The organism is Arthrobacter sp. 7Tela_A1 (genome assembly GCF_049311065.1).
Classification (GTDB): Bacteria; Actinomycetota; Actinomycetes; order Actinomycetales; family Micrococcaceae; genus Arthrobacter_B.
Genome location: NZ_JAXIOO010000004.1, coordinates 57,672 through 148,897, shown reverse-complemented (window position 1 = coordinate 148,897; position 91,226 = coordinate 57,672). Strand labels below are relative to the sequence as shown.

The window sequence follows — 91,226 nt, the reverse complement described above, 5'->3', positions numbered from 1 at the left end:
GTGGGCAGGGTGGGACGCTAGGACACCGTGAAGGGCAGCACCAGCCGGGAGGGATGCTCGGCGTCGCGGTAGACCTTGTGCGTCACCGGCCGGCCCACCGGCAGGTGGAAGGCATCCGGGGGAAGCAGCGCGTTGTGCTCGTCGGCCAGGGGCTCGTTGTTGGAGAGTTCAGCCACGAGTTTGTGCCCCGGCAGGAACGTGTTCGCGAACGGGTAGAGCCGCACCACGTACTCCTCGACCTTGCCCGGTTCCACCGGCACGGAACGGGTATGCGGGTGGTATGGGTTGCCCTCGGTGGTGCGTTCTTCGTACAGCTCCCGGTGCGAGGCCTTCAGGTAACCGGTGGTGATCAGCTGCCGTTTGCCGTTGGGCGCCGCATCCCAGAGCCTGAGAATGAAGTTGGTGTCCGGCTGGTCAATCTCCACGAACAGGTGCGCGGCTCCGGTTCCGATCATTTCTGTCGGCGACTCGAACACGTCCGTGGACCAGGAAAGGATCTCCACCTTGTCCGTCACTGTCAGCGGGGCCTGGTAGAAGCCGTCGGGCGCGGCGTATTCCGTTCCCATCAGTTCAGGTTCGACGCCGAGCTTGCGCCGGGTGCGCAGGTACAGCGGCTTGTACTCCACTTCCTTGGGCGGCCAGGCATCGGCCGTGATGACCTCGCGGGAGCCTTCCACGAATACACTGACCGCGGGCTCGTCCATGACACCGTTGTCGATGCCCTTGATCCAGTAGTCGTACCAGCGGAACATCTTGTCGTGCTCTTCGATGAAGGGCCGGGACTGCATGGGCGGGTAGGGGCCGATGTCCAGTTTCTTCGGACCCTTCAGCGCATTGAACAGCTCAATCGTGCCGTCCAGCGTCCAGCCGCGGCCCTGGTCCAGCTGCAGCCAGACCGGGATGTCGATGTTCGGGGCAAGCGTGATCGGATTGCGCTCCTCGTACCACTCGCCGTCGACGTCGTTCATCACGATGTCGAACCAGGCCTCGTGGTTCGTCGGATAGTTCAGCACATGCACCAGGTTGGGCCAGGCCGCGACGTCGGGATCGGCCAGCCGCTCGGCGACCAGCTTCTTCAGCTCCTCCGGGGAGTACTTCTCCACCATCCGGGACTTCACCCGGTCGGTGAATGCCCAGCCGGAGTCTCCGCCGCGGCCTTCCCGCGCAGCACGCGGCATAAACCACATCACGCCGCCGTGGTAGGTGGTCTCGTAGAAGTCGTAGTGGCCGCCGGAGACGAAGATGGCCTTCAGATGCGGCGGGCGTTCGGCGGCAGCGAGCACCTGCATGGAGCCGAAGTAGGAGATGCCGACCATGCCCACGTTGCCGTCGCACCAGGGCTGGGCTGCTACCCATTCAATGAAGTCGTAGGCGTCCTCGCCGAGGGAAACCCCGCCGGCGTTGTAGTTGCCGATGTGTTCTCCGCCGGAATCCCCGGAACCGCGCAGGTCACCAATGACGTGGACGTAGTCCTCCTTCACGATCCGCGCTATGTCCCCGGCCTCGATGCATCCGTCCCACATGGGGCTCGGGCGGCGCTGCGGCGGCATGGTCAGCGCCATGGCCTGCAGTTCCTTGCCGTACGGGCTCAGCGCCACCAGCGCCGGACGGGGTTTGTCCGCTGCCCCCTGATAGGCGTCAGCAGCGAGTTCGACGCCGTCGCGCATGGGAACGCGCAGGTCCTTCTGGACCGTGATCGGCATCCCGCCGGCATTAATCGTCTGGAAAGTGGCCATTTGTGGTGCGGCTCCTTGTGGAAATCTACTGGGTGAACCGGCTGCGGTAGCCGTCGAGGGTGGTGAAGAACGGCGAGGGTTCCAGTGTGGGATCAGAGGTGTAGCCCAGCTCAGCGGCGACCGGCTCGAAGGGCGAGTAGACCGAGTCCGTCGCTGCCAGGCCGGCTTCCAGGCAGCGCGTGACGCTCCCCCGGATCCGCGCCTCGAGGGCTAGGGACTCGTCCAGCGCCCGGCGGGCCTGCGCGGCATCGAGTTCGACGCCGTAGGGCTCACCGTCCGCCCCGCGGTACGGGTGTCCGAGGTACAGGCGTTCCGGCCGGACCTTGTCCCGGAGGTATGCGAGGCTCGAGCGGTAGGCGTCCGGATCGGTGTAGCCGGGGAACCGGTTCGCCGCCCCATGGATCTGCACCGCGTCTCCCGCGAACACCGCATCGTCCAGCTGGTAGGCCACGGACCCCGGTGTGTGCCCGGGAACCGCATGCACCTTCACGCGCACATCCCCGCCCAGGGACAGGGTTTCCCCGCCGCGCACCAGGACGGCAGGTTCCATCTCGCCGGAAATCACGGCCTGGGCAGTCTGCGCCTGCTGCTGTGCCCCGTCCGGGGCGTTCAGGTACCGGCTGCGGCCCTGGACGTATTCATCGACGTGGGCCTGCCGCGAGCGCAGCAGTGGTGCGTCAGCTTCGTGGATCACCACTTTGGCCTTGCCGCCGGTTAGGTCATGCAGTGCCTGCGCTCCGCCCAAGTGGTCGATGTGCCCGTGCGTGAGCAGGATCCAGCGCACGTCCTCAATGCTGCGTCCCAGCTGCTGCAGGGCCGGCAGCAGCCCTTCAGCAGGAGAGGAGGCGATGCCGGTGTCCACGATGGCAGGTTCCGGTGCATCGATGAAGTAGCTGTACAACCCGAACCGGCCCCACGGCGAGACCAGCGGATGGACCGCGGCACTCACTTGGATTCCCTCCCGCGAAGGAACCGGCCCGCTTCCTCCAGAGCCGCGTAGAACTCCGGGATCCAGGAAAAGTTGGCTACGAACCCATGGTTCGCGCCGTCGTACCGGCTCAGCACGGTCTCGACGCCGGCGCTGTGCAGGCGCTGGGCGTACAGCTCGCCCTCATCGCGCAGCGGATCAAACTCCGCGGTAATGACCAGGGCCTTGGGCAGGCCGCTGAGGTCCCCGCGCTTGATCGGTGAAACCAGCGGGTCTGCGGGGTCGGCTCCGCTGTCCAGGTAGAACGCGTTGAAGGGTTTCAACCCGGCAGTTTCCAGCCCGTACCCCACAGCGTTTTCCCGCAGCGAGGCGTAGCGGTCTTCGTCGAAGTCCAGGTCCAGCGACGGGTAGAAGAGGATCTGGTGCGAGATCGCATCGAACCCGTCGTCCTTGGCCATGGCCGTAACGGCGGCCGCGAAGGTTCCGCCGGAGCTGTCGCCTGCGACGGCGAGGTTCTTACCGTCCCACTTCAGCTTCTCCCCCTGCGCCGCGGCCCAGCGCAGAACGGCGTAGCTGTCCTGAAGACCCGCGGGGAAAGCGGCCTCCGGAGCCAGCCGGTAGCCCACCGAGATGACCTTGAATCCGCTTTCCTTTGCCAGCGAACGGGCTACGTGGTCGTGGGTGTCCAGGCTGCCGAGGAAGAACGCTCCGCCGTGGAAGTAGACCAGGATCCCGTAGGAGTCGGCCTCCTCCGGGGTGTAGATCCGCACCGGAACGTTCCCGGCAGCTGTGGAGGCCATCATGTCCTCCACAGCGTGCACGGGAAGCCGCTCCTCCAGCGCGGGTACCTGTTCCGCTTCGCCAGCGCGCATGGCTTCCGGATTCAGCGGACCCTCCGGCGGAGCCGGCAGGTGCGCGAGGATCTTGGCAATTTCAGGGTGGATAGGCATAACTGTCTTTCTTACTTGGCCTGGGCAGCTTCGGGGAAAGCGTTCTCGACCTCGTTTGCGTTCCAGCCCAGGCGGGAGAGCCGCTGCAGTTCATCGGTAACCGGCTTGCGGGTGGCCTGATAAAGCGCGAGGGCTTCCTTCACGGAGTCCGCTGCGAGCAGGGCGTCGGCTAACCCGCCGGCATCCAGGATGGCCGAGTTGGCGCCCTGGCCCTGGTGGTGCAGCATGGCGTGGGCAGCGTCGCCGAGCAGGGCAACACTGTCCGTGTGCCAGTTCTCGACCGGGTCGATGTCGAAGACCGAGCGGCTGGTGACCGTGCTGATGTCCAGGTTGGCGGCGATCTTGACGATCCGCTCGTCGAAGCCGTCCAGCAGGGAGACCAGGTAGTCGTTGGTGATTTCCGGGGCCCAGGAGCCGTCTTCCGACGGCGCGGTGATGTCGTAGGACACCTCCCCGCGGTGCCGCAGCGGCAGGTTGTAGGCAATGGTGCCGTTCTGGCCCATGTAGAACCGGGGATTGTCGTCGTCGGCACCAAGGCCGAAGGCATCCTCGAGTGAAATCACAGCGCGGTAGGCGTGCTCGCCGGCGAAAACCGGTTCCTGGTCGGAGAAGAGCTGCTTGCGCACCAGGGAACGGATGCCGTCGGCGCCAATGACCAGGTCCGCCGTGACGGTGTTGCCGTTGTCGAAGGTGAGGGTGGCGGCCGCTCCCTGGTCCTCGATGCTGGTGAGCTTGTGGTCCAGGTGCACCATCTCCTGCGGCAGGACACCGAGCAGCGCGTCGATGAAGTCTCCGCGGTGGATGATGCGGGTGTGGTTCGGCTGGGCGAAGTCGTTCAGCTGCGGCCACACTTCCTGCACCAGGACCTGCTTGCCGTCGGCGCTGAGGATCTCCAGGTAGTCACTCGGTGAGCTGACCGCGGCGATCTCCTCGAAGATGCCCCATTTGCGGAAGTGCTCGACCGTGATGGGACGCAGGCCAATGCCCGCACCCACCTGGCCAAGGGCGGGCGCCTGCTCGTAGACGTGGACGTTCTCGGCGCCGATGTGCCGCAGGGCGATGGCGGCCGCCGCACCGCCGTAACCGCCGCCAACGATGGCAATGTTCAGGTCTTTGATCTCGGAAATCTTCATGGCGTTATCGCTTTCTCTTAGCAGCGCGTCACTGCGCCGTCGGGAATGGAGGTGCTGGACTAACCGTGGATGGAGAGGAAATCGGCGGGATTGTCGATGAAGAGCGCGTTGATGGACGCTTCGTCCAGGCCCGCCCGGCGCAGGTCCGGGATCAGGTCCTCGAAGATGTAGTTCACGGTGTGGCCCTTGACGCCGGGCCAGCCCAGCGGGCTGCAGTTGGCGTCGGCGGAGGCCAGCAGCTGGTTAAGGTGCCCCTTTTCCACCAGGTCCATAAAGTGGTCCAGGCGTTCCTTGCGCGGGCGTGCCCAGAACGGCGGATCCGGGAGCTCGGTCTCATACCCGAAGGTGTCGAAGCCGATGCGGCCGCCCTGGCCCATGATCCATTCGCTGGGGGTGTTGGGGGCGTTCAGTCCGTCATCGGCGTGGCCGAAGAGCACACGGTCCAGCGGCAGCCCTTCCTGGTTGAAGATGTCGATTGCCGGCTGCGGGTCGATGGCCAGGTGGGTCAGGATGGGGACGCCGGTGGCCACGGCCGCACGGGCTGCGGCACGGTAGATGCGCTTGTCCAGTTCGGTCATGCGGCCGCCGCGGCTGACACCCACCTTAATGACGCCGGCTTTGGCACCGGTGTCGCCGATGCCGACGGTGATCTCATGAACGAAGACCTTGGCGAGGTATTCAACGCTGGCGCGTGCAAAGTGCGGCAGGGCGGTGTCGCCGCCGACGAATCCGGTGCAGGCAACAATGTGCACGCCGGTCTTCTTCGACAGGGACTTGTAGTAGTCCACGTCGCGGCCGTTGCAGATGCCGGTGGCGTCCACGAAGGTGCCCCCGCCGTACTCGTGGAACTGCCGCAGCTTCGGCACCGTCTCCGCGTACCGTTCCTCCGGCGTCTTCCACCACTTTGAGTCCAGCTCGCTGCCCGGCATGCCGTAGCCGATGTGCTCGTGGACCGCCACGATTCCCAGCTCTTCTGCCGGAATCGTTCCTAATACTGTGTTTACCTTCGACAAACCAACACCTCGAAAATTAGTTGAAAACTGTGGGAGGGTCCTTAGCGGACGGAAAGAAGCCGCTGCGGGTTCTCGGCCGTGATAAGCCGGGCATCCGCCTCGGAGAGGCCCTGCGCACCCAGGAAAGGCAGGAAGCTGGTCAGCACGTGGCCGTACGGAAGGTCGTAGTCAGGCTGGCCAAACGCGGCACCTATGGCGTTGGAGGAGAGCAGGATGCGGTCCGCGCAGCCTGCTGCCACGAGCTCCAGGACCAGGGCTGCTCGACCGGCGTCGTCGAGATAACCGCCGTCGTCGTTCAGGCCCACATGGTCGATCCCCACGTAGGCTCCACGGCGGGCAATTTCGACGGCGCTGCCCGCATAGTCTTTGCGGTCCAGCCCGCCGACCACCACGCGGTCCGCCGGAAGTCCTTCATCCAGCACCAGTTCGAGTTCGCGGACCGAGTCGGTCCCGAAGCGAAGCGAGACGGGAACGCCGGTGGCCAGGGCAGCGCGGGCAGCACCCCGGAAGAGGCTCTCCTCAGTGGGGGTGATCCCGGCACGGTCTGCCGCGGTGGTAACCAGCCCGGCAGCTGCCCGGCGTTCCAGGCGCGGAACGACCATGCCCTCACTCACCTCTTTGGAGAAGAGGTCCGCGAACTTCTCCGCGGGCCACGGGGTGGGCGGGTTGGTCTGCGGGGTGAGGAAGTATCCGCCCAGCATCTCCTCGGGACCCATGCCGGTCGAGGCCACAATGTGCACCCCGGTGGCCCGGGACAGCGCCTCGTAGAGCGGCAGGTCCCGTCCGTGGAACATGCCGGTGCTGTCCACGACCGTGCCGCCCCCGGCGTTGCTGAAGTCCCGCAGCTTGCGGGCGAGAACCGCGAAGATTTCCGCACGGTCCATGCTGATCTCCGGAGCATATTCCGCGCCGGGAACCACCGAAAGCAGGGCTTCATGGATGGCTGTGACTCCCAGCTCGGCCGCGGGAACGGGACCCAGGACTGTGTTGACCTGCTGGCCGGAGGGGGTGCTGGCGTCGTCGCCGGCGAAGTCGCTCACGTGGCGTCTCCTTGGAGATTGGTGCGGAAGCGGGTGTGACCTGCGCCATGCCCACTGTTGTGTGTGGTTATCCTCACAGTTTTCTTTACACGCTGTCAAGCAAAGTCTTATCGGTACGTTTGTGACGCGTATGCACTGTTGTAGCTATTGACACGGTGTAAAGCTTCCCCTCACACTGTCTCCTGTGACGCCGGTCACCCAAACACATCCGCCTGCCTTACAGGAAACGAAGGAGTTTTCGCGATGAGCCAGAACATGCCGACGGCGGGTGGTGGCTCCGTTCGGGCGACCTTCCTTGCCGCCTACAGCGCCGTCACCCTCGCCCAGATGACCAACGCACTGCCGGGGGCCCTAAACGGCACCTTCGCCGCGGAGTTCCACACCTCCGGGGCAGGACTGACCTGGATCGCCGGTGTGTTTATGGTCGGCGTCGTTGTCTTTGAGCTCAGCTGGGGCGTCCTCGGGGATCTCTTCGGACGCAAGAAACTGCTGATTGCAGGCGCAGCCCTCACCGTCGCCGGATCTGTCCTGGCCGCGCTGGCTCCCGTCACCGGAGTGATGATCGCCGCTCAGGCCATCGGCGGCATCGGGGCCGGCATCCTCTTCCCCATCTCGCTGTCGATGATCGCCGCCATCACCCCGGACCCCCGGGCCCGTTCCAAGGTGATCGCCACGTGGGCCGGCTTCCTGTCCCTCGGCGCCGTCATTTCTCCGGTCCTGGCCGGTCTCACGTCGCAGCTCTTCACCATCCCCGGCGCCCAGCCCGGAGACCCGAACATCTACAGCGGCTGGCGCGTGGCGTACTTCGTGGCCGCCGGCATCGCCGTCGTCCTGCTGATCCTGGCCGTACGCGCCCAGGATTCCGCCGCACCGCAGGGCCGCAAGCTCGATCTTCCGGGACAGGCAACGCTGGCACTGGGCCTGATCGCAGCCCTCTTCGCCACCGTCACCGCCGTGGACTCCGGATTCGGAGCTCCCGTCGTGATCACCGGTTATGTCATCGGCGCCGCGCTCCTCGCCGCGTTCATCGTTATTGAATCCCGCACCGGCCAGCCGCTGATCCACCTTTCACTCTTCAAGAACCGGGCCTACTCGATCACCGGGATCGTGGCCGTCATCGGCATGTTCGCCTTCCTCGCGGTCTGCTTCAGCACCTCCGTTGCCGTGGGCGGCCTGGCGCTGACGGAAACCTGGAAGGTCGGCGTCCTGTTTGTGTTCATCCAGGGTCCTGCCTTCGTCTTTATTCCCGTGGTGGGCTGGCTCATCCACCACGTCGCGCCCCGCTGGGTGCTGACCTCGGGCTTTGCGCTGATGGCAGCGGCAGGCTACTGGCTGTCCACCTTCTCACTCGGCACTCCGGAAGCCTACGGCGGCACCCCCTGGACCGCCTTCATCCCGCCGCTGGCGCTCCTGGGCACCGGCTTCGCGCTGACCGTTGGCTCCGTCACTGCCGTTGCCATCAACACCGTGCAGCCGCAGGAAATCGGCATGGCATCGGCCACCACCAACCTGCTGCGCGACCTCGGCTTCGCCCTCGGTCCGGTTGTCGGATCGGCCATTGCCTTCAGCGTCGGAGCCTCGCTTTTCGCAGCCCCGCTGGCGGGGATCCTTTCCGGGGCAGGTCTGCCGGCCGAGGCCGCGGAGGGACTGGCACAGATTCCGCCCCTGGCGTTCCTCTCCGGCTGGCCGGACGTCATCGCCGGGTTTAGCGGGCAGGCTTTGGCCTCCGGCGCGCCCCAAACTGCGGTGGACGGCATGGTCCAAGCACTGAACTCCGCCCAGCCCGGCATCCAGGGCGCGGCCGGCTCCGCGCTGGGCCAGGGCTTCCAGACGGTCTACCTCGTCGCAGGCATCACCGCCACGGTTTCCGCACTGCTCACCCTGTTCGTCCCGGGCCGATCCTCCTCCGCGCCGGCTGTCCAGGCCGAATCAGTGGCCACACCCGTTCCCGCCCGCGACTAACACCTTCCACCTCCACCGATCCGACCCAGAATCCGAGAGCGAGTCCACCATGACTGCCGAATCAAACATCGACCTGTGGGACGACGCCGTCCTTGTTGATCCGTACCCCACCTACGCCGCCCTCCGTGAACAGGCAGGTGTGGTCTACCTTCCGAAAAACGACGTGTACGCCCTCACCCGCTACGACCTGATCCGGGAAGTGCTCGGCGATCCGGAGACCTTCTCCTCCACAACACTGGGCTTCAACCCGATGGTGAATGAAGCCCTGCAGGGCACCTCACTGGCCTCCGATCCTCCCGTACATACCCAGCTCCGGGCAGTACTCTCCGAGAACCTCACCCCGCGTGCGCTGCGCGGACTGAAGGTTGTCATCGATGAAAAGGCGGACACGCTGGTCGCCGAACTCGCCGCCAGCGGCAGCTTCGAGGCCATTGACGCGCTGGCGCGGGCCTTCCCGCTGGAAATCGTTGCCGACCTGATTGGCTTCACCGGAACGGTCAAGGACAACATGCTGCGCTGGGGCCAGGCCGCCATGCAGGTCCTAGGCCCGCTGAACCAGCGCACCCAGGAGAACTTTCCGATTGCGGGAGAGCTCTACGGCTGGTGCTCCTCCGTCACTGCCGCAGATCTGGCACCGGGGTCGATCGGCCGCGGAATTTTCGACGCCGAAGCCCGCGGGGACATTCCCGAGGGAACGGCCGGGCACATCATCCACCAGTACCTCGGTGCCGGGGTGGACACCACCATCGCTGCGATCGGCAACGCCGTCGCGCTCTTTGGCCGGCACCCCGAGCAGCTGGCCCTGCTCCGGGAGAACCCGGACCTTGTCTCCTCCGCGTTCGCCGAAGTGCTGCGGTATTGGCCGCCCATCCATGTCTGGGGCCGCACCACCACCCGCGAGGTGGAAATCGACGGAACCCTCATTCCCGCCGGTGCCCAGCTGGGCATCCTCTTCGGCGCAGGCAACCGCGATCCCCGGCATTACGAGAACGCGGATGCCTTTGACATCACCCGTAACCCGGTGGACCACCTGTCCTTCGGCTACGGGCCGCACGGCTGCGCCGGACAGGGACTGGCCCGGTTCGAGGGCCACGCCATCATCGGCGCCCTGGGGCGCCACATCACCGAAATCCAGCTGGGCGAGGAAGTCCGTGTGCCCAGCAACACGACCCGAAGCATTGAAGAACTGCCCGTCTTGAAAGTGATACCCGCATGAGCACACGCATTGAACTGGACCGACCCCGCTGTGAAGGACACGGACTCTGTGAGGAAGCCGCACCGCAGCTGATGCACCTGGATGACGACGGCGAACTCATCCTCGATGTGCCGGAGGTGGACGGCGCCGACCTTGACGCGGCGAAGGCCGCCGTCCGGGTCTGCCCCGTCGCGGCCCTCCGGCTGGCCTCATGACGATGCGGCGAATCGTCGTCGTCGGGAACGGCATCGCAGGCCTGACCGCCTGCGACGCCCTCCGGTCGGCAGGGTTTGACGGCGAGCTGACCGTGGTGGGCTCCGAAACCCATCAGCCTTACAGCCGTCCGGCACTGTCCAAGGCGCTGCTGCACGGAAACGACCAGCTCACCGCACATGAACTGCCTGACCCGTCGCACGGCGCCACCGAACTGCTCGGCGTCAGCGCGGCAGGCCTGGATGTCGAGGCGCAGCTCGTGCGGCTGGAAGACGGCACTGACGTGCCCTACGACGGTTTGGTCATCGCCTCCGGGTCACGGGCGCGGCGGCTGTCCGAGCGGGTGCCCGAGGGAACGTCCGACGGCGGTTCGCGGGAAGTCACGCTGCGCACCTTCGACGATGCACTGGCACTGAAGGAACGGGTTGCCGGGCAGCCCTCCGTGGTGGTGATCGGCGGCGGTGCGCTGGGCATGGAAGTCGCCTCCGGCTGCCTGCATGCCGGCTGCGACGTGACGCTCGTGTCCGACGGTCCGCCGCTGTCCCGCCAGCTGGGGGGCCACCTGTCGCAGCTTTTCGTGGAGGCTGCCCTGAGGGAGGGCCTGCGAGTGGTGGACGGAGGCAGGGCCCGGGTGGTCGAGTCCGGCTCGGGAGCGCAGGTAGTGCTCGCCGACGGAACCGAACTGGGTGCAGACCTGGTGGTTTCCGCCGTCGGAGATGAGCCCAACACCGGCTGGCTGGCCGATTCCGGCCTGCTGACCGACGGGGAACTGCACACCGATTCCCGCGGACGGGTCCGCCCGGAGATCGTCGCGGCCGGCGACGTCGCCTGCTTCCCCGCTGGAGAAGGCGCATCCCGTGTCCCGCTGTGGACCAGCGCCATCGAGCAGGCAAAAACCGCTGCCCTGGGACTGCTCCACGGCGATGCCGCGCCGGAGCTCGAGTTCCAGCCGTACTTCTGGACCGAAGGTTTCGGGCTGTCCCTGAAGAGCATCGGCGCCACTCCGGTCTCCGGGCCGCCGGACTTCTGTGAAACCGAGGCGCAGGAGGGGTCCCAGCTGCTCTACTGGCAGCACGCCGACGGGTCCGGAACGGCTGTAGCCGTGAACTACCGGATTCCGATTCCCAAGCTGCGTCGGCTGGCGAATACCGGCCCGGCAGCCCTGCAGAGCGTGGCCCGGGCCTAGATTCCGCGCAGGGTGTCCCGGGCGGGTGTTTCGGCTCATCAGCGGCTATTGGTTCAGTTAGGGTTATTCCATGTCGTCGCTGCGAGAAGCCCAGAAACAACTCACGCGGGACACCATCGTCGAGCGGGCCCTGGAGCTTTTCACATCGAAGGGTTACGCCGCGACCACGATTGACGAAATCGCCGGGGCGGCCGGCACCACGCGGGTGACCTTCTACGCGTACTACCCGTCCCGGACCGACCTGATGCGCGACTTCATGGCACGGGTGAACGCTGTCCTGGACCGGGCCAGCGGGCCGGACAGTCCGTCCACCGCCGTCGAACTGGTCGACGTTGTGCGGGCCGGGGAACTCTCCGGGATCCTCGCCTGGCTGGAATCCCGCGCTGCCCTGTGGCCGGTGTTCCGGCCCTACCTCGACGTCCTGGATGAAGCAGCGGCCGTGGATCCCGAAGTCCGGGCCATGCTGGACGCCTGGCACGAGGAAGTCATCTCCGACCTTGTCCGCGGCATGGAGCAGGCCGGACGCTTCCCTGAAGAAACTCACCACGTCCGCGGTTCCCTCGCGTACACACAGCTGGACTACGTCGCCACACTGTGGACCCGCCGCAAGCTCGAACCCAACCGGGAACACGCCATTGATGTGCTGGCGGACAGCTGGTACCACCTGCTCTGTGACGAATAGCTGGCGCCCACTCCCCCGAGATAGCAGAAACTGCCCGTATGAGCGCTCATACGGGCAGTTTCTGTCATCTCGGCGAAGAGGCGGGAGGGGAAAGGGCTAGCCGAGGATCATCCCCGCAGCACGCTCGGCGATCATCACCGTGGGGGCGTTGGTGTTTCCTGTGGTCACAAGCGGCATAACCGAGGCGTCGGCGATTCGGATTCCGGACAGCCCGCGCACCCGAAGGTCAGCGGGATCAACGACGGCAAGGTCATCGGTACCCATCCGGCAGGTGCCAACCTGGTGGTGGTAGGTCACCACGGAATCACGTACGTACTGCTCCAGCTCTTCGTCGCTGACTCCGGGGCCGGGGTGAAGTTCCTTGGGCTCCCAGCCGGCCAGCGCCTCGGTGCGGCCGATCTCGCGGCATTGACGGACCGACGCCACCAGCGCGTCGACGTCGGCCTGCTCACTGAGCGCACCGAGGTCGATCCGCAACGGGTCCTCCGGGGACGGACCAGTCAGCGTGATTTCGCCGCGGCTGGCCGGACGCACCAGCCCGCCCAGCATGGAGAAGCCGTTTGCAGGCCCGGTCATTTCCCCCAGGCCGTAGTCCTGGGAGTACATGGGCACGGAGAAGAAGATGGGCTGGGTATCCGGAACCGGCAGTTCCGGCCGGCTCTTGGCGAAAAAGTGCACTTCCGCCGGGGCCAGCTCGCCGTCCGGCACCTCACGGGCGCCGGTGGAGAAGATCACCGGGGCCAGCAGATGGTCCTGCAGGTTCTTGCCCACTCCGGGCAGGTCCAGGACCGGTTCGACGCCGACTTCCGCCAGCTCCGCGGCCGGTCCAATTCCGGAACGGAGCAGCAGTTCAGCGGAGTTGATGGCCCCGGCGCACAGGATGGTCTCCGCTGCCCGTACGGTGCGGAGTTCGCCGCCGTACTCGAATTCGACTCCGGTGACCGTGCCGTCTTCCACCAGCAGGCGGCGCACGTGCGCGCCGGTCAGCAGGGTCAGGTTCGGGTGGTCCATGACCGGTTTCAGGTAGGCGTGCCAGGTGTTGAAGCGCTTGCCGTCCCGGACGTTGAGCTGCATCCGGGAGACCCCTTCGACGCTGCCGGAGTTGTAGTCCGGGTTCAACGGCAGGCCGATCTCCTGCGCTCCGGCCAGCATGTCTTCCTGGACGGGGTTGCGCGGGAAGTCCTGGACCACGTCCAGCAGGCCGCCGGTACCGCGCGTTTCGGAAGCACCGCCGTCGTAGTTTTCAATCTGCTTGAACACGGGAAGGACATCCTCCCAGGACCAGCCCTCACACCCGGCTTCAGCCCAGGAGTCGTAGTCCCACCGGTCGCCGCGCACCCAGATAGACGCGTTCAGGGCATGCGATCCGCCCATCACTTTGCCCCTCGGCAGGTGCATGCGCCGGCCCGAGGCGCCAGCCTGCTCTGTGGTGTAGTAGTTCCAGTCCTGCGGACTGTGCCAGAGGGCGCCGAGGGTGTTCAGGTGGGCGATGTCCGGGTTGGTGTCCTGGTCCCCGGCTTCGAGGACGGTGACTTTTTTGCCGGCGTCGAGCAGGCGGCGGGCGACGACGTTGCCGGCCGAACCGGCGCCAATCACAAGGTATTCGGTTTCCATGGAAGCTTCGTTGCTTTCGATTGTTCTGACGGTGGGTTAGTAGCTGAGGACCTGCGGCGAACCGAGGGACTTGAGTCCTTCGACGCCGAACTCAAGGCCGTAGCCGGACTGCTTGGCGCCGCCGAACGGCATCCGGGGGTCAACGGCACCGTGCTTGTTGATCCACACGGTTCCGGCTTCGATCCGGGCAGCGACGGCGAGGGCGGCTTCTTTGTCCGAGGACCAGACGGAGGCTCCGAGGCCCACGTCCAGGGCGTTGGCCATTTCAACTGCCTCGTCGACGGTGGAGTAACGGATGACCGGCAGGGCGGGACCGAACTGTTCCTGCGCCACCAGCGGGTTGGCGTTGTCGATGTCCGCGACCAGGGTTGCGGGGTAGAAGTAGCCCGGCTGGTCCGTCTGCGGATTTCCGCCGGTGACAATGCGCGCTCCGGCGTCCTTCGCAGCCTGGACCAGATCCGAGACGATCTTGAACTGTGCCTTGTTCTGCAGCGGGCCCAGGACGTTGTTTTCATCCAGCCCCACGCCCATCGGCATAGCGTTTGCGACGCCGGCCAGGGCGTCAACGACGGCGTCGTAAATGTCTTCGTGAACGTAGAGGCGCTTGAGTGCGGCGCAGGTCTGGCCTGTGTTGATGAAGGCACCCCAGAACAGGTCTTCGGCGATCGCGGCGGGGTCCGCGTCGGGCAGCACAATGCCGGCGTCGTTGCCGCCGAGCTCGAGGGTCAGGCGCTTTACCGTGTCTGCGGAGGAACGGATGATTGCCTTGCCGGTGGCGGTGGAACCGGTGAACATGACCTTGTTGATGTCCGGGTGGCCGGCCAGGGCTTCGCCCACCTCCCGGCCGCCGGAGACCACGTGCAGCACGCCTGCGGGCAGCGCCTGGTTGAGGACTGCAGCCAGTGCCAGGACGGAAAGCGGGGTGTATTCGGAGGGTTTCATCACCACGGTGTTGCCCATCCGCAGCGCCGGGGCCAGCTGCCAGACGCTGATCATCATGGGCCAGTTCCAGGGGCCGATCGCACCCACCACGCCCAGCGGACGGTAGTGCAGTTCGGCCCGGCCTCCCTCGTCATCCACCAGCACCTCGGGTTCGAGTTCGAACGACGCCGTGGCGCGCAGCCAGGCGGCGCAGGCGCCCACTTCGAAGCGGGCGTTGGGGCCGTTCAGCGGCTTTCCCTGTTCACGCGAGAGGAGTTCGGCGAGCGCCTCAGCAGCAGCCTCGACGGCGTCGGCGGCCTTGAGCAGGTATGCGGAGCGCTCAGCGTGGCCGAGGGCGGCCCATTCCGGCTGGGCCAGGCGTGCGGAGGCAACGGCAGCCTCAAGGTCTGCAAGCGTGTGGACGGGAGCGGCCGCGACCACTTCACCGGTTGCCGGGTCTAGGATCTCGCGTGTTTCCGGGGCTGCCGGTATCGCGGCCAGGAGGTCCTGATAGCTGGTGAGGGATTCGGTGGTGTGCATGATTGCTCCTTTGCAACGGCGGGACGGATCGCTGATCCCACTGTGCGCCAGATCACTCTTGTTCTGCTTGGCTTTGCGCGTGCGGCAGTTGTCTTCCCGCGCACGGATGAAAAGAACTCAGCGGCCGGAGCGGTACGCCGACGGCGACTGCCCGTAGGCGGCACGGAAGACCCGGCTGAAATGCGCGGGGTCCGGCAGTCCCCACCGGGCACCGATCGCCCCCACCGGAACGTCTGCCTGCAGGGGATCCGCGAGGTCCCGGCGCGCCCCGTCCAGGCGGCGTGCGCGGATCCACGCAGCAGCGGTGGTGCCGGAGTCCTCGAAGAGCTTGTGCAGGCTGCGGACCGACATAAAGTGTGCGGCCGCGATGTAGCCCGGGGAGAGGTCCGGATTGGCAAGCTGGCCGTCGATGAAGTGCTGCACCCGGCGCAGCAGCCGCTCCTGGCCACCGGATTCCGGATCCGGGAGGGCGTGCGCCTCATCCGCCAGCAGGGTGGAGAGCAAATCCACAGTATTCATGGCCAGCCGGTGCCCGATGGGACCGTCCAGCTCCGGCAGCATCCGCCCTATCTGGGTGAGGAAGGGAACGACGGCGCGGCCCAGCCGGTGCCCGCGGCCCAAGCGTACGGCGGTCATCTGGGCCATGTCCTCCGGCGCCAGCCCCAAGAGCTGTTTGGGGAACATGAGCACCAGAGTGGTGAACTGCTCATGGAAGGTCAGCGTGTAGGGCGCAGCCGTGTCATAAATGGCCAGATCTCCGGCTTCGAGAACGGCCTCGCGTCCGTCCTGGACCAGGATTCCGGTGCCGGAGAGCTGCAGGCTCAGCTTGTAGAACCCGCCGTCGGCCCCGTTGATGAGTTCTGGCGTACGCTCAACCCGGTGCGGCATGGCATCGACCTGGACTATGGCCAGCTCGCGCAGCCGGCGGCCGGCCAGGCGTCCGGAGAACGTCTGCCCTCCTGGCTTCACCGGCGTGGCTTCGAGCGGCACAAAGGACTCTGAAACGAGCTTTTTCCACTGCGGGAACGTGCAGGCATGCGCGATGTCCGGTGCGGGTACCGGCCGGACCGGGGTGGTTTCCCGGACACTTGTTGTAGAAGGCCCCGCGGCTGCTTTGCCCATAGCTCCCCCTGACAGCGGTGAATAGGGTCACATTCAAGCCGAACTTATCACCAGCCCGTCCACGCGCCCACTTGTGGCCTGGGCACCCCACGCGCGGTGCCACAGCGCCGGCCCTAGCCGGGGACCTGCCACGGCCGCCCGAAGGCCGTTTGGACTCCCGGGGAAAAGAGGACCGATTCAGGCGGACCGGAGACGGCGAACCCGGCAGCGGCCAGGAGTTCCGTATCGAATTCCTGCAGCTCAGCCCGGTAAAGCGGCCACTGCTGATGGGTGTTCGGCACATAGAGCGTGCGTCCCAGGATGGCCGCGTGCGCGCCGAAGCGGGCCGTGACTTCCAGGGAGAGGGCATCCATGGCAGCGGCCTCGAAGTCCGGGCGGACCCTGAACCTGGAAGCTGCCTGTTTCCCGAAGCGCCGCACCTCGTAGCCGTACGTGCCCCCGCTTTTCACCGGACGGCAACGGGACCAGATGTAGGGGATCCCCGCGGCACGGGCAGCCAGAACGGCCGGCAGCCGCGATGCGTCCAGGGTTACGAACAGCACCCCGGTACTGCTGTCTCGTCCGCGGGTGTAAAGCCGGACGTTGATTTCAGTAAAGGACCCCAGCCACGGCACCGGGATCCTCCCGGCGAGGCGGGTCCGGTGCAGGCGAAAACCGATGAGGCCCACCCACGCTGAACCGAGGAAAACATCCGGCTCAACACCGGCCGGCAGATACCGCGCGGCCGTCGAAGCCTGAATCCGCCAGTGCAGGAATACGGCATCAGACCAGCGCTGCGTGATGAATTCCGGACCAGGAACTCCCGGCCCGGAAGGCCAGGGATCAGGGCCGGGGCGGCTACCGGCTGGCCGCGGCATGGCCTCACACCGCCGCTTTGCCCCGGGAGGGCCCCAGCAGGATCCCGCTGCGGGGCAGGCTCGGCATCCGGGTGAGGGGAACCGTGAGGTCCTGCGACGGTACGCTTCGGCCCGAGGCAGCCAGGAGGAGAACCGCCGCCTTGACCAGCGCAAGGGTGATCCCCTCCCCTGGGCAGCGGTGCCCGGTTTCCACGTGCCCTCCGCCCTGCGGCACCAAGGTGTTGGGATCGCTTTCCCAGGATCGGAAGCGTTCAGGCTGGAAAGCCTCCGGGTCTGTCCACGCGGAGGGATCGTGATTGGTTCCGTAGAGGTCCAGAAGGACCCAGGTGCCGGGCCGGAAGCTGTGTTCCCGCCAGGTGAATTCCTTCCGGGCTACTCCTCCGACGGCGGGGAAGAAGGGATAGTAGCGCCGAACTTCCTGGGCGAAGGGTTCAAGGTCTTCAAGGGATTCCCCTGCGGCGAACCGCCTGCGCCAGTGCGGGTGCTCAATCAGTGCGGCTCCGGCGAACGTGATGAACCGGTCCACGGCCACTATGGGCCGGATGACATTCAGGAGTTCGACGCCGGCGGCAGGCAGTGGCAGCAGGGTTCCGTCCGCGCTGCGGTGCCGGGCGATCAGGGCTGCCGGGGTTTCTTCAGCAGCAGGACGCCCTCCACTCCGGATCTCCGCAATGATGCCGCGGGCCCACCGTTCAGTGCTGCGCCGCCTCAGCTGTGCCCACCAGTTGGAGGGACCAAACGTGCCGGCCTTGTCCACCATCAGACCGAATTCCGCGGCCCGCTGCCGCAGCTGCGGTTCGGAGAGTTCCTGCCCGGTAGCCCATTCGCAAGCCGCCGCTGTGAGGACCAGCCGCGCCTGCGAGTGGAGGTGGACCGCCTGGTCTTCCGTCCCGTCGAACCGCTTCTTCCAGTGCCTCTCAAAAATGCTGGTCAGCCACGCCACGGAGCCGGGCGACATCATCGACGTAAACAGGGCCTTGCGGTGGTGGTGCGCTGCGCCGTCGAGCGTCTGCACGCTTCCTTTATCCTGCAGGAGGTGGACCACCGTGGGCGGCAGGGCACCCTGCCGGGTGAACCGGTCTCCCTCGTAGAACATGCGCGCTGCATCGCCGCCGCGTACGCAGACGACCGGGCGGCCGGCAATGCGTGTGGGGAACAGGTCGGCGCCCAGGGCATCACACCGGGCGGAAATAAACGTGTACCCCTCGCGCAGGAAGGCGAGGGAACTCTCGAAAGCGGGCCGCTTGTTAGGCATCGGTCTCCTTCACTGGCGGGACACGGGCGGTACGCCGACAGGCCGAAAACGATCAGTCTACTGATCCTCTGCCCGCCATTCGAGGGTCCAAACCATCCCCCGGACCCGCACCCGCGAAAATTGTCAGCAAGCTTACTATTCGTCTAGGCTCGTTCCATTCAGACTGAGACACGGACTGTGAAGGAGGCACCCATGAAAGCGGTTGTCTGGCACGGCGAAGGCGATATTCGGCTCGACTCGGTTCCTGACCCCGAAATCACGCACTCCCAGGATGCCATTGTGCGCATCGAGCGCAGCGGGATCTGCGGGACCGACCTGCACTTCATCCGAGGCACCATGAGCGGCATGCAGCCGGGCACCATCCTCGGCCACGAGGCGGTAGGCGTGGTCACTGAAATCGGCGCCGACGTCCGGCGGTTCGCGCCGGGTGACCGTGTCATTGTCTCCTCGACCATGTCCTGCGGGATGTGCCGGTACTGCCGAATGGGCCAGACCGCACAGTGCGACGTCGCAAACCCCAACGGGCCGGCGGCCGGCACCTGCTTCTTCGGCGGACCGGAATCCACCGGCCCGGTAGACGGGTTGCAGGCCGAATATGCGCGGATCCCCTGGGCCTCCAACACCCTGATCCCACTGCCGGACAATGTGTCCTTCGACGCGGCGATCCTGCTCTCTGACATTTTCCCCACCGCCTGGTTCGGCGCCGAGTTGGCGGGAATCCGCCGCGGCGACACCGTGGCGGTGTTCGGTGCCGGAATCGTAGGCCAGCTGGCCGTCACTTCGGCCTTCCGCCAGGGCGCCGGACGGGTCTGGGCGATCGACGGCGTCGACAGCCGACTGGTACAGGCCCTTGACCAGAACGCCGAAGTCATCAACTTCAACCGGGAGGACCCGGTCCAGGCACTGCTGGACGCAACGCAGGGAGTCGGGGTGGACGCCGTCATCGATGCTGTCGGTGTGGACGCCCAGCGTCCGGCATCCGGCCCCGCCGCCGCGGAGTCTGCCGCCCAGGCGGAGGAGTTCGCCGCGGAGGTCGACCAGGTAGCACCAGAGACCAATGTTCAGGGCGAGAACTGGGTGCCCGGCAATGCGCCGTCGCAGGCCTCCCAGTGGGCGGTGCAGGCGGCTGCCAAGTACGGCCGGGTGGGCATCATTGGCGTCTACCCGCCGAACCTGTCCTCGTATCCGATCGGCCAGGCCATGAACAAGAACCTCACCGTCCGGATGGGCAACTGCGACCACCGCTCCGTCACGCCGCCGCTGATCGATCTGGTGGCCACCGGTGTGTTTGATCCGGCTCCGTTCATTACCCAGCAGGAGCCGCTGACCGACGTCGTGGACGCCTACCTGAACTTTGACCGCCGCGAGGAGGGCTGGCTCAAGACAGTGCTGGCTGTGAACGCCTAGCGCTGCACGAACGCCTGTCAGTGTGCCTGCCTGCCGTCAGGGATTCACCACTGCCTTGACGGCACCCGGTTCCGCCCCGGCAACCAGGGCCGCTTCGACGTCGTCGAGCCTGTGGCGTGAGGTGACCAGCCCGTCCAGATCAACCAGCCCGCAGGAGGCGATGTCCACGGCGAGCGGCCAGGTGTTGGCGTACCGGAACGTCCCGGTAATGGTGAGCTCCCGTCCCTGGACCAGCGGGACCGGCAATGCGATGGTGTCCGACCCCATACCCACCAGCACGCAGCGGCCGCGCGGTGCCAGGCGCTGGATCCCGGACAGGGCAGCGGGTTCGGCGCCGGTAGCATCGACGAAGACCTGATACTCCGGGGCAGGTTCGGGCGCATCGGCCGAGGTGAAGGCGTGTGCAGCTCCGTAGCGGGCCGCCGCTTCCAGCCGTTCGGCGCGGACATCCGTCACCGTCACGTCAGCTCCGGCGAGCGCACAGACAGCGGAGACCAGCAGTCCGATGGGTCCGGCTCCGGCGACCAGCACCTTGTCGCCCAGCTGCACCTGGCCGGCTGCCCGGGCAGCAAGCGCAACGCTCAGCGGCTCGAGGAGGGCAGCGGCGTCATCGGACACGTGCTCCGGGACCGCATGGCTGAAGGCTGCCGGATGGACAACGTATTCGGCAAACGTTCCGTCCACCGGAGGCGTCGCGAAGAAGCGGACATCCGGGTCCAGGTTGTAGTGCCCGGACAGTGTCTGGCTGGAGTAGGGCTGCGGAATGCCGGGTTCCAGTGAGACCCGGGTGCCCACGCGCGCCGGGTCCACGCCCTCGCCCACCGCTGCGACCCGGCCGGAGGCTTCGTGCCCCAGCACCAGCGGGGATTCCACGACAAAACTGCCGATCCGCCCCTCGCGGTAATAGTGCGTGTCCGAGCCGCAGACTCCCACGGAAGAGATCCGCACCAGCACCTCCCCCGGGCCCGGCACCGGCACCGGCCTATCCTCAAGCCGGAGCTTGCCCGGGGCATCAAGTACTGAAACGCGCATGGTGGACGGCAGGCTCATTTGACCGCACCCATCGACAGGCCGCGGACCAGTTGTTTCTGCGCAACCCAGCCGGCGATGACCACGGGCAGGGAGGCCAGCACCGACGCCGCGGAGAGCTGGGCCAGGTACAGTCCTTCACTCGTCATCTGCGAAACCAGGAACACCGGTACGGTGGAGGATTTCGCGGCGGTGAGGTTCAGGGCGAAGAAGAACTCGTTCCAGGCGAAGATGACGCAGATCAGCGCGGTTGCGGCAAGGCCGGGAGCCACCATGGGCATCAGTACCCGCCACAGGGTCTTGAGCAGGCCGGCGCCGTCCATCTGCGCCGCCTCGAGCACCTCGGAGGGGACTTCCTGGAAGAAGGAACGCATCATCCACACCGCGATCGGCAGGTTCATGGACGTGTAAAGCACCACGAGGGTCCAGATGTTGTCCAGGACCTTCAGCTGCCCGGCGATGACGTAGATCGGCATGATCACGGCCACGACCGGCAGCATCTTGGTGGAGATGAAGAAGAACAGAACGTCCTGGGTCCTCTTCACCGGCCGGATGGACAGGGCGTAGGACGCGGGAACGGCCATGATGATCACCAGCAGGGTGGAGACGCCCGTGGCGATGATCGAGTTCACGAAATAGGTGCCTGCCCCGGCATCGAGCACCGCCCGGTACTGGTCCAGCGTGGGTGTGAAGAAGAACGACGGCGGGTTGGAGGCTGCCGCTGATTCCTGCTTGAACGAGGTCAGCACCATCCACAGCACCGGGGAGAAGAAGGCGATGGCCAGGATCCAGGTGAGGGTAGTGAGCAGGGAGGCGCCGGCGCGGGGCTTGCCCTTGCGCCGCGGCGCCGCCGCGGGAGTACCGGTGGAAGGCGTGCGTTCGGCCGGAGCCGGTTGTATCTGCGTGGCCACGGCTAGTCCTTTGTGTCGAAGCTGCGGAAGATCAGGCGGAGGGCGAAGGTGGCAACGATGATCGTGGCAACTACTACCACCACGCCCATGGCGGCCGCCTGGCCGATGTCGAAGCCGAGGAATGCCCGCTGGTAGATGTAGAACGGCAGGTTGGCGCTGGCCGTCCCGGGACCGCCGGCAGTCATGAGGTAGATCTGGTCGAAGGTGTTCACCACGTAGATGGCACCGAGGAGGACACCCAACTCGATATACCGGCGCAGCTGCGGCAGGGTCACCGAAATGAATGTGCGCCACCAGCCGGCACCGTCTACCTGCGCCGCTTCCAGGACGTCCTTGGGCTGCGCCTGCAGTCCGGCCAGGACCAGCAGCATCATGAAGGGCGTCCACTGCCAGACGAGCGCCATCAGGATCGAGGCGATGGGATGGGCGGAGGTCCAGTCCACCGGCGGGATGCCGACCAGCCCGATCAGCCAGTTCAGCAGTCCGTAGCTCGGGTTCAGGATCGAGACCGACCACAGCAGCGAGCTGGCCACGGGCATGATCAGGAACGGGGTAATGAGCAGCGTCCGCACGATCCCCCGGCCCTTGAACGAACGGTCCAGCAGCAGGGCGAAGATGATCCCCAGGATCATGGCGAAGAAGACGCAGCCTACGGTGAAGATCACGCTGTTCAGGGCTGCTTGCCGGAAGGTCGAGTCCGTGAAGATCTCGATGTAGTTGGAGAACCAGACGAAACGGTCGCCGTCGGGATTGAGGAGATTCCAGTTCTGCAGTGAATACCAGATGGTGAACAGGAACGGGACCTGCGTGACGATCAGCGTGAAGATCAGTGCCGGCAGCAGCGGCCCCCGGCGCCGCCAGCCTTCGGCCTTGGACATTCCTCCCGCCTGGCGCTGTTCGACGTCGCGGCGGGCTTTCTGGTTATGCCGCTCTACCAGTGTGGCCATCAGTTCTCTCCTGACTGGTAGCTGTCCGCGACGGTTTCCGCGTAGCGCTGCGATTGTTCAAGGGCTTCCTGAACTGTTTTCTGGCCCGCGATAGCCGCGGAAATCTGCTGCGCCACCCGGGTTCCAAGGTCCTGGAATTCCGGGATCCCCACGAACTGCAATCCGGGGTACGGCACGGGTGCGGCCATGGAGGTGTCCTGGGACGCCCCCGCCATGGCGCTCAGCGTTGGTTCCGCATAGGCCTGGGCAACCTCGGCATATTCCGGGATCTCGTAGGTGGAAAGCCGGCTCCCGGGTGGAACCCGTTCCCAGCTGATCTCTTCACCCACCAGCTCGATGTATTCCTTGTTGGTCATCCAGGATACGAAGTCCCAGGCGGCGTCCTTTTCCTCGCTTGTGGAGGGAATGGCGAGCGACCAGCTGTACAGCCACCCGGCGGATTCCGTCTCCTGCACGGGAGCGGGCGCGTAGCCGGTCTTGCCGACGACCAGGGACGACGCCGGATCCTCCACCCCGGACACCATGGCGGTGGCGTCGTACCACATGGCTGCATTGCCTTGGGCGTACCGGGTGAGGCAGTCGCCGTAGCCGCTGGTGGCAGCGCCGGGCTGGCCAGAGCTGCGGACCAGGTCCACATAATCGGTCACGGCGGCTTCCACCTCGGGCGAATCGAGCGTGGCGTTCCAGTCCTCGTCGAACCAGCCGCCGCCGTAGGTGTTCATCATGGTGCTCAGCGGAGCCATGACCTCGCCCCAGCCGGCCAGTCCACGCAGGCAGATGCCGGAGAAGTCCTCATCCGGCTTGTGGAGTTTCTCCGCGAAACCGGCAATGTCATCCCACGTCGGCTTCTCCGGCATGGTCAGCCCGGCTTCTTCAAAGAGGTCCTCGCGGTAGGCCAGGAAGGAGGACTCTCCGTAGAACGGCACCGAGTACAGGTCACCCTCGTAGCTGAGCGCCTCGCGGATGTTGGGAATGAAGTCGTCGGGGTCGTATCCCTGGGTACCCTCGGCATAGTCCTGCAGGTTGGTCAGCCAGCCGTTTTCCGCCCACATCGGAGTCTCGTAGTTGGAGACCATAACCACGTCGAATTCTCCGCCGCCGGTGGCAACGGAGGCGGTGATCTTGGCGCGTGCCTCGTTCTCGGGCAGCGACACGAACCGGACGTCTATGTTCGGATGCTCTTCCTTGAAACGGTCCTGCAGGGAGATCGCATCGGTCATCTGCGGATTCGAAACGATCGCCACCACGATTTCGTCGCGGCCTTCGGCGCTGTCTCCTGCGCAGCCGGCCAGGACCAGCGCAAGAGACGCAGCGGCAGCTGCAACGCCCTTGCCGAAACGGCGGCTACGCCCCGGCGGCCTGCTGCGTTGTGATCTCATCCGGTCCCTCTGCTCATTTGAGAATTTTGGTGCGCTCATTTGGTGAGTGACTCTAGTCATATAGGATCAAATGAGCAAGAATGAGTGCTCATTCGGGAACAGGCAGGGTCGAATCATTACCGGAACAGGTACGCCCCACGAGGAACTCCTGGCCAGGATTGGCCGGGACTATTACGTCTATAACCACTCCAAAGTGGAGATTGCGCGAAGTTACGGGATTTCACGCTTTCAGGTGGCCCGTTACCTGGATGATGCACGGGCGCTGGGCATCGTGCACATCGACGTCCGCTTCCCCTCCACAGCCACGGACCTGGACCCGGATCGCCTGGCTTCCTCACTCGGCGTCGAGCATGTCCGGATGACGCCGACGGGCCAGGATGACCGCACCACCCGCGACGCCATGGCCCGCGGCGCTGCCGAGGAACTGGCCTCGGCTGCTTTCCCCGGAGCCACCGTGGGCATTTCCTGGTCGCGGACCCTGGATCTGGCCGCACAGCACGTGACAAGCCTGCCGGCCTGTGACGTGGTGCAGCTGGCCGGAGCCCTGCCCGTTCCAGGCAGCGGCAATTCGCTGGAGCTGATCCAGAGCCTGGGCAGGCACGCCGGTGTGAGGACCTGGCCGCTCTGGGCGCCCCTCGTGGTCGAGAACAAACAGACGGCAGATAGCCTGCGGCGCCAGCCGGAGATCGCCGACACCCTGAGGAAGGCGGACGCCCTGGACGCGGCCGTCGTCGCCGTCGGGTCCTGGATGCCAGGGTTGTCCACCGTCTGGAACCGGGTGGACAACCGCCTTCGGGTGGAATCTGCCGGCGCCGGCGCCGTGGCCGAATGCTCGGGACGGCTGCTGGATGCCTCGGGCAACCCGGTGGAGTCAGAACTGGATGACCGGGTGCTCGCGGTAACCGTGGCCCAGCTGCAGCACACCCCCAAGGTTGTGGCGGTGGCCCAGGGTGCAGCGCGCGCCGAGGCGGTCCGGGCCGTCCTGGCCGCAGGTTTCGTGACCACCCTGCTGATTGACGAAGAACTTGCCGTTGCCCTCTCCGGCACGGCCGCGAGTGATCCGGCAGCCACCACAGAGAGGTGACGGGGACCACGGGATTAGCAGCTCCGGCACGCGTACGGTAGAGTTCTAAGCACGACGCGGGGTGGAGCAGTTCGGTAGCTCGCTGGGCTCATAACCCAGAGGTCGCAAGTTCAAATCTTGCCCCCGCAACCATAAAGAAGGTCCTGGTCCGGTTTTCCGGTCCGGGACCTTCTGCTTTTCCCGGTACCGGCCGGACCCCTGTGTGACACGCGTGTGAAGGGGCCAAACCGGTGATTTTACTAGTATCGGCTCTGTGCTGGCCGGAGATAGATCGGCCACAGAGCTAAGGAAACCGTTGGAAACCACTCTCACCCGCAGGCTTGGCGTGCCCGGAATCGTCCTGATGGTCGTCGCCGCTGCGGCCCCCATCACCGTTGTTGCGGCTAACTTCCCCCTCATCCTCACCGTCTCCGAATCAGTCGGCCTGCCCCTGATGGTGCTGGCCGCCACGGCCATCCTGCTGCTGTTCTCGGTCGGCTACGCCTGGATGACCCCTCACGTGCCGGATGCCGGCGCCTTCTACTCCTACGTCGACCGGGGGCTCGGCCGCCGGGCCGGGCTCGGCACCGCAGGGCTGGCGCTCTTCGCCTACGTCCTGCTCACGGTCTCGATGACCTGCTACTTGGGCGTGCAGGCAGGAAACCTCATTGAGCTCTGGACCGGGGTCCAGGTTTACTGGTGGGCAATCTCGGCCGCCATGATCGCCGTCGTCGGCTTCCTGGGCTACCGGGACATCAATCTTTCCGCCAAGGTGCTCGGCACCGTCCTGGTCCTGGAAGTTGCCGCTGTCCTGGCCATTGACCTCGGTGTGCTCTTCTCGGGCCGGGAACTCACCTCCGTCCCGTTCAGCCCGGCCGAAGCCATGTCCGGTGCGCCTGGTCTGGGCCTGCTGTTCGCTTTCCTCGGCTTCTTCGGCTTCGAGGCGACCGCGGTGTTCCGCAACGAGGCCAAGGATCCGGAGCGCACGGTCCCCCGGGCCACCTACATCGCGGTGCTCTCCATCGGCGCGCTGTACATCCTCTCCTCCTGGCTGATCATCAGCGGCCTGGGGGCCGGCAACGCCGTGGCCCTGGCCACGGACAGTCCTGACAGCGTGGTCGTCGGCTTCGCCGGGGAAATCCTCGCCCCGATCATGACGGACATCGTCCAGGTCCTGGTGGTGACAAGCATGTTCGCCTGCATGCTGGCGTTCCACAACATCGTCTCGCGCTACCTCTTCACGCTGGGCCAGCGCGGGGTGCTGCCGGCCGGCCTGGCTGCTGTCCACCCCGCCCACCGGGCACCCTCCCGTGCCTCCCTCTGGGTTACCGGCGTGACCGCCGCCGTCGTGCTGGTCTCCGCCGTCGCCCAACTGGACCCGGTCCTGGAGATCTACACCTGGTACTCCGGCGCAGGGGCCATCGGAGTTATCGTCATGATGACCCTGACCAGCTTCGCGATCGTAGGCTTCGGTACGCGCGGCGGCGGAGTGCCTGCTCCCGGCATGGTGCGGGCCGCGGCTGTGGCCGGCGGAATCGGCCTGCTCGGGGTGCTGGCACTCTCCCTCTGGAACTTCCCGTTCCTCGTCGGCGGCAACCTCGCTGCCATCATCTGGGGTGCGGCCCTGGTCCTCGTCTTCGTGCTGGCCGCTGCCCTGCCGGCCAGCACCCGCCCGGCGCCGGCTGACACACCGGAACCGGCGGACGCTTCCCGCCGCTAGCCGTCCTCCCGGTTCCCGTGCCCGCGGACGAGGTTTTCGACCGTGGCGCGGGAGCCGGCGTCGTGCAGTGAGGCCAGCGCCTGCATATAGGCCTCGACGAAGCGGTCATTGGAGGCCAGATCGCTAAAGAGCTCGGGCTGGGAAATGAAGGCCAGCGGATCTTCGCGGTTGCGTGCCGCGGCGGCCATCAGCGGTTCGCGCAGCCGGTCGACGACGTCGATCTCCGCGCCCTGTTCATCAGTGCCCTCGGCGTACCGGGCCCAGCTGGCCACAATTGCTGCGGAGCGGTGGATTTCGCCGCCCGCCTTAAGGTTCTCGCGGATCACCGGCAGCAGCCACTTGGGGATCCGGTCCGAGCTTTCGGCGCAGAGCCGGGCCAGCGTATCGCGTACGTGCTCGTTGGAAAAGCGTTCAATCAGTTTGTGCCGGTATTCATCCAGATCCACACCGGGCAGCGGCTTGAGCGTAGGCGTGGCTTCGCGCTCCATGTAATCCAGCAGGAACCGGGCAAAGGCCGGATCCTGGCAGACCTCGTGGGCGTAGCGGTAGCCGGCCAGGTACCCGAAGTAGCACAGACCCTGGTGGCTTGCGTTGAGCAGGCGCAGCTTCATGAGTTCATAGGGCTCGACGTCGTCCACCACCTGCACACCGGCGTCCTCGAACGGCGGGCGGCCCTGCGGAAAATGGTCTTCCAGGACCCACTGCTCAAAGTCCTCGCTGACCACCGGCCACGCGTCCTCTATGCCGAAGTCCTCCGCGACCATGGCCCGGTCCGCATCCGTGGTGACGGGGGTGATCCGGTCCACCATCGAGTTCGGGAAAGCCACGTGCGTGCGCATCCATTCCCCCAGCTCCGGGTCGCGGAGGTCCGCGAAGGCGGTGAACATCCTGCGGGCTACGTCTCCGTTGCCCTGGATGTTGTCGCAGGACATCACGGTGAACGGCGGTACGCCTGCATCCCGGCGTCGTGCGAGCGCCTCGGTGACCAGGCCGAAAACGGTTGCCGGAACGGCTCCGGAAGCCAGGTCCGCCTGCACGCCTGCGTTGCCGGCGTCGAACTCCCCGCTGACATGGTGGAAGTTGTATCCGCCTTCGGTGATGGTCAGGGAAACGATCCGGGTCTGCGGGGAAGCCATCTTCGCGATGACGGCTTCCGGATCCTCCGGTGCCAGCAGGTATTCAGTGATGGAACCGATTACCCGCCCTTCGCGGGTGCCGTCCGGGTTCTTCAGGACCAGGGTGTACAGGCAGTCCTGGGCGTCCATGACGGACTTCATCGCCGCGTCCTGCGGCAGCACCCCCACACCGCAGATGCCCCAGTCAAGGGCCTTGCCCTGGTTCATCAGCCGGTCCAGGTACATAGCCTGGTGGGCGCGGTGGAATCCGCCCACTCCAAAGTGGACTATCCCGGTGCTCACCTGTGAACGGTCATACTGTGGGGCGGGCAGGTCCGGGGGAAGGCTTGCCAGGGACGCTGTGCTGAGCTTGCTCATGAGTCACACCTGTCGAAAGAACGGATAGGTGCGGCTCAATTTATCATGTGAGCGCAGCGATGCTACTCAGATGAGCAGAGACTCGGGTGCGGCGAGAGTTAATCGACCAGTTCGGATTGCGTCTCGATGAAGTCCCAGTCCCGCATATCCAGGATGGGATCGATGACCGGGCCGCCCGCTTCGGCGATCCGGTCCTGGATTTTGTTGGGAATACCGTCCTGACGGAGGTTTTCCCGAAGCCACTGCTTCGCCGTGGTGTCGAGGTACGGCCACCACCGTTCGATCTTGATGGGCTGCATGTCCTGCCCCTTTCCTTCACGGTAGGTCCACGGTGCCACCGGTCCCCAGAGCGCGCAAGAGGGGTGCCGAAGACCGCCTTCAGAGGATTGGAAAGGCAGCGGCGACCTAAACGTCCGCCGGAGTAAAACCCCTTGTCAGGGGGATAAGGGCAAGCTTCGCCGGGTGGTTAGGGAAGCGTGGTGATGCTCTCGATGGCAGCCCGTGCGTCCGCTGCAAGGGTCGGCGGGATGGGCGCGCTCTTGGCGGCGTCGGCCGATGCTTCCTGGCCTTCATCGCTGATCACATACTGGCCGAAGGTCTTGACGAGCTCGACCGTGTCCGCATCCTCGTAGCCGCTGCAGAAGATCTGGTAGGAGACCAGGACCAGCGGGTAGGCTCCGGGCGCCGTCGTCGTGCGGTCAAGATGCAGGGCAATGTCATGTTCTCCGCGTCCCGGCACGCGGGTGCTCTGCTCCACGGCGATTGCCGCGCCCTCCGCGCTGATGGGGACGTACTCATCGCCGACCTTGAGGTTGACGGTCCCCAGGGATTCATCCACTACTGAATCATCCGAGTAGGCCACGGCGCCCTCGGTCCGGGTGACGGTGCTGATGACGCCGGCACTGCCCTGGGCGTTTTCGCCGCCGAGGCCGCCGGGCCAGGAACCGGACGGGTCCGTGGGCCACGCTTCGGGAGCCGCCTCATGCAGGTACTCAGTGAAGTTTTCGGTGGTGCCGGAATCGTCCGCGCGGCTCACGGGCGTGATCCGGGTGTCGGGAAGCTGCACTCCGGGGTTCTGGCCGGCGATTGCCGGATCGTTCCAGGCGTCGATTTCGCCGCGGAAGATTTTCGCGACGGTGGCTGCGTCGAGATTCAGCGTGTCGATGCCGGGAAGGTTGAACGCCACTGCAATCGGGGAGATATAGGCGGGAATATCCAGGGCGCCGCCAGGGCCGCAGACTTCCCGGGCCTCTGCCAGTTCCTCGTCCTGGAGATAGGCGTCCGATCCGGCGAACTGCACCGCACCGGCCAGAAGCGCATTGCGCCCGGCGCCCGAGCCATCCGGAGAGTACTGGACCTGGACCTTGGGATGCAGCACGCGGAAGCCCCCGATCCAGGCATCCATGGCAGGGCCCTGCGCCGTGGACCCGGAACCGGAGATGATCCCCTCCAGCTTGGAGGTACTGTTCTCCGCAGCTTTGCGCTGTTCCTCACCCAGTGGGTAGTCGGAACCGCAGGCAGAAAGCGCCAGTGCTGCGGCGGCGGCCACTGCCAGGGCACGAAGGGAACGGGAACTGCGCACGGTGGGGTGCTCCTTTAGGGGAAAGCGGCATCAGGCGGCCCGGAGCTCAATGCCTTGAAAGCGGCACATCCGGTTGCAACTTCAAGGCTAGCCGCCGATTAGTCCCCACCGCCAACTGGGAGCCGCCCCTTCCCTTGGCTGCCCCTGAAGGTAGTGGAAGGATGGGTCCACTCCGGACCACAGCGCGGCCACGAAGGCGGAAACCGCTTAGGTGCCCCGGTCCCTGCCCCAAGGGGGTTTCATGCTGGTTGCTGCAGCGATACTGACCGTGGTCTCCGCCGCCGTGCACTTCTATTTCTTCTTCCTGGAGTCCCTGCGCTGGACGACAGCCGAGACCATGGGCGTGTACGGAATCACTTCCGAACAGGACGCGGAAACCACCCAGCCGCTGGCCTACACACAGGGTTTCTACAACCTGTTCCTGGGGGTGGGCGCTGTCCTGGGAGTGCTGCTCATCGGCGTCGGCAATCCCGTGGCCGGCCTGACCCTCATGAGTTTCTCCACTGCCTGCATGGCCCTGGCTTCAGTGGTGCTGCTGGCCGGCCGGTGGCCGCTGGGGCGGATTGCGCTCATCCGCGGGGTTCCGGCACTGCTGGCGCTGCTTCTCACCCTCTTTGGCGCGTAACCCTCCCTTCGGACCGGGTCAGGCAGGGCTGGGAGGGCGCGGGGACGACGTCGTATGCCGCCTCCGTCCAGAGGTGGAACAAGGCATAGGCGCGCCAGGGCCGCCAGTCTTCAGCCAGGCGGATCGCCTCCTTCGCGGTGGCAACTCCAAGCGCCCGCCGGAGGACCAGGTCCCCGGGAATGAACGCATCCCGGTTCCCCGCGGCACGGACTTCCAGGTAATCGGCGGTCCAGGGTCCGATGCCGGGAAGGGCCAGCAGTGCCGGCCGGACCGCCTGCCAGTCGCTGTGCCGTCCCAGCTCCAGCCCGCCGGCTGCCGCTTGTGCAAGGGCATGGATGCTTCCCGCGCGGGCACCGGTGATCCGCACTGCCGCCTGCAGGTCAGCGGGTGCGACGGCGGCCAGTTCGCCCGGCGCGGGGAAGGTTCGGAGTCCGCCGGGGCCGGCGGTTCCGTAGGCGGCGACGAGGCGGGCGGCAAAGGTACGCGCGGCAGCCAGCGACACCTGCTGCCCGAGGACGGTCAGCACCGCGGTCTCAAACCCGTCCACCGACCCGGGGATGCGGAGTCCGGGATAGCGTTCGACCAGCGGGGCCAGCCGGGGAAAGGCAGCCAGGGCGGTGTCTACGGCGGGCGTATCGGCGTCGAGGTCAAGCCAGCTGCGGACCGCACCAAGGCAGCCTGCGTCGTTATCCTGCCGGCCGCCGCAAAGGCTCACGGAGACCCGGTCCGGTGCGTCAAGGCCGATCCGCGCCAGCACCGGTCCGCCGGGGGCCGGCCAGAGCCTGGTGAGGACTGCACCCGACGCCGTCACCTCCACGTTTTCCAGGCCCGGCACAGCGTGGGCGGCCAGGCTGCGGACCAGCGGCCGCCACGGAAACGGGCCGGCGGCGGCCAGCACGTACGTGCGGTCCGGATCACCTGCCCCTGCCGGGCTCATTCCATTCCCGTCATCCGGAGAGTGATGTTGATCCTGCCCTTGTTCAACCCGGTCTCCGGATCCGCGGTCCCGGCCAGCGTTTTGGGTACCCCGTGGTACGCGAAACGTGAAGGACCGCCGAAGACGAACAGGTCGCCGGAGGACAGCTCGATGTCGGTGTAGGGCTTGGTCCGCGTTTGTGTATTCCCGAAACGGAATATGCAGCTGTCGCCGATGCTGAAGGACACCACCGGGGCCGACGACTTCTCATCCTTGTCCTGGTGCATACCCATATGCGCCCCTTCGGCGTAGTAGTTGATCAGCGCCGTGTCCGGGGTGTAGTCCTCCGGATCGATGATGTCCGGGTCATAACCCGGTTCCCCTTCAGTGCAGTAGGCGGCGCGGATTGCCCTGCGGCCCAGCTCCACCAGCCAGCCAGGAACTTCGGCCACGCGGCCGCCGCCGGCGTCGTCGGCCGTGCGCGTGTATTTATAGGGCTGCCAGTGCCAGCCCAGGCAGACGGTCTGGACGGACATTTTGTGCCCGCCGGGCAGCACTGCGGAGCGCATGGGGACGGGTCCAACGGCCCAGGCCCGGCAGGCCTCGACGATGCTGCGCTGCTGTTCGGCTGTCAGCCAGCCCGGCACGTGGACCGCCCCGGCGGACGGGGCGGAGCGTTCGCGCGGGAAGAGTTCACCGCTCATGCCGCGGCCTCCATGGTGAGCAGGGTGCGCTTGGCGTCGCTGCCGCCGAGGTAATTCCCGATTTTTCCGTCCGAGCGGACCACCCGGTGGCAGGGCACAACAACGGGCAGCGGATTTCGGGCGCAGGCGGTTCCGGCGGCACGGACGGCGCCGGGGTTCCCCGCGAGCGCCGCCAGGGCAGCGTAACTGGCCGTGGCACCGTAGCCGATGTCGGAGAGGTGCTCGATGACGGTGCGCCGGAAACCGGTGGCCAGGCGCAGGTCCAGTGCCAGGTCGAAGGATTTCCGTGAGCCGGCGAAGTACTCCCGGAGCTGGCGGACGGGTTCAGCCAGGCGCGCGGCGTCAGCCAAGATCCGCGGACTGACGCGGACGGCCAGCTCCGCCAAGACGGCGTCGTGCCCTTCCACGGCGAAGCCGACCCTGACCAGCCCGGCCGGCGTTGCGGCGAGCAGCAGTCCCCCGACTGGCGAATCCATTACCGTGTAGGCGACATCGAGCAGGTCCTGTCCGGCGGCGTCGGCCGTGAGCCGCGCATGCAGCCGGGCCAGCGTCTCGCTCTCGGCCTCCGGCGCGTCCTGCGCGGCAGGTGCTGTATCCGGGGTCATCGGAGGTCCTCCACATCCAGTGATCGAAGTTTCTTCATGCCATCAGCGGCGGAGCGCCGGCAGGCCGCTTCAGTGCTCTCGAGCAGGAGCGCCACCTCCGCGAAGGGGAGCCCCGCCAGATGGTGGTAGGCCAGGGCTTCACGCTGGCGCTGCGGCAGCGTCCGCAGGGCGGCCCACAGCCCGTCGTGTTCTCCCGGTCCGGGATCCGCAGCTGCCGCACCTTCGGGGATTTCAGGCACTGTGACCGGGCGCCGGGCAGCGGCCCGGCGGGAGTCTATGGCCTTACGCTTGGCGATTGTCACCAGCCAGGCCTGGACGTTGGCCGCAGGATCGAGCGAAGGATAGGCGCGCAGCGCGGAGAGGAACGTTTCCGACCAGGCGTCCTCCGCGTCATCGGGCCCCAGTACGGCACGGCAGAGCCGCAGCACGACGGCGCCGTGTTCCCTGACGATCGCTTCGAACGGTTTCACTTCCACATACTGTAAACGCGCGGCAGCTCCCTTTTGTGAGCCTGCAGTCCTATAGCCAGGCGATTCCCGGTGCCGATGTTCCCTGTCCGCCGCCGGCGTCTCCGTTCGCGGTGAAGCCGGCAGCCGGATCCGCACCGCCCAGCAGTGAGCGGGTCATGGCTTCGCGCTGCCCGGACAGGTCCGAAGCGGCCGCGATAAGGTGCCGATCGGCCGGATCTTCTCCCGCTTCTGCTGCCGCCAGGATCGCCCGGCGGACCAGCTCCCGGGCGAATGACGCCGTCGCCCCCTCAGCCTGTTCCGCCACTTCAGCGAGCGCAGCTGCGGAAAACTCGCCGCCCGGGGCATACAGCTCCATGAGCCGGACGCGGTCCCCCGGCCCGGGCAACGGGATTTCGACGGCAAGGTCCACCCGTCCGGGACGCTGGGCGAGGGCAGGCTCCAGGACGTCCACCCGGTTGGTGGTCATAACGAAGGCAATATCGGCGTCGGCCTCGAGCCCGTCCAGGGCATCAAGGACTTGGAAGAGCAGCGGCTGCGGGCCGTGGCCCATGTTCCGGTCTTCGGCCACCAAGTCAATGTCTTCGAGGACCACCAGGGACGGCGCCATGGCCCGGGCAAGGCTCGCCGCCTGGGAGATCGCTCCCAGCGAAGCGCCAGTGAGCAGGACGGCGGTCGTGCCCGGACTCTCACTGAGCAGGTGCCGCACAGTGTGCGTTTTGCCGGTTCCGGGCGGACCGTAGAGCAGGACGCCTCGCTTGAGGTGCTGGCTGGCGGCCTGCAGGCGGCCGCGGTGCCCGGCGATGCCGAGGACGTGGCTGCGGACCCGCTCGAGCACGCCGTCGGGCAGGATCACCTTCTCCCGCGGCAGCGACGGACGTGTCAGGAAGTTCACCCCCGCACCGCCCGGCCCATAGGGGTCGAAGCCGAGTGAGATGACCTGTCCGCGCAGGATGCTGTGGACCCGCAGGTGTTCCTGGACTGCCGCCAGGACGGCCGCGGCCACCGGACGTTCTGCGGCCATGACAGCCAGCTGCACGTCGGGGCTGCCGGTCTGCAGGTCACCGTTCCGCTGCAGGACAGCCACGGGTACCCCATCATGGCGGAACAGCCGGATTCCCAATCCGACCGCTTCCCGGCTGCTGCCGGGACCGACGGCGATGTTGACGAAGTCCGGCTGGCCGACCGGGATGTAGCCGTAGCCCTCCTCCTGCACAATGTCGGAGAGACCAAGGTGCTGGCGCTGCTGTCCCCCGCCCAGGCCGATCAGCGTGTTCCCGGGGTCCTCAGCCGCGATCTGCTCCATGGCGATGTCCGCGTCAGCGAAGCGGTGGAACGGGATCGCTTCCACGACGATCGGTACGTCCTGGGCCGGCACTCCGAGGTGGGCGCTGAGGGCGTCCCGCCGCCGCGGCCGGGGCGCGGACGCGGCACGCTGCTGCTGGGCCAGTTCGACGGCGGCGTTGAAACTGGCCAGGAAGTCCGCGAGGTTTTTCTCCATGGCGGCAGACACTATCAGCGCACGCGGCTTCGGGTCTGCTGTTTGGGGTCAGGCCCTCAGCGCGTTCTGCCGCAGATCCGCCTTGCGGATCTTGCCGCTGGCCGTGGTGGGCAGGGCCTCGCGGAACTCCACGGATTTTGGCACCTTGTAGCGTGCCAGTTTCCCTTCGAGGTGGTCCAGGACCGTCTTCTCGTCGAGTTCGGCGCCTTCTGCGCGGACGATCACGGCATGCGGCACTTCCCCCCAGCGCTCGTCCGGAACGCCGATCACGGCAACGGTGGAGACCTCCCGCAGCTCCATGATCAACTGCTCCACTTGGGCCGGGTAAATGTTCTCGCCGCCGGAGATAATCATGTCCTTGATCCGGTCGGAGATGTACAGGAAACCGTCGTCGTCGAAGTAACCCATGTCGCCAGAGTTGAACCAGCCGCCGTCGGAGAAGGCGGTCGATGTGGCGTCCGGGCGGTTCCAGTACTCACGGATCACGTTTCCGCCGCGGATCTGGATTTCACCCACTTCCCCCGGGCCGGCCGGGACTCCCCCGCTTCCGGAGATCCGGACATCGGTGAAGAAATGCGGCAGTCCGGCAGATCCTGCCTTCGCCCGTGAATACCTGGCCGGCAGCGCAGTCGCACCCGGCGAGGTTTCGGTCATCCCGTAGCCGCCCGAGAAGGACAGGCCCCGTTCTTCATAGGCATCGAGCACACGCGCCGGGACGGGTGAGCCGCCGCAGGTGAGCATCCGGAGGCTGGAAAGGTCCGTCGATTCCCAGGTTGGGTGTTCTGCCAGCATCTGGTAGGTGGTGGGAACCCCGGAAAGTGAGGTGATCCGGTGTTCTTCGATCGCCGCGAGGGTCGCACCGGGTTCGAACCTGCTGTGAAGAACGAGTTTCCCGCCCTTGAGCAGGACCGGCAGGGCGCCCATGCCCAGGGATGCTACGTGGAACAGGGGCGCGATCATCAGGGCAATGGTTTCAGAGCTGACGTCGTAGTCGACCAGTACGTTCACGCTGTTCCACGTCATGTTCCCATGGGTGAGCAGCGCACCCTTGGGGTTTCCGGTGGTACCGGACGTGTACAGAATGATGGCGGGGTCCTCGAGGCCGACTAACACATCCCGCGGCTCAGCGTCGGCATCCTGCAGCACAGCCTCGTAAGACTCTGCCGCAGGAGTGCCGGACGCTGTTTCCGTCCCTGCCGGGGCCGCCGCCGAGCCGGCCTCCGGGGCCACCACCAACCGGTGCGTCACCGGCGATTCGCTGCAGCCAAGGACCGCAAGTCCGTCCAGCTCAGCCGCATGGATCAGCACGGTGCTCCCGGAGTCCTGGAGCGCGAACCGAACCTCCGGCGGGGCCAGCCGGGTGTTCAGGGGCACGAACACCGCCCCCAGGGACCCCGCAGCAAACAGCGACTCAAGGAACGCCGGGTGGTTGTTGCCCAGGTAGGCGACCCGGCTCCCGGCTGAAACGCCGCGGGCTGCCAGTGCGCCGGCCAGCCGGTCTATCCGCTCGGCCAGCTGGTCGTACGTCAGGTCAATTCCGGCCCCGGCCACAGCCGCAACACCGGCCGACTTCACCCGGCGGCGGTGGATCCAGGATCCCAGTCCCTCGTTTCGCATCTGCTCGCTCCCTTTCCGGGCGTCCGGTTAGGCGTAGAAACGGGCCAGGAATTCGGCGACGACGGCGGGACGCTCTTCGCCCTCGATCTCGATCGTGTTCGACGTCTTGATCTGCACGCCGCCCTTGACCTCGGTGACCTCTGCGATCACCGAGTGCAGCCGGACCTTGGAGCCCACCTTCACCGGGTTGGTGAACCGGACCCGGTCCAGGCCGTAATTGACCTTGGTCTTCACACCGTCCACGTCAAAGAGTGCACTCCACAGCGGGATGATCAGGGACAGGGTCAGGAACCCGTGGGCGATCGGCGCACCGAAGGGGCCGTCCTTGGCCTTCTCCGGATCGGTATGGATCCACTGGTGGTCATCCGTGGCGTCGGCAAAGGTGTTGATCTGGTCCTGGGTGATCTCGACGTAATCGGTGTAGCCCAGGTCCTTGCCGGCCAGCGAGGGCAGTTCTTCGAGGGTGACAACGGTAGCGCTCATGTTCTTTTTCCTTAGGTTTGCAGGGAATGAATGGGTTAGCGGAAAGCGCCGGTGCCGGCGATCGAGCGCCCGACAATCAGGGCGTTGATGTCGTGGGTGCCTTCGTAGGAATAGACGGCCTCGGCGTCGGCATGGAAACGGGCGACGCCGGTGTCCAGCGTGATCCCGTTGCCTCCGACCACTTCGCGCGCCAGGGCGACGGTCTCCCGGAGGGAGGTGCAGGTGAACATCTTGGCCAGTGCTGAATCCTCGTCCCGGAAGATGCCCTCTTCCTGGCGCTGGGTCAGCCGGACAACCATCCCGAGGGACGCTGTCAGGTTGGCCAGCATGGTGGCGAGCTTCTGCTGCGTGAGCTGGAAAGACGCCAGCGGGCGGCCGAACTGTTCCCGTTCCAGGGTGTAACGGACGGCTGCTTCATACGCCCCGGCCTGCATGCCGGTGGCGATCCACGCGACGTCGGACCGCAGCCGGCGCATCAGTGCCGCCACGTCCTTGAAGGAGTTGATGTTCGCCAGCCGCGCCGTGTCCGGAACCCGGACGGAGCGCAGTTCAATGTCGGCGTTCTGCATCATCCGCAGGGAGGTCTTGCGCAGGATCTTCGTCAGGGTCACACCCGGCGCTTCGCGCGGCACGAGGAAGGCCTTGACCTGCCCGTCTGCCTCGTCCCGGGCGAAGACGGCCAGCACGTCCGCGGTGGCCGCTCCGCCGATCCAGCGCTTGGCGCCGTCGATGATCCACTCATCACCGTCGCGCCGGGCCGAAGTTGCCAGCCCGCCGGCAATGTCCGAGCCGTGCTCCGGTTCGGTCAGCGCGAAGACGCCGGTGAATTCGAAGGACCGGATCAGCGGATCCAGCGCTGCGGCCTGCTCGGCGCTGCCGCCGTGCAGCACGGTGGAGCGGAACAGCCCCGACTGCGCGTTGTAGAACGTGGCCACGGAAGCATCCGTACGGGCCAGCTCAAAGTTCCGGAAGCCGCCGTACAGTCCGGAGGTACGCCCCGAACTGTCCGCGACCCCTTCGGGCGCCATCAGGTTCAGGTCCACCAGCGGCTGCCGGATTTGGTACGGGAACTCCCCGGCTTCCCAGTAGTCCGCCAGCAGCGGGGCCACCTGAGCGTCCAGGACAGCACGCAGCTTCCCCAGCACTTCCTGTTCGGGACCGCTGAGCAGGTCGGAGTAGCCGTACCGGTCCGCGGCGTACAGGGGTTCTGCCGTTCCTGCGGTGCCTGCGGCTGCTGCTGACGCGCTCATGAACCCAGGCCCAGGAGCCGGACGGCGTTATCCTTCAGGATCTTGGGCCGCACCTCGTCCTTCAGCGGCAGGTCTTCGAAGGCACGCATCCACTTCTGCGGACTGATCAGCGGGTAGTCGGTGCCGAAGAGCACCTTGTCCTGCAGGACGGAGTTGGAGAGCTTCACCAGCGACTCCGGGAAGTACTTGGGCGACCAGCCGGACAGGTCGATGAAGACGTTCGACTTGTGGGTGGCGATCGAGTTGGCTTCGTCCTGCCACGGCACCGACGGGTGCGCCATGATGATCTGGAAGCCGGGGAAATCCGCGGCGACCTCGTCCAGCAGCAGCGGGTTCGAGTAGCCCAGCTTGATGCCGGACCCGCCGGGCGTGCCGGCACCCATGCCGTTCTGGCCGGTATGGAACACGGCCGGCAGGCCCAGCTGCTCCAGGGCTTCCCACAGCGGATAATAGCGTTCGTCCGACGGGTTGAAGCCCTGCAGGCTGGGGTGGAACTTGAACCCGCGGACCCCGTAGTCCTCGGCCAGCAGTTTCGCCCGGTCGATGGCTTCGGCGCCGGTGAGCGGATCCACCGATCCGAACGGGATCAGCACGTCGTTGTTCCGGGCCGCGCCCTCGGCAATGTCCTCGATGCTGTTCGGTTCGTGCTTCAACCGCGTCCGGGCGTCCACCGTGAAGACCACGGCAGCCATGTTCAGCTCCCGGTAGGTCGCCGCGATGTCATCCAGCGACGGTGTCCGTTCCTCGGCCTTGAAGTACTTGCTCGAGGCGTCCATCAGGTCCTGCGGCAGCGAGACGTGTCCGTGCCCGTCGATCTCGATATGCACATGCATGTCGATCGCGGTGAGCGAGTCAACGTCCAGGCCCAGTTCGTAGCGGGTGGGTGCCATGGCTACTTCGCCGCCGCTTCGGGCTGGAGGTCTTCGGGCAGGGGCGGGAACTTCTCCCCCACACCCTGCTGCTGCCCGGCGAACGGGAACGCCGCGGCAAGATCCGCATAGGACCAGCCCCCGTCCCGGTACTGAGTGGCCACAGCCTCGGGATGGGACCACAACTGCAAACGATCCCCGCCCACACCAATCGCCTGACCGGTAATCCCCGCAGCTTCCTCCGACGCCAGGAACGCCACCAAACCGGCCACATCCTCCGCCGTACCAAAACCCAGGTCCTTGCGGAAGAAATCAGGCATCGCCTCACCGCGCTCATCCGCCTCCACCGCGGCCGCGAAATACGGGACCGTCTTCGTCATCGCCGTCGCCGCCACCGGAATCACCGCATTAGCGGTCACCCCGGCCTTCTTCATCTCCATCGCCCAGGTCCGCACCATGCCCACGATCCCGGCCTTCGCCGCAGCGTAGTTGGTCTGCCCGAAGTTTCCGCGCTGCCCGGTCGGGGAACCAATCGTGATGATCCGGCCCGCCACATGGTGTTCCTTGAAGTACGCGTAGGCCTCCCGCACACAGGTGAACGTCCCGCGCAGATGCACGTTGATCACCAGGTCAAAATCCTCGTCCGTCATCTTCAGCAGGCTCTTATCGCGCAGCACCCCGGCATTGGTCACCAGGATGTCCAGGCCGCCGAAGTTCTCCACCGCCGCAGCCACCAGTGCCTGCGCCGTCTCGGTGGATCCCACCGGGGCAACAACCGCCACGGCACGCCCGCCGTCGGCCGTGATCACCGCTACCGCCTCATCAGCGACGGAGGCATCGACGTCGTTCACCACCACGGCCGCACCCTGCCGGGCCAGCTCCCGGGCGTAAGCGAGGCCCAGCCCCCGCCCGCTGCCGGTAACAATCGCGACTTTGCCGTCCAGGGACATGATGACTCCTTCTTCCCGGCAGCGCCGGGCTCCGTTGACCTGCTCTTTTGTTCCATCCTGAAGGGAATGGTTGAGAAAGTCAACGGTTGATTAAGGCACTCATTATGTCGCCGGCACCGCGGGCAGGGAACTGCTCGCTGCGGCGCTGGTTAATCCGGAATCACTGCAGCTCCCCCGAAAGCCGGTCCTGCATGGACAGCGAGGACTGGTTCAGTCCGGTAATCCGCACCGTCTTTCCGCGGCTGCGGTACTTCTCCGTGATGGAATCCAGCGCCGCCACGGCGGACGCGTCCCAGACATGCGAAGCACTCAGGTCAATCAGCACTTCAGCCGGATCGGCTGCGTAGTCAAACTGTGTGTAAAGGTCGTTCGATGAGGCGAAGAACAACTCACCCTGCACCACATAGGTGACCGCAGTACCGTCGTCTGCCACGGTCCGTTCCACGGCCACAAAGTGCGCCACGCGCCGGGCAAACAACACCATTGCCACGAGGATTCCGACGCCGACGCCGACCGCCAGGTTGTGTGTGGCCACGGTGGTGATGACGGTGGCCAGCATGACGGCGGTTTCCGACTTGGGCATCCGGCGCAGGGTGGACGGGCGGATACTGTGCCAGTCGAAGGCCGAATACGCCACGAAGATCATCACGGCCACGAGCGCAGCCATCGGAATCAGCGCCACGATGTCGCCGAGGACCACCACCAGGATGAGCAGGAAGATCCCGGCCAGGAACGTGGAAATCCTGGTCCTCGCGCCGGAGGCCTTCACATTCATCATGGTCTGCCCGACGACGGCGCAGCCGCCCATGCCCCCGAAGAACCCGGTGACGATGTTGGCGATGCCCTGCCCGGCGGCCTCCCGCGGCTTGGACGAGCGCGTGTCGGTGATGTCATCCACGAGCTTGGCGGTCAGCAGTGACTCAATCAGGCCCACGAACGCCATCGCGACGGCAAACGGCGCGATGATCTGCAGGGTGTCCAGGTTCAGCGGAACGTCGGGGAACAGCAGAGCGGGCAGCGAATCGGGAAGTTCACCCTTGTCCCCCACGGTCGGGATGTTCCAGCCTGCTGCCACCGCAGCAATCGTGAGGGCCACAATCGCGACCAGCGGCGCGGGCACCGCCGTCGTCAGCCGCGGGAGCAGGAACACCAGGAGGAGCCCGACGGCGGTAACCGGGTAGACCAGCCAGGGCACGCCGATGAGTTCTGGCAGCTGGGAGGAGAACACCAGGATGGCCAGCGCGTTGACGAATCCGACCATCACGGACCGCGGGATGAACCGCATCAGCTTGGCGACGCCTGCGGCCGCGAGCAGGATCTGCAGGATTCCGGCCAGGATCACCGTGGGCACCAGGTATTCGACGCCATGATCTGCCACGACTGGGGCGATCACCAGGGCCACGGCGCCCGTGGCCGCGGAAATCATCGCCGGACGTCCGCCGACGAACGCGATGGTCACAGCCATGGTGAAGGACGCGAACAGTCCCATCCGCGGGTCGACTCCTGCGATCACCGAGAACGCTATGGCCTCCGGAATGAGCGCCAGCGCGACGACGAGTCCGGCAAGGGCTTCGGTCTTCAGCAGCCGCGGCGAGCGCAGCGTGGAGAGGACCGTCTGCCGGGGTGCTGGGGCAGGCGTTGGAACTGGTGACGGCGCTGGTATCGGAGCAGGAAGGGACAAGGCGGTTCCGTTCAGGTGCGGGGAAGTCCGGCGGCCGGGGCGGATTACCGGGGCCGTTCATCGGATCCGGTTCCAGATTACCGCCGCGTGTTCTGAGTCCCTCTTCAGGCCACGGCCAATAATGGGTCCATGCCCGAACCGCTTCCACCCTGGCCTGCCACCGCCCCCGCCTGCGGCCGCGTTTTACTGCGCCCTGTGACCGGTGCGGATACCGGCATGGCCATCTCTCTTTCAACTGACCCCTATGTGTCGGCAACCGGCACGCTGCCCGTTGCTGCCGGTGAGGAGGAAGCGCTGGCCTGGGTCGAGCGCCAGCAGGGGCGGCACCGTGAGGGTAAGGGTTTTTCCTTCACCATCGAAGAGCAGGCATCCGGCCTTGCCGTGGGGCACTGCGGCCTGTGGCTGCAGCACCTTAGCGACGGCTACGCGAGCGCAGGCTACGCCGTCGCCCCTGAATGCCGCGGCAGGGGCTTCGCGGCGGATGCCCTTGCCGCACTGACTGCCTTTGGCTGGTCCCTGCCCGGACTGGAGAGGATCGAGCTCTTCATCGAACCCTGGAATACAGCCTCGATCCGTACCGCCGTGCGTGCCGGGTATGCCCCGGCGGGCGCGCGCCGGAATTATCCGCTGGCCGGCGGCGAGCGGCGGGACATGCGGGTTTATGCCGCGCTGCGTCCTGCAGGGTCCAGCCGCAGATAGGTCATGGTAAGGCCACCTGCAGCACCGGGAGGATTTCCTCCAGCGGACCCCAGATCCACGCGAGGCACAAGGTGCCGGAGAAGTCGCTGCTGGCGGCGGCGTCACAAAGAATGCGGTCCACGGCGGGGACGTCGATGTCTGGGAACATAGCCGCATACTAATGCGCAGCGGAAAACGTGTTCCCTGCGGGCACCGGAAGGAACGCGGATTGTTTACCGGACTCAGCGCTTTTCCCCTGACACCACTGCAGGACGACGCCGTGGACGAGCCGGCGTTTGCCCACCTGATGGAACGGCTGGCAGCTTCGGACGTCGATTCGATCGCAGTGCTGGGCTCCACCGGGTCGTACGCCTACCTGAGCCCCCGGGAACGCCGGCACGTTGTCCGGCTGGCCGCTGCGAACACCGGCTCCAAGCCGCTGATCGTGGGCGTCGGCGCCCTCCGCACCTCCGAGGTGCTGGCCAACGTACAGGCAGCCGAAGATGCCGGCGGCGCAGGGATCCTGCTTGCTCCGGTGAGTTACCAGGCCCTGACGGACGACGACGTTTACGGCCTGTTCCGCGACGTCACCGACGCCACGGACCTGCCGGTCATTGTGTACGACAATCCCGGAACGACCCGCTTTACCTTCAGCACTGAGCTGTACGGACGGATCGCAGCGCTGCCCGGCATCGCGTCGATCAAGATTCCCCCGGTGACCGCCGCGGCAGCAGCAGAGCGGGTCAGCGCCGTCCGTGCCGTTATCCCGGACCACGTCACCATCGGAATCTCCGGCGATGCAGCCGCTGCGAACGTACTCAACGCCGGATGTGACACCTGGTACTCCGTCATTGCCGGCACCCTGCCCGAACCGGCCCTGGCCATCCTGCGCGCTGTCCGGGAGGGCAGGCCGCACGACGCCGCGGCTGAGTCTGCCCGGCTGGGTCCGCTTTGGGAGCTCTTTGCCGAACACGGCAGCCTGCGGGTCATCGCCGCCGTAGCTGAACATCTGGGCCTCGCGCCGCGGAACTGTCTGCCCCGCCCGCTGCGGGGACTGGGCGTTGAGGACCGCAGGCAGGTGGCCGGCGTCGTTAGCGCCCTGGGGTTCACCGCCGGGTAGGCAGGCCAAGACTGGGGCCGGCTGCGGACACCTCCGATGCGGCATGGGAACGGATCAGTCAGTAAGCTGATAATCCGCAAAAAATGCTCCAGGAGGAATATCCATGTCACCGTCCCGCGCCGACCTGCAGCGCACCGCTTCGGACGTCTTTGGCTGGGAGGACTTCCGGCCCGGCCAGCTTGAGGCCATGGAAGCGGCCATTGAGGGCCGGGATGTTGTCTGCGTCATGCCCACCGGTGCCGGCAAGTCTGCGGTCTACCAGGTGCCGGCCATGGCGCTGCCGGGCACCGCCGTCGTCATCTCGCCGCTGATAGCGCTCCAAAGTGACCAGGCAGAGGGCATCAATGAAGCGGTAGGGGAAACCGTGGCCTACGTCCTGAACAGTGCGCAGCCGCAGGGCTACTGGGATGAGGCCTGGGCAGCGGCCGGGAAGGAAAACGGCGACGCCGGCCGGGCCAAATTCCTGTTCCTGGGCCCCGAGCAGGTGGCCCGGGAGGACGTGCTGGACCGGCTGCGCACACTGGAGATTTCGCTGCTGGTCATAGACGAGGCGCACTGCGTCTCGGCCTGGGGGCACGATTTCCGTCCGGATTATCTGCAGCTGGACCAGCTGGTGCGTGCTCTGAAGCGGCCGGTGGTCGCACTGACGGCGACTGCGGCTCCGCCGGTACGGGCTGAAATCGTCGATGTGCTGGGCATGCGCGACCCGCTGCAGATCTCCCTCGGTTTCGACCGTCCCAACCTGCATCTGGCCGCCGCACGCCATGAAGATGCGGACGACAAGCGCCGCTGCATCCTCGAACAGGTCGCGGGGCTGGGTTCCCCCGGGCTCCTCTACGTGGCCACGCGGCGAGACACAGAGGAATACGCGGATGCACTGCAGCAGGCCGGACTGCGGACAGACGCGTACCACGCGGGCCGCAGCCACACCGACAGGCAGTCGATCCACGAGCAGTTCCTGGCCGGCGAACTGGATGTGGTGGTCGCAACGACAGCTTTTGGTATGGGGATCGACAAACCGGACGTGCGCTTCGTCGTGCATGCGGACATCCCGGATTCCGTGGACAGCTATTACCAGGAGATTGGACGCGGCGGGCGCGACGGCGAACCGGCGGAGGTCTTCCTGCATTACCGCCCAGAAGACCTGGGCATCCGGCGGTTCTTCGGCTCAAAGTCACCCAACAAGGAGGCGCTCCGGCAGATCTTCGCCCTGCTGGCCGCCCAGGAAGAACCCGTATCCGCCGCCCGGATCCGCGAGGAGCTCGGCCTCAACGCCCGGCACCTCTCCTCCATCCTCGGCCTGCTGGAACAATCCGGCGCGATAGCCGCCGTTGATCACGGCTACCGTGCCCGGAAGACCAGCCCGGACAAGGCGGTGCAGGCAGCGGTGGACTTTGCCGAGCGCCGCAGGAACATCGACTCCTCGCGGCTGGAAATGATGCGGCAATACGCGGAAAGTACCGAATGCCGGCGTCGCTTTATCCTGAACTACTTCGGGGAAGACGCGCCGGACAGGTGCGGGTGCTGCGACAACTGCGAGCGCGCCGCGGCGCAGGGCGAAATGGCTCAGGCCAAGGATGCCGAACCGGACGGACCGCAGCCATTCCCCCTGCAGTCGCGCGTGGTCCATAAGGAGTGGGGCCCCGGCATGGTGATGAGCTACGAGGAAGGCACCGTCACCGTGCTGTTTGAAGCTGAGGGGTACAAGACGCTTTCGGTGGAACTCGTGCAGGACAAGGACCTGCTGGAACCCGCCTAGCGGAACTCACTCCTGCACCACCCGGATGGTCTCCAAGGTGGGATCCGCCGGATCCGGCAGGACCATTCCGGCTGCTTTCCCCGAGACCAGGTACTCCACGACGCGTCCGTTGATCCGTTCCCCCGGCAGGATGGCCGGAACACCGGGAGGATACGGCGTAATCTGTTCAGCGGCGATGCGCCCCGCGGCCTCGCTGGCCGGTACCACTTCCACCGGGCCAAAGAACGCATCGCGCGGCAGCTGCACGGTCTCCATCTCCAGGTCCGCGGAATCCGGGAGCTGGACCGGGGGCGGGACCGGCAGCTCCGCAGCCGCGGCAACCAGGGATTCGAGGGCATCGAGCAGGCGATTCGCGCTCTGCCTGTCGTCCGCCTGGGAAAAGGTCGCCTCGATGCGGCGGTGGTCATTGAGCCCGACGTCGATCCTGGCATTTTCGCGCAGCCAGTCCGCCGCCTGGTAGCCGCTGATTCCAAGCTGCTGCAGGTCAATGAGCACATGCAGAGGATCAAAGTCGTGTGATGCTTCCTCGCGGATCAACTCATCGTGGAGCACGTGCATGCCGGGCAGGTCGTTGATTCTCCCGCGGGTCTCCGCCACCAGGTCAAGGGCAGCTCCGAGCTGCTTCCCGCCGTGCCGGACCATCTGCCGCCGCCACGCGTCCATTCCCGCGTAAACCAGCACGCTGGTGCTGGTGGTGGCCAGCAGGTCCGCACACTGACGGAGCCGCACCGGATCCACCAGCGGCCCCTGAAGGTGGTAGACGGACCCCTGTTCAAAGCCCAGGCCCATCTTGTGCACGCTCACCACACAGATATCCGCCCCCGCATCCATCGCCCAGGTGGGCAGTGAGTCATGGAAAGGCAAATGCGCGCCCCAGGCTTCATCAACGATCAGCGGCTTACCCCGGAGGTGACAGATCCCGGCGATGGCCTGGATGTCCGCACAGGTGCCGTAGGGCGTGGGGCTGACGATCAGGCAGGCGGCGGCATCGGGGTGCCGCTGCCACATTGCTTCAACGGCCTCCGGCGACGGCGGATGGGCCAGATGCAGGTCATCGTCCCAGCGGGGGCGGATCCAGCGCGGCTGGAGTCCGGACAGGATGAGTCCAGCGGTCACCGATTTGTGCGCGTCGCGTCCAATCAGGATGTCTCCGGTCCCGCGCGTGACGGCCAGGATCGCGGCCTTAACGGACAAGGAACTGCCGCACGTGGAGAAGAACGCATGGTCAGCGCCGACGGCCTCCGCCATGAGCTCCTGTGCCTGCGCAAGGTAGCCGTTCGTGGACGAGCGGTCATCCAGCCCGGCTGATGCCAGGACATCATTGTGGAACGCGTCCGGCCCCAGGGCGTCGAGTGTCCGCTTGTCCAGACCACGTCCCTGCCGGTGTCCCGGCGGCGTGTACCCGTAACGTCCGTGCTGGTGATACGCCTCCAGGGCGTCAAGGATCGGTGCTTTGCGCTGGTCCACTGGCATTCCCTTCGGAACTCTGCCGTTTCCTGAAGCTGGATTGCAGTGCCCACCCTAGCCCCGCGCCGCCCCCTTTTCACGGCAACCGCTGCCTTCCTGCACCGGGAGCAGGCGACCTGTGCCCTAGGCCCGGCAGGCCAGGTCGTACAACTGCCGCAGTGCCGCCGCCTCGGTCTGCTCCAACACCTTGGCCGGATCGCCCTCGAAGGAGTGCCGGGCATGGCCGGTTTCGCCCCGAAGGCTCCAGCCAATAAAGACGGTTCCCGCCGGCTGGCCCTCGAGCGGACCGGGACCTCCCGCACCGGTGGTGGAAATGGTCAGGTCGGCGTCGAAGAGTTTTGCTGCGCCGGCTGCCATCTCTTCGGCGCACCTGGCGCTCACGACCGGACCTTCGCTGACACCCAGCACTGTGTGTTTGACTTCCGTCATGTAGGCGACGATCCCCCCGCTCAGCCATGAACCCGTCTCCCCGCCTCTGCCAAGCACGCCAGTGAGGTTTCCGCACGTCAGGGACTCTGCGAGCGCGACCGTCAGGCCTGCGCGGGTGACCTCTTCTGCGACGAGGTCCGGAAGTTGATTCAGAGGCTCAGTCACGGCATCCATAAAGGCCTTTTGCCACCTTTCTGCTTTCATATGCTATTGATTACTAACGGTACTTACTATTTCATCACGCGCGGTTCCGGTTCATAACGGCCCCGCCGCCACAGCCGAAACGGGGGTCCGATGAGGGCGCGAGAATCCATCCGGGTCGCGAGTGTTCCTTCCGGTCACGTGTACATCCGCCACCTGGATCCGCTTCCCGGTGCAGCCGGGGATCTGCCCGCCGTCGTCCGTCTCCCGGACCCGGACCCCGATGCTCCGGACCGCGCAGCCACGGAGAAGTGGTGGCCGCCGGTGATGCTCCACGCCGGCTGGATCGAGGAGAACGCCTCTGCGTTCGATGTTTTCCACATTCACTTCGGGTTCGATGCCCAGGATCCGCGGGACCTCAAGGAAGCAGTCAGCGCACTGAAGCGCAACGGCAAGCCGCTGGTGTACACGGTGCATGACCTGCGCAATCCCCACCACGAGTCCCCAGCAGAACACGATGCCCACCTTGATGTCCTGATCCCTGCCGCCGACGAGCTCATCACCCTCACCGCAGGCGCAGCCGCAGAAATCGAACGCCGCTGGGGCCGGCCGGCCCGGGTTATCCCGCATCCGCACGTCGTCGAACTTGAGACCATGGCCGAATTTGCCCGCCGCCGCACAGCCGACGGGCCTTTCCGGGTAGGCGTGCACGTCAAGAGCCTGCGGGCGAGCATGGAACCGCTGCCGGTCATCCGCGCCCTGCTGGAAACCGCACGCGAGGACGGATCCATGGTGGTGCAGGTCAACGGGCACTGCGATGTCCTGCAGACCGACGGCGCCCGGTACAACGCCGAGCTGGCCCAGTTCCTCCGGGACCAGTCGGGATCTCCGGAGCTGGAGGTGAAGATCCACGACTTCCTGCCCGATGACGAGCTGTGGGAATATCTCGCCGGCCTGGACCTGTCAGTGCTGCCGTACCGCTTCGGCACCCACTCCGGCTGGCTTGAAGCCTGCCGGGACCTGGGCACGGCCGTTGCCGCTCCCGACTGCGGTTTCTACGCGGACCAGGGGCCGGTCTTCAGCTATTCCCACAATGAGGCCAGGCTGGATGCCGAGTCGTTGAAGGCCGCAGTGCGGGCAGCCCGCCGCGCCGGACCGCCGGACCCGCTTGCCGCAGCTGACCGCGCCCGCCAGCGGGACGCCATCGCCCGGGCCCATGCAGAGCTGTACACCGCACTGCTGGACCGCGCCGGGGTGCTGCAGTGAGACTGTGCATCGTCGGACCCTCCCGCTTCCCCATCAGTGAACCGTTTGCCGGCGGCCTCGAGGCGCACACCCATGCGCTGGTCTCCGCGCTGCGCTCCCGGGGGCACGACATCACCCTCTTTGCCGCCGCCGGATCGGACCCGGACCTGCAGGTGGAGTTCCTTGAGGTGCCCGCCTTCGAAATGAGCGCAGCTGCCCGGAACGACGTCGGAGCGCTTCCGGAACAGTGGATGGCAGAGCACCACGCCTACCTCTCGCTCATGCTCGACCTTGCTGAGCACGGACACCACAGGTACGACGCCGTCCTGAACACGAGCATCCACCACCTCCCCGTAGCCATGTCACGGATGCTGCACGTTCCGCTGGTGACTATCCTGCACACTCCTCCCGTGGGCTGGATCGAGTCGGCCATCCGGGTACGCGGCGAGCTGACCCGTTTCATCGCCGTCAGCAACCACACCCGCAACGCGTGGGCGCCGCTGGTCGAATCCACCGCCATCCTCAACGGCGTGGATACCCGCAAGTGGGAACAGGGGCCGGGCGGCGAAGCGCCGATCTGGTTTGGACGCATCGTTCCCGAAAAGGGCACGGCCCTGGCCATACGCGCCGCGAAACTGGCGGGAATGCCGCTGGATCTCGCCGGACCGATTTACGACCGCGCCTACTTTGAATCCGAGATCGAGCCGCAGCTGGGCGGCAGCATCCGCTATCTGGGCCACCTCGACCACGTCCAGCTCCGCCGCGCCGTCCGGAATGCCTGCGCTGCGCTGGTGACACCGCGCTGGGATGAGCCCTACGGGCTGGTGGCCGCTGAAGCGCTGGCCGCCGGGACGCCGGTCGCTGCCTTCGAACGCGGAGCACTCCCGGAAATCTTGACGGAGGACTGCGGGCGCCTGGCCCCGCCGGACGATGTCGATGCCCTGGCAGCCGGCCTGCGCGAGGCAGCCGGACTGGACCGCGGGGCTGCCCGCCGCCGGGCGGAGACATTCTGCTCCCACGACCGGATGGTGGACGAATACGAGGCCCTGCTTCTGGCGGCGGGAAGCCAGACGGTGGCCGCATGATCGGGTACTACATCCACCACCAGGGCATGGGCCACCTGCGCCGGGCGCAGGCCATTGCTGCCGAACTTCCGCCCGGGAGTGTCACCGGACTGTCCTCGCTGCCGTGCCCGGCGGACTGGGACGGACCCTGGGTCCGACTGGAGCGCGATGACCTCAGTCCCGGTCCGCAGGCAGTTGATGCCAACGGCCACCTCCACTGGGTCCCCGTCCACGACAACGGTCTTCGAGAGCGCATGGCCCAGGTCTCCGCCTGGATCCGCCGCGCAGAACCATCCGTGCTGGTTGCGGACGTCTCCGTGGAAGTGGCCGTGCTGGCCCGCCTGCACGGTGTGCCCGTTGTCTCCGTGGCGCTGCCCGGAGTCCGTGAAGATCCCGCGCACACGCTCGGCTTCGGTGTCTCCGATGCCGTGATTGCTGCCTGGCCGCGCCAAGCCACGGGCATGCTGTACACCGGGGATCCCGAACTTGCCGCGCGGGTAACACCGGTCGGCGCGATTTCCGGCCACCCCGTGGCGGAGGGCCGCCCGCCCGGACCCGTCACGCGGGTGGTTGTGCTCGGCGGCGCCGGCGGCGGAGGAATGAGCGACGCCGACATCCAGTCCGCCCAGGCGCAGACACCGGGCGTGGAATGGGAGGCGGTAGGAACCAATCCCGGTAACCGGACCGCCGATCCGCTGCCGCGGCTTCGCGCCGCCTCGCTGGTGGTAACGCACGCCGGCCAGGGCGCCGTCGCCGACGTGGCGGCCGCAGGCATTCCCGCCGTTATTGTTCCGCAGGAACGGCCGCACGAGGAACAGTTCACCACCGGACGGATCCTTGATTCAATGGCGGGAATTCCGGCCATCGTGACCTCCGCCTTTGCCCGGCAGGACTGGGCAGACGTCCTCGCCGCAGCCGCTGCCCTGGACGGCCGGAACTGGTTCCTGTGGAATGACGGACGGGGCGCAGCACGGGCCGCTGCAGTCATCTCCGCCGTCGGTGAAGGCCGGGAGGCGGACCGCGTGAGGCTGCCGGCAGGGACCCGCTCGTGAAAACCAGCGTCATCACCCTGGCCCACGGACGGCATGCCCATCTGGCTGCCCAGCAGCAGGCACTGCTGAGGTCCACCCGGCTCCCCGGCGACTACATCATCGTGGCCATGGCGGACCCGGAGATTCCCGGGCGCTTCCCTGATCCAATGTTTTCGGGAACGGTCATCGAGGTCCCCGCTTCCGGGTCTGCCCTTCCTCTCGCAGCCGCCCGGAACGCAGGCGCACGGGCGGCCCTGGACCGGGGCGCCGAGCTTCTGGTCTTTTTGGACGTGGATTGCCTGCCCGCACCCGGTCTCCTCGCGGGCTACGCATCCGCGGCCCAGGACGAAGCCGCAGCCGGCCGGCTGCTCTGCGGACCGGTGACCTACCTCGATCCGCCGGGGCCCGCCGGGTACGACCTGGACGTGCTTGGCACACTTGACGCACCCCACCCGGCCCGGCCGGCGCCGGGTCCCGGGGAGATCGTTCCCGACGAGAGCCCGGACTTGTTCTGGTCGCTCTCCTTTGCCCTCACGGCCGGAGATTGGCACCGGATCGGCGGATTCTGCGAGGACTACACCGGCTACGGCGGAGAAGACACCGACTTTGCCCGGGTGGCACAACACCGGGGCATCGGGCTCGCTTGGATCGGGGCGGCGAGAGCCTATCACCAATGGCACCCGACCCAGGATCCCCCCGTCCAGCATCTGGCCGACATTGTGCGGAACGCTAACCTCTTCCACGAAAGGTGGGGCACCTGGCCCATGGGCGGATGGCTGGAAGGCTTCCGTAACCTGGGCCTGATACAGGGCGGGACGGGCAAGGTCCCCTGCACTCTCACGCAGCCGGCGCCGCACCCAGCCTGACCGGGGCAGCGGAGTTCCCAGCGCCACCGCGGCCGGAGCGGACACCCTGTCCAGGGGCGAAGCGGCGCCGCAGGATGCGCCTGCTGTGTGCCGCCGTCGTGATCCGCTCCCCTGCATAGGGGATGCCTCCTGCGAGCCGGAATCCCAGCGCCACCCAGATGCTCACCGACCTCTCCAGCAGCCAGGCCGGAGCCCACAGGGCGGACGACGCCGGAAACACCCGGGTGCCGCCGGCACGCCTTCTGCCCGCCTCGGCAAGTCCGGCGGCCGCGGCGGCCGCCGCCAGCGGCAGCAACGGCCAGCGCCGGCATCCGAGCAGCACGCCCGGCAGCAGGGAAAGCTCCAGTGCCAGGCGTGCCGGCTGGGCAAAGTCGTCGTACGCCTGACGGACCCGCTGCCGAAGGAAGTGCCCGGCGGCGCAGGATTTGCGGGGAACGAACAGCGACCGCGCCACGACTTCCCGGCCCCCCGCGGAACGCACGGTCCTGATCAGCTCGAGATTCTCGAACAGGACGTCGCCGTCGTAGCCGTGCGTGGCCAGCAGCGCCGAACGCCGCACCCCCAAGGTTCCGGGATAGTCTGCGCCCAGCGCTCGATTAAGCAGGCTCCTCGCCGTATCCCAGCGGGCATGCCAGGGCAGGTCGGAAAAGTAGTTTTGCGGCCGCACCACGTCTGCAGACTGCAGGAGATCCACCACCCGGCGGAAGGAATCCACGGTGTACCGTACATCGTCGTCGGCAATTACCAGGGTCTCGGTGCGGGCGTGCCGAATGCCGGTCAGAACTCCGGAAACCTTTCCGTTCAGGCAGGCAACGTCAGGGCGCAGGTGCACAACGCCGGCGGGAAGGAGACGCGCATGTTCCTCGAAAACCTCGGGCGGAGACCCGTCCACCACCAGCACGGCGGCCCATGACAGCACCCGCTGAAGATACCCGGGGAGGTCGCCAAGCCCTCCGGCACGGCCACGTTTCAGCGGCAGGATGTATGTCGCGGCGGGAGTGTCTCCTCCCCGTTCCAGACCAGACTGCTCAGTCATGCAGTGATTGTAAACATAAATAAATAAGCCTGCTTAGCACTTCACATCCCGCCTCTGAGTGGCTAGTTTTTTGGACAAGGGTCTGTCGCTGCCGGCCCGAACCGAGAGGCTGGCGCACCAACGGCGGTGGATCTTCCCCCAGTATTTGGAGAGTGGAACCGTGTTTTTTCACAAACAGGAACTGCAGTTCAAAGCAACCCCGGACAACCCCGACGCCGTCTATGCCAGGAAGCTGCAGGAAGTGCTCGGCGGGCAGTACGGTGAGATCACCGTGGCCATGCAGTACAGCTTCCAGGCGTGGAACACCCACATTCCGGGAAAGTACCGGGACCTGCTCTTTGGCATCGGCGCGGAAGAGTTCGGCCACGTCGAGATGCTCGCCACCATGATCGCCCAGCTCCTGGAAAAGGCCCCGCTCGGTATCACCGAAGATGCTGTGCAGTCGGATCCGGCCATTGCCGCCGTCATCGGCGGCACCGATATGCAGCAGGCCATCGTTGCAGGTGCCGGCGCACGGCCGGTGGACAGCAACGGAAATCCCTGGCAAGGCAGCTACATCACCGCCAGCGGCAACCTGCTCGCCGATTTCACGGCGAACGCCAACGCGGAGATGCAGGGACGCGTCCAGGTCGCCCGGCTCTACCATATGACGGACGACCACGGCGTCCGGGACATGCTCTCCTTCCTGCTGGCCAGGGACACCATGCACCAGAACCAGTGGCTCGCGGCTGCGCGCGAACTGCAGGAGGAGGGCGCTGAGTCACTGCCGGTGCCAAGCAACTTCCCGATCAACAAGGAAGAGCGCTCGGTCTCCTACCAGTACCTGAACTTCTCCGACGGCGCTGCGGCGGCCGAGGGTTCCTGGGCTTCCGGCCCGACGCCGGACGGCAAGGGAGAGTTCACCTACCACGACGGTCCCACCACCTCGGCACCGATGCCTCCGCCCACCCATCCGGATTCGCGGTTCTACGGCACCACGGAACTGCCGAACACGGTGGAGAAGGTTGCCGGCGTCGTCCAGGACAAGCTGCGCCGCGAGTAGGCACCTGAAACAGATAAAGGGCGGGTGCCCCCCAAAGCCGCCCCCCCCCCTCCCCTACTGCAAAAGCCGGCAGACGATCCTGCCGTGATTTTGCAGCACATCAGTGCAGCAACGTCAGCGTTGCAGGATGCGGACTACCGGCTTTCCTCGCAGTACCCCCCACAGCCCAGAGCTTAAGGGGTAGAACACTTTAAAACAAGGCGGATGACCGGTTTTCTATTGTCCGGCGGTCTTCCGGATCAGCTCGCCGGAAGTGTCCCGCATGTCGTCGGAGAGCACGCCGGGCAGCAGCATGCCCCACATCTCATCCACCCGGCGCAGGAGGTCAGCCCGTTCCGTGAGAACGGCCGAGACCAGGTGAGCTCCGGTGAGGGAGGATACGACGAACCGCGCAAGGGCGTCCGGGTCCAGGTCGCCGCGCAACTCTCCGCGCTGCTGGGCCTCTCGGGCCAGCCTGCCCATGAGGGAAATCCAGTCCTGGTAGGGCTGGCGGACGTCCTCGTCAAAGGAGCATGCCTCCAGTGTCAGGCGTGATCCTGCACGGACCATCGGCTCGGTGAGAAGGTTCGCTGCGAAACGACGGCACATCAGGATCATCGATTCCAGCGGCGGAAATCCCTGCTCGAGCAACGCTTTATTTTGCGCGGAGACGAACGAATGCTGTTCGGCTATGACCGCCCTGGCGAGGTCTTCCTTGGACGGGAAATGGAAATAGAGGGCCCCCTTGGTGACTTTCGCCTGGTCAGCCACCTGGCTCAGTGAGGCGCGGCCGTAGCCGTACTCCTCAAAAACCGATGCTGCCCCCGTGAGAATGGCATCGCGCGTGGCCTTGGCCCTGTCCTGCAGATCTCTGATGGTGGTTCCTTCGTTATGGACTTCCCCCGCTTCCAAGGTAGATGCAAAGCGATAGATATCGAAAGGGTTACGTGCGGGAAGGGTAATTCCTTGATCTTCCATTCCGGACACCGGCGCTGGTTGGTAGCCTCGGGGCACTGTGGCCGCATTGCGCCCGATCAAAGGAGATCGTTCATGCCCAACCTCGCCGGCATCCTTCCCCAAACCGCCGCCCGGCTTCCGGACCACACGGCCCTGAAGATCAACGACACGGTGATCAGCTACTCCATGCTGAACGCCATGAGCACCAAGGTCGCCGGGCTCCTGCGGGCCCGCGGCGTGCAGCACGGGGACAGGGTCGCGCTGATGATGCCCAACATTCCTCCGATGGCCTCGGTCTACTACGGCGTCCTGCGCTACGGTGCCGTCGTCGTCCCTATGAATCCCCTGCTCAAGGGACGGGAGGTCGCCTACACACTCCGGGATTCCGGCGCGGGGCTGCTCTTCGCCTTCGAGCTGATGCTGCCTGAGGCGAATGCCGGAGCCGAAGAAGCCGGCGGAGTGGACGTGATTCCAGTTAACACCGGAAGTTTCCGGCAATTGCTGGCCGATTCGGAATCGGATGACGCAGTAGCCGACGTCGAGGACAGGGACACCGCCGTCATCCTCTACACCTCCGGCACCACCGGACGCCCGAAAGGGGCAGCACTGAGCCACGACAACCTCCTCAGCAACGCGGAAGTCGCCGCCAACCTCCTGGACACGGGAGAAAACGACGTGATTTTCGGCGGGCTGCCCTTCTTCCACGTCTTCGGCCAGACGTCAGCCCTGAACGCCGGTGTGATGGCCGGTGCAAGCATCAGCCTGCTGCCCCGGTTCGACGCCGGTGCCGCGCTGGAAATCATCGAACGGGACAAGGTCACCATCTTCCAGGGTGTACCGGCCATGTATATCGGCATGCTGCGGCACCCCGACGTTGCCACCACGGACACGTCCTCCGTCCGCGGAGCCATCACGGGAGGAGCAGCCATGCCGCTGGAAGTCCTGCGGGAATTCGAGGAGGTTTTCGGCACGGACCTGCTGGAAGGCTACGGACTGTCGGAGACTTCCCCGATCGTTTCCTTCAACCTGCCGGGGGACGACCGGAGGCCCGGATCGATCGGCAAACCGGTCTACGGAATGGAGGTCCGGGTACTCGACGATGAAGGCCACGACGTGCCCATCGGCGGGATCGGGGAAATTGCCGTGCGTGGACTCGGCGTCATGAAGGGGTATTGGAACAATCCCGAAGCCACCGCTGAAGCGATTCCGGACGGCTGGTTCCGGACCGGGGACCTCGGGCGGCTTGATGACGAAGGGAACATCTACATCGTGGACCGCAAAAAGGACATGATCCTGCGGGGCGGGTACAACGTCTACCCGCGCGAGGTGGAAGAAGTCCTCTACGAACACCCGGCGGTGGCAGAAGCTGCCGTCGTCGCCATGCCGGACGAGCTTAACGGTGAAGAGGTGGCGGCGGTGATCGGTCTCAAGGCAGAATCCGTGCCGGTCACGGATGAAGCACGGCAGGCCCTGGCCGACGAGATCCAGGCCTTCGCCAAGGACCGGCTGGCCGCCTACAAGTATCCGCGGCGGGTGGTGTTCACCGATGAACTCCCGAAGGGTCCCACCGGCAAAATCCTCAAGCGGGAAATCCGCGTGGAACCAGCCGGCTCAACGGTGCCGGCGGAGAGCCACGAAGCCTAGGCAGGAACGGGCGGGGATCGGCTCTTACCGGCCGACTTTGCCGGTAAGCGCGGCCACCGGCCGCAGGAGGATCGGCCGTGCCGCAACCCAGGCCGCCACCATGATGACCACCGAACCAGCGAAGAACCAGAAGCCGGTCCATCCGGTGCCGTCGGAGGCCGCGTACATATGGTTCAGGTTTCTCAGGGCACCCGTCGCCAGCACCAGCGTGACGTGCACGATGATGAACAGCACGAAGTAGATCATGACCGGGAAGTGCAGCGCCCGGGCCGCTCCGATCGGGAAGGCCCGGTTCAGCCGCGGTGCTTTGGCGGGCCACGACGGCGACATCCGCAGGCCGGTCAGGATGGCCAGCGGGGCGGCGATGAAGACTATGGAGAAGTAGGAGAGCACCTGGAGGGCGTTGTAGCTGACCCAGCCGCTCTCGGTCGGCCAGTCCAGCGACGCGTACTGCAGGGCCGTCGACGCCGCATTCGGGAAAATGTCCCAGCTGGTGGGAACCAGGCGCATCCACTGTCCGGTCGCGAACAGCAGGACATAGAAGACCAGGCCGTTCAACACCCAGAGGACGTCGAGGCTGAGGTGGAACCACAGGTCAAGGCTGATGCGCTTGGGCTGGTTCTTCGTGCGGATCAGGCCCTTGTTGTTCCTGGTCCATGATCCGATGGACCGCTGCCGCGTCCGGATCATCCATCCGGACCGGATGATCAGCAGGAGCAGCAGGGAGTTGAGGAAGTGCTGCCAGCCCACCCAGGCCGGGATTCCAACGGGTGCGCCGTCGGGCAGTGCGGAGTGGCCGGGATAGGCGGCAAGGAAATCCTGGGCCCCGGGCGTTTCCCGCAGCCAGCGTGCAGCGAGCACCACGGCTGCCAGCAGCAGCAGGGCCGCGGGGATCATCCAGGCCAGCTTGAGCCAGCGGGACCGTGCTGCCGGGGCAGCCGTGCGGCTCATGCGGCACCTGCCGCGCCGGTCCGGCCACGTGATCCTGCTCCGGGGCACAGCGCCGTGCCCACCGGAGTGGATAGGTAGATCTTCACGGTTCCCCCGTAGTGTCGTGCCGCGTTTTCTGTTTTGTCCTGCCGGGCGAGCCTACCCGAAACGGTGCCCTACCGGCGCGGACCTCCACCCGTTTGAGGTGGTGCTTCAAGCGGAACTGCCTCGCCGCCAAGCGCCGGAACATCCGTATGCTTGTCCGTCCTGACCAGGATCAGGCCCGTCACGATCAAAGCTCCTCCGATCATCTGGATTGGTCCCGGGAGTTCGGAAAGCAGCAGCCAGGCCCACAGCACGGCAAAGAGCACTTCGGTCAGCGACACGAAGGAAGCAACCCTGGGCCCGAGGGCTCGCGCTGCGATGATCCCCGTGACGTAGGCCAGCACAGTGGAGAGCAGCACCAGACCGGCCAGCGGGACCCACCAGCGGGTCACCCATCCGGCCAGTTCCACGTCCTGGGTGGTGAATCCGGTGGGCAACACCCCTGTCAGTCCCAGGAGCACCATGGAGGCCGCCCCGACGAGCAGTCCGCCGGCAGTGAGCACCAGTGGCGGGAGGGTCTCGTTCTGCTTCGCAGTGATGAAAAAGTACATCGCCAGGCACACTGCAGCGGCCAGCCCCCAGAGGACCCCAATGGGATCGACCCGGACATCTCCCGTCAGGTCCAGGACCAGGACCAGGCCGACGACGGCGGCCGCCGCTCCCAGAATCGTTGCGGTCCCCGGACGGCGGCGGGTTCGGAACCACATCCACAGCACGATCAGCACCGGCGCCAGGAACTCCAGCAGCAGCGCTACGCCCACAGAGAGCCGTTCTACGGCATTGAAATAGAAGAACTGGCAGCCGCAGACACCAACCAGGCCAAACAGGACGATGGTCTTCCAATTCTGCCGGACCTGGTACCACCTGCCATGGAGAGCGACCAGTGCCGGAACCAGAAGCACGGCGGCGGCCCCGCCCATCCGAAAGGCCACGGCCGTGGCCGGGGTCCACCCTGCTTCCATCAGGGATTTTGCGAAGGAGCCCGAGAGCCCGAAAACCGCGGAAGAAAGGAGTGCGATGAGGATGCCGGAAACTCCGGAAGCGGCGGCCGGGGGCATTGCTCCCGGACCGGATGAGGGCTGAGCCATGGTGGACCTTTCGAGGTGGCGGGCCCGCTCCCCCATGGATCATGTCACGAGCTAAAAGGGCCTATGCTTGTGACATTAAAGGGGACAATGTCAGGAGTCAAGATGGTTTTCACTTATGACACTGAGGTAGCGCTGGCGAGCGCAGCCGCCCTGGTGAACACCTCCTTCCTCGACCCCGATCCGCTGGCTGACGACCCCGGCCTCACCCAGTTCCTGGAACGGGAGCGGTTCTCGGGATCGCGTACGCACACCTCAGCCGAACGGCAGGCAGTGCAACGGCTGCGCACCGACCTGCTGCAGTTGTGGGACAGCGGCGAGGAAACTCTCGCCCAGGGGATCAACCGCCTGCTGGCCGACTCACGGGCGCTTCCCCAGCTTGTCCGGCACGATGGCTGGGACTGGCACCTGCACTGCACGCCGCCCGATGCGGACCTGGCTGACCGGATGGCGACGGAGGCCGCCATGGCACTTGCCGACGTCGTCCGGGCCGGTGAACTGGAACGCCTCCGGATCTGCGCCGCACCGGATTGCCGCGGCGTCCTGATCGACCTGTCCCGCAACCGATCCCGCCGCTACTGCGGGTCGGGCAACTGCGGCAACCGGGAGAATGTGCGCGCCTACCGGCGTCGGCTGGCGTCGAACTTTCTGGAAAACCAGCAGCGCTACGGGTTGCCGTAGGAAGCTTCGCCCGCTAATGTCCCGGCCTACTCGGGCCGATTGTGGGTGCCCGGACGCCGAAACAGTCTCGAATGCCCGGGCGCCATCCCTCCCTGCGGGATGCTCCCGGTCGCCTGAGCCTGGCTCTATGGGGGTATCAATGGGGAACGCAACAACATTCCGGCACCGAAGGTATGTGCGGACGGCCGCAGCCGCCGTCTTACTCCTTGCCGGAGGTGTGCTGGTGGGAGTGCCGGCGCAGGCAGCCCCCCACGACACCGCGACCGTGGAGGATGCTTCCCCCCTTCCGCCCCCAGACGGCACCGCAGGTGCCCTGCCTCCCGGCCTGGCTGAGGCGCTGCAACGGGACCTTGGCATCACCGAGGAACAGTTCCGCGCGGCGGGCGAACTCGGCCAGCGCGCGGCGGAAGCCCTGCCGCGGCTGCAGGCGACGGCCGGCTACGCGGGAATGTCCCTGGTCGACGGGGAAATGCTCATCTCCGGATCCGGACCCGAGCTCATGGCGCTGGCAGAGGAGCTGGGGGCCCGGCTCGAGCCGCCGGCGGAGACCACCGCTGGTGCCACCCGGACGGCAACCGATCTGACAGCCCTCACCGCAGAGTACCTGGACACCGTAGGCGTCGAGGGCCTGGAATCCGTGGGTCTCGGAAGTGACGGATTCACGATCAGCGTGCGGGACCCGGGCAGTCCCCGGACCGCTCCGTCGGGCATGGGGAACCCGGCGCCTCCGGAAATGACGCCGCAGGACTTTGCCGCTGCTTACACCAACGTCAGCGTTAAGCCTGCCGCCGGAGCTGGAACCGCGCTGGCGGACCAGGTCTACGGAGGGCAGGGGTACCTCAGCCCCCACGGTCCGGCCACGGAGAACGGGCAGTATTTCAGCAGCTGTTCCGTGGGGTTCAACGGCTGGAGCCCCACCGGCGATCCGGCCATCATCACGGCCGGGCATTGCACCCGTGACGGCGCTGGCCGGAACACATTCCTCCTTTCCCGCAACGGCAGCGCAGCACTGGCAGATGCCGCAGAACTGACGGATCTGGGAACATTCGGTACCTCCAGGTTCGGCGGCCCCGGCAACACTCCCGTCACCGTAGGCACCGACATCGCCGTGATCGACGGCATCAACGCAGACCTGGACCTGCTTCCGGAAGCAACGCAGTGGGAAGACGGGGAACTGTCGAAAACCACCACCCGCATCACCGGTACCGGCACCGCAGTCCCGGGCCAGCCCGTCTGCCGGTCCGGACTCGCCACCGGCTGGCAGTGCGGGACGGTAGAGGAACTCGCCGACTTCGCGGTGGCCGGTTTCAACTACGGGCCGGACGACGAAGATCTCCGTATCGTCCGCGGCTTCGTCTCGACGATGGGAGCCGGCCCGGGTGACTCCGGCGGTCCGGTGATCTCAGGCAGCACGGCCCTGGGCATCCTGAGCGCCGGCTTTAGGAACGACTTGGGTGCGATCGACCGCGTCGGTGCTGCGGACCTGTCCTCCGCCCTTTCTGTCACGGACGGCTACACACTGGCCCTTCATCTGGAGCCGCCGGTCCTGGAGGTCCCGGACGGAAGGGACGTCCTTACCGACCAGGTCCTCAACGGAACGGCACCTGCGGGGACGGTCGTACGCGTCTCGGTTAATGCCGGGACTGCCGACCTGCCCGTGGCTCCAGACGGCACCTGGTCCCTCACGGTCCCCCGCACGGTCGCCGACGGCGGCGTCCTGACTATCTCCGCCACCGCAGTGGCGGGGTACAACACGTCGGCAACGGCGGAGTACACGCTCACCGTGAAGCACCTTCCGTTGGACGCCCCGGTCCTGGCCAGCCCAGCTCACGGTTCCTCACTGGTCGACGGCGTCCGGAGCATATCGGGTGCGGGCGAACCCGGTGCCACGGTGTCTTTGGAGGTTGGGCCGGCAGCGGCGGAGAGTACCGGGGATCTCACTGCCGCCCCTGATCCTCAGGCGGCCACCGCCGTCGTGCACGCCGACGGGAGCTTCTCGGCTTCCCTGGAGACGCCCTTGCCTCCAGGCACCTATGTCATAACCGCTGCGCAAGGCGGCCTGCCGGGGAGGGCCGTCTCACCGGAATCCCGCACCCCGTTCACTGTGCTCTACGCGTCGCCGGTCATCACGTCCCTGCGCGGCGGTGAAGTCTTTACCGAAGCGACGGCTCCGCGCGAGATTTCCGGCACGGGCGTCCCAGGGGCAACGCTCGCCCTGGCTGCGGGCGGTCAGGATCCGGTCACGGTCGTGGACGCGGACGGCAACTGGAGCGTGCACGTCGGGGCCTGGCAACCCGGCGAGTTCACCGTTACGGCAACCCAGGAACTGGCAGGCGTTGGATCGGTGCCCGCCACGCTGACGGTCCAGGTAGTGGCGGTGCAGGCCACGGCGGCCGGCACGGCTGGCGGAAGGCTGCCGGCGACCGGAACCAGCCCGAACACGTTTGTACTGCTCGCAGCTGCCGGGGTCCTCCTGCTCAGCGGTGCTGCGGGGGTTGGTCTGAGCCGCCGCGGCAGCCGCCGAAAACAGCAGCCCGCCTATGATCCGGCGCGGGCGGCGGCCTAGACTTGTCAGGTCGAGCAGTGCGGCGTCTGTTGACACCTGCCTCCAGGAGCACCTCATGGAGCACAAACTGCGGTCTGCCCTTTCTCCCCGTACCGCCTGGATCCTGATCGGAACGAGTGTCCTTTTCTGGGTCCTGTCCGCGCTGGGGCTGCTGCAAATACCCGCCACAGTGCCGCCGATGCTGATGTTTTTGTGGCTGTACCTCAATGCCTTCGCAATGCTGGCCAGTGCCGTTGCCGTCGCCGCAGCCGTGGCAGCGCTGCTACTGCACCGCCGCAGCGCCGGGCCGGCAGAGGCCAGAAGAGCACCGGGCCTGACTGAACTCGATGCCGCCGAAGAGACCGGCCTGGATCAGCTGCTGGGAGACGCCCCGCCGCCGGTGCAGCCCGCTGCCGCACCCGAGGGAAAAGGCGGACGCCGGCAACCCGGCCGTCCACAGCGCCGAAAGCGGAAGAAGCGCTGAAGCTCCGGATCTAAGCCTGGCTAAGCGTTGCTGCCCGGGTTCCGCGGAACGTCGGCGGCGTCCCCTGGCGTTTCGCCGGTCGGCTTCTTCTTTTCCGGGGCGCCAACACTGCCGGCACCGCCCGGAATCTTTGCCGAGGCACGGTGGACTCCGGAGCCTTCACTCAGGTGTTCGGGGTTTGGCTTCTCCGTCATCAGCAACAGCGAGGAAATCAGCAAAGAGGCAATGAAGGCGATCCCGGCGGCCGTCAGGCCGAGGTCCAGCCGAAGCTCCTTGGTGGCCCCGCCGGTGGCGAAGATCATGGTGGTGATACCGGCGATCACGGCCAGGACTGCGGAGAAAACCAGAGGGGCCTTCACGGAATTCCGTTTCTGGGTCCCACCGGGCTGGCTCTTGGCCACTATTTGTCCTCCTGCGTTGTCGACTGGCGGTCTTCTACCCCAAGTAGAAGCCGCGGATAGTCCTAGTTTACGGCCTGTGCGTGTTCCGTCGATTCCGGCGTCAGGCTTGCGTCATGACGCAGTCCCAGACCCGAAATCGCCAGGACCACGGCAATGATCACGGCCGAACCGCCGCTGACGCCGAGGAGTGCCCGGACATGGGTGCCCTCGGCCAATGCCAGGAAGAGCGGCATCAGCACGGCGGCACCGACCGCCGCGGCACCCGTAATGAGCCAGTCACGGGCCGGCGTGAACGTCTTGCGGACCCGGAACCAGAACACGAGTTCAACGAGGCCGCCCACCAGCAGGGCAGCACCAGCCACGTAGGCGAACACGGTGGTGGACTGCACTGCGGCCACCACGATGCCTGCAGCGGCGTAGACGACAGCTGACACCAGCAGTGCTCCCGGGACCTGCGCGGTGTTGCAGGAGCGGGCCAGGGTAGCCATGCGCCACAGGCTGACACCGGTCAGCAGGAGGTAGGCAGCGCCCGCGGCGGCCAGGACAGCCATAGTGGGGCCCTGCCAAAAGATCGTGATCCCGCCGTACACAGCAGCAACGGCGGAACGGAGAAGGATCGGGACCCAAGGTGCCTTGGAGTGGGGTGCGCCCACGGTAAGCCTCCGCTTTCAAGTTGGTGGTCGGCCGGTCCGGCCGATCCTTAGCTTAGTCCTTTGTCCTGGCCGGTGCCGCACCGGTGACCATCCAGGCTTCGCCCCTGGCACGCAGCGTGAGGGTCACCGCCCTGGCGGCCATATAGCCAAGTCCGAAAGCAGCCCACAGCCACGCAATGCCGGAGCCTCCCTCCAGGCCGGACGCGTGGACCCACCACAGCAGGGGCAGATAAGCGAGCAGGTTTACCACGCCCGTGAGGGCCAGGTACTTCGCGTCACCTGCACCAATGAGGACACCGTCCAGAACGAACACCAGTCCGCAGATGGGCTGGGCCGCAGCCAAGACCCACAGCCCTGCGGTCAGTGCCTGCTGCACGCCCGGATCCGGCGTGAAGATCCAGCCCACGAACGGGGCGGACGCAGCGAGAAGCAGTCCTGTGAGCACGCCAAACCCGATCCCCCACACCGACATTTTGCGGGTCAGTGCACGGGTCAGCTCACGGTTCCCGGCACCAAGCTCCTTGCCGATCATTGCCTGGGCCGCAATCGCCAGCGCATCCAGCGCGAACGCGAGGAAGGTGAAGAAAGTCATAACCAGCTGGTGGGCAGCCAGGGACACCGCTCCCTGCGCCGTTGCGACCAGTACTGCCGCCAGGACGGCGATCCGCAGGCTGAGCGTGCGCAGCATCAGCCAGGAGCCCACGTGCATGCTCGCCTCCATTCCGGCACGGGACGGCCGCAGCGGCACGGATTCCCGTTTCGCCATGCGTCCCACCATCACCAGGTACACCGCGGCCATTCCGCACTGGCTGATGCTCGTGCCCATCGCGGCGCCCGCGACGGAAAGATCAACCCCGTACACCAGCAGGAAGTTCAGTGCGATATTCACGCTGAAGCCGGCAACCGCTACGACCAGGGGAGTCTTCGTGTCCTGCAGTCCGCGCAGCACCCCGGTAGCTGCCAGCACCACCAGCATCGCCGTCAGTCCCGGCATGGACCAGCGCAGGTACTCCACCGCATAGCGGTGCACCTCGCCGTCAGCGCCCATCGCTCCGGCCAGCCACGGAGCAAGGAGGATCCCGGCCAGCGAAAGCACTGCGCCAAGGATGACCGCCAGCGCAATTCCGTCACGGCCTGCCGCTAAAGCTTCATGGTGCCGGTTTCCGCCGAGGTACCGCGCCACCGTACCGGTGGTGGAATAGGCAAGGAAAACCATCAGGCCGACGGCGGTCTGCAGCACTGTGGAGGCCAGGCCAACACCGGCGAGCTGGTTCACTCCCAGGTGCCCGACGATCGCCGCATCGGCCAGCAGGAACAGCGGCTCCGCGATCAGTGCGCCAAGCGCCGGAAGCGCGAGGGCCAGGATTCGCCGGCCCAGTCCACTGGTGGTTGCCGGGGTCCGCCTTGTCACGTTTCCAGCCTACGCCCGGCCGGCTTGGGCCGCGGTTCGTGCTCCCACTGGCCGGGGAGGGTCGCTGCCAGGACGGCCGCGAGGAGCATCAAGACCCCTACGAACCCGGCCAGGGCGGGCCAGCCCGCTGATTGGAAGAACAGTCCGCCGGCCCATCCGATCAGGCTGGAGCCCCCGTAATACGCCAGGTTGTACAGCGATGAGGCCTGGGCTTTTCCTTCGGAAGCGAACACCGGTACCCATCCGGAGGCAATGGCGTGCGCTCCGAAGAACCCGGCGGTAAAGATAATGAGTCCCGTAATGACGGCAGCCAGGGACTCGAACAACGTGACCGCCAGGCCCGCTGCCATGACCGCCGTACTGGCAAGGAGGACGTTCCGGCGCCCGCCGGGCAGCACTCCCGCGGCCTTCCCCGCCGCCCGCGAGGACCATGTCCCGGCCAAGTACGCCAGGAACAGGGAGCTGGCCAGGGCCTGCGGAAGATTGAACGGGGGAAGGCCCAGCCGGAAACCAAGATAGTTGTACACGGCCACGAAGCCGCCCATTAAAAGGAACGCCTGCGCGTAGAGCGCCAGTTGCCGGCGTGAACGCAGGTTTGCCCCGAGGCGGGCCGCCAGTCCGGGGCCGTCTTTCTGCTTGGGGCTCGGGCTCCAGCCGCGTTGCCGGGGCGCAGACAGCATAAAGACCACGGCGGCGACCGCCGCCAGCAGGCTCACCGCCGCAACACCTATACGCCAATTGGAGTATTCACCCACCGGAGCCGCCACGATGCGGCCCGCGAGACCGCCGATGGTTGTTCCAGACACATATGTCCCGGCGGCGACGGCTGCGTGAACCGGGCTGACTTCCTCACTGAGGTAAGCCAGCGCGACGGCGGGGATACCGCCGAGCGCCGCGCCCTCGATAAACCGCAGCAGCAGCAGGACGGAGAAATCCGTGGCGAGAGGTACCAGCAGCCCCAGGACCACAGCGGCAATGATCGCCGTCCGCATAACAGGCAGCCGGCCGAACCGGTCTGCGGCAGCGGACCAGGGAATGACGGCTACAGCCAAACCCAGGGTTGCGGCAGAGACGCTCAGGGCCGCGGTGGCTGCGCTGACGCCAAAGTCCCCGGACAATTCCGGCAGCAGTCCCTGCAGGGAGTAGAGCTGGGCGAAAGTGGCCAGTCCAGCGGCAGCAAGGCCGACCAGGACGCCGCGGTAACCTGCACTGCCCCTCGGATGCCCGGTGAAGCCTGCGGGATCAGCCACGATTAGCCCTTCCGGCCCGGGCACTGCCCTCCGGTACGGACGGGCGTCCGCCGGCGGGAACCAGGGCAGCCAGTTCGCGTGCCAGGTTGGAGCGGGCGGCGTCTCCCCAGAGCGCCTCGGCACGGCCGGTACGGAACACCGTTCCGTTGCCGAGGAGCGCCTGGAGAACGGTGCGGCGGCCTGCCCGGAATACATCCTCGTCGACGTGTCCGTATTCCCGCCGGATGTCGGCGGCATAGCGGTCATACGCATCGGCGCTCCGTCCCAGCACGGACAGGTCCGCGTCGCAAAGAAGCGCTCCGCGCCGATCTTCCGGTTCCGGATCGTGGCCGGCCGTGAGCCGGATGAGGCGGGCTGCCTCCGCTACCTCGCCCGCGCTGATGCCCGCTTCGGGCAGCAGCGACTCAGCCAGCACGGCCGAAGACTCCTCGTCCCGTCCGGGATCGCCGTCGTACACAGCGTCGTGGAACCAGGCCGCCAGGAGAACGGGACGGTCAGTTACCCCGAGCGTGTGCAGTGCTTCAAGGACCTGGAGCAGGTGCCTGCGGTCGTGATAGCGGCGGTGCGGCTCACCCCACCGGTTGAGCAGCTCCGCACCCACCTCTTCGGCTCCGGGCACCAGCGAGTCCCAGCGCCGGCGCAGCGGATGCACCAGGGAGGCGGGCCGTTCCCTTGCGGGAATACGGAGCCCGCCGGCAATCAGCGCGCGGACCAGTGTCCGCCCGTCGACAGCCCGTGCTCCGGCCCGAACCAGCTCCTCATAGCGGTGCTCCGGAACGTCGTAGTGGTCCTGGTCAAAAGCACGGCGCGGGACACCGGCAGCTGTGGCAAACGCGTGCAGCTCTTCCAGCGAGGTGTCTGAGACCAAGTGGGAAAAGCAGGTGTCGTGAGCAGGCCAGAGCGGCGGATCGATGTAAATCAAGCCGGTTCACCCAGGTGGAAAAAAGGGACCATTCCTCCATGCTTAGTCCACAGCGTGCGCATTTTCCATCTGGGAAGGTTCCCGAGCCGCCTAATCCGCTTTTCGAATCCCCTTGTCCGCCTGATGGCTGGATGGTCCAATATCAGCCATGAGCCCAACAGAGGACACGGTCCTGGCCATCGGCACGCGCAAGGGACTGTGGCTTGCCCGGAGCACGGACCGGACCACGTGGGCGCTCAGCGGCCCGCAATTCTTGATGAATGAAGTGGCCAGTGTGGGGATCGACACGCGCACTTCACCTCCGCGCATCCTGGCGGGCCTGTTGTCGCCGCACTGGGGTCCGACTGTGGTGATCTCCGATGACCTGGGTGAGACGTGGTCCGAGCCGGAGGCGGGCGCCATCACGTTTCCCGAAGGAACCGGTGAGTCGCTGGGACGCATCTGGCAGCTTCAGCCCGATTCCGAGTCGCGGCCGGGTGTCGTGTGGGCGGGCTGCGAACCCATCTCTGTCTGGAAATCCACCGACGGCGGCATCAGCTTTGAACTCAACCGGCCGTTGTGGGACCACCCGCACCGCCCGGACTGGGGTGAGGGGTATGGCGGAGCCGCAGCCCACACTGTGCTTCCCAGTCCGGCGGATGACACAGTGCACGTGGCGATCAGTTCGGGCGGGGTGTACCGCTCTCATGACTCCGGTGGAAGCTGGCAGGCCCGCAATCAGGGAATCTCGGCGTATTTCCTCCCCGACCCGGATCCGGAGTTCGGCCAGTGCGTCCATAAGATCGCCCGGGATGCCGAGGACCCGGCACGGCTCTACGCGCAGAATCACCACGGCGTGTACCGGTCGGACGACTCCGGGGATACCTGGGTGTCCATCGCCGACGGGTTGCCGGCTGACTTCGGATTTGTCATGCTGGCCCATCCGCGGCGGGGAGGGACCATCTGGACCGTCCCGCTGGTGGCCGACGGTGAACGGATACCGCCGAAGGGGCAGCTGGCGGTCTACCGCAGCACTGACGCCGGCACGTCCTGGGCCCGGCTGGACGCCGGGCTGCCCACGGCGGAATACAACGCCATTCTTCGCGACGCCGCCGGGTTGGACAGTGCGGAACCTGTCGGAGTCTATTTCGGCACCAGGGCAGGAGACGTGTACGCCAGCTCCGATGAAGGAGAGACCTTCGCCCTGGTGGCCACCAACCTGCCGGACATTCTGTGCGTCCGTGCCGCACCCACCGGATTGGCTGGCTGATGCTTTCAGGGGAGATCCGGGTCCTGCTTCCTGCCGTGCTTGCTCCGAGCGCCGGAGGCACGTCCGAACTGAGGGTGCCCGCCGGCGACGGACTGACGGTCGGGACGCTGCTTGACGGACTTGGAGACCGGTTTCCCGTTCTGGGACGGCGGATCCGCGATGAAACGGGAATGGTCCGGAAGTTCGTGAATATATACGTCAACGGCGAGGACATCCGCACGCTTGACCGGCTGCACAGTCCCGTGGCTCCGGGGTCTGAAGTGCTGGTCCTTCAGTCCATCGCGGGTGGATGATACGCAGCCGGGGACGTAACGGCAGAACGGGCCGGCGCCCCCCCCGGGGGCCGCCCCTTTCACAGCTGCAATGTTAGGCAGGCAGCTGGATAACCTGTCCGGTCAGGATCAGGTCAGGATGGATGATGGTGTCGGCGTTGGCTGCGTAGAGTGCCGGCCAGCCGCCTTCGATGCCGAGCTTCTCGGCGATCTCGGAAAGGGTGTCACCAGCCTGAACGGTGTAGGTTTCGCCGCTCAGTGCCGGAGCCGGGACCTCAGCCGCAGGGGCCGGGGCCGGGGCGGCGACGGGAGCCTCTACCGGAGCGGGAGCCTCAACCGGAGCCGGAGCGGGCTCGGTGTAGGTCTCAACCGGAACGGAGTAGGTCTGGACCTCGGGCTCGGCGACGGGAGCCTGCTCAACGGGAGCAGCCGGAGCGGGCTGGGGGTTCGCGGTAGCACCGGTCATGCCCAGCTTCGCGGTGCAGGCAGGCCACGCGCCGGGGCCCTGCGCTGCCAGAACGCGCTCGGCTACGGCAATCTGCTCCTCTCGGCTGGCGTCGGCCGGGTTGCCGGTGCCGCCGAAGGCTGCCCAGGTGCTGGGCAGGAACTGCAGGCCGCCGGAGAAGCCGTTGCCGGTGTTGATGTTCCAGTTTCCACCGCTCTCGCACTGTGCCAGGGCGTCCCAGTCCATCGATGCAGCGTTGGCGGGAGCGGCCATCCCGGCGAGGCCGGCAGCGCTGGCACCAGTGATAACGGCGGCGGCAAGTCCACGACGAACGTAACGGGTGATCTTCGAGTTCTTCATTAGCTGTGTCTGCTCCTCAGGGCCCACCTGCGCTCCATCCGTCCCCGGACTTCATCACGACGTCGCCTACCCTCGACTGTTAGAGGTCTGGTTCAGGTATTCCCGCAGCGGCGACATAGAGGTGGCGCGGGATACCGTGCATGGTTCGGGGCGGCACCATCAGAAGGATGTCCGCCAGCCGGATCAAATCAGCTCTTCAGGACCCGGCGGTCCGCCCGTCATTCGGGCTATATCCAAGCTAGGAAAGACTCGAATCGATATCAAACCGAGACCTTGCGAAGAGAATCGTAACCATGCTTTACTTCCGCGTGTTCATGCCGATCGAGGCGCCTAATGTGTACTTCGCCACGTAGGCTCCCAGAGCGGCTTTCCGGGCGTCTGGACTTGGATCTCCAAGCGGTCTATGGTTTGACCTCGTGCTCACATTCTTCAATGCGCTGAAGCGCATTCTGGTGGGGCGTCCGTACGGCAATGAACAGCTCTCGCACACTCTCCTGCGCAAGCGGGTGGCATTGCCGGTCTATGCGTCGGACGCACTCTCGTCCGCGGCCTACGCGCCCGACGAAATCCTCCTCACCCTCGCGCTGGCGGGGGTCGCCGCGGTGACCTTGTCCCCGTGGGTGGGCCTGGCCGTCATCATCGTGCTGCTCACCGTAGTGGCCTCCTACCGGCAGAACGTCCATGCTTACCCCTCCGGCGGCGGTGACTATGAGATCGCCAGCGAGAACCTCGGGCGGAGGGCCGGCCTCACCGTTGGTTCCGCGCTCCTGGTGGACTACGTGCTGACCGTTGCCGTTTCCATGTCCTCAGCCGCGCAGTACCTGGTCACGGCTGTCCCCGCGCTGCACGGCCGGCAGGGTTTGCTGGCCGCAGCCGGGGTACTCATTCTCATGCTGGTGAACCTGCGCGGAATCCGGGAGGCCGGAAAGGTTTTCGCGTTACCCACCTACCTCTTCCTGGCCTCCGTGCTGGGAATGTGCGCCGTGGGCCTCATCCAATCCGCCACCGGGTCGCTGGCCCGGGCGCCGTCTGCCGGGTTCGAGCTCCTTCCGGAAGCCGGCATGGACGCCGGACTGACGGGATTGGCCGGTGCCTTCCTGCTCCTGCGCGCGTTCTCTTCCGGGGCAGCCGCATTGACCGGGGTCGAGGCGATCAGTAACGGCGTTCCCACCTTCCGCAAGCCCAAGAGCACCAACGCCGCCACCACGCTGCTTCTGCTGGGCGGCCTGGCAGCGCTCATGCTGGCTGGAATCCTGGCCCTGGCAAGCCTGGCCAACGTCCACTTCGTGCAGGACCCGGCCACCCAGCTCCTGCTGAACGGGGAACCGGTACAGGGATACATCCAGCACCCGGTGATCAGCCAGCTGGCAGAAACGGTTTTCGGTGACGGGTCCCTCCTGTTCTACATAGTGATTGCCGCCACCGGCCTGATCCTCGTCTTTGCCTCCAACACGGCCTTCAACGGCTTCCCCATCCTCGCCTCCGTGCTCGCGAAGGACGGGTACCTTCCGCGGCAGATGCGCACCCGCGGTGACCGGCTGGCCTTCAGCAACGGCATCATCGTCCTCGGGCTGGCGGCCCTGGTGCTGGTCCTGGTGTTCAACGCTGACGTCACACGGCTGATCCAGCTCTACATCGTCGGGGTATTTGTCTCCTTTACCGCAAGCCAGCTGGGCATGATCAGGCACTGGACTGCCAAGCTGCGCACGGAGCGGACAAAGGACGTGCGGGCGCGGATGAAGCGCTCACGCGTCATCAATGCCTGCGGGTTCGGCATGACAGCACTGGTCCTGGTCATCGTGATTATCACGAAGTTCGAACACGGTGCCTGGATTGCGCTGCTGGCCATGGCTTTCCTGTACGTGATCATGAACAGCATCCGCACGCATTACCAGTCCGTGGCCGAGGAACTGCGTGTGGAGGAAGACCCCGAACTGCTGGCCCTCCCCAGCCGGGTCAACGCCGTGATCCTGGTATCCAAGGTGCACAAACCCGTGCTGCGGGCCCTGGCGTACGCCAGGGCTTCCCGGCCCTCCAGCCTGAACGCGATCATCGTGGACCTGGATCCGGAGGAAACGCAAAGGGTGGTCGATGACTGGGAGCGGCTGAGGATCCCCGTGCCGCTGACGGTACTCTCATCTCCGTACCGTGAAACTGTGTCCCCGGTCCTGGCCTACCTGCGTGAGGCACGCCGCAGTTCGCCGCGCGAACTCTTCGTCGTCTACATTCCTGAGTACGTCGTCGGCCGCTGGTGGGAGCAGCTTGTCCACAACCAGACTGCCCTGCGAATCAAGGCGCGCCTGCACTTTGAGCCCGGCATCATGGTTGCCAGCGTCCCGTGGCAGCTGGCCTCCAGCCGGGATGCCGCTGCCAACCCCGCCGCGGGCGGCGGAGAGCCCGGCCTCTAGGCCCGCGGGAGTCCGCGCCCGGCGAGGACGGACTGGTAGGCGTACTCGGTCAGGCGCCCATCCTGCCCTGCCTGGACCACGGCGTCGAAGGACCGCACGCCCTCCTCGCTGTACGGGAAGTGAATCAGCTCGGCAATCAGCTCCCACTCTTCGGCAATGCTGTCAATGAGTTCGCCCGGGGTTTCCTCCGGGCCGGGTCCTCCGCCCAGCACGGTCCAGTCCGTCTCGGGGACGCGGTAGGACTCCAGCCGTTCCAGGTCCGCTTCAAGCTCCTGGAGGGACGCGTACGTGGTCTCCGCCCCGGGAGGAACCGAGCCGTCCGGAGTAGCGAGCTGGCTGACGAACCCCGAGCTGACCGGATACACCGACGTCGGGACCGGTTCCCCTTCCTCCAGGTAAGCCGGAAGCTGCGAGGGCATCCAGTACCAGCAGTCGCCCTGGTCCAGGCCGCCGGGCTGGTTACGTTCACTGATCCAGCCGCGGCTGCTGAGCAGGGTCTCTGCTTCGTCACTCACGAAGGACTCGGCGTCACCGAAAATACGGTTCGATTCATGCTGGCTCCGGCGCGCCTGACTCTTCTTGGCGGCCGCCTTCTTGCGGGGTTTGGACTTTGGCACGTTTTTGCTCCTGTGGGACTTCGGCTGGACCGTCCGGCTAGAAGCCGGAGCCACCTTCGACGGCCATGTTGGAGAAGCGTGAATAATGGCCCTGGAAGCCCACAACGATCGTCTTGGTTGGACCGTTACGGTGCTTGGCCACGATCACGTCTGCTTCACCGGCGCGCGGGGATTCCTTGTCGTAAATATCTTCGCGGTGCAGCAGGATCACCATGTCGGCGTCCTGCTCAATCGAGCCTGATTCGCGGAGGTCGGAGACCATCGGCTTCTTGTCGGTGCGCTGTTCGGAACCACGGTTCAGCTGGGAGAGCGCAATCACGGGGACGTCAAGCTCCTTGGCCAGCAGCTTCAGGGCACGTGAGAACTCGGACACCTCCTGCTGGCGGGATTCCACCTTCTTGCCGGAAGACATCAGCTGCAGGTAGTCCAGGACCACCAGTTTGAGGTCGTGCCGCTGCTTCAGCCGGCGGCATTTGGCCCGGATTTCCATCAGGGACATGTTCGGGCTGTCGTCGATAAACAGCGGCGCGTCGTTCATCCGGCCCATGGTGGTGGCAATCTTGCCCCACTGCTCATCCTTGATGGTGCCCTTGCGCAGATCCTGCAGGCCGATTGTTGCCTCGGCGGAGAGCAGGCGCATGGCGATCTCGTTGCGGCCCATTTCGAGGGAGAAGAACACCGTGGTCATGTTGTTCTTGATCGCCGCGGAACGGGCAAAGTCGAGCGCGAAGGTGGACTTACCCACAGCCGGCCGGGCCGCGATAACGATCATCTGGCCGCCGTGCAGGCCCTGGGTGAGTTCGTCGAGCTCGTAGAACCCGGTGGGGACGCCAATCATCCCTTCGCCGCGGTGGCCGGCGGACTCAATCTCATCGACAGTACCTTCGATGATGTCCTTCAGCGGCACATAGTCTTCGGCTGTCCGGCGTTCTGCCACGGCGTAGACCTCGGCCTGAGCCGCGTTGACAATGTCATCAACCTCCATGCCGTCGCTGGAGTAGCCCAGCTGGACGATCTTGGTTCCCGCGTCCACCAGCCGGCGCAGGACTGCGCGTTCCCGGACAATTTCCGCGTAGAAACCGGCATTGGCGGCGGTCGGGACCGACTGGATCAGCGTGTGGAGGTAGGCGGGACCACCGATCCGGCCGATTTCGCCGCGCTTGGTCAGCTCATCTGAGATCGTCACCGCATCGGCGGGCTCGCCGCGGCCGTAGAGGTCGATGATGGCCTCATAGATGGACTCATGGGCCGGGCGGTAGAAGTCCACCCCTCGCAGCACCTCGACGCAATCAGCGATCGCGTCCTTGGAGAGCATCATGCCGCCGAGGACAGACTGCTCGGCTACCAGGTCCTGCGGCGGAGTGCGGCCAAAATCGGGGTTGCGGGTCGATTCAGCGGCATCCGCCTGTGCAAGCGACACAATGGCCACCCTTTCCAAAAAACATTAGATCCATGGCCCGTCCGGCGGGCGCCCGTGTTGGCTGGGACTGACTCAGTCCTAGCAGGAGGCACTGACAGCGCTTTGCGCCCGGCGCCACCCTCGCCGTAACCATTTCCGGGTGCACCAAGGAGGGAGTCCACCGCAACCGTAGTCCCGTCTGGCTGGCTCAACAAACGAGTTGTCCACAGGCCGTGTGGATACCCTGTTCATAACTGGGCGTGTCTTGTGCACAGGATGGGTATAAGGCTGTGGATAACAAAATAGTTTTATCAAAAACAAGGCTGTGACTAGGGGTTATGTTCGTCCACACCTGTGCATGAACACCTTTTTTCCTCAACATTCATCCTCAACCTTCAGGTTGACACCTGCGGGAAACAGGCATACGGCGTTCTTTATCCACAGTAGATATCCACATACTTGTGGAATTACGGGCGCTACCTAAGAAAGGAAGCACGCGAAGCATTCCTCCGGCACGCAAAAACGCCCCCCGCCACAGGCGGAGGGCGTTTTATGTCACGCGGTGCGCAACGAACTAGCTGGCAACGACCTCGAGGTCGATGACGGCAGCAACGTCGTCGTGCAGGCGGACGTTGGCCTGGAAGGAACCAACCGACTTGATGTGCGTCGGCAGTTCAACCTTGCGCTTGTCGATGCTGCCGAGGCCGGCGGCTTCAACAGCAGCGGCAACGTCAGCGGGCTTGACCGTACCGAAGAGGCGTCCGGACTCACCGGCCTTGACGGTCAGCTTGACCGGCTTGGCGGAGAGAGCAGCGGCCTGCTTCTGGGCATCTTCCAGCGAAGCGTGCTCGCGCGCGGCGCGGGCAGCCTTGATGGACTCAACCTGCTTTTCGCCGCCCTTGGTCCAGGTCAGGGCGAAGCCGCGGGGCACCAGGTAGTTACGTGCGTAACCATCCTTTACCTCGACGACGTCACCTGCAGCACCGAGACCGGTTACTTCGTGGGTCAGAATGAGCTTTGCCATGAGTTAGGTTCCTTTCCTTTAGCCGCGGCCGGCGCCGGAGTAAGGCAGGAGTGCAACTTCACGGGCGTTCTTGATTGCCTGTGCGATCTTGCGCTGTTCCTGCACGGATACGCCAGTTACGCGACGAGCGCGGATCTTTCCGCGGTCGGAAATGAACTTGCGCAGCAATGCTACGTCCTTGTAGTCGATGACAGTGATGTCAGCGGCCTTCAAGGGATTGGACTTTGGTTTGGGCTTGCGAAGTTCAGCCTTAGCCATCGTGGAGCTCCTTATGTCTAGTGGAGCCCGTGGATTCATTCCACGGGATGGGCTCGACGGCGGTTGCCGTCAGAGGTTGGCGCCTTGCGGCACCAGGTACTGCTTAGAAGGGCGGATCGTTGGAATCCGGACCGGCTCCCCAGCCGCCTGAGTTGCCGCCCGCAGGGGCACCCCAGGGATCGTCCGCAGGTGCGGACTGCTGCTGCTGCTGGCCGCCCCAACCGGAGTTGGAGTTGCCGCCAAAGCCGCCGGAATTTCCAGCATTTCCACCGAAGCCACCGCCACCGCCGCCTGAGCGCTGGGTGCGGGTGACCTTTGCGGAGGCGTACCGGAGCGAGGGGCCGATTTCGTCGACCTCGAGCTCCATGACGGTGCGCTTCTCGCCTTCTTTGGTCTCGTATGAACGGGACTTCAGGCGGCCCTGGCAGACGACGCGGGTTCCCTTGGTCAGGGATTCGGCGACGTTTTCCGCAGCTTCACGCCAGACCGACGCACGGAGGAACAGCGTTTCGCCGTCCTTCCATTCATTGGACTGCCGATCGAAGGTGCGCGGCGTCGAGGCAATGGTGAAGTTCGCCACTGCCGAACCGGACGGGGTGAACCGGAGTTCCGGATCATTCGTCAGGTTACCGACCACGGTGATCGTTGTCTCGCCTGCCATGTATGCCTCCTGGTGTCTCGGCCCGTGTGAGCGGGCCTTTCATTGACGAATAAAGGGTGGGCCGAAATTACTCGGCGACAACCTTCTGGTCTTCGGGGCGGATGATCTTGGTGCGCAGGATGGTCTCGTTGAGGCCAAGCTGGCGGTCAAGTTCAGCAGCTGCTGCAGGGCTGGCGGTGAAGTTAACCACCGCGTAGATGCCTTCAGCCTTCTTCTTGATTTCGTAGGCCAGGCGGCGACGGCCCCAGATGTCGACCTTGTCGACGGTTCCACCGTCGTTGCGGACAACATTGAGGAACTTGTCGAGCGAAGGCTCCACGGTACGCTCTTCGACCTCGGGGTCGATGATTACCATCAGTTCATAAGCACGCATTTGTGAACCCACCTCCTTTGGGCTATACGGTCACGGTATTTCCGTAACAGGAGGTTCTTTAGCGTTGTCTTTGCTCCCTGCGGCGGCGGATTACCCGCAGCACGCACAGAACCTGCCAGCCAAAGCCGACAGCACAGACTCCCCTATCCTATCGGATTTTCGCCGGGGCAAAGTTCACCTGTGGACCGGTATCCGGCCCTGCGCTCCTTCGCCTAGCGGCTGAAGAAAAGCTCCGCGGCCAGGGAAAGCCGGTACGGATCGCTGACACCGGCCATCTCGCGGGCCGAGTGCATCGAGAGCAGGGGTATCCCGACGTCGATGGTCCGGATCCCCAGCCGCGTCGCCGTCAGCGGGCCGATGGTGGAGCCGCAGGGAATCGAGTTGTTGGAGACGAACTCCTGGTAGGGCACCCCGGCTTCCCGGCACAGCCCGGCCCAGTACGCAGCGCCCGGAGCATCGGTGGTGTACCGCTGGTTGGCGTTGATCTTCAGCAGCGGCCCGCCGTTCAGGACCGGCCGGTTGGCGGGATCATGGCGCTCGGCGTAGTTGGGGTGCACTGCATGGCCCGCATCTGCGGAAATGCAGAACGACGCCGCGAACGCACGCTGCGCCTCGATGGCACCGGCGCCCAGCCCGGAGCTGATCCGCGCCAGGACGTCCTCGAGGAACGGTCCCGCCGCCCCGGACCGGCTGCCGGAGCCGACCTCCTCATGGTCGAACGCAGCCAGGACGGCGATCGACCCGCCGGCCTTAGTTGCGGCCACTGCCTCCAGCGCCTGCAGGCCGGCATGCACCGAAGAGAGGTTATCCAGCCGGCCGGAGGCGAAGAACTCGGCGTTGGCGCCAAAGACCTGAGCCGGCTGGGTGTCGGCGGCAACGACGTCGTACCCGCCGATCTCGTCCCGGTCCACGCCGGCCTTGGCTGCAAGGAGTCCCAGCAGGTCCGCTGACGAAGGATCTCCCAGGCCCCAGACAGGATTCATGTGCTGCTGCTTGTCCAGCTTCAGGCCATCATTGGCTGCGCGGTCCAGGTGGATGGCAAGCTGCGGGAAGCGCAGCAGCGGCCCGGTGGCCACCAGGTGCTCGACGCCGTCCAGCGTCACCAGCCGTCCGGCCAACTCCAGTTCCCGGTCCAGCCACGAGTTCAGCAGCGGTCCGCCGTAGACCTCCACGCCCGCCTGCAGCCAGCCGAACTTCCCGGTGGTGGAGGACGGCTTGAGCTTGAACGTGGGTGAATCGGTGTGGGTCCCGAAAATATTAAAGCCGGTGGACGGTGTGGCGCCCTCCGGGACGATCCACGCGATGAAGGCACCGTCGCGCACCACTGCATAACGGCCGGGTGCGGCCGGCCAGTCAGCGTCTTCATGCAGCTCCGTGAAACCGGCAGCTGCCAGCCGGTCCGCTGCGGTCCGCGCGGCGTGGAAGCTCGACGGGGAGGCGGCGACGTATGCGGCCAGGTCGGTGACGTGTTCGTGCGGCGTTGGATTCATAGTCCGATTCAACCAGAAACCACAAACCGGAAACGAGAAGAAGCAGACATAACAGTGGAGGGGAGCGCGGCCGTTCGTTCCGCGTTCCCCTCCACCGGGTTTATGCAGCCCGGCCTGTGGCAGCCGGGCGGGCCTGTCAGGTCCTAGACGTCCCGGACCTTGTTCACCACCACTGCCGCGATCAGCAGCAGGACAGCCCATCCGCCCAGCACCAGCCCGCCCTCGAGCTGGTTCAGCGCACCGTCGGAAATGCTGGTGGCTACCAGCTGGGTTCCGGCGCTGCTGGGAAGGAAGCGGGCGGCGTCGGGAATCCAGTCCGCCAGTCCGGAGATCAGCTGGACGATCACCGGCAGGACGAACAGCACGCCGATGATGGTGACCACGCCGCCGGCCGTGCTGCGCAGCAGGGACCCGGTAGCAACACCCATCACCGCGATTGCGGCCAGGAGCGTCCCGGTGTTGATGATGCTGGGCAGCACCCAGGGGGCGTCCAGACCGAAGTCAAGGTTCTCCGGTGCCAGCAGGGGCTGGCTGATCAGGAAGCTGGCAAAAGCCCCCACGACCCCGATGACGAAGGCAATCAGCGCAGTAATGATGCCCTTCGCGAGCAGCGCCGGCGTGCGGGTGGGCACGGCGACCATGGTGGAACGGATCATGCCGGTGCTGTATTCGGAGGCCACGAGGACCACGGCAAGGGCCGCGATCAGCAGCTGGCCGAACAGCACGCCCGAGGCGGGCGTGTCATAGACCAGGGCCTGCAGGTCCATGCCGGATCCAACTCCCATGGCCGGACCCATGGCCGGATCGTCCGAGAGCATTTGGGCGGTCGTCGCCCAGCTCCAGGCAACTAGTGCCGCGATCCCCACCATGACCACCAGGGTGGTAGCCAGCAGGATCACCGTGGACGGGACCGTGGTCACCTTGATCCACTCCGAGCGCAGGATCCGGAGGAAGTTCACGCCGCTGCCGTCGGGACGGGCTGCTCTGCGCGTGGGCGCGGGGGCGGTTGCGGTGCTCATGCTCGGGTTCCTTCCACAACAGGCTCGGCTGCTCCAGCCGGTTCCTGGCTAAATCCGTGGGACTTGTATTCGACGTCGTCCCGGGTGAGCTCCATGTAGGCGTCTTCCAGCGAGACCTGGATCGGAGTCAGTTCCGTGAGCAGGATCCGGCGGTCCAGTGCAATTTCTGCGATGGAGCGTGAATCCGCGCCGCTGACTTCGAAGAGTCCGCCCTCAAGGCGGTTGATCTCCGCGCCCTGTCCTTCAAGGACCGGCAGGAGGTCGGCAGCGTTGTCGGTGCGTACCCGGGTGCGCTGGCGGCCGCCGCCGTCGATAATCTCCTGGATCGGAGCGTCGGCGATGATCCGGCCGCGGCCAATCACGATCAGGTGGTCCGCTGTGACGGCCATTTCGCTCATCAGGTGGGAGGAAAGGAAAACCGTGCGGCCCTCGGATGCCAGGCCGCGGGCCAGGTTGCGCACCCAGAGCACGCCTTCGGGATCGAGGCCGTTGACTGGTTCGTCCAGGATCAGCGTGCTGGGGTCCCCCAGCATGGCGACGGCGATGCCGAGCCGCTGGCCCATGCCGAGGGAGAAGCCGCCGACGCGCTTCTTGGCCACCGGCTCCAGGCCGGTGAGTTCGATAACCTCGTTGACACGCTTGTTGGAGATGCCGTGCGTGGCGGCCATGGCGCGCAGGTGGTTGTAGGCCGACCGGCGGGTGTGCACCGCCTTGGCATCCAGCAGCGCACCAACTTCGTGCAGCGGGGCCTTGTGCCGTGCGTACGGTGCACCGTTGACGGTGACTGTCCCCGCGGTGGGCCGGTCCAGTCCCACGATCATGCGCATGGTGGTGGACTTGCCGGCACCGTTCGGGCCCAGGAAGCCGGTGACTTTGCCCGGCTGGACAGTGAAGGAAACGTTGTCGACCGCCGTTTTGGCGCCGTAGCGTTTCGAGAGGCCGTGTGCCTCGATCATGGGAATCCTCATGTTGGAACGGACAGGTTCTTGGGGGCTGCCCCCAGCCTATGCGAGTGCAGGGGCTGCCGGACCGTTCCAAGGGATGATTCAGGACTATTCAGGGCTCACCCTTAGGGATGACTGCGGGTCCGCCCTGAATCCGGTCAGGGACACGAGGTTAAACGTCCCGCTTCTTCAAGACGACGACGGCGGCGGCCAGCAGGATCACGGCCCAGCCGGCGAGGATCAGGCCGCCCTCCACCTGATTGAACTGACCCGGCTGGATGTTCGTAGCCACCAGCTGGGCCGCAGCGCTGCTGGGCAGGAACCGGGCAGCGTCTTCGACCCAGTCCGCCAGACCGGTCAGAAGGCCGGCAATGATCGGCAGCACGAACAGGGCGCCGACCAGGGTCACCACTCCCCCGGCGGTGTTGCGCAGCAAGGCGCCGATACCCACGCCCATGATGGCAATGAGGGCCAGAACCGTGCCGGTGTTGATGATGGAAGGCAGCACCCATTCTGCGTCCAGTCCAAAGTCCAGGTCTGAGCCGGCGAGTATCGGCTGGGCCAGCAGATAGGTCGTGAAGGCGCCCACGACGCCGAGCACGAAGGAAATGACGGCGATCACCAGGGTCTTGGCCAGCAGGGCGGGGGTGCGGGTGGGCACCGCCACCATCGTGCTGCGGATCATGCCGGTGGTGTATTCAGAGCCGATCACCACCACCGCCAGGGCGGCGATCAGGAGCTGACCGAACGGCAGGCCTGCGGCCGGAACATCGTACGCGGCGCTCTGAAGCGACTGCCCGATCCCCTCCGGCGGGCCGGACTCCGGATCACTGGCGAGTTGGATCAGGCCCCATGCGACCAGGGCTCCAAGTCCCACCATGACCGCGAAGCTCACCGCCAGCAGAATGACCGTTGACGGCACGGTATTCGTCTTGATCCACTCCGAGCGGAGCACGCGCCCAAACGTCACCGGCCTGCCGGACCAGGCGCGCGGGGTCCGGGATACGGGAGCTGCCGTGCTCATTTGCCCTGCCCTTCGCCGGCCGGGAGCGCCTGTTCGCCGGGCTGCAGTGACCGGTACTCGACCTCGCCGCCGGTCAGCTCCATATAGGCATCTTCAAGGGTTTCCTGCTGCGGAACCAGTCCGGTGATGAGGATTCCCCGGGCGAAGGCGGTTTCGGCGATGCTGCGGGCCGGCAGGCCGAGGATCTCCAGTTCGTCCGCCGCTGTCCTGCGTACCTGCACGTCCGGGGACCCGACGGCGGCTGCCAGGGCATCGGCGTCGTCCGTGCGCACCAGGACGCGCTCCTTTTGGCCGCCGGTAAGGACTTCGTCGATCGGAGCGTCGGCCAGGATCCTTCCGCGGCCGATCACGATGAGATGGTCAGCGGTGACGGCCATCTCGCTCATCAGATGGGAGGAAATGAAAACCGTGCGGCCTTCTGCTGCGAGGCCCTTGACCAGGAAGCGGACCCACTTCACGCCTTCGGGATCCAGGCCGTTCACCGGTTCATCCAGGATCAGCGTCTGCGGGTCCCCCAGCAGGGCGGCCGCGATGCCCAGGCGCTGTCCCATGCCCAGTGAGAAGCCGCCTACCCGCTTCCGGGCCGCCGGCCCGAGACCAGTCAGCTCAATGACCTCATTGACCCGCGAAGCGGGGATGCCCTCGGTCGCGGCCATGGCCCGCAGATGGTTGTAAGCGCTGCGCTTGGGATGAACGGCCTTGGCTTCAAGCAGGGCGCCCACCTCGTGCAGCGGCATCCGGTGCCGGTCGTAGGGCTTCCCGTTGACGCTCACCTTTCCGGCGGTGGGATGGTCCAGTCCAACGATCAGCCTCATGGTGGTCGATTTCCCGGCTCCGTTGGGGCCGAGGAAACCAGTCACTTTGCCGGGCTGGACGGAAAAGGTGATCCCGTCGACGGCGGTCTTGCTGCCAAAGCGCTTGGTGAGTCCTGCTGCCTCGATCATGGTGTGTCCTTCCGTTTCGCGGGTCGGGTCCTAGCGGGAGCTCACCGCCTCGAACTTGCGTACGGCCAGGGGCACGAAAACCACCAGCATGAGCGCGGAACCGATCAGCACCGTGCTGATCGGGTTCTGCATGGGCCAGGTGTCCGGAACCGGCGTTGAACCCAGGTTGCCGAAGAGCTGGCGGACAGCCTGGACCAGTGCGGAGACCGGATTCCAGTCGGCGATGGTCCGCAGCGGTTCCGGCAGCGTGGAACTCTGCACAAACGCATTGGAGATGAAGGTAATGGGGAACAGGATGATGAAGGAGGCATTGTTGATCGCCTCCGGGGAACGGACGGACATGCCCAGCAGCGCCATGACCCAGCTGAAGGCGTAGGAGAAGAGCAGCAGCAGGCCTACTCCGCCGAGGAACTCCCAGAACGACGTGTTGACGCGCCAGCCGACCAGGAGGCCGGTGCACATCATGATGATCACTGAGATCCCGTTCAGCACCAGATCCGAGTTGGTCCGCCCGATCAGCACCGCTGAGGGGCTCATGGGCAGGGTGCGGAAGCGGTCGATGATCCCTTCCTTCAGGTCCTGGGCCATGGCTGACCCGGAGAACGTGGAGCCGAACACCACCGTCTGCGCGAAGATACCGGCCATGAGGTACTGGGTGTAATTGGTTCCGGCCACCTGGATGGATCCGCCGTAAACCTGGCTGAACAGCAGCACGAACATGATCGGCTGCAGCACCGCGAACACGATCATGTCCGGCGTGCGGCGGATCTTGATCAGGTTCCGTTTGGTGACGGTCCAGCCGTCGGAGATCCAGCTCCCGGCGGTGGTTCCGGAACCGGCCTGGAAGGGGGCAGTGGCTGCTGCGGCGCTCATCGGGCTGCCCTCGCTTTTTTGGCATCTTCCTTTTCTTCCTCGGTGGTGTGTCCGGTGAGCTTCAGGAACACGTCATCGAGGGTGGGTCGCCGGATCCCGGCGTCGTGCAGTTCGATTCCTTCAGCGGCCAGGTCACGGAGCACCTGCTGCAGGGCGGAGGGACCTTCTGTTACTGCAACTTCCAGGGCGCGGCCGTCGCTCGCGGTCTGGACCTCCCCGCTGCCATAGCGCGCCAGGATCTCCCGTGCGGTCCCGGAGTCGAACCCCTCCACCAGTGCCACGGCGACCCGGTGCCCGCCGATCCGCGCCTTGAGCTGGTCTGAGGTACCTTCGGCGATCACTTTGCCGCCGTCGATCACGGCTACCGTGTCCGCCAGCTGGTCTGCTTCCTCCAGGTACTGGGTAGTCAGCAGGAGGGTGGTTCCGCCGGCCACCAGGGACTTGATGACGTCCCAGAGCGCCAGCCGGCTGCGCGGATCGAGGCCGGTCGTCGGTTCATCCAGGAACAGGACGCGGGGATTGTTGACCAGCGCACCGGCGAGGTCCAGCCGGCGCCGCATACCGCCGGAATAGCCCTTGACCGGCCGGTTACCGGCGTCAGCCAGGTCGAACTGCTCGATGAGTTCACCTGCACGCTGCCGGGCCTGCGCCGTGGGCAGATGGTAGAGCTTGCCGACCATCCGGAGGTTTTCGATGCCGGTCAGGTTCTCATCCACCGCCGCGTACTGCCCGGAAACGCCGATAATCCGGCGGACATCCTTTGGCCGTGCCGCGACGTCGATTCCGTCGATGGAGGCGGTGCCCGCATTGGGCTTGATCAGGGTGGTGAGTACCTTGACCGCCGTCGTTTTCCCGGCACCGTTCGGTCCCAGCAGTGCTGTTACCGTGCCCTGCGGAACGCCAATATCAAGGCCGTCAAGGGCGAAGACAGGTCCTGACTTGGACTTATAGACCTTTGTCAGGCCACGTGCCTGGATCAGTGGATCTCGCCGGCCTTCCGAGACCGGGCGCACTTGGTTGTTGGGGTTGGAGGGAAGGGACATGCGAACAGGTTAGGACTGCACGCACCCGCTGGATAGGGCTAATCCGGACAGCTTCAGTCCGGAAGGCGACAGTGCGGAAACTTTGGCTGGAAATACACCCTAGGAGGCAGGATTTCCTGCCTCCAGCTCCTCGGGTTCGCGCTCGGCAGCAACGGGGGCGAACACGATGGACATCAGCATTGCGGCGCCGACGACGAGCAGTGCGTTGCGCAGCCCCCACAGCTCGCCGAGGAAGCCCAGCAGCGGCGGTCCCACGAAGAACGCCGTGTAGCCGAGGGTCGAGACCACCGAGACGCGTCCTGCGGCGTGCACGGGATCGTCACCGGCGGCGGACATCCCCATGGGAAAGCCCAGCGCGGCTCCGATGCCCCACAGGATGACGCCGATCCCGGCGAGCCAGAGGCTGGGCGCGACGACAAAGAGGATCAGTCCCGCGAGCGAGGCACCCATGCACAGGCGCAGCGCCCGGACCCGGCCCATGCGGTCGATCAGGCGGGCACCAAACCAGCGGGTAGCAGTCATGGCTGCTACGAACACGCCGAACATCACGGCACCTGCCGTCTCTGAGGCATCCAGCCCGTCCACGGTTGCCTTGGCCACCCAATCGTTGGCGGCGCCTTCGGTGAGTGCCGCGCCCAGGACGACGACGCCGATCAGCAGGGTGCGGCCCTCTTTCCAGGCGCCGAAGCTGGAAGGCTTAGGGGTCGCTTCCTCGCGCGGCGAATGGATTTCGGGGGACTCCGGCAGGAAGGCCCTGGGCACCAGGATCACCAGCACGACTGCCACCACCACGATTCCGATCAGGTGCACCGGGAGACTTACGTTCAGGGCTGACAGGCCCGCACCGATCATCGCGCCCAGGAACGCACCGCCGCTGAAGGCCCCGTGGAACTTGGGCATCATGGTCCTGCGCAGTTCGCGCTCCACCTCGGTGCCTTCCAGGTTCATGGCCACATCCCAGAGACCAATGCCGGAGCCGAAGATCAGCAGTCCGGCGGCAGTCAAGGGGATCGATCCGGCAGAGAGTCCCGCCGCGACGACCAGTGCGGCTGCGGATGCGAGCAGCCCGCCGGTCCGCACTGCGTTGGCGGTCCCTACCCGCTGGGCCAGTGCTCCCGCCAGGGGCAGGGCTCCCACGGAACCCACTGCGGAGAAGAGCAGCAGCACTCCCACCCCGGCAGAGCCGATGTCCAGGGCTTGGGCCGCGGCGGGAATCCGCGCCGCCCAGCTCGCGAAAATCAGGCCGTTGAGGGCAAAAACTGCGAAGACAGCCAGGAGGGCCCGGTCCAGGGTTTTGGTGTTCACACCATCATTCTGGAGCCCGGACCCCGCCCGAGGGAAATGCGCCCTGGACCGCTGTCAGCGGACCCGTTCGACCCTTTTTTCATCCCAGACCGGTTCCTCTGATTCGTACACGCGGCCGTCGGAACCGAAGACCAGGAACCGGTCGAAGCTGCGCGCAAACCAGCGGTCATGGGTCACGGCCAGGACGGTACCTTCAAAGGCGTCGATGGCCTTCTCCAGTGCCTCTGCGGAGTGCAGGTCCAGGTTGTCGGTGGGCTCATCGAGCAGCAGCAGGGTTGCGCCGGAAAGTTCCAGCAGCAGGATCTGCAGCCGGGCCTGCTGGCCGCCGGAGAGCGAGTCGTATTTCTGCTCACCGGAGGAGGCCAGGCCGTACCGGTCCAGGGCACCAGCGGCGGCTTCGCGGCCCAGGCCGGAGCGGTGCTCGTCGCCGCGGTGCAGGATATCCAGCAGTGTCTTGCCCAGCAGGTCCGGCCGGAGCATGGTCTGCGCGAAGAAGCCGGGCCGGATCCGGGCCCCGAGTTTCACGGAACCTTCGTGCGGTACCGGGGCTATTTCAACCTCCGAGACCGGCTCGTGTTCCTTGTCCGGATCGCTGCCGCCCAGGGCCAGCAGACGAAGGAAATGGGACTTGCCGGAGCCGTTGGAGCCGAGGACGCCCACCCTGTCACCGAACCAGATTTCGGTGCTGAACGGCTTCATCAGTCCGGTGAGCTCCAACTTTTCCGCGACCACTGCCCGTTTGGCGGTCCGGCCGCCGCGCAGGCGCATCTGCACGTTCTGTTCGATCGGCAGCGCCTCGGGCGGACCGGCCTCCAGGAACTTTGCCAGCCGGGTCTGGGCTGCGTGGTACCGGTTAGCCATGTCCGAGCGGAAGGCAGCCTTGTTCTTGTACATGTTGACGAGTTCCTTGAGCTTCACGTGCTCCTCGTCCCAGCGCCGCCGCAGCTCCTCGAAGCGGGCGTTCCGGTCCTCGCGTGCCTGGACGTAGCTCTCGAAGGCACCGCCGTGAATCCAGGCGGAGGCACCGTTAATGCCCGGTTCCAACGTGACAATCCGGGTGGCGGCGTTGGCCAGCAGCTCCCGGTCGTGACTGACGAACAGCACCGACTTCTTCGACTCGGCCAGTTTCGCTTCGAGCCAGCGCTTGCCCGGCACGTCCAGGTAGTTGTCCGGTTCGTCCAGCAGGAGCAGCTGATCGGGCCCGGTGAACAGCGCTTCCAGGACGAGGCGCTTCTGCTCCCCGCCGGAAAGGGTGCTGGCCTTGCGGTACTGTGCCGAATCGAAAGGCATCCCCAAGGCGGCCATCGTGACTTCGTCCCACACGGTCTCCTGCTCGTACCCTCCGACGTCACCCCAATCCGCGATGGCCTGCGCATATCGCATTTGGGTGGGTTCGTCGTCGTTCTCCATCATGGCCAGCTCAGCGTTATCCACTGCGCGGGCGGCAGCGGCGATGGCTGGGGGTGCGGCGGAAACGAGCAGATCCCGCACAGTGCTGCCGTCGCGGACCTGGCCCACGAACTGGCGCATGATTCCCATGTTCCCGGAGCGGGCCACAGTGCCTTCGTCGGGCTTGATTTCCTCGGCAATAATCCGCAGCAGCGTGGTTTTACCGGTGCCGTTCGGCCCGATCAGGGCCGTCTTATGCCCGTCGCCGACCTTGAAGCTGACCCCGCTGAGCAACTGCCTGCCGTCGGAGAGGAAATAGTCAATGTTGGATACGTCGAGATGAGCCACGCTTCCATCCTCCCACTGCGCAGGGACGCGGCCCGCATGGGTTGCCGGCAGGGCGGGGCATAGGATTAATGTCCCGCTCCCCTACCGAAAGCAGGAGAAGATGATCTTCATCGTCGTTAAGTTCAAGGTCAAGCCTGAGTGGAGCGAACGGTGGCCGCAGCTCACCGCAGACTTCACCGCTGCCACCCGCGGCGAGGAGGGCAACCTCTGGTTCGACTGGTCCCGCAGCCTTGAGGACCCGAACGAATTCGTGCTGGTTGAGGCATTCAAGGACGACGCCGCTGCCGCTCACGTGAACAGCGACCACTTCCAGCAGGCAATGAAGGACATGCTCCCGGCACTGGTGGAGACTCCGAAGATCATCAACACGCTGATCGACGGCCAGGAATGGTCCCGGATGGGCGAACTCGAGGTTAAGTAGGGCTCCGGAGCGCGCCGGCTACTCCTGCACGGGCTACTCCTGCAGAGAGAAGCCGGCGCGCTCCAGCATTTCCCGCAGGTCCACCACCGTCTGTTCGTCGATGTCCTTGCCCTTGGGCGGGGTCAGGTAGTCGGTGTGCCCGGCCAAGGTGACTTCGTATTTGCCGTTGTGCTCGCGCGTGGTGTCCGCAACGGCCTCGAGCAGGGACCTCACGCGCTTCCACTCGATGTTGTGGGACACGGGGTGGCGCAGGATCTGGTTCAGCGTGTCACGGTGATGGTTGTTCAGGTGTTCGGGCGTATCCGTCATGGGAACCTCCTGTCTCCAGTTCGCCATGGTGCCGGCCGCAGTGCAAGGGCTTCCCCTACACTCAGCCGCTACGGCCTGAAGTCGAGTTCCAGGGTGTCCCCCGCCACCGCGAGTTCGGAGCCAAAGGCAATGCCGACGTCATCGGTGCGTGTTTGCCAGCGTCCGCCGCTTTCTTCCTGGTAGGTGACTCTGGCCTTGCCTCCCGCCGCGTAGACGGCGAGCCCGGTTTCCGGGGTGCCGGTAACCCGGTAGACGGGTTCCTTGGTCAGGGTCCACTCGATTCCCCGGTACCGCGCCGGATCCGCACTGGCGTAAGCCGCGTTGGGGCAGGCTTTCGGAGCGGTTTCCTGCCTGCTCAGACAGTCCAGCAGGTATGCGTGTCCCTGCGCCTGGGCATCTTGGGCGAGCGATTCGGTGGCCGAGGCGTAAAGGCGCACGGGAACGGGGGCGCCGGCCATCCCCGGATCCACCGCGATGGTACGGGCAGGTCCGTAGCTGATATAGCGGCTCTCCGGCCCCTCAAGGAAGTACTCGCCGGGCAGCAGGCGCAGTGTCCGGGCGTTTCCATCAAGGGGCACGGATACTCCGTTAAGGCGGACAGCCGCCGTGCCGGAGGGAACCGTAACGTCCACCTCCCGGGCAGCAGTATGGTCCAGCTGCCACTGCGCAAAAATCACGGCTTCCCGGCCCGCCCTGGACAGAGCGAAGTCCACCGTCTTCGACTCACCCCGCTGCTGGAGGACAGTGCGTACCACTGCCTCCCCGCCGCGCATCTGCTGTCCCAGGACCTCATATCCAGTGAGGCGGTTCGAAGCAGCGGCGTAGATTTGCTCGTCGTGGACTGCTGCGGCATCGGTGGGAGGGAGAAGCTCCACCGCGGCCGCATGATCACCGGAGATGAGCGCTGCCAGATAGGTTTCCACCTGGGCTGCGGGACCGAGGACGTTGTGGCTGACATGGCGGTAACCAAGGATTCCTGCTGCTGCCAGCAGGAGGGTGCCCAGCCCTGCCAGGACGACGGCGGTCCGGGTCCGCGGGCGCGGCGGCCGGCGTCGGTCGCGGAGGCTGCCGGAGGGCGCCTCCGGGGATGCCGGCACAATCAGGGTAGGCCGGGCGGGGTCGCTGAGGGCCTGGGAACCAGTGTTCCCGTTACCCAAGACAGTCACTCGGGCACGCCTTTCGGTTTGGCTGCGTTTTGGCCTGATTCATTGGCTGCGGGAATTTGCTGCGCGGCGCCTTGACCGGGTTTTCCCCGGATGACCGGATTTTCCCGAAACGGAGTGGATCCGCGTCTTGCGGCTGCGTTCACGCTCGCGCGTTGGCATTGTCATGGTTTTCCCCCGGCTAAGCTTCACTGCGGTCCGCCCGCCTGCACCTACAAGATACCGGCTGGAAGGCTGCGTTTAGGCCCTGGACACCCAAGGGACGCACCCAAGACCGCAGGCTCTCAGGCCCGATCGTCCGGACCCAGCGCGGGAACCGGGAGGCCGAAGGTCCGCCGCAGTGCCAGCGCAGCCGCATGGTAGCCACCCATGCCGTGCACGCCCGGACCCGGCGGAGTGGAGGCTGAGCAGAGGTACACCCCGGGCAGCGGAGTGGCCCACGGATCTGGCGACAGCACCGGGCGGCGGAGCATCTGGCCCAGGGTCAGCGCGCCGGCGCCAAAGTCTCCGCCGACATAGTTTTCGTTATACGCAGCCAGGCCCCGCGCCGTCGTCGTCCGTGTTTCGATGACAACGTCCCGGAAACCGGGTGCGAAGCGTTCAATCTGTGCCGTCACCGCAGCAGCCATGTCACGCTCCGACCCGGCCGGCACATGGCAGTAGGTCCACAGGATGTGCCGGCCCGCAGGTGCGCGGGTGGGGTCGAAAGTGCTGGGCTGGGAGAGCAGCACGTAGGGCGTCTCCGGATGCCGTCCGGAGGCGACGGCGGCCTCGGAGGCAGCGGTTTCGGCACGGGTCCCACCCAGGTGCACGGTTCCCGCGCCGGCAAGGGCCGGGTTCGCCCAGGGCACCGGCCCGGAGAGGATGAAGTCCACCTTGCAGGCGGCGTTGCCGTAGCGGAACTGCCTCAGCGCGCGTTCATAGCGCGCCGGCAGCTGCCCCTCGGCCAGCCGCAGCAGTCCTGCGGGAGCAGTATCGAGGATGACGGCGCGCGAGCCGGAGAGTTCGCGGAGTGAGTCCACCCGGTGTCCGGTCTCCAGTTCGCCGCCGTGTGCACGGAGGTCCTCCACCATGGCGTCTGCGATGGCCTGGGATCCGCCAATCGGAACTGGCCAGCCGACTGTGTGGGCCAGCAGCGCCAGCAGCAGTCCGCCGCCGGCTGAGGGCAGGGAAGGCAGCCGTCCCACGGGGTGGGCCATCACGCCGGTCAGCAGGGCAGGAGCCGCGTCTTCGGTGAAGCGGCGGTTCCACGCCCCGGTCCCCTGGTCCAGCGCTGCCAGTCCAAACCGCAGCGCGGCCAGCGGCTCGCGGGGAACCCGGAGCAGGGGGTTCATCAGCATGCGCGTGATGGCTTCGCTGTGTTCGACCAGCGGGCGCATGAGCGAGGCCCAGGCTTTTCCGTCCGCCCCGAGTGCCTGGACGGTGCGGTCCAGGCTGCGGTAGGCCACTGCGGCGCGGCCCCCGTTCAGCGGCTGGGCGTAGGAAACCTCCGGGACTTCCAGCCGAATCCGCTCGGACAGGCCAAAATCCCGGAAAAAGGGAGCGGCCAGTGCCATGGGATGCACGGCGGAACAGACATCGTGCCGGTGTCCGGGGCGGATGAGCTCGCTGGTGCGCGATCCTCCGCCTGCGGTAGGGGCAGCTTCCAGGACACGCACGGACAAACCCGCGCGGGCCATTGTGACCGCTGCGGCCAGGCCGTTGGGCCCGGCTCCCACCACGGTCACATCAGTCACGGCGTGCCTTCGCTGCCGCCGGGAGGTTCTTTACCCGGCCGGCTATCACCCGGAACTTCGCCGGGGCCTCACGGCGGAGCCGCAGGACGGCGGCCAGCGCCTTGTAGCGGGCCGGGGCCAGCGGGATGTCATACGTGGTCGGAACCGTGACAACTGTCTTGGAGAAGTTCCGCTTGAACGTGGTGACGTTGGCAAGCGAGGGATAGTTCTCGCTTTCGATGCCGGTGAGCCCGCAGGCGGTGTTTCCCGCGTCCTTGAGCGCCTTGAACGCTTCCCACAGCAGCAGGTAGGGAGCGTTGGTCTTCCGTGCGTCCCGGGAGCTGGCGGCGAAGTAGTAGACCGAGTAGCCGCGGTATTCGGTAGTGATCAGCCAGGAGACGGGTTTGTCCTCCACATACGCAACCATCAGGCGCAGATGGTCGCCCAGTTCCTCCAGGAGCGTCTCGTAAAAGGAGGAATCGAAGCTGGAAAAGCCGTCACGGGCGGCGGTCTCCTGCATGATCGGGAACAGCTCCGTGCGGAACACCTTGGCCCAGGCATCGCGTTCCACGGTGCGGACCTGGACGCCAAGCTTCTCCGCCTTGCGAATCAGGTTCCGCGCGTTGGACCTGAAAGAGGCGAAGATCTTGTCGATGTCAGGGGTGAGGTCGACGACAATTTCGCGTTCGTACCAGCCGTGTTCCAGCGGGCCCGTGACCGGGTTCCGGCGGTGCTCCACCTGCATCCGCACGTAGAGCGGATGCACGTCCGGGTCGGCGCGGAACTGTGCCTGAACGGTCTGCACCAGCCTGGCTTCAGCGTCAGGGGTCCGCTCCGCGAACCAGGTCGGTCCGTTGACGGCGACCAGGGAGGGCCGGAACCGGCGGGAGGAGCGGAGGAAACTTGCGGTGGCCACGAGCTTGTCGCCGTCGTAATAGGCCCAGATGCCGTAAGGGTCCCGGCCCAGCCGCGTTTCGAAATCCGCCCAGTACGGAGTCTGTTCGAGCGGGATAACGACGTCGGCATGGCGGTCTGCCAGCGCCTCGAAGTCCTCGCGGGACAGCTGCTGGAATCGGTAGGGAGCGGGGGTCACAATGCTTCTTTCGCCGGGGCTGCGTCCGTTTCCAAGGGTACCCGCTGGCGGCGGACCCTCAGCCGCCACCGGTCAGGGGCGTGGTCGAAGGGCCCGCCCTGCGGATCGTCAATGGACATCCGCCGTACCGGGTCTGTGCGGGGATCCAGGATGTCCATGACCACACGCCCCATAAGGTACATCGTGGCCAGCATGTGCCCCAGGACGGACAGCACGAACCATCCTCCGTCCAGGTTGTTCTCCGCGGGCCCGCCGCCGATCACGGCAGCGAGGTAGAGCCAGATGGCCCACCAGTGCATGACCTCGAAGAACTGCCAGACCAGGAAGTCCCGCCAGCGCGGCCGTGCCAGGGCCAGCAGCGGTACCAGCCACAGGACGAACTGCGGGGAATACACCTTGTTGGTGAGAATGAAGGCCGCGACGATCAGGAAGGCCAGCTGGGCCAGCCGCGGCCGCCGCGGGGCGGCAAGGCCCAGCACGGCAATTCCGGCACACGCCGCAGCAAAGAGGAACAGCGCCCAGAAACTGATGAAGTCAGCGTCTATGGCCTGCTCCGGGAACGTGATGTCCCAGGCCTGCCAGACACTGGAGTTGCCGGATCCGCGCTCG

87 protein-coding genes and 1 tRNA gene (1 of these 88 only partly in view) are annotated in these 91,226 nt (G+C 66.1%); 26 read left to right on the top strand and 62 right to left on the bottom strand.

Translation table 11 applies throughout. The features are described from left to right. Nucleotides 1-17: 17 nt before the first annotated feature. The 6 genes from TVB01_RS03150 to TVB01_RS03125 are packed head-to-tail and all read right to left on the bottom strand — an operon-like array spanning nt 18 to nt 6,800. On the bottom strand, nt 18-1,736 hold the full coding sequence (locus TVB01_RS03150) for a CocE/NonD family hydrolase (RefSeq protein WP_422454035.1): 1,719 nt from the start codon (nt 1,734-1,736) through the stop codon (nt 18-20). 25 nt (nt 1,737-1,761) lie between these two features. Next, on the bottom strand, nt 1,762-2,685 hold the full coding sequence (locus TVB01_RS03145) for an MBL fold metallo-hydrolase (RefSeq protein WP_422454034.1): 924 nt from the start codon (nt 2,683-2,685) through the stop codon (nt 1,762-1,764). Further along, a complete protein-coding gene (locus TVB01_RS03140) occupies nt 2,682-3,614 on the bottom strand; it encodes an alpha/beta hydrolase (protein WP_422454033.1) in 933 nt (310 codons plus the stop codon). Before TVB01_RS03140 ends, TVB01_RS03145 begins: the two co-directional genes overlap by 4 nt. 11 nt (nt 3,615-3,625) lie before the next feature. After that, entirely contained in the window at nt 3,626-4,747 is a 1,122-nt protein-coding gene (locus TVB01_RS03135) for an FAD-dependent oxidoreductase (RefSeq protein ID WP_422454032.1), read from the bottom strand. 59 nt (nt 4,748-4,806) lie between these two features. Continuing rightward, nucleotides 4,807-5,760 carry a phosphotriesterase family protein gene (locus TVB01_RS03130; protein ID WP_325786238.1) on the bottom strand — a complete coding sequence of 318 codons (954 nt, stop codon included), beginning with the start codon at nt 5,758-5,760 and terminating at the stop codon, nt 4,807-4,809. 41 nt (nt 5,761-5,801) lie between these two features. After that, nucleotides 5,802-6,800: a phosphotriesterase gene (locus TVB01_RS03125; protein WP_422454031.1), complete on the bottom strand. Its 999-nt coding sequence runs from the start codon at nt 6,798-6,800 to the stop codon at nt 5,802-5,804. Between the two features lie 243 nt (nt 6,801-7,043). Here TVB01_RS03125 and TVB01_RS03120 point away from each other — a divergent pair, with 243 nt between their 5' ends. The 5 genes from TVB01_RS03120 (at nt 7,044) to TVB01_RS03100 (ending at nt 12,038) form a co-directional block, all read left to right on the top strand. Continuing rightward, complete coding sequence (locus tag TVB01_RS03120; protein WP_325786236.1) at nt 7,044-8,762, top strand: MFS transporter; 1,719 nt, start codon at nt 7,044-7,046, stop codon at nt 8,760-8,762. Between the two features lie 49 nt (nt 8,763-8,811). Then, nucleotides 8,812-9,978 carry a cytochrome P450 gene (locus TVB01_RS03115; protein WP_422454030.1) on the top strand — a complete coding sequence of 389 codons (1,167 nt, stop codon included), beginning with the start codon at nt 8,812-8,814 and terminating at the stop codon, nt 9,976-9,978. Beyond that, the gene (locus TVB01_RS03110) at nt 9,975-10,172 is read left to right on the top strand and encodes a ferredoxin (RefSeq protein WP_325786234.1); all 198 of its coding nucleotides are present in this window, start codon (nt 9,975-9,977) and stop codon (nt 10,170-10,172) included. The genes TVB01_RS03115 and TVB01_RS03110 overlap by 4 nt, the downstream gene beginning before the upstream one ends. After that, the gene (locus TVB01_RS03105) at nt 10,169-11,356 is read left to right on the top strand and encodes an NAD(P)/FAD-dependent oxidoreductase (RefSeq protein WP_422454028.1); all 1,188 of its coding nucleotides are present in this window, start codon (nt 10,169-10,171) and stop codon (nt 11,354-11,356) included. The genes TVB01_RS03110 and TVB01_RS03105 overlap by 4 nt, the downstream gene beginning before the upstream one ends. 70 nt (nt 11,357-11,426) lie before the next feature. Next, on the top strand, nt 11,427-12,038 hold the full coding sequence (locus tag TVB01_RS03100) for a TetR/AcrR family transcriptional regulator (protein WP_387011807.1): 612 nt from the start codon (nt 11,427-11,429) through the stop codon (nt 12,036-12,038). A 96-nt stretch (nt 12,039-12,134) separates the two neighbouring features. Here the strand turns inward: TVB01_RS03100 and TVB01_RS03095 are convergent, their stop codons facing one another. From TVB01_RS03095 to TVB01_RS03075, 5 genes are all read right to left on the bottom strand, one after another. After that, nucleotides 12,135-13,652, bottom strand: a complete 1,518-nt coding sequence (locus TVB01_RS03095) for a GMC family oxidoreductase (RefSeq protein WP_422454027.1) — start codon at nt 13,650-13,652, stop codon at nt 12,135-12,137. A gap of 36 nt (nt 13,653-13,688) precedes the next feature. Then, nucleotides 13,689-15,113: an aldehyde dehydrogenase family protein gene (locus tag TVB01_RS03090; protein ID WP_422454025.1), complete on the bottom strand. Its 1,425-nt coding sequence runs from the start codon at nt 15,111-15,113 to the stop codon at nt 13,689-13,691. 117 nt (nt 15,114-15,230) lie between these two features. Continuing rightward, nucleotides 15,231-16,235, bottom strand: coding sequence for a helix-turn-helix domain-containing protein (locus tag TVB01_RS03085; RefSeq protein ID WP_422454023.1), 1,005 nt, complete (start codon nt 16,233-16,235; stop codon nt 15,231-15,233). A gap of 113 nt (nt 16,236-16,348) precedes the next feature. Further along, nucleotides 16,349-17,092, bottom strand: a complete 744-nt coding sequence (locus TVB01_RS03080) for a YqjF family protein (RefSeq protein WP_422454022.1) — start codon at nt 17,090-17,092, stop codon at nt 16,349-16,351. A 4-nt stretch (nt 17,093-17,096) separates the two neighbouring features. Then, a complete protein-coding gene (locus tag TVB01_RS03075) occupies nt 17,097-18,347 on the bottom strand; it encodes a cytochrome P450 (protein WP_422454021.1) in 1,251 nt (416 codons plus the stop codon). A gap of 192 nt (nt 18,348-18,539) precedes the next feature. Here TVB01_RS03075 and TVB01_RS03070 point away from each other — a divergent pair, with 192 nt between their 5' ends. Beyond that, nucleotides 18,540-19,754 carry an alcohol dehydrogenase catalytic domain-containing protein gene (locus TVB01_RS03070; protein WP_422454019.1) on the top strand — a complete coding sequence of 405 codons (1,215 nt, stop codon included), beginning with the start codon at nt 18,540-18,542 and terminating at the stop codon, nt 19,752-19,754. 36 nt (nt 19,755-19,790) lie between these two features. Here the strand turns inward: TVB01_RS03070 and TVB01_RS03065 are convergent, their stop codons facing one another. From TVB01_RS03065 to TVB01_RS03050, 4 genes are read right to left on the bottom strand one after another with little or no spacing between them, the layout of a single operon-like run. Beyond that, nucleotides 19,791-20,804: an NAD(P)-dependent alcohol dehydrogenase gene (locus tag TVB01_RS03065; RefSeq protein ID WP_422454018.1), complete on the bottom strand. Its 1,014-nt coding sequence runs from the start codon at nt 20,802-20,804 to the stop codon at nt 19,791-19,793. Continuing rightward, a complete protein-coding gene (locus TVB01_RS03060) occupies nt 20,801-21,694 on the bottom strand; it encodes a carbohydrate ABC transporter permease (protein ID WP_422454017.1) in 894 nt (297 codons plus the stop codon). Before TVB01_RS03060 ends, TVB01_RS03065 begins: the two co-directional genes overlap by 4 nt. A 2-nt stretch (nt 21,695-21,696) precedes the next feature. Next, complete coding sequence (locus tag TVB01_RS03055) at nt 21,697-22,641, bottom strand: carbohydrate ABC transporter permease (protein WP_422454016.1); 945 nt, start codon at nt 22,639-22,641, stop codon at nt 21,697-21,699. Continuing rightward, entirely contained in the window at nt 22,641-24,020 is a 1,380-nt protein-coding gene (locus TVB01_RS03050) for an ABC transporter substrate-binding protein (RefSeq protein ID WP_422454014.1), read from the bottom strand. The genes TVB01_RS03055 and TVB01_RS03050 overlap by 1 nt, the downstream gene beginning before the upstream one ends. Before the next feature lie 70 nt (nt 24,021-24,090). Between TVB01_RS03050 and TVB01_RS03045 the strand changes: the two genes are divergently transcribed. The 3 genes from TVB01_RS03045 to TVB01_RS03035 all read left to right on the top strand — a co-directional run bounded on the left by TVB01_RS03045 (nt 24,091) and on the right by TVB01_RS03035 (nt 26,803). Next, the gene (locus tag TVB01_RS03045; protein ID WP_422454013.1) at nt 24,091-25,104 is read left to right on the top strand and encodes a sugar-binding transcriptional regulator; all 1,014 of its coding nucleotides are present in this window, start codon (nt 24,091-24,093) and stop codon (nt 25,102-25,104) included. 55 nt (nt 25,105-25,159) lie between these two features. After that, nucleotides 25,160-25,236, top strand: a tRNA-Met gene (locus TVB01_RS03040). A 163-nt stretch (nt 25,237-25,399) separates the two neighbouring features. After that, the gene (locus tag TVB01_RS03035) at nt 25,400-26,803 is read left to right on the top strand and encodes an APC family permease (protein ID WP_422454011.1); all 1,404 of its coding nucleotides are present in this window, start codon (nt 25,400-25,402) and stop codon (nt 26,801-26,803) included. Here TVB01_RS03035 and TVB01_RS03030 read toward each other — a convergent pair. From TVB01_RS03030 to pstS, 3 genes are all read right to left on the bottom strand, one after another. After that, on the bottom strand, nt 26,800-28,296 hold the full coding sequence (locus TVB01_RS03030) for a mannitol dehydrogenase family protein (protein ID WP_422454009.1): 1,497 nt from the start codon (nt 28,294-28,296) through the stop codon (nt 26,800-26,802). The two genes, TVB01_RS03035 and TVB01_RS03030, sit on opposite strands and share 4 nt — an antisense overlap. Nucleotides 28,297-28,394: 98 nt before the next feature. After that, a complete protein-coding gene (locus TVB01_RS03025) occupies nt 28,395-28,595 on the bottom strand; it encodes a hypothetical protein (protein WP_227896098.1) in 201 nt (66 codons plus the stop codon). A 167-nt stretch (nt 28,596-28,762) separates the two neighbouring features. Further along, on the bottom strand, nt 28,763-29,878 hold the full coding sequence (pstS, locus tag TVB01_RS03020) for a phosphate ABC transporter substrate-binding protein PstS (protein WP_422454007.1): 1,116 nt from the start codon (nt 29,876-29,878) through the stop codon (nt 28,763-28,765). A 241-nt stretch (nt 29,879-30,119) separates the two neighbouring features. On the opposite strand from pstS, the gene TVB01_RS03015 reads away from it, so the two are divergent. Then, complete coding sequence (locus TVB01_RS03015; RefSeq protein ID WP_422454006.1) at nt 30,120-30,503, top strand: DUF1304 domain-containing protein; 384 nt, start codon at nt 30,120-30,122, stop codon at nt 30,501-30,503. Here TVB01_RS03015 and TVB01_RS03010 read toward each other — a convergent pair. The 11 genes from TVB01_RS03010 to TVB01_RS02960 all read right to left on the bottom strand — a co-directional run bounded on the left by TVB01_RS03010 (nt 30,484) and on the right by TVB01_RS02960 (nt 41,546). Continuing rightward, a complete protein-coding gene (locus tag TVB01_RS03010; RefSeq protein WP_422454005.1) occupies nt 30,484-31,440 on the bottom strand; it encodes a DNA-3-methyladenine glycosylase family protein in 957 nt (318 codons plus the stop codon). The genes TVB01_RS03015 and TVB01_RS03010 overlap by 20 nt on opposite strands. Then, nucleotides 31,437-32,123 (bottom strand): alpha-ketoglutarate-dependent dioxygenase AlkB family protein, encoded by a 687-nt coding sequence (locus tag TVB01_RS03005; protein WP_422454003.1) that lies wholly within the window; start codon nt 32,121-32,123, stop codon nt 31,437-31,439. The genes TVB01_RS03010 and TVB01_RS03005 overlap by 4 nt, the downstream gene beginning before the upstream one ends. Next, on the bottom strand, nt 32,120-32,728 hold the full coding sequence (locus tag TVB01_RS03000; RefSeq protein ID WP_422454001.1) for a methylated-DNA--[protein]-cysteine S-methyltransferase: 609 nt from the start codon (nt 32,726-32,728) through the stop codon (nt 32,120-32,122). The genes TVB01_RS03005 and TVB01_RS03000 overlap by 4 nt, the downstream gene beginning before the upstream one ends. After that, on the bottom strand, nt 32,725-33,198 hold the full coding sequence (locus tag TVB01_RS02995; RefSeq protein WP_422454000.1) for an RNA polymerase sigma factor: 474 nt from the start codon (nt 33,196-33,198) through the stop codon (nt 32,725-32,727). The genes TVB01_RS03000 and TVB01_RS02995 overlap by 4 nt, the downstream gene beginning before the upstream one ends. 49 nt (nt 33,199-33,247) lie before the next feature. Then, nucleotides 33,248-34,696 carry an AAA family ATPase gene (locus TVB01_RS02990; protein ID WP_422453998.1) on the bottom strand — a complete coding sequence of 483 codons (1,449 nt, stop codon included), beginning with the start codon at nt 34,694-34,696 and terminating at the stop codon, nt 33,248-33,250. Between the two features lie 48 nt (nt 34,697-34,744). Then, nucleotides 34,745-36,313: an acyl-CoA synthetase gene (locus TVB01_RS02985; protein ID WP_422453996.1), complete on the bottom strand. Its 1,569-nt coding sequence runs from the start codon at nt 36,311-36,313 to the stop codon at nt 34,745-34,747. A gap of 27 nt (nt 36,314-36,340) precedes the next feature. After that, nucleotides 36,341-36,796 carry a MaoC family dehydratase gene (locus tag TVB01_RS02980; protein ID WP_154580167.1) on the bottom strand — a complete coding sequence of 152 codons (456 nt, stop codon included), beginning with the start codon at nt 36,794-36,796 and terminating at the stop codon, nt 36,341-36,343. A gap of 35 nt (nt 36,797-36,831) precedes the next feature. Continuing rightward, a complete protein-coding gene (locus tag TVB01_RS02975) occupies nt 36,832-38,046 on the bottom strand; it encodes an acyl-CoA dehydrogenase family protein (RefSeq protein ID WP_422453995.1) in 1,215 nt (404 codons plus the stop codon). Then, entirely contained in the window at nt 38,043-38,936 is an 894-nt protein-coding gene (locus TVB01_RS02970) for an amidohydrolase family protein (protein ID WP_422453993.1), read from the bottom strand. Before TVB01_RS02970 ends, TVB01_RS02975 begins: the two co-directional genes overlap by 4 nt. Nucleotides 38,937-38,938: 2 nt before the next feature. Further along, nucleotides 38,939-39,865 carry an SDR family NAD(P)-dependent oxidoreductase gene (locus TVB01_RS02965; RefSeq protein WP_422453991.1) on the bottom strand — a complete coding sequence of 309 codons (927 nt, stop codon included), beginning with the start codon at nt 39,863-39,865 and terminating at the stop codon, nt 38,939-38,941. A gap of 160 nt (nt 39,866-40,025) precedes the next feature. Beyond that, nucleotides 40,026-41,546 (bottom strand): SulP family inorganic anion transporter, encoded by a 1,521-nt coding sequence (locus TVB01_RS02960; RefSeq protein WP_422453989.1) that lies wholly within the window; start codon nt 41,544-41,546, stop codon nt 40,026-40,028. 129 nt (nt 41,547-41,675) lie between these two features. On the opposite strand from TVB01_RS02960, the gene TVB01_RS02955 reads away from it, so the two are divergent. Then, a complete protein-coding gene (locus TVB01_RS02955) occupies nt 41,676-42,245 on the top strand; it encodes a GNAT family N-acetyltransferase (RefSeq protein WP_422453987.1) in 570 nt (189 codons plus the stop codon). A gap of 1 nt (nt 42,246) precedes the next feature. Here TVB01_RS02955 and TVB01_RS02950 read toward each other — a convergent pair whose 3' ends face one another. Then, complete coding sequence (locus TVB01_RS02950; RefSeq protein WP_422453985.1) at nt 42,247-42,393, bottom strand: hypothetical protein; 147 nt, start codon at nt 42,391-42,393, stop codon at nt 42,247-42,249. A 60-nt stretch (nt 42,394-42,453) separates the two neighbouring features. Here TVB01_RS02950 and TVB01_RS02945 point away from each other — a divergent pair, with 60 nt between their 5' ends. Both TVB01_RS02945 and TVB01_RS02940 read left to right on the top strand, forming a co-directional pair. Then, nucleotides 42,454-43,344, top strand: a complete 891-nt coding sequence (locus tag TVB01_RS02945) for a dihydrodipicolinate synthase family protein (RefSeq protein WP_422453983.1) — start codon at nt 42,454-42,456, stop codon at nt 43,342-43,344. 103 nt (nt 43,345-43,447) lie between these two features. After that, a complete protein-coding gene (locus TVB01_RS02940; protein WP_422453982.1) occupies nt 43,448-45,103 on the top strand; it encodes a RecQ family ATP-dependent DNA helicase in 1,656 nt (551 codons plus the stop codon). Between the two features lie 6 nt (nt 45,104-45,109). On the opposite strand, the gene TVB01_RS02935 is transcribed toward TVB01_RS02940, so the two are convergent. After that, the gene (locus TVB01_RS02935) at nt 45,110-46,570 is read right to left on the bottom strand and encodes an aminotransferase class I/II-fold pyridoxal phosphate-dependent enzyme (RefSeq protein ID WP_422453980.1); all 1,461 of its coding nucleotides are present in this window, start codon (nt 46,568-46,570) and stop codon (nt 45,110-45,112) included. A 123-nt stretch (nt 46,571-46,693) separates the two neighbouring features. Beyond that, complete coding sequence (locus TVB01_RS02930) at nt 46,694-47,164, bottom strand: CinA family protein (protein ID WP_422453979.1); 471 nt, start codon at nt 47,162-47,164, stop codon at nt 46,694-46,696. A gap of 129 nt (nt 47,165-47,293) precedes the next feature. Here TVB01_RS02930 and TVB01_RS02925 point away from each other — a divergent pair, with 129 nt between their 5' ends. Genes TVB01_RS02925 through TVB01_RS02910 form a run of 4 tightly spaced genes read left to right on the top strand, consistent with a single transcriptional unit; the run spans nt 47,294 to nt 51,346 of the window. Continuing rightward, the gene (locus tag TVB01_RS02925) at nt 47,294-48,406 is read left to right on the top strand and encodes a glycosyltransferase family 1 protein (protein WP_422453977.1); all 1,113 of its coding nucleotides are present in this window, start codon (nt 47,294-47,296) and stop codon (nt 48,404-48,406) included. Further along, a complete protein-coding gene (locus TVB01_RS02920; RefSeq protein WP_422453975.1) occupies nt 48,403-49,470 on the top strand; it encodes a glycosyltransferase in 1,068 nt (355 codons plus the stop codon). The genes TVB01_RS02925 and TVB01_RS02920 overlap by 4 nt, the downstream gene beginning before the upstream one ends. Next, nucleotides 49,467-50,501 carry a glycosyltransferase gene (locus TVB01_RS02915; RefSeq protein WP_422453974.1) on the top strand — a complete coding sequence of 345 codons (1,035 nt, stop codon included), beginning with the start codon at nt 49,467-49,469 and terminating at the stop codon, nt 50,499-50,501. Before TVB01_RS02920 ends, TVB01_RS02915 begins: the two co-directional genes overlap by 4 nt. After that, nucleotides 50,498-51,346, top strand: coding sequence for a glycosyltransferase family 2 protein (locus tag TVB01_RS02910; RefSeq protein ID WP_422453972.1), 849 nt, complete (start codon nt 50,498-50,500; stop codon nt 51,344-51,346). The genes TVB01_RS02915 and TVB01_RS02910 overlap by 4 nt, the downstream gene beginning before the upstream one ends. Here the strand turns inward: TVB01_RS02910 and TVB01_RS02905 are convergent. Next, nucleotides 51,318-52,382: a glycosyltransferase gene (locus TVB01_RS02905; RefSeq protein ID WP_422453971.1), complete on the bottom strand. Its 1,065-nt coding sequence runs from the start codon at nt 52,380-52,382 to the stop codon at nt 51,318-51,320. The genes TVB01_RS02910 and TVB01_RS02905 overlap by 29 nt on opposite strands. A gap of 160 nt (nt 52,383-52,542) precedes the next feature. On the opposite strand from TVB01_RS02905, the gene TVB01_RS02900 reads away from it, so the two are divergent. Next, complete coding sequence (locus tag TVB01_RS02900) at nt 52,543-53,424, top strand: manganese catalase family protein (RefSeq protein ID WP_422453969.1); 882 nt, start codon at nt 52,543-52,545, stop codon at nt 53,422-53,424. Between the two features lie 216 nt (nt 53,425-53,640). Here TVB01_RS02900 and TVB01_RS02895 read toward each other — a convergent pair whose 3' ends face one another. Beyond that, nucleotides 53,641-54,381 (bottom strand): ScbR family autoregulator-binding transcription factor, encoded by a 741-nt coding sequence (locus tag TVB01_RS02895; protein ID WP_422453967.1) that lies wholly within the window; start codon nt 54,379-54,381, stop codon nt 53,641-53,643. Between the two features lie 72 nt (nt 54,382-54,453). On the opposite strand from TVB01_RS02895, the gene TVB01_RS02890 reads away from it, so the two are divergent. Further along, the gene (locus TVB01_RS02890) at nt 54,454-56,004 is read left to right on the top strand and encodes a long-chain-fatty-acid--CoA ligase (RefSeq protein ID WP_422453965.1); all 1,551 of its coding nucleotides are present in this window, start codon (nt 54,454-54,456) and stop codon (nt 56,002-56,004) included. Nucleotides 56,005-56,028: 24 nt separating this feature from the next. On the opposite strand, the gene TVB01_RS02885 is transcribed toward TVB01_RS02890, so the two are convergent. Continuing rightward, nucleotides 56,029-56,955, bottom strand: coding sequence for a cytochrome b/b6 domain-containing protein (locus tag TVB01_RS02885; protein ID WP_422453963.1), 927 nt, complete (start codon nt 56,953-56,955; stop codon nt 56,029-56,031). A gap of 155 nt (nt 56,956-57,110) precedes the next feature. Beyond that, nucleotides 57,111-58,127: an EamA family transporter gene (locus TVB01_RS02880; protein ID WP_422453961.1), complete on the bottom strand. Its 1,017-nt coding sequence runs from the start codon at nt 58,125-58,127 to the stop codon at nt 57,111-57,113. Between the two features lie 102 nt (nt 58,128-58,229). Between TVB01_RS02880 and TVB01_RS02875 the strand changes: the two genes are divergently transcribed. From TVB01_RS02875 to TVB01_RS02865, 3 genes are all read left to right on the top strand, one after another. Continuing rightward, nucleotides 58,230-58,805 (top strand): CGNR zinc finger domain-containing protein, encoded by a 576-nt coding sequence (locus tag TVB01_RS02875; protein ID WP_422453959.1) that lies wholly within the window; start codon nt 58,230-58,232, stop codon nt 58,803-58,805. A 139-nt stretch (nt 58,806-58,944) separates the two neighbouring features. Next, on the top strand, nt 58,945-61,371 hold the full coding sequence (locus TVB01_RS02870; RefSeq protein ID WP_422453957.1) for a trypsin-like serine protease: 2,427 nt from the start codon (nt 58,945-58,947) through the stop codon (nt 61,369-61,371). A 55-nt stretch (nt 61,372-61,426) separates the two neighbouring features. After that, the gene (locus TVB01_RS02865) at nt 61,427-61,834 is read left to right on the top strand and encodes a hypothetical protein (protein WP_422453955.1); all 408 of its coding nucleotides are present in this window, start codon (nt 61,427-61,429) and stop codon (nt 61,832-61,834) included. A 20-nt stretch (nt 61,835-61,854) separates the two neighbouring features. Here TVB01_RS02865 and TVB01_RS02860 read toward each other — a convergent pair whose 3' ends face one another. The 5 genes from TVB01_RS02860 to TVB01_RS02840 form a co-directional block, all read right to left on the bottom strand. Further along, on the bottom strand, nt 61,855-62,193 hold the full coding sequence (locus tag TVB01_RS02860; protein WP_422453953.1) for a hypothetical protein: 339 nt from the start codon (nt 62,191-62,193) through the stop codon (nt 61,855-61,857). Nucleotides 62,194-62,297: 104 nt separating this feature from the next. Beyond that, nucleotides 62,298-62,888, bottom strand: coding sequence for a DUF308 domain-containing protein (locus TVB01_RS02855; RefSeq protein ID WP_422453951.1), 591 nt, complete (start codon nt 62,886-62,888; stop codon nt 62,298-62,300). A 52-nt stretch (nt 62,889-62,940) separates the two neighbouring features. Next, nucleotides 62,941-64,299 (bottom strand): MATE family efflux transporter, encoded by a 1,359-nt coding sequence (locus tag TVB01_RS02850; protein WP_422453949.1) that lies wholly within the window; start codon nt 64,297-64,299, stop codon nt 62,941-62,943. Beyond that, a complete protein-coding gene (locus TVB01_RS02845) occupies nt 64,296-65,549 on the bottom strand; it encodes an MFS transporter (protein WP_422453948.1) in 1,254 nt (417 codons plus the stop codon). Before TVB01_RS02845 ends, TVB01_RS02850 begins: the two co-directional genes overlap by 4 nt. Further along, a complete protein-coding gene (locus TVB01_RS02840; RefSeq protein WP_422453946.1) occupies nt 65,542-66,471 on the bottom strand; it encodes a DUF4031 domain-containing protein in 930 nt (309 codons plus the stop codon). Before TVB01_RS02840 ends, TVB01_RS02845 begins: the two co-directional genes overlap by 8 nt. A gap of 148 nt (nt 66,472-66,619) precedes the next feature. Here TVB01_RS02840 and TVB01_RS02835 point away from each other — a divergent pair, with 148 nt between their 5' ends. Both TVB01_RS02835 and TVB01_RS02830 read left to right on the top strand, forming a co-directional pair. After that, nucleotides 66,620-67,720, top strand: a complete 1,101-nt coding sequence (locus TVB01_RS02835) for an exo-alpha-sialidase (protein ID WP_422453944.1) — start codon at nt 66,620-66,622, stop codon at nt 67,718-67,720. Beyond that, nucleotides 67,720-68,013 (top strand): MoaD/ThiS family protein, encoded by a 294-nt coding sequence (locus TVB01_RS02830; protein WP_422453942.1) that lies wholly within the window; start codon nt 67,720-67,722, stop codon nt 68,011-68,013. Before TVB01_RS02835 ends, TVB01_RS02830 begins: the two co-directional genes overlap by 1 nt. A 73-nt stretch (nt 68,014-68,086) precedes the next feature. On the opposite strand, the gene TVB01_RS02825 is transcribed toward TVB01_RS02830, so the two are convergent. Further along, the gene (locus TVB01_RS02825; protein WP_422453940.1) at nt 68,087-68,797 is read right to left on the bottom strand and encodes a transglycosylase family protein; all 711 of its coding nucleotides are present in this window, start codon (nt 68,795-68,797) and stop codon (nt 68,087-68,089) included. A 416-nt stretch (nt 68,798-69,213) separates the two neighbouring features. On the opposite strand from TVB01_RS02825, the gene TVB01_RS02820 reads away from it, so the two are divergent. Then, nucleotides 69,214-71,205, top strand: a complete 1,992-nt coding sequence (locus tag TVB01_RS02820) for an APC family permease (RefSeq protein ID WP_422453939.1) — start codon at nt 69,214-69,216, stop codon at nt 71,203-71,205. Here TVB01_RS02820 and TVB01_RS02815 read toward each other — a convergent pair. The 15 genes from TVB01_RS02815 to TVB01_RS02745 form a co-directional block, all read right to left on the bottom strand. Next, nucleotides 71,202-71,822, bottom strand: coding sequence for a hypothetical protein (locus tag TVB01_RS02815; protein ID WP_422453937.1), 621 nt, complete (start codon nt 71,820-71,822; stop codon nt 71,202-71,204). The genes TVB01_RS02820 and TVB01_RS02815 overlap by 4 nt on opposite strands. 37 nt (nt 71,823-71,859) lie before the next feature. Further along, nucleotides 71,860-73,242, bottom strand: a complete 1,383-nt coding sequence (gene dnaB / locus TVB01_RS02810; RefSeq protein ID WP_422453936.1) for a replicative DNA helicase — start codon at nt 73,240-73,242, stop codon at nt 71,860-71,862. 553 nt (nt 73,243-73,795) lie between these two features. After that, nucleotides 73,796-74,245 (bottom strand): 50S ribosomal protein L9, encoded by a 450-nt coding sequence (rplI, locus tag TVB01_RS02805; protein WP_055242872.1) that lies wholly within the window; start codon nt 74,243-74,245, stop codon nt 73,796-73,798. A gap of 18 nt (nt 74,246-74,263) precedes the next feature. After that, complete coding sequence (gene rpsR, locus TVB01_RS02800; RefSeq protein WP_007269381.1) at nt 74,264-74,503, bottom strand: 30S ribosomal protein S18; 240 nt, start codon at nt 74,501-74,503, stop codon at nt 74,264-74,266. A gap of 103 nt (nt 74,504-74,606) precedes the next feature. Next, the gene (locus TVB01_RS02795) at nt 74,607-75,164 is read right to left on the bottom strand and encodes a single-stranded DNA-binding protein (RefSeq protein WP_191745394.1); all 558 of its coding nucleotides are present in this window, start codon (nt 75,162-75,164) and stop codon (nt 74,607-74,609) included. A gap of 67 nt (nt 75,165-75,231) precedes the next feature. After that, nucleotides 75,232-75,537, bottom strand: a complete 306-nt coding sequence (gene rpsF, locus TVB01_RS02790; RefSeq protein ID WP_066300367.1) for a 30S ribosomal protein S6 — start codon at nt 75,535-75,537, stop codon at nt 75,232-75,234. 212 nt (nt 75,538-75,749) lie between these two features. After that, nucleotides 75,750-77,027, bottom strand: coding sequence for a M18 family aminopeptidase (locus TVB01_RS02785; RefSeq protein ID WP_422453933.1), 1,278 nt, complete (start codon nt 77,025-77,027; stop codon nt 75,750-75,752). Nucleotides 77,028-77,170: 143 nt separating this feature from the next. Continuing rightward, on the bottom strand, nt 77,171-78,046 hold the full coding sequence (locus TVB01_RS02780) for an ABC transporter permease (protein WP_422453931.1): 876 nt from the start codon (nt 78,044-78,046) through the stop codon (nt 77,171-77,173). Then, entirely contained in the window at nt 78,043-79,002 is a 960-nt protein-coding gene (locus TVB01_RS02775) for an ABC transporter ATP-binding protein (protein ID WP_422453930.1), read from the bottom strand. The genes TVB01_RS02780 and TVB01_RS02775 overlap by 4 nt, the downstream gene beginning before the upstream one ends. A gap of 160 nt (nt 79,003-79,162) precedes the next feature. Beyond that, nucleotides 79,163-80,014 carry an ABC transporter permease gene (locus TVB01_RS02770; RefSeq protein ID WP_422453929.1) on the bottom strand — a complete coding sequence of 284 codons (852 nt, stop codon included), beginning with the start codon at nt 80,012-80,014 and terminating at the stop codon, nt 79,163-79,165. Next, the gene (locus TVB01_RS02765; protein WP_422453927.1) at nt 80,011-80,958 is read right to left on the bottom strand and encodes an ABC transporter ATP-binding protein; all 948 of its coding nucleotides are present in this window, start codon (nt 80,956-80,958) and stop codon (nt 80,011-80,013) included. Before TVB01_RS02765 ends, TVB01_RS02770 begins: the two co-directional genes overlap by 4 nt. Before the next feature lie 30 nt (nt 80,959-80,988). Then, complete coding sequence (locus TVB01_RS02760; RefSeq protein ID WP_422453925.1) at nt 80,989-81,831, bottom strand: ABC transporter permease; 843 nt, start codon at nt 81,829-81,831, stop codon at nt 80,989-80,991. Next, the gene (locus tag TVB01_RS02755; protein WP_422453923.1) at nt 81,828-82,874 is read right to left on the bottom strand and encodes an ATP-binding cassette domain-containing protein; all 1,047 of its coding nucleotides are present in this window, start codon (nt 82,872-82,874) and stop codon (nt 81,828-81,830) included. The genes TVB01_RS02760 and TVB01_RS02755 overlap by 4 nt, the downstream gene beginning before the upstream one ends. Before the next feature lie 99 nt (nt 82,875-82,973). Continuing rightward, a complete protein-coding gene (locus tag TVB01_RS02750) occupies nt 82,974-84,179 on the bottom strand; it encodes an MFS transporter (RefSeq protein WP_422453922.1) in 1,206 nt (401 codons plus the stop codon). A gap of 54 nt (nt 84,180-84,233) precedes the next feature. Then, nucleotides 84,234-85,916, bottom strand: coding sequence for an ABC-F family ATP-binding cassette domain-containing protein (locus TVB01_RS02745; RefSeq protein ID WP_422453920.1), 1,683 nt, complete (start codon nt 85,914-85,916; stop codon nt 84,234-84,236). Between the two features lie 100 nt (nt 85,917-86,016). Here TVB01_RS02745 and TVB01_RS02740 point away from each other — a divergent pair, with 100 nt between their 5' ends. Continuing rightward, nucleotides 86,017-86,337, top strand: coding sequence for a putative quinol monooxygenase (locus TVB01_RS02740; RefSeq protein WP_422453918.1), 321 nt, complete (start codon nt 86,017-86,019; stop codon nt 86,335-86,337). 33 nt (nt 86,338-86,370) lie between these two features. Here TVB01_RS02740 and TVB01_RS02735 read toward each other — a convergent pair whose 3' ends face one another. From TVB01_RS02735 to TVB01_RS02715, 5 genes are all read right to left on the bottom strand, one after another. Then, nucleotides 86,371-86,646 (bottom strand): hypothetical protein, encoded by a 276-nt coding sequence (locus tag TVB01_RS02735; protein ID WP_422453916.1) that lies wholly within the window; start codon nt 86,644-86,646, stop codon nt 86,371-86,373. A 68-nt stretch (nt 86,647-86,714) separates the two neighbouring features. After that, the gene (locus TVB01_RS02730; RefSeq protein WP_422453915.1) at nt 86,715-87,812 is read right to left on the bottom strand and encodes a hypothetical protein; all 1,098 of its coding nucleotides are present in this window, start codon (nt 87,810-87,812) and stop codon (nt 86,715-86,717) included. 281 nt (nt 87,813-88,093) lie between these two features. Beyond that, entirely contained in the window at nt 88,094-89,545 is a 1,452-nt protein-coding gene (locus TVB01_RS02725) for a phytoene desaturase family protein (RefSeq protein WP_422453913.1), read from the bottom strand. Next, nucleotides 89,538-90,617 (bottom strand): lipid II:glycine glycyltransferase FemX, encoded by a 1,080-nt coding sequence (locus TVB01_RS02720; protein WP_422453911.1) that lies wholly within the window; start codon nt 90,615-90,617, stop codon nt 89,538-89,540. The genes TVB01_RS02725 and TVB01_RS02720 overlap by 8 nt, the downstream gene beginning before the upstream one ends. After that, nucleotides 90,614-91,226, bottom strand: the 3' portion of a protein-coding gene (locus tag TVB01_RS02715) for a glycosyltransferase family 87 protein (protein ID WP_422453909.1). Its footprint extends 830 nt past the window's final position; 613 of the gene's 1,443 nt are visible here — the last part of the coding sequence; its start codon lies off the right edge, out of view; it ends in the stop codon at nt 90,614-90,616. Before TVB01_RS02715 ends, TVB01_RS02720 begins: the two co-directional genes overlap by 4 nt.

Excerpts from the sequence above, each read along its gene's own strand:
- TVB01_RS03150 (WP_422454035.1), bottom strand. The coding sequence starts at position 1,736 with ATGGCCACTTTCCAGACGATTAATGCCGGCGGGATGCCGATCACGGTC.
- TVB01_RS03140 (WP_422454033.1), bottom strand. The coding sequence starts at position 3,614 with ATGCCTATCCACCCTGAAATTGCCAAGATCCTCGCGCACCTGCCGGCT.
- TVB01_RS03135 (WP_422454032.1), bottom strand. The coding sequence starts at position 4,747 with ATGAAGATTTCCGAGATCAAAGACCTGAACATTGCCATCGTTGGCGGC.
- TVB01_RS03120 (WP_325786236.1), top strand. The coding sequence starts at position 7,044 with ATGAGCCAGAACATGCCGACGGCGGGTGGTGGCTCCGTTCGGGCGACC.
- TVB01_RS03115 (WP_422454030.1), top strand. The coding sequence starts at position 8,812 with ATGACTGCCGAATCAAACATCGACCTGTGGGACGACGCCGTCCTTGTT.
- TVB01_RS03110 (WP_325786234.1), top strand. The coding sequence starts at position 9,975 with ATGAGCACACGCATTGAACTGGACCGACCCCGCTGTGAAGGACACGGA.
- TVB01_RS03105 (WP_422454028.1), top strand. The coding sequence starts at position 10,169 with ATGACGATGCGGCGAATCGTCGTCGTCGGGAACGGCATCGCAGGCCTG.
- TVB01_RS03100 (WP_387011807.1), top strand. The coding sequence starts at position 11,427 with ATGTCGTCGCTGCGAGAAGCCCAGAAACAACTCACGCGGGACACCATC.
- TVB01_RS03095 (WP_422454027.1), bottom strand. The coding sequence starts at position 13,652 with ATGGAAACCGAATACCTTGTGATTGGCGCCGGTTCGGCCGGCAACGTC.
- TVB01_RS03090 (WP_422454025.1), bottom strand. The coding sequence starts at position 15,113 with ATGCACACCACCGAATCCCTCACCAGCTATCAGGACCTCCTGGCCGCG.
- TVB01_RS03085 (WP_422454023.1), bottom strand. The coding sequence starts at position 16,235 with ATGGGCAAAGCAGCCGCGGGGCCTTCTACAACAAGTGTCCGGGAAACC.
- TVB01_RS03080 (WP_422454022.1), bottom strand. The coding sequence starts at position 17,092 with ATGCCGCGGCCAGCCGGTAGCCGCCCCGGCCCTGATCCCTGGCCTTCC.
- TVB01_RS03075 (WP_422454021.1), bottom strand. The coding sequence starts at position 18,347 with ATGCCTAACAAGCGGCCCGCTTTCGAGAGTTCCCTCGCCTTCCTGCGC.
- TVB01_RS03070 (WP_422454019.1), top strand. The coding sequence starts at position 18,540 with ATGAAAGCGGTTGTCTGGCACGGCGAAGGCGATATTCGGCTCGACTCG.
- TVB01_RS03065 (WP_422454018.1), bottom strand. The coding sequence starts at position 20,804 with ATGAGCCTGCCGTCCACCATGCGCGTTTCAGTACTTGATGCCCCGGGC.
- TVB01_RS03055 (WP_422454016.1), bottom strand. The coding sequence starts at position 22,641 with ATGGCCACACTGGTAGAGCGGCATAACCAGAAAGCCCGCCGCGACGTC.
- TVB01_RS03050 (WP_422454014.1), bottom strand. The coding sequence starts at position 24,020 with ATGAGATCACAACGCAGCAGGCCGCCGGGGCGTAGCCGCCGTTTCGGC.
- TVB01_RS03045 (WP_422454013.1), top strand. The coding sequence starts at position 24,091 with ATGAGCAAGAATGAGTGCTCATTCGGGAACAGGCAGGGTCGAATCATT.
- TVB01_RS03030 (WP_422454009.1), bottom strand. The coding sequence starts at position 28,296 with ATGAGCAAGCTCAGCACAGCGTCCCTGGCAAGCCTTCCCCCGGACCTG.
- TVB01_RS03025 (WP_227896098.1), bottom strand. The coding sequence starts at position 28,595 with ATGCAGCCCATCAAGATCGAACGGTGGTGGCCGTACCTCGACACCACG.
- TVB01_RS03015 (WP_422454006.1), top strand. The coding sequence starts at position 30,120 with ATGCTGGTTGCTGCAGCGATACTGACCGTGGTCTCCGCCGCCGTGCAC.
- TVB01_RS03010 (WP_422454005.1), bottom strand. The coding sequence starts at position 31,440 with ATGAGCCCGGCAGGGGCAGGTGATCCGGACCGCACGTACGTGCTGGCC.
- TVB01_RS03005 (WP_422454003.1), bottom strand. The coding sequence starts at position 32,123 with ATGAGCGGTGAACTCTTCCCGCGCGAACGCTCCGCCCCGTCCGCCGGG.
- TVB01_RS03000 (WP_422454001.1), bottom strand. The coding sequence starts at position 32,728 with ATGACCCCGGATACAGCACCTGCCGCGCAGGACGCGCCGGAGGCCGAG.
- TVB01_RS02990 (WP_422453998.1), bottom strand. The coding sequence starts at position 34,696 with ATGGAGAAAAACCTCGCGGACTTCCTGGCCAGTTTCAACGCCGCCGTC.
- TVB01_RS02985 (WP_422453996.1), bottom strand. The coding sequence starts at position 36,313 with ATGCGAAACGAGGGACTGGGATCCTGGATCCACCGCCGCCGGGTGAAG.
- TVB01_RS02980 (WP_154580167.1), bottom strand. The coding sequence starts at position 36,796 with ATGAGCGCTACCGTTGTCACCCTCGAAGAACTGCCCTCGCTGGCCGGC.
- TVB01_RS02975 (WP_422453995.1), bottom strand. The coding sequence starts at position 38,046 with ATGAGCGCGTCAGCAGCAGCCGCAGGCACCGCAGGAACGGCAGAACCC.
- TVB01_RS02970 (WP_422453993.1), bottom strand. The coding sequence starts at position 38,936 with ATGGCACCCACCCGCTACGAACTGGGCCTGGACGTTGACTCGCTCACC.
- TVB01_RS02965 (WP_422453991.1), bottom strand. The coding sequence starts at position 39,865 with ATGTCCCTGGACGGCAAAGTCGCGATTGTTACCGGCAGCGGGCGGGGG.
- TVB01_RS02955 (WP_422453987.1), top strand. The coding sequence starts at position 41,676 with ATGCCCGAACCGCTTCCACCCTGGCCTGCCACCGCCCCCGCCTGCGGC.
- TVB01_RS02950 (WP_422453985.1), bottom strand. The coding sequence starts at position 42,393 with ATGTTCCCAGACATCGACGTCCCCGCCGTGGACCGCATTCTTTGTGAC.
- TVB01_RS02940 (WP_422453982.1), top strand. The coding sequence starts at position 43,448 with ATGTCACCGTCCCGCGCCGACCTGCAGCGCACCGCTTCGGACGTCTTT.
- TVB01_RS02925 (WP_422453977.1), top strand. The coding sequence starts at position 47,294 with ATGAGGGCGCGAGAATCCATCCGGGTCGCGAGTGTTCCTTCCGGTCAC.
- TVB01_RS02915 (WP_422453974.1), top strand. The coding sequence starts at position 49,467 with ATGATCGGGTACTACATCCACCACCAGGGCATGGGCCACCTGCGCCGG.
- TVB01_RS02905 (WP_422453971.1), bottom strand. The coding sequence starts at position 52,382 with ATGACTGAGCAGTCTGGTCTGGAACGGGGAGGAGACACTCCCGCCGCG.
- TVB01_RS02895 (WP_422453967.1), bottom strand. The coding sequence starts at position 54,381 with ATGGAAGATCAAGGAATTACCCTTCCCGCACGTAACCCTTTCGATATC.
- TVB01_RS02890 (WP_422453965.1), top strand. The coding sequence starts at position 54,454 with ATGCCCAACCTCGCCGGCATCCTTCCCCAAACCGCCGCCCGGCTTCCG.
- TVB01_RS02885 (WP_422453963.1), bottom strand. The coding sequence starts at position 56,955 with ATGAGCCGCACGGCTGCCCCGGCAGCACGGTCCCGCTGGCTCAAGCTG.
- TVB01_RS02880 (WP_422453961.1), bottom strand. The coding sequence starts at position 58,127 with ATGGCTCAGCCCTCATCCGGTCCGGGAGCAATGCCCCCGGCCGCCGCT.
- TVB01_RS02875 (WP_422453959.1), top strand. The coding sequence starts at position 58,230 with ATGGTTTTCACTTATGACACTGAGGTAGCGCTGGCGAGCGCAGCCGCC.
- TVB01_RS02870 (WP_422453957.1), top strand. The coding sequence starts at position 58,945 with ATGGGGAACGCAACAACATTCCGGCACCGAAGGTATGTGCGGACGGCC.
- TVB01_RS02865 (WP_422453955.1), top strand. The coding sequence starts at position 61,427 with ATGGAGCACAAACTGCGGTCTGCCCTTTCTCCCCGTACCGCCTGGATC.
- TVB01_RS02835 (WP_422453944.1), top strand. The coding sequence starts at position 66,620 with ATGAGCCCAACAGAGGACACGGTCCTGGCCATCGGCACGCGCAAGGGA.
- TVB01_RS02830 (WP_422453942.1), top strand. The coding sequence starts at position 67,720 with ATGCTTTCAGGGGAGATCCGGGTCCTGCTTCCTGCCGTGCTTGCTCCG.
- TVB01_RS02825 (WP_422453940.1), bottom strand. The coding sequence starts at position 68,797 with ATGAAGAACTCGAAGATCACCCGTTACGTTCGTCGTGGACTTGCCGCC.
- rplI (WP_055242872.1), bottom strand. The coding sequence starts at position 74,245 with ATGGCAAAGCTCATTCTGACCCACGAAGTAACCGGTCTCGGTGCTGCA.
- rpsR (WP_007269381.1), bottom strand. The coding sequence starts at position 74,503 with ATGGCTAAGGCTGAACTTCGCAAGCCCAAACCAAAGTCCAATCCCTTG.
- TVB01_RS02795 (WP_191745394.1), bottom strand. The coding sequence starts at position 75,164 with ATGGCAGGCGAGACAACGATCACCGTGGTCGGTAACCTGACGAATGAT.
- rpsF (WP_066300367.1), bottom strand. The coding sequence starts at position 75,537 with ATGCGTGCTTATGAACTGATGGTAATCATCGACCCCGAGGTCGAAGAG.
- TVB01_RS02785 (WP_422453933.1), bottom strand. The coding sequence starts at position 77,027 with ATGAATCCAACGCCGCACGAACACGTCACCGACCTGGCCGCATACGTC.
- TVB01_RS02780 (WP_422453931.1), bottom strand. The coding sequence starts at position 78,046 with ATGAGCACCGCAACCGCCCCCGCGCCCACGCGCAGAGCAGCCCGTCCC.
- TVB01_RS02775 (WP_422453930.1), bottom strand. The coding sequence starts at position 79,002 with ATGATCGAGGCACACGGCCTCTCGAAACGCTACGGCGCCAAAACGGCG.
- TVB01_RS02770 (WP_422453929.1), bottom strand. The coding sequence starts at position 80,014 with ATGAGCACGGCAGCTCCCGTATCCCGGACCCCGCGCGCCTGGTCCGGC.
- TVB01_RS02765 (WP_422453927.1), bottom strand. The coding sequence starts at position 80,958 with ATGATCGAGGCAGCAGGACTCACCAAGCGCTTTGGCAGCAAGACCGCC.
- TVB01_RS02760 (WP_422453925.1), bottom strand. The coding sequence starts at position 81,831 with ATGAGCGCCGCAGCAGCCACTGCCCCCTTCCAGGCCGGTTCCGGAACC.
- TVB01_RS02755 (WP_422453923.1), bottom strand. The coding sequence starts at position 82,874 with ATGTCCCTTCCCTCCAACCCCAACAACCAAGTGCGCCCGGTCTCGGAA.
- TVB01_RS02740 (WP_422453918.1), top strand. The coding sequence starts at position 86,017 with ATGATCTTCATCGTCGTTAAGTTCAAGGTCAAGCCTGAGTGGAGCGAA.
- TVB01_RS02735 (WP_422453916.1), bottom strand. The coding sequence starts at position 86,646 with ATGACGGATACGCCCGAACACCTGAACAACCATCACCGTGACACGCTG.